We start from the raw sequence: 113,074 nt of genomic DNA, 5'->3' as shown, positions 1-113,074 counted from the left end.
CGCGTGCTGGAAGTGCTGGCGGACGAGGGTTACATCCGTGGTTTCGAGAAAACCACCGGTGAAAACGGCCACCCGGCCATTGAAATCAGCCTCAAGTACTACGAAGGCGAGCCTGTGATCCGCGAGCTGAAGCGCGTGTCCAAGCCCGGCCGTCGTGTGTACATGGGTGTGAACGACATCCCGCAGGTCCGTCAGGGTCTGGGCGTGTCGATCGTGTCCACGTCCAAGGGCGTGATGTCGGATGCAAACGCACGTCAAGCCAATGTTGGCGGCGAAGTGCTTTGCACGATCTTCTAAGGAGAACAGCAGATGTCTCGTATTGGTAAAAAACCGGTCGATCTGCCCTCGGGTGTCTCTGCATCCGTCTCCGGCCAGACGATCGAAGTGAAGGGCCCCAAGGGGACCCGCAGCTTCACAGCCACTGACGACGTGACCCTCAAGGTCGAAGACAACGTCGTTTCCATCGTACCCCGCGGCAAGTCCAAGCGCGCGCGCCAGCAGTGGGGCATGTCCCGCACGCAGGTCGAAAATTGCGTGATCGGCGTGACCGAAGGGTTCAAGAAAGAGTTGGAAATCCAGGGCGTGGGTTACCGGGCACAGATGCAGGGCAACACCCTGAAGCTGAACCTGGGTCTGTCCCATGACGTGGATTACACCGCCCCCGAGGGTGTCACAGTGACCGCCCCCAAGCAGACTGAGATCGTTGTCGAAGGCATTGATCAGCAGCTGGTTGGCCAGGTTGCCGCCAACATCCGCGAATGGCGCAAGCCCGAGCCCTACAAGGGCAAAGGCATCCGCTATAAGGGCGAGTTTATCTTCCGCAAGGAAGGCAAGAAGAAGTAAGGACCAGACAGATGGCAAACAGCAAACGGACCCTGTTCCTCAAGCGCCGCCTGCGCGTCCGGAACAAACTTCGCAAGGTCAATGCCGGGCGCGCGCGCCTGAGCGTGCACCGCTCCAACAAGAACATCAGCGTGCAGCTGATCGACGATGTGAACGGTGTGACACTGGCGGCGGCTTCGACCCTGGAAAAAGACCTGGGCGTCGTTGGCAAGAACAACATCGACGCGGCCACCAAGGTGGGCTCGGCGATTGCCGAGCGCGCGAAGAAGGCTGGCGTGGAAGAAGCATATTTCGACCGCGGTGGTTTCCTGTTTCACGGCAAGGTGAAGGCATTGGCCGAAGCCGCGCGTGAAGGTGGTTTGAAGATCTAAGGTGTGCGGTGCGCAGTGAATGCGCACCCTACGCCTGACCCGTAGGGTGTGCGCCATGCGCGCACCTTGCACCAAGACTGAGGAGGGCGATGTCGCCCTCCCGATGATCCGGGGGCCCGCGGCCCACTGGGATCGAGTAAAACTGGCGTAAGCCACCTATTCAAAGGATGTTCTGATGGCAGAACGTGATAACCGCCGGGGCAACCGTCGCGACCGCGACGAGGCACCGGAATTTGCAGATCGCCTGGTTGCGATCAACCGCGTGTCGAAAACAACGAAAGGTGGCAAGAACTTTGGTTTCGCCGCTCTTGTCGTTGTGGGCGACCAGAAGGGCCGCGTCGGCTTTGGCAAGGGCAAGGCCAAGGAGGTCCCCGAGGCCATCCGCAAGGCCACCGAGCAGGCCAAGCGCCAGATGATCCGCGTGCAACTGCGCGAAGGCCGCACCCTGCACCACGACATGGAAGGGCGCCACGGCGCCGGCAAGGTCGTCATGCGCAGCGCGCCTGAGGGGACCGGGATCATCGCCGGTGGTCCGATGCGTGCCGTGTTCGAGATGCTGGGCGTCAAGGACGTCGTGTCCAAATCCATCGGCTCGGCCAACCCCTACAACATGATCCGCGCCACCATGGACGGCCTGCGCAAAGAGCAGAGCCCCCGCGGTGTGGCTCAACGTCGTGGCAAGAAGGTTTCCGACATCCTGCCCAAGCGGGACGAGGCACCGTCCGAGCAAAGCCAAGTGGCTGAGGAGGCCTGAGACAGATGGCAAAGACAATCGTCGTCAAACAAGTTGGCTCGCCCATCCGTCGCCCCGCTGAACAGCGCGCGACCCTGATCGGCCTGGGCCTGAACAAGATGCACAAGACCCGCGAGCTGGAAGACACCCCTTCGGTCCGCGGCATGGTCCGGAAGATCCCGCACCTGGTCGAGATCATCGAAGAGAAGGGCTGAACGCCCCGGATATCCGGCTGGTGCCGGATGACAAACTTTGACGCCCCGCCTTTTGGTGGGGCGTTTTTCGTTATGGAAAACGTCGGTCAAAGTGCCTTTCGTAAAGTTCTGTGTGAGGGCGATAGTGTGTGATCGTATTAGGAGTAAGAAAAACCTGAAAATGCGATAGAGCATTTTCCACGTCGTTCGCTGTCACCCTTGATGTTATTGTATTTGTTTCGTTTCTTGCATAGTCAAACAGACTGCCGACTAGTGCATAAAGATAGGCCCAGTGAACAGCATGCCTATAGTCTTCTGGAGAGACACTGTTTCCAATTCTGTGCGCCACCCCATTGGTTCTAGCAACCAAGATCTGGTGTTCACGCAGAATGCCAGCAATTCGATCTCTAACCGGTCCGGCTTGGATGTTCTCTAACAAATCACGAAGTACCCTGACCGCTTCATCCGGGATGCCAAGACTTGAAATACTTGTTGGTGTCACTGCTGCGCGAATTACACCTGTAGAACTGTAGGTATAGGTCTGATGAAAGCCCTTTCGCGCGACTTCGCAGATTTGCGAAAGCGCGTTTGGCAGGAATGCGCGAGCTGATTCAACTTTGCCTTCGCGCTCCGACCTTTTAATCTGCGTTTGGTGATCTACCGTGAAAAGAACCCCAGCAACTGCTAGTGTTGCCGAGATTAACGAAACCAGCGCTGTGGCTCCGTAGGTGCCCCATCGCTTCCATTCCTCCGCAATTTCAGCATCCAAGAGGATCGCCACAGTAGAGGCAATGGACGCTCCCAAAAAAATTCCAAACGGTGCGTTCGCCAGAAAACGTTTCAGATACAAATTCAATACCAACATCTCTAGGGAACCACCCTAGTACGAAAGATTGTTGATCCAATCAACGCACACCCCAACGTCACCCTGAGCGCGTCCGCCAATTCATCCACCGTCTCGGTCGACACATAAAGCCCCCCGGTCCGGTCCGCCAAACACTTGGCCACCGTGTTGCCCGCGCCCACATCCACCTGTTCCGGATTGTCCCAGCTGAAGAAATCCACCACCACCTGAAAGCCGATCACGTGGACCGTGAGGTCGTGCGCCTCTGCCGCGAGGGTCGATCCCAGCGCGCAGGGCCGCCCGCCGCAGGTCTCATTGCCGTCGGTGACCAGTACGACGATGCCCGGATCGGTGCGGTGGTTGAGCGCTTCGGCTGCGGCGCGGACGGACGCGGCCAGCGCCGTCAGCCCCTTCGGCTCCATCGCGTCGATTTCCGTCAGGATGTCGGTTGCGGCGTCGGCCCGTGGTCCGAACCGCAGGTCGATATTGGCGCAGCTGTCTGCGTTGCTGCCGGGGCCGTAGGTCAGCAGGCCCACGTCCCGAAACGGCGTGATGTCTGGCAGGGCGTCGCGTAGCGCGGCCCGTGCGTCCACGATCCGGGTCTTGCGCGAGATGTCGAAGCTCAGCTCGTCCATGGAGGCCGAGCCGTCAAAGACCAGCATCGCGTCGCGCGCGCAGGCGGTGGCGGGCGCGGGCAGGGCGCTGGCAAGGGCGGCGGCAAGGGTGAGGGCGCGGAGCATGGGGGCAGAGTGGCATTGGCCCCGGTGCATGCGCAACGGTGGATTGTGCGCCGCGGCGTTGATCCCTAGCCTGCGTTGCATGACCGATCTGACCTATTACTATTCCGCCCATTCCGCCTTTGCCTATTTGGGCTCCGCCCGCGTGATGCAGATCTGTGCCGATCAGGGCCTGACGCTGGTGCATCGGCCCATTCCATTGTCGCCGGTGGTGGAGGCGCAGGGGAGCCTGCCGTTTGGGCAGCGGACGCAGGCGCATGTGGACTACTTCTTTGGCCGCGAGATTGAGCGGTGGGCAGAGCTGCGCGGCGTGCCGGTCGTGTCCTTTCGCCCGACGCACCACGATGCGGATTACACCTTGGCCAGCCATCTGATCCTTGCGCTTGGGGACCGGGGGGCGGCGGTGGATGCTTTGGCGCATGCCGTGCTGGAGGCGCATTGGCGCAATGATGCGGATTTGTCCGACGCGGCGACGCTGCGCGCCCTCGTGGCCGGGTTGGGGCATAATGCTGACGCGCTCTTTGCGACGGCGGGCACGCCCGAGATCGCCGCGCAATATGCGGCCAACGCGCAGGCGGCCTTGGCGGCGCATGTCTTTGGATCACCGACATATGTGCTGGAGGGAGAGGTGTTTTACGGGCAGGACCGGCTGGCACTGCTGGAACGTGCGATCGCGCAGCCCTTTACTCCGACGCGCTGGGCGAACCCGGCCGTTGGAACGACATGACCGACAGGGTCAGGTGCTGGCGATGTTCGGGTGCGCCCGGGGCGGGGCTTCGGCGCTGCACCAGCTGACCGGCGGCCATGCACAGCATGACGCCGCCCGACAGGGCCATGACATAGAGCGGGTAGGCAAGCAAAAGCCAGTCCACGCGCCCGACCGCCACGACGGCCAGCAGCGCAGAGACAAAGAACGCGGCCCATGTGGCCCATGTTTCCGACCGCGGGTCGAGAAACGCCTTTTTCATTGTCAGCAGCCCGCCCATCATCGACATCGTGATGGTCACGAAAAGGGAATAGGCGGCACTTTCCATCTCGGCCCAAAGCCAGATGCCGACGGCGGTGGCGGTCAGGACCTGACTGTCCTCGGTCTTGAACCGCAACTGTGTGGTCTTCCAGAAGGTCAGGCCGCAGATGATGATGGTGCCCGCCGTCTGGATCGCGGCAAAGCCCAGCGAACGGTCGGCCCCTTCATAGAGCTGACTGAGCAGCGACACCGCGCTCAGGAGCGCCCAGATCAGCCAGGATGCGCGTTCTGGCCGGGTCTGGTTGGTCAGAATGTCACGAATATAGGGCCAGAACGCGTAGATGCTGAGCAGGGCAGAGGCCAGCCCGGCGCGGTACGCGACCTCAGGATGCTGTGCAATGGCGTGCAGCAAGGGGGGCTCCGATTGGGTGTGCTGGCCTGTTTCGTTCTGCTGTGCTGCCCATTCGGGCGTGTCATGCGCGCCGACTATACCCGAAAATCGCGCGATAACAGCTATATCTTGTAGGCGCGCGCGGTTTTTCTACATCGCCCCACCGGCGGTGTGGCGCCCGGTGGACAGCATCGCGTGATGTCCGCGGGTCCTGCCCAACATGATTGCCAGAACGATGCCGGAATACAGGCACAGCAGGTAGAGCGGGTAAGCGAGCAGCACCCAATCCAGATGGCCCACGGCGCAGATGGCGCAGAGGGCGGCCAGCCATGAGATGACCCAGGTCGACATCGTCTCGGTCTCCGGGGCGCGGTACGCCTTGGCGATGGTTGCGGCCCCGCCGAGCATAGAAATCGAAATGGTGATGACCAGCGCGTAGGCTGCGGTGTCTGTTGACGCCCACAGGGCCAGACCCAGAGTGGCCGCAATAAGGATGTATTCATCGCCCGGGTTCAGAAACCGGCCCTGACCGCGCCAGATCGACAGCCCGAAGATGACGATGGTCCAGCCGACTTGTATGGCTGCGAACCAAAGCGAGGCGGTCGCCCCTTCCACGATTTGGGACATCAAGGCGATGCTGCCCAGAACCGACCAGATCAGCCAGCACGCCCGCTGCGGCCGGGTGTGACCGCGCAGGACATCCCGCGCGTAAGGGTAGAAGGCGTAAATACTGAGCAAGGCGGAGGCCAGACCGAACAGGCGGACCGGCCCGCCGCCTTGCAAAAGCGCGTCCATCAAATGACTTCTCCAAAAATAGTGCATCCGGGTGGATGCGGATCGTGAAATACGGGTGCCGCTGAATGCGCGCGGCCAAGACTATACGGACCCGTGTATCAGGGATGCGGCGCCCTGATCAGTCCGGTATTCCTTACTCTTGCCATACTCCCGATGCGGGTGGTGTGGCCGCGCACTGCATGGGCTTGATCCGCTGCCGCGCGGCGTCTATACGCCCCCAGTGGCGCCGTGCGCCGCGAGAATCAAAACCAAGAAACGCCGTGGTTGTCCCGTTCACGCTTCGTGGGGCACATCCGGCAAAGGAGAAGCGATATGAAACTGAATGAACTGCGCGACAATCCCGGCGCAACCAAACCGCGCAAGCGCGTGGGCCGTGGTCCGGGCTCCGGCACCGGCAAGATGGGTGGCCGTGGTATCAAGGGTCAGAAATCCCGTTCGGGTGTGGCCATCAACGGCTACGAAGGCGGCCAGATGCCGCTCTATCAACGTCTGCCCAAGCGCGGCTTCAACAAGCCGAACCGCAAGGCATTTGCCGTTGTGAACCTGGGCCTGATCCAGAAATTCATCGACGCGGGCAAGATCGACGCGGGCAAGGCCATCGACGAGGACGCGCTGATTGCCTCCGGTCTGGTGCGCCGCAAGCTGGACGGTATCCGCGTTCTGGCCAAGGGCGAGATCACCACGAAAGTTGAACTTGCCGTGACTGGTGCGTCGAAATCCGCTGTGGAAGCCGTTGAAAAAGCGGGTGGGTCGCTGACCACAACCGCGGCGGCCGCCGAGTAAGCCAGTTTGATGTCTTGTGAGCCGCGCGCGAGCGGCTTACATAGTCTCTAGTTTTTCCACGCCGCCCGCCGAAAAACGGTATTGGGCGGCGTTTCGCCATAAAGGAACATGCCCGCATGGTATCTGCCGTCGAGAATATGGCCGCCAACACGAGCTGGAGCGCTCTAGGCAAGGCCACCGACCTGCGCAACCGCATCCTGTTTACCCTCGGTCTGCTGATCGTCTACCGCCTTGGCACCTTTATCCCGGTGCCCGGCATTGACGGTGCCGCCCTGCGGGAGTTCATGGAAAGCGCCGGTCAGGGCATTGGCGGCATGGTGTCCATGTTCACCGGTGGTGCGCTGGGCCGGATGGGTATCTTTGCCCTGGGCATCATGCCCTATATCTCTGCCTCGATCATCGTGCAGCTTCTGACCTCGATGGTGCCCAAGCTGGAGCAGCTCAAGAAAGAGGGCGAGCAGGGGCGCAAGAAGATCAATCAGTATACGCGGTACGGCACCGTGGCGCTGGCGACCTTGCAGGCCTACGGGCTGGCCGTGTCGCTGGAATCCGGTGACCTGGTGACCGATCCGGGCATGTTCTTCCGCATTTCGTGCCTGATCACCCTTGTGGGCGGCACCATGTTCCTGATGTGGCTGGGTGAGCAGATCACGGCACGCGGCATCGGCAACGGTATTTCGCTGATCATCTTCGTCGGCATCATCGCCGAGGTGCCGGCGGCGCTGGCGCAGTTCTTTGCCTCCGGTCGCTCCGGCGCACTGAGCCCCGCGATCATCGTGGGTGTGATCGTGATGGTCATCGTCACCATCACCTTTGTGGTGTTCATGGAACGCGCCCTGCGTAAGATCCACATCCAGTACCCCCGCCGTCAGGTGGGGATGAAGGTCTATGACGGCGGCAAATCCGACCTGCCGGTCAAGGTGAACCCGGCAGGCGTGATCCCGGCGATCTTTGCCTCGTCCCTGCTGTTGTTGCCGGTGACCATCTCGACCTTCTCGGGCGGTTCGACCAGTCCGATCATGTCATGGCTCTTGGCCAATTTCGGGCCCGGACAGCCGCTGTACCTGCTCTTCTTTGCGGCGATGATCGTGTTCTTTGCCTATTTCTACACGTTCAATGTCAGCTTCAAACCCGATGACGTGGCCGAGAACCTGAAGAACCAGAACGGCTTTGTCCCCGGCATCCGTCCGGGCAAGCGCACCGCCGAATACCTGGAATACGTGGTGAACCGCGTGCTTGTTCTGGGCTCGGCCTATCTGGCGCTGGTCTGTCTGCTGCCGGAAATCCTACGCGGTGAGTTTGCCATTCCGTTCTACTTTGGCGGCACGTCGGTGCTGATCGTGGTGTCGGTGACGATGGACACGATCCAGCAGGTTCAAAGCCATCTGCTGGCGCACCAGTACGAAGGTCTGATTGAGAAATCGCAACTGCGCGGTAAGGGCAACAAGACCCGCCGCAAACGGAGCCCTGTGCGCCGCTAAAGCGGCATAGGGAGGGGACAGCTGATGAACATTATTCTCTTGGGCCCGCCGGGCGCGGGCAAGGGAACGCAGGCGCGTTTTCTGGTGGAAGAGCGCGGCATGGTGCAACTGTCGACGGGCGACATGCTGCGCGCGGCCAAGGAAAGCGGGACCGAGATGGGCCAGATCGTGGCCGACGTTATGGCGCGCGGCGCGCTGGTCACGGACGAGATCGTGATCGGCCTGATCCGCGAACAATTGGAGACGGTCAAGGCCAACGGCTTCATCTTCGACGGCTTCCCCCGCACGCTGGCGCAGGCCGATGCGCTGAACGATCTGTTGGCCGAACAGGGCGAGAGCCTCGATGCCGTGATCGAGCTTGAGGTGGATGACGAGGTGCTGGTGCAACGCATCGTCGGCCGCGCCGCCGAGGCTGCCGCGGCAGGTCAGCCCGTGCGGGCCGACGACAACGCCGAGTCGATGAAAGTGCGCCTGATGGAGTACTACAAAAAGACGTCGCCGCTGATCGGCTATTACTACGCCAAGGGTCAGCTGACGAAGGTCGATGGGCTGGGCGAGATCGCGGATGTGAAGGCGGCTATCACGGGTGTGCTTGACGGGTGAACAAGCTGCTCCTGGCGCTCGGGCTCGTGTTCTTGGCATTTCCCGGCAATGCATTGGCAGAAGACCTATTCGCCGAAACACCCGAATTGTGCACCTTGAGCCGCGTTGAACATCAAGGTCGAACGGCGGCAACGGCTCGAGTCAAAACACGAGGCTCCGCAACAGGTCTGTTGTTCGGTAGTTTTCACTACTCGTGCCGCGCGCGTTTTGATGAAACATGGGCTAAGCTGGAACTGGGAGCGCTGTTTGTTTTCCTCAGCCAGTGCAACATCCACACTGATCGCTATGGTGGACCATCAAAAAAGACTGCAGTCAGCGCGGTTGTTAAACTGACGGAAGAAAAAATGCGTTTAGTCGTGAACCTTGACGGTGAACCAATTCGGGTCGATGTCCAACTTTGCGACGGCTAGGTTCGGGCTGAGAGCAAGGGGTTGACGCCCCCTTAATCAAGGCCTATCTCACGCCATCTCTAACGAGAATCAAAGACGGGAACGCGTCCCGTCGGATCACCTGATCAGCGGCAGGCCCGGGGGCAAAATCCTTGGGCCTTATGTTGTGAAAAAAGGACCTGGAATGACGGGTCCGCAACGAGAAGGAAAGCCCACGTGGCACGTATTGCAGGGGTCAACATCCCCACCGCCAAGCGTGTTCCGATCGCCCTGACCTACATCACGGGTATCGGCAACACCTCCGCCCAGAAAATTTGTGAAGCTGTCGGCATCGACCTGACACGCCGTGTGAACGAGCTGTCGGACGCCGAAGTGCTGAAGATCCGCGAGCATATCGACGAGAACTTTACCGTCGAAGGTGACCTGCGTCGTGAAACGCAGATGAACATCAAGCGCCTGATGGACCTGGGCTGCTACCGTGGCCTGCGCCACCGTCGCAACCTGCCCGTCCGCGGTCAGCGCACCAGCACCAACGCTCGCACCCGCAAAGGCCCCGCAAAGGCCATTGCCGGCAAGAAGAAATAAGGAGGCGCATCCATGGCACGTGACACACGGCGCGCGGGTAAGCGCAAGGTCTCCAAGAATATCGCGGCGGGCGTGGCCCACGTGAATTCGTCGTTCAACAACACCAAGATCCTGATCTCGGATGTGCAGGGCAACGCCATTTCGTGGTCGTCTGCCGGCACCATGGGCTTCAAGGGCTCGCGGAAATCCACGCCCTACGCCGCCCAGATGGCCGCCGAAGACGCGGGCCGCAAGGCACAGGAACACGGTGTGAAGACGCTGGAAGTCGAAGTGCAGGGCCCCGGTTCGGGCCGCGAAAGCGCCCTGCGCGCACTGGCTGCTGTTGGCTTCAACATCACGTCCATCCGTGACGTGACGCCGATTGCCCACAACGGCTGCCGTCCGCCCAAGCGCCGCCGCGTCTAAGCGACAATCGAACATCTTTTGGGGCCTGCGTTCCGCACGGCCCCAAACCGCTTTTTGAAACCTCGGGCGTCTGCATGTTGGGACATGGCACGCGGACAGGAATGGAGGGACGCATGATCCACAAGAACTGGGCCGAACTGATCAAGCCGCAGCAGCTTGACGTCAAGCCGGGCAATGAACCCGCGCGCCAGGCCACTGTTATTGCCGAACCGCTGGAGCGCGGTTTCGGTCTGACCATGGGCAACGCGCTGCGCCGCGTGCTGATGTCGTCGCTGCAGGGCGCGGCCATCACATCCGTGCAGATCGACAACGTGCTGCACGAATTTTCATCCGTTGCCGGTGTGCGCGAAGACGTGACCGACATTATCCTGAACCTCAAGCAGGTCAGCCTGCGCATGGAAGTCGAAGGGCCCAAGCGCCTGTCGATCTCCGCCAAGGGTCCGGGTGTCGTGACCGCCGGTGACATCTCGGAATCCGCGGGCATCGAGATCCTGAACCGCGATCTGGTCATCTGCCACCTCGACGACGGTGCCGATGTCTACATGGAACTGACGGTCAACACCGGCAAGGGCTATGTCTCGGCGGACAAGAACAAGCCCGAGGATGCGCCCATCGGCCTGATCCCGATCGACGCGATCTATTCGCCCGTCAAAAAGGTCAGCTACGACGTGCAGCCCACCCGCGAGGGCCAGGTGCTGGACTATGACAAGCTGACCATGAAGGTCGAAACCGATGGCTCCATCAGCCCTGACGATGCCGTGGCCTTTGCCGCGCGCATCCTGCAGGACCAGCTGGGCATCTTCGTCAACTTCGACGAGCCGGAAAGCGCCTCGCGTCAGGACGACGACGACGGTCTTGAGTTCAACCCGCTTCTCTTGAAGAAAGTGGACGAGCTGGAACTGTCGGTCCGGTCTGCGAACTGCCTGAAGAACGACAACATCGTGTATATCGGCGATCTGATCCAGAAGACCGAAGCCGAGATGCTGCGCACGCCGAACTTTGGCCGCAAGTCGCTGAACGAGATCAAGGAAGTGCTGTCGGGCATGGGTCTGCACCTTGGCATGGATGTCGAGGACTGGCCGCCGGACAACATCGAAGATCTGGCCAAGAAGTTCGAAGATAACTTCTAGGCCCGTGTGGTGGGCAGACTGCCCACCCTACAACATCGGCGTTTTCAAATGCCGTGATAACAAGGGGTTGCGCGGCATTGCCAATGGGCAACGCGCCACCCCACCCCGGGCAGATGCGCGTTCCGTCGGAACGTGCCGGCCCCAAGGAGAGCCGCGGGCACGCACCCGGGGCCAGACAAAGCAAAACAGCCCGTAGAGGGCAAAAAGGAGACAAGAAAATGCGTCACGCACGTGGTTACCGCCGCCTGAACCGGACACATGAGCACCGCAAGGCTCTGTTCGCGAACATGGCAGGCTCGCTCATCGAACATGAGCAGATCAAGACAACCTTGCCCAAGGCCAAGGAACTGAAACCCATCGTCGAAAAGCTGGTCACGCTGGCCAAGCGCGGCGATCTGCACGCCCGCCGCCAGGCCGCATCCAAGCTGAAAGAAGAGCAATACGTCGCCAAGCTCTTTGACGTGTTGGGCCCGCGCTATGCCGAGCGTCAGGGTGGGTACATCCGCGTCCTCAAGGCTGGCTTCCGCTACGGTGATATGGCGCCCATGGCGATCATCGAGTTCGTGGACCGCGACCGCGACGCCAAGGGTGCCGCCGACAAGGCCCGCGTCGCTGCCGAGGATGCGGCAGAAGAATAAGTCGGGTCATGTATCTGATCCAAGGCCCTCGCCCATTGGCGGGGGCTTTTTCGTTTTGGCACAGAGTGGCGCTTGTATTGGCCGTGCGGGATTTGCATATTTTTGGAACAATGAAGTTTCTGATCTCCCTCCTTCTCTGCTGTCTTCCCTTTGTGGCGCAGGCCGAGAGCCGCGTGCCGCAAAGCCAGTCCGAGATTGCGCTCAGCTTTGCGCCTTTGGTCCGTGGAACGGCGCCTGCTGTGGTGAACATCTATGTGCGCTTTGTCACGCAGGCCCGCGCGCGCACGCCGTTCATGGATGACCCGTTCTTTGAGCGGTTGTTCGAGGGGTTCGGGCAGACGCAGCCGCGGGTTCAGAATTCGCTGGGGTCGGGTGTGATCCTGAGCGAGGACGGCATTGTCGTGTCGAACTACCATGTGGTGGGGCAGGCGACCGATATTCGTGTGGTGCTGAACGATGGACGCGAATATGACGCGCGCGTACTGCTTGGGGATCAGGACAGTGATCTGGCCATTCTCAAGATCGACGGGATCGCGGACCTGCCATTCCTTTCCCTGCGCGACAGCGAGACGGTCGAGGTGGGTGAGCTGACGCTTGCCATCGGCAACCCCTTTGGTGTCGGGCAGACGGTGTCCTCGGGGATTGTGTCTGGGCTTGCCCGGTCAGGCGGTAGCAATGGTCGAGGCGCGGGGTATTTCATCCAGACCGATGCGCCGATCAATCCGGGCAATTCTGGCGGGGCTCTGGTGGATATGCGCGGTCAGCTTTTGGGCATCAACACGCGTATTCTCAGCCGGTCCGGCGGGTCCAATGGCATTGGTTTTGCCATTCCCGCCGATTTGGTGGCCGCCTTTGTCAAGCAGGCGCGCGACGGCAATGACAGCTTTGTTCGCCCGTGGGCCGGTGCGACAGGGCAGGCCGTCGACGCGGATCTGGCCGAGACCTTGGGTCGAGACCGGCCCGGGGGCATCATGCTGGCGGGGTTGCATCCCGCAAGCCCTCTGGCCGAAGCGGGGTTCGAGGTGGGCGACGTGGTGCTGGCGGTTGATGGCGCACCCGTCGGCAGCCCGGGCGAGATGCTGTTTCGCATGAGTGTCGCCAGCGATCAGGAGCGCGCCACCATGATCCGTCTGCGCGATGGGCAAGAGGACGAACTGACCGTCGCCCTGATCCCACCGCCCGATGACCCGCCGCGGGATGAGACGGTTTTGCCTGAAGGTACGAGCCTGCCAGGGCTCACGCTGGCACGCATCAACCCGGCGGTTCTGGCCGAATTGAACCTCCCCATCGCGGCCGAAGGGGTCGTCGTGCTGGACGAAGGGCCGATTGGCCGCCGCGTCGGCTTGCGCCGTGGTGATGTCTTGCAGCGCATCGACCGGCAAGACGTCGAAACACCCGCCCAAGCCGCCGCAATCCTGTCCGAGGCGCGCCGTGGCACCACGGTCCGTGCTGTGCGCGGCAACAGTCGCATCGTGCTGCGGTTCTGATGTGACCGACCTTTTCGGATCCGTGCCCACAGCACCCGACACCGGGCCGCGCCCGCTGGCAGACCGCTTGCGTCCGCAAAAGCTGTCGGAGGTGATCGGGCAGCGTCAGGTCCTGGGGCCAGAGGCACCGTTGACGGTCATGCTGTCGTCGGGCGCGCTGTCCTCGCTCGTGTTCTGGGGCCCGCCCGGCGTGGGCAAAACGACCATCGCCCGGCTGCTTGCGCATGAGACGGACCTGCATTTCGTCCAGATCTCGGCGATTTTCACAGGTGTCCCCGACCTGAAAAAAGTGTTCGAGGCGGCCAGGATCCGGCGCCAGAACGGGCAGGGCACGCTGCTGTTTGTGGATGAAATCCACCGGTTCAACAAGGCGCAGCAGGACGGCTTCCTGCCGCATATGGAGGATGGGACGATCCTGCTGGTCGGCGCGACGACCGAAAACCCCAGCTTCGAATTGAACGCCGCCGTTCTGTCCCGCGCGCAGGTGCTGGTGCTGGAGCGGCTTGACCTAAAAGACCTCGAACTGCTCGCCCAAAGGGCCGAACAGGAGTTGGACAAAGCGCTGCCGCTCGATGGTCCGGCGCGCGAGGCGTTGCTGGAGATGGCGGATGGCGACGGGCGCGCGCTGCTGAACCTCATCGAACAGGTCACCGCGTGGACCGTCGAGGGCACGCTGGACAAGGACGCGCTCGCCACACGGCTGATGCGCCGGGCCGCACAATATGACAAGTCGGGCGATGCGCATTACAACCTGATCTCGGCCCTGCACAAATCGGTGCGCGGCTCGGACCCCGACGCGTCGCTCTACTGGTTTGCGCGGATGCTGGAGGGGGGCGAAGACCCCCGTTACCTTGCCCGCCGCATCACGCGCATGGCGGTCGAAGACATTGGCCTCGCCGATCCGCAAGCGCAATCCATCTGCCTGCAAAGCTGGGAAACCTACGAACGGTTGGGCAGCCCCGAGGGCGAGCTGGCGCTGGCGCAAGCGCTCGTCTACCTCGCCCTCGCACCCAAATCCAACGCCACCTACAACGCCTACAAGGGCGCGCGGCGGTCGGCGAAACAGACGGGATCGCACCCGCCGCCCAAGCATATCCTGAACGCGCCCACCGCGCTGATGAAGGATCAGGGGTACGGCAAGGACTACGCCTATGACCACGATGCCGAGGACGGGTTTTCAGGGGCCAACTACTTCCCCGACGGGATGGAGCGGCCTGACCTTTACCAACCGGTCGAGCGCGGCTTTGAACGTGAGTTAAAGAAACGCCTCGATTACTTTGCCCGGCTCAGGGCCAAGCGGAACAGCTAGGTTGACTCTTCGCGCCCAAGCGACGACAGACCGCGCATGTTTTCAACCCTATCCCTTGTGGCCCTTGGTGGGGCGATTGGCGCGTCTCTGCGCTGGCTCACGGGCGTGGCCATGCTGCGCGCGCTTGGGCCGTCGGACTTTCCGATGGCCATCATCACGGTCAATGTCATCGGATCCTTCCTGATGGGCGTCTTTGTCGTGGCGGCGGCCCACAAGGGGCTGACGCATCTGTCGCCCTTCGTGATGACCGGTGTGCTGGGCGGCTTCACCACCTTCAGCGCCTTCAGCCTTGAGACGATGACCTTGATCGAGCGTGGGCAGGTGACGTCGGCCAGCCTTTATATCCTTCTATCTGTGGGCCTGTCGGTCGGCGCATTGGCGCTGGGTCTGATCCTGGCCCGAGGCGTTTTCGCATGAGCGGCGTGCAAACAGTCACCGTTGAGGCGGGCGAGGGCGATCAGCGCCTGGACCGCTGGATGAAACGCCGCTTTCCCCAGGTCAGCCAGGGCATGATCGAAAAGATGTGCCGCAAGGGCGAATGCCGTGTGGACGGGGGTCGCGTCAAATCCTCGACCCGGGTGGAAGAGGGGCAGCAGGTGCGCATCCCGCCCTTGCCCGACCGGCCCGCGCCCGTGATCCAGAAAACCCGCATCTCGGACAAGGACGCCAGGATGATCCGCGACTGCGTGATCTACAAGGACGACGCGGTTATCGCGATCAACAAGCCGTCGGGCCTGCCGACCCAGGGCGGATCGGGTCAGACCAAGCATGTGGATGGGCTGGCGGAGGCATTGACGTTCGATCTGGACGAAAAGCCGCGCCTCGTTCACCGGCTGGACAAGGACACCTCGGGTGTTCTGCTGCTGGCGCGCACGCGGCTGGCGGCCAAATCGCTGACGGCGGCCATGCGCCACCACGACACGCGCAAGATCTACTGGGCGCTCGTCGCTGGCGTGCCCACGCCCTATCTGGGCGAGATCAAATACGGTCTGGTCAAGGCACCGGGCCGCGGACGCGGCGGCGAGGGCGAAAAGATGATCGCCGTGCATCCGCGCGACATTGACGGCACACCGGGCGCCAAGCGGGCGCAGACGATGTATGCGACGCTGTACCGGGTCGCCAGCCGCGCCGCCTGGGTCGCGATGGAGCCGATCACGGGCCGCACCCACCAGTTGCGCGCCCATATGGCCGAGATCGGGCACCCCATCGTGGGTGACGGCAAATATGGCGGGTCGAGCCAGGAAAACATGGGCGATGGCTGGGGCGCGAAGGTCGGCGGCATCATCTCGCACAAGCTGCACCTGCACGCCCGCATGATGCGCTTTGAACAGCCCGAAACGCGTAAGGTCATCACCGTGACCGCGCCGCTGCCCGATCATATGAAAGACAGCTGGGACACCTTCGGCTGGACCGAAGATCTGGCCGCCGAAGATCCGTTCGAGGCGGTTTGAATGCGTCTGGTCGTCTTTGACGTCGACGGCACGCTTGTCGACAGCCAGGCGGATATCATCGCCAGCATGGGCGCGGCCTTTGCCGAGGTGGGGCAGGCGGCGCCGACACGGCAGGATATCCTTGGCATCGTGGGCCTGTCCCTGCCCGTGGCGATGCAGACTCTCGCGCCGGGTGCAGATCACACCCGGATGGTGGCGGTCTACAAGGACAGCTACGCCAGTTTGCGCGTGACCAAGGGGGTGGCATCCTCGCCGCTGTATCCCGGCGCGCGCGCGGCGCTGGACCGCCTGAATGCGCGCAATGACATCCTGCTGGGCGTCGCGACAGGCAAATCGAAGCGCGGGCTTGACGGTCTGATCGACGCGCACGGGCTGACGGACATGTTTGTCACCACGCAGGTTGCCGATTTTCACCCGTCCAAGCCCCACCCGTCCATGCTGCATACCGCGATGGACGAGGCGGGTGTGACCACGGCGGATGCGGTGATGATCGGCGACACCAGCTTTGATGCGGATATGGCGCAGGCGGCGGGCATGCCTTTTGTCGGGGTCGCGTGGGGATATCATCCGGTGTCACGGCTGACAGGTGCGCGCGCCGTTCTAAATGACTTTGATGAACTCGATGACGCGCTGGGCGCGCTATGGGGACTGACATGAGCGAGTGGAAACAGAAACGGTTCTGGACGGCGGCAACGGCAGAACAGAACGACGCAGGCTGGACCGTCACGCTGGATGGCCGTGCGATCAAGACACCGGCCAAGGCACCGCTCGTCCTGCCCACGCAAGCGATGGCCGACGCGGTCGCCGCCGAATGGGACGCGCAGGACGAGGTGGTGAACCCGCTGTCGATGCCGTTCACCCGCAGTGCGAACGCAGCCATCGACAAGGTGGCCATTCAGCATACCGAGGTGGCGGACATGTTGGCGGCGTATGGTGATGCGGACCTGCTGTGCTACCGGGCGGATGCACCGGAAGAGCTCGTGGATCGGCAGGCGGCAACGTGGGATCCGTACCTCGATTGGGCCGGCGCGACGTTTGGTGCGCGCCTGATGCCACGCACGGGCCTGATGCACGAATCACAGGATGCGGATGCGCTTGCTGCGCTCTCGGGGCCGGTCCATGCGATGTCGAATTTCGAACTGGCCGCCTTTCACGACCTTGTGAGCCTCTCTGGATCGCTGATCCTGGGTTTCGCGGCCGCCCAAGACCTGCACCCGCCGCTCACAATTTGGGCAGCGTCCCGGCTGGATGAAACCTGGCAGGAAGAGCAATGGGGCGAGGACGAGGAAGCCCAGGAAGTCGCCAAGATCAAGGAAGGTTCGTTTTTGCACGCAAAAGCCTTTTTTGATGCGGCCAAAACGGGCTGACGTCGCGTCAACGGATCATGGGGAAAAGCGCACAATTATGCATCGTTTTTGATGATGCTGCCCTTGACGTTTTGCGATGAATCCCCGCACACTCTTGCCCACCGGCTGGGGATAACCCCAGCTGGATCGCCTTCGACGCGGAGTGAACGCTCAGGCCGCGTTGATCGAACCGTCCAAACGCGACGGAAAATCAGGAAGAGGTAAAAATGAAAAAAACCGTAATCTTTGGCGCGCTGACCGCCGCTGGCATGGCTGCCGGCGCTGCGGCTGCTGGCACGCTCGATGACGTGAAAGCACGCGGCACGCTGAACTGCGGCGTGGCCACCGGGCTTGTGGGCTTTGCGACACCCGACGCCAACGGCGAATGGCAAGGCTTTGACGTTGCCGTTTGCCGCGCGGTTGCAGCCGCCGTTCTGGGCGACGCAACAGCCGTCGAGTTCGTACCCACAACAGGCAAGACGCGCTTCACGGCGCTGGCCTCGGGTGAAATCGACATGCTGGCCCGTAACACCACATGGACCTTCTCGCGCGATGTGGACCTCAAGTTCACCTTCGTCGGCGTGAACTACTATGACGGTCAAGGCTTCATGGTCCCCAAGGATCTGGGCGTGTCGTCGGCCAAGGATCTGGACGGTGCTACCGTCTGCATCCAGACCGGCACCACGACCGAGCTGAACCTGGCGGACTTCTTCCGCGTGAACGGCATCAGCTATGATCCCGTGCCAATCGAAACCAACGCCGAAGCGCAGCAGCAATATCTGGCTGGTGCCTGCGACGTGTACACAACGGATGCCTCCGGCCTGGCCGCAACGCGCGCCGCGTTCGAAGCACCAAATGACCACGTCCTGCTGCCCGAAATCATCTCGAAAGAGCCGCTGGGCCCGCTGGTCCGTCATGGCGACAACGAATGGGGCGACGTGGTCCGCTGGACCCTCAACGCGCTGATCTCGGCCGAAGAGCTGGGCATCACCTCGGCCAACATCGCCGAAATGGGCGCTGGCACCAACAACCCGGAAATCAACCGTATCCTCGGCACCGAGGGCACGCTGGGTGAAATGCTGGGCCTCGACGCTGACTGGGCGATGAAAGCCATCACAGCCGGCGGGAACTACGGCGAAATCTTCGAGAAGAACATCGGCGAATCCACTCCGATCGGTCTGGCCCGTGGCCTGAACGCGCAGTGGACCGATGGCGGCCTGCTTTACAGCCCGCCCTTCCGCTAAGATACCAAGCCGAGGGGCGCAGGTTAAACCCTGCGCCCCTCGCGCATCTGGGCACAGGACTGCTGAAAACAGCAGCGAGACTGCCAAGAATGCAGCCAATAACTGAAAACCCGGCCCCGCGTGTAGGCGCGTAAAACCAAAGGCCGGAACCGCGGGGACCCTCTCCATGACCACGATGACCGACCCTCCACAGGAGTCGTTCCGCCTGTCGATGCTTCTGAACGACACGCGCTACAGATCTTACACATTTCAATTCATCGCTCTTTTGGCGCTGGTCGCGTCCATCGCGTATCTGATGAGCAATATGTTCGCCAACCTGCGCGAACAGGGCCTGTTTCTCAGCTGGGCGTTTCTGGGCGAGCCCGCGGGATATGACATCAACCAGCGCCTGATCGAATACGACAGCCAGATGACCCATTGGCGGGCCACCGTTGTGGGTGTGCTGAACACGCTGCTGGTGGCTTTCCTGGCTTGCGTCACGGCGACGGTGCTGGGTGTGATCGCGGGTGTCTTGCGCCTGTCGAACAACTGGCTCGTGTCCAAGCTGATGTCGGCCTATGTCGAAGCGTTCCGGAACGTGCCGGTCCTGATCTGGATCATCATCATCTTCACCGTGATGACAGCGGTCATGCCCGCGCCCCGCGCTTTCCGCGGGGATGAACCGGACGCGACCATGCTGCTGAACCTCTTCGCCTTTACCAATCGCGGCATCTACATCCCTGCGCCGGTGCTCAGTGCGCCGCTCATGGGGTCGGCCGCGATGGGTTGGCTGCTGATCGTGGTCGGCCTCGTGGGCTCCTTTTTCGGCGCGCGTGCGCTGGGCACATGGGCCGCGGCCAAGCAAGAGGCGACAGGCGACCGCCCGAAAACATGGTACATCACGCTGGCCATCTGGTTTGTGCCGCTGATCGTGCTCTTGACGATCATGGGCCTTACTTGGAACATTCCAGAACTCAAAGGGTTCAACTTTGCCGGTGGCCTGAACATCCGCGGTTCTCTCATCGCGCTGTGGTTTGCGCTGGCCATCTATACCGGGGCCTTCATCGCTGAAAACGTCCGCGCGGGCATCCAGGCAATCAGCAAGGGCCAGACCGAGGCCGCGGCCTCACTTGGCCTGCGCTCCGGTCGGATCATGAACCTTGTGGTGCTGCCGCAAGCCCTGCGCGTCATCATCCCGCCGCTTATTTCGCAATACCTCAACATCACCAAGAACTCGTCGCTGGCGATTGCGGTGGGTTACATGGACATCACCGGCACGTTGGGGGGCATCACGCTGAACCAGACGGGTCGCGCTATCGAATGCGTGCTGCTCCTGATGCTGTTCTACCTCACGATCAGCTTGCTGATCTCGGCGGTGATGAACGTCTACAACAACTCCGTGAAGCTGAAGGAGCGGTGATATGAGCGATACACACGCACAAACCGTCGCCTTTGTCCGCGACACGCAATTGCCGCCATCCCCGCCGCCCGCGTCCGAAGTCGGACTGGTCGGCTGGCTGCGCGCCAACCTGTTCAACGGGGTTTGGGGAACGCTGCTGACGCTGGTGTCGCTATACGCGATCTACGCCATTCTGGCCGGTGTCCTGCCCTGGATCTTCAACGGTGTCTGGACCACCAAGAGCCTCGCGGAGTGTCGCGAGGTTCTGGACGGTGTCCGGGGTGGCTGTTTTTCAGTCCTGACGGAGCGGATCAATCAGCTGCTCTACGGCTTCAAGTACCCGGCGGCAGAATACTGGCGTCCGAATCTCGCGCTTTTGCTGCTGTTTGCGGCGATTCTCCCGGTGCTGATGTACACGCTGCCGCGCAAACTGCTGATCATCACGGCGCTCTACCCCTTTGTCGCATATTGGCTGATTTGGGGCGGCACCATCGCGACGCCGATCTTGGTGCTGGTGGGCTTTGTGATTGGATACCTGGTGTTCCAACGGCTGAGCACGTCGAGCTTTGCTGCCGGTTTCTTTGGCGCGATCATTGCGGCGGTCGTCATTTGGACGGCGGGGGGATGGCTGATCCCGGACGGGGCCAACGCGAACGCGTGGCTGCGCCCGGTTCCCAGCCGTGACCTTGGTGGTTTCATGCTGAACATGATGCTGGGCGTGACCTGTGTGTCGCTGTCTGTTCCGCTGGGGATTGTCCTGGCCCTGGGTCGTCAGTCGGACATGCCGATCATCAAATGGATCTGCGTCGTCTTCATTGAGTTCGTGCGGGGTGTACCCCTCATCACGTTGCTCTTCGTGGCTTCGGTGATGCTGGCCTACTTCTTCCCACCCGACAGCAATGTAGACCTTTTCCTGCGCGTTGTGATCATGATCACGATGTTCTCGGCGGCCTATATCGCCGAGGTGATCCGGGGGGGCCTCGCCGCCCTGCCGCGCGGCCAGTACGAGGCGGCGGACAGCCTCGGCCTCGACTACCCGCAGGCGATGCGCCTGATCATCCTGCCGCAGGCGCTCAAGATCTCGATCCCGGGCATTGTGAACGTGGCCGTGGGCCTGTTCAAGGATACGACGCTGGTGTCGGTGATTTCAATGTTCGACCTCGTCGGCATGATCCGCGGTCCGATCCTGGCCGCGCAGGAATGGAACGGCGTCTACTGGGAGCTTCTGGGCTTTGCCGCCGTGCTGTTCTTCGTCGTCTGCTACGGCATCTCGCAATATTCGCAATGGCTGGAACGTCAGCTTGCGACCGAACACCGCTAAGGAGTGGGTGATATGACAGAAACAACAGCAACCCTCCCCGAAACCGATCTGCCGCAAGTGGCCGCCAACGTGTCGGACGAAGTGGCGGTGTCCATCGACAAGATGAACAAATGGTACGGCACCTTTCACGTGCTGCGCGACATTGACCTGACGGTCTATCGCGGCGAACGGATCGTGATTGCCGGACCCTCGGGCTCGGGCAAATCCACGCTGATCCGCTGCATCAACGCGCTGGAAGAGCACCAGCAAGGCCGCATCGAGGTCGACGGAACGGTGCTGTCGTCGGACGTCAAGAACATCGACAAGATCCGGTCCGAGGTCGGCATGTGCTTTCAGCATTTCAACCTGTTCCCGCACCTGTCGATCCTGGAGAACTGCACGCTGGCTCCGATCTGGGTGCGCAAGACGCCCAAGAAGGAAGCCGAAGAGATCGCGATGCACTTCCTCGAAAAGGTGAAGATCCCCGACCAGGCCGACAAGTATCCAGGCCAGTTGTCGGGCGGTCAACAGCAGCGTGTGGCCATCGCCCGCTCGCTTTGCATGCGGCCGCGGATCATGCTGTTTGACGAACCCACATCGGCGCTGGATCCGGAGATGATCAAAGAGGTGCTCGACACCATGGTCGAACTGGCCGAGGAAGGCATGACCATGCTTTGCGTCACGCACGAGATGGGCTTTGCCCGTCAGGTTGCCAACCGCGTGATCTTCATGGACGAAGGACAGATCGTGGAACAGAATGAACCCGAAGAGTTCTTTAACAATCCGCAAAGCCCCCGTACGCAGCTGTTCCTCAGCCAGATCCTGGGGCACTGAGTCGTAAGGCGGATCTTGATCCGCCTTACCCCATCACCTCGCGCGGTATCGCGAAATCAATCGGCTGGCCCTCGCGCCAGCCGATGTCGTTCCAGGTGTCGGCATCAAAGCGCATCACGGTCGTGGCGCAGGTCGGGTAATCCATGAAACGCGGATGTCCGGGTGGTTGAGTGACCAGCCTGTCCGCGACGTTTGCGATCCCCGGGTTGTGGCCCAGCATCAGCACGATCTGCGCGGTCTGCCCTTGCAGTACCTCCATCATCATTTCTGGTCCTGCGTGATACAGCGCGCGTGTGTACGTCACTGGAATGTCGAACCCAAGTTCGGTGAAGGTTTGCCCCGTGCGCTGGCTGTCTGAACTGACGGCAGCGTCGGGAACATGTCCTTTCTCCCGCAACCAGTCGCCCATCGCGCGCGCCGAGGCAATGCCGCGCGCGTTCAGCGGGCGCGCGTGGTCGGATAGGCTCGGATCGTCCCAACTGGACTTTGCGTGCCGCATCAGGATCAGGGTGCGGGTCATGGGTGGAACGCCTTCATGTGGAACGCCGATTGCGCCTCGGGCCGGGCGAAGGATTGGCTGACGGGGCAGGCGCGGCGGACGCGGCAGCCGCCGGTCATGCAGTCAGCCCCGGCGGGCGTATCGAGATACGCCTTACAAGACGGGACGTCGTAGGGGGCGTGTTCGGAAAGGGCGCCGACGGGGCAGGCGGTGGTGCAGGGTTTTGGGGTGCAGGAGGTGCATGGATTTGTCCCCGCGGGGACAGATTCAAATTCTTCAATGAATTCAAGCGCGCAACGTAAAGAAATCATTAATCCGGCTTTTTCGTGGATCATCATGCCCGTGGGGCTTTGCCAGAAGCGGCCCGTTTCCAGCGCCCATGCGATGAAGGGGGCGTAGGGTGGGCCGTCGGAAGGGAAGAGGGCTTTGGCCCCCAGGTCCTGCGCGATGCCGCCCATGACGCGCTTGGACCAGGTGTCGACCGGGTCCTGGACCTTGTTCAGATATTCCGGGCTTTGGGTGAACACGTCCCACCAGTGGGCGTCGGTGCCGATCAGCACCCGCGTGCCGGAGTGGCCCATGACCATCAGACCATAAGGTTCGACGGCGCGCGCGACCGCATCAAGGGTCATTTCCGGGCGAAGGGCAGGCCGAGGGACCAGCCCAGTTTGGCCGGGCGGTCGTCCTGCCACTCAAGACCAACGGCCATCTCGTCGTGGCCTCCTTCGGGCTGGGCGATGTAGGTGCCGAACATGCGGTCCCAGATCGACAGGGAAAAGCCGTAATTGCTGTCATGTTCGTGGCGGTGGACCGAATGGTGGACGCGGTGCATGTCGGGCGTCACCAACACGCGGCGTAGGGTGGCGTCAAGCCAGAGGGGCAGGCGGATGTTGGCGTGGTTGAACATGGCGGTGCCGTTCAGGATGATTTCGAACAGGATCACGGCAAGGGCGGCGGGGCCGAGCAGGTAGACGGCGCCGATCTTGATCAGCATCGACAGGCCAATCTCGACCGGGTGAAAGCGGATGGCGGTGGTCACGTCCATGTCCACATCAGCGTGGTGGACGCGGTGCAGGCGCCAGAGGATCGGCACCTTGTGCGTGATCAGGTGCTGCGCCCAGATGATGAAATCGAGGATGAGGATTGCGGCGATAACCTCGATCCAGATGGGCAGCGACAGCGCGTTGAACAGGCCCCAGCCCTGATTGCCCGCATCAATGGCGGCACCCACGGCGAGGACGGGCAGCAGGAACGCCATCGCGCGGATCATCAGGGTGTTGGCGATGGTGATGCCCCAGTTCGTCACCCAGCGCCTCTGGCGCGTCTGGGTGCGCGCGCGGCGAGGCAGCAGCGTTTCAGCCAGCGCAAACAGCGCAAAGAGGCCGAGAAAGACGCCAAAGCGGATGAGCGTTTCATGTTCCATGCCCCATATCTACCGCGTGAGCGACATCACGCAATGCGGCGCGCAGACACGTTTGTGTCAGCGGGGGCGGATGATGGAGCCCGCACCGTGATCGGTGAAAAGTTCGAGAAGACAGGCATTTGGCGCACGACCATCAAGGATGACGACCGCGCGCACGCCGCTGGCGATGGCGTCGAGCGCGGTTTCCGTCTTGGGGATCATGCCGCCCGCGATGGTGCCGTCGGCGGTCAGGTCGCGGATCTGGTCGGCGGTGAGTTCGGTTACGACCTCTCCGTCCGCGTTCTTGACGCCGGAGACATCGGTGAGCAGGAGCAGGCGGTCGGCCTTGAGCGCGCCCGCGATGGCGCCCGCGGCGGTGTCGCCGTTGATGTTGAAGGTTTCGCCGTTCGTGCCCGCGCCCAAGGGGGCGATGACGGGGATCATGGCACGGTCAAAGAGCGTGGACAGGATGGTCGGGTCCATCTGGGCCGGTGTCCCCACAAGGCCAAGAGCCGCGTCGGTCTGGTCGCAGGTGATCAGGTTCGCATCCTTGCCAGAGAGGCCCACGGCCTTGCCGCCCGCGCGGTTGATGGCCTGCACGATGCGTTTGTTCACAACACCCGAGAGGACCATTTCGACCACTTCCATGGTGGCCGCGTCCGTGACCCGCTTGCCGTGCACGAAGTCGGATTTGATATCCAGCCGCTTGAGCATGTCATTGATCATCGGGCCGCCGCCATGCACGATCACCGGGTTCACGCCAACCTGACGCATGAGGACAACGTCGTTGGCAAAGCTTTCCATCGCTTCGTCCGAGCCCATCGCGTGTCCGCCCAGTTTGATGACGACGGTGGCACCTGTGTAGCGCTGCATGTAGGGCAGCGCCTGGCTGAGGGTGCGGGCGGTGGCGATCCAGTCGCGGTTCATATCTTGGGTCTTCATCTTGTGCGGCCTTAAGCGTTCCGATGCTTATCCGGAATTGCGCGCTGCCGCGCAAGATTGGAATACCGGCGCGGCCGTCCCGCTATTCGAGCGTGGCGATGATGGCGCGGAGGGTTTCGATGCCGTCGCCCTTTTCGCTGCTGGTCAGCACGATCTCGGGGAAGGCGGCGGGGTGTTTGGACAGCGCCTGTCGGACCTGAGCCAGTACGGCCTCGCGGTCCTTGGCCTTGACCTTGTCCGCCTTTGTCAGGACGCATTGGAAGGTGACGGCGGAGGTGTCGAGGAGTTTGAGGATATCCTCGTCCACCTTCTTGATCCCGTGGCGCGCGTCGATGAGGACAAAGGCGCGGCGCAGGGTCTGGCGGCCGGACAGGTATTGTTTCAGAAGCCGCTGCCATTTTTCGACCACTGGCAGAGGCGCGTTGGCATAGCCGTAGCCTGGCAGGTCGACGAGGTAGTGGTCATCACCTGCGGTGAAGTAGTTGATTTCCTGCGTGCGGCCCGGCGTGTTGGACGCCCGCGCCAACCCCTTGCGCCCTGTGAGCGCGTTGATGAGGGAGGATTTGCCGACGTTGGAGCGCCCGGCAAAGCAGACCTCCATCCGGTCGGCGGGGGGGAGGCCGGACATGGCGACGACCCCTTTGACGAACTCGGTTTCGCCCGCGAACAGGAGGCGGCCCTGTTCGGCGGTTTGAGGGTCGGGTGTTTGGGCGACGGGGAAGGGCAGGGTCATTGCAGTGTGTCGCCAACGGCGACTGTGCCGCCGGATTTTACTTTGAAATAGACGCCGAAATTGCGCGTGTCCCAGCCATCTTCGAGCGTGCGCAGCATGCCGATGTCGCGGGCGCCTGTTTGCGGGTTGGCGTCGGGGGCGCGGCAGCGTTCGATGGGTTCGACGGGCGACAGGGTCGCGCCGCCGATGGTGATATCGCGGCTGAGCAGGTCGCCTTCTTCCCATGGAGCGAGGCCGTCGAGCCAGAGGTTGATGCGAAAGCGGCGCATGTCGATGTGCATCCCGGCCTTCTGGCTGAGTGCGCGCAGGGACGAGAGGTTGCCGATGGAGACGGACGCGAACTCGACATCCGTCATGCCCTGTTCCGGTGCTTTGACAAGGCGCGCGGGGCCGGGGCGGTCGGCGGGCCAGAGGTCGCCGATCCAGGTGCCGAGCGCGGTGGGGTCTGTGTCTGGTTTGAAGTCGAGCGGGTCGCGGTCGGGATGGGTGAGCAGCACGCCGGTGTCGGTCGAGACGGCGCCAATGGCTGCCAGCGCGGGACCGGAGGCGACTTGCAGGAAGTTCCGGCGCGGTTGCCAGTTGTCGGTATCCTCGGCGTCTGCATTGAGCAGCGCCCAGGCGCGGTCGCCCACAACCGCCTGATCGGGGGTCAGGTCAGCCCTTTCGCATGCCTCGGAACCGATCCCCTTGATCGGGTGCCGCCAGATGTGGGCGAGGGTGCCTGTCACTTCTTGGTCTCCTCCGCCGCCTTCTTTTTGAAGCCGCCGGTGATGTTGCCCAGGAGATCGGGTTTGTAGCCCTGACTGCGCATGATCAGGTATTGCTGGGTGAACGTGATCACGTTGTTGGCGATCCAGTAGACGACAAGCCCGCTGGCAAAGCTGCCCAGCATGAACATGAAGACCCAGGGCATCCAGGCAAAGATCATCTGTTGCGTGGGGTCGGTGGGTGCCGGGTTCAGCTTTTGTTGCAGCCACATCGAGATGCCCAGCAGGATCGGCAGGATACCGATGAAGATGAGCGCCATAATGCTGGTGGGATCGGGGGCGGCGTTGGGCAGGAGGCCGAAAAGGTTGATGATCGAGGTGGGATCGGGCGCACTCAGGTCCTGGAACGGGCCGAAGAAGGGGGCGTGGCGCAGTTCGATCGTGACGAAGATCACTTTGTAGAGCGAGAAGAAGATGGGGATTTGCAGGAGGATCGGCAGACAGCCCGCGGCGGGGTTCACCTTTTCCTTCTTGTACAGCTCCATCATGCCTTGCTGGAGTTTCTGCTTGTCGTCGCCGGCCTTTTCCTTGAGCTCTTCCATACGTGGCTGAAGCTCTTTCATCTTCGCCATGGAGACGTAGGATTTGTAGGCGAGTGGTACCAGAACGGCCTTGATGATCAGCGTGAGGCCGATGATGGCCCAGCCCATATTGCCGATCAGCAGGTTCAATTCATGAAGCAGCCAGAAGATCGGCTTGGTCAGGAAGAAGAACCAACCCCAGTCGATGCTGTCGATGAACCCTTCGACGCCAGCGGATTGGTATTCGCGGATCGCTTCCCATTCCTTGGCGCCCGCGAAAAGCTGGGTTTGCACGGCCACGGTTGCGCCTGCGGCGACGTCTTGGGCGGGCAAGCGGGTGACGGCGCGGTAGACATCACTGCGCGGGGCGTAGGTCAGGGCCTGGTCGAAGCTTTGCACGCCGGTGGGGATGAGGATGGACTGCCAATAGTGGTCGGTAAAGCCGACCCAGCCCTCGGTCACGCCTTCGGTCACTATGGCGGGGCGGCCCCAGGCGGGATCGACATCTGCGTCGGGCATCTCGTCCCAGTTGGTTTCGGCCAACTCGCCATCCGCCATGGCGACGGCGCCTTCGTGCAGGATGAAGAAATTCTTGAGGTCCGACGGCTCGCCATGACGGGTCAGCATGCCGTAAGGGGCCGCGCGGACCGCCGCGCTGCCATTGTTGGTCACCGACTGGGTGATGCTGAACATGTAGTTGTCGTCGACGCTGATCTCGCGTTCGAAGAGCAGGCCCGCACCGTTGTTCCAGGACAGCGTGACGGGTGACCCGACGCCGAGCGTATCACCTGCGGACAGGGTCCATTCTGTGTTCGGGCCGGGAACGGCGTCGGCGTCGAGGCCACTGCCGGGCGCCCAGCCATAGACGGCGTAATATGCGTCCGCGGACCCGACCGGCGACAACATCCTCACGATGTCAGCGCCGGGGTCTTGGCTGACGCGGTAATCCTTGAGTTGCAGATCGTCGATGCGTCCGCCGAGCAGCGAAATGGAGCCTGCGACGCGGTCGGTTTCAATCTGGATGCGCGGCGCATCCGCAGTTTCACTCGCAGCTTCGGAGGATGGTTGCGCGGTGCCCGGAGCGGCGGGCGCTGCAGGCACGGTGCCTGCGTCTTCGCTTTGCGCTGTTGTGGGCGCAGGCGCATCCAGCGGCACATCCGGTTCCGGCGGCGGGAAGACCACGAACCACACCAGAATGACCAGGAAACTGAGCGCCGTTGCAAGAATGAGGTTCTTGTTCTGATCGTCCATCGGGGACTGCCACCTGCTGTCTGAAACGTTGCACGGGTTCAACAGAGTGCAGGGGCAAAGGTCAAGCGGATTCGGGTGTGACGCGGGGCCTGGTGGCCCGATGCACCTTCACGATCAAGACAGGGATGGACAGCGCGTTTGCGCGGGTGCGCACAATGGCAAAGACAGGTGGGTCAGTTCGTGCGCCGCACCGGAAGCGAGGGCGCGTCTTTCAGCTTTGCCTCGTGCGCGCGGACCCAATCGAGCGTCTTTTCAAACGGCATTGGCCGCGCGATGCCGAACCCCTGAACATAGTCGCAGCCAAGCTGTGCAAGCAGAGCATGTTCGCCCACGGTTTCGACCCCTTCAGCGAGGGTTTCGATGTTCATCCGCTCTGCCATGGTGAGCACGGCGCTGATCATCCGCTGTTGTTCCGGATCCCGGTCCGCCTTCATCACGAAAGAGCGGTCAATCTTGATCCGGCTGACGCCGAAGCGCCGGATGGACGAGATTGAGGCGTGCCCGGTCCCGAAATCATCGAGGTCGATCCGGCACCCCAGTTTTGCCAGGGCGTTGATGTTGCGGGTGATCGTATCAGCGGTGGTGTCGGTCACCACCGTTTCCAGGATTTCGACGGCCAGACGGTCAGGTGTCAGATCAAAGCGGTCGAGTTCCCAGCGCACCTTGTCCACCAGCTTGGGGTTGTTCAGTTCCGAGCCGCTAAAGTTCACACCCACATGCGGCACGCGTAGACCGGCGGAATCCCACGCCTTGAGCGCGGTGAAGCTGTGATAGATCATGATCTCGGCCAACCGTTCGAGCAGGCCGGCATCCTCGATGGCGGGCAGGAACTCGGCCGGAGAGATGGCGCCGCGGTCCGGATGTATCCAGCGTGCCAGCGCCTCGAACCCGGCGACCTTGCCGGTGTCGGTTGAAATCTGGGGCTGGAACCACGGTTGAATGTGCCCTTGTTCAAGTGCGGCGGCAACCTCGTCGCGCAGATGCGCGCGATTCTTGAGCCGCGAGTGCAGTTCAGTGGAATAGGCGCGCACGGAGGACGGGCCGCGCCGCTGCGCTTCGGTCAAGGCGGCGAGCGATCCGTTGAGCCAGTCGCGCCCTGTACCGCCGGGCGCGCGGTTCAGGAGGCAGAATCCGACGCTGACGGACACGTAGATCGTTGTCCCGTCGATGGCGATGGGTTCCTCAATCGCTTGCTGGTAGCGCCCTGACAGCTGGATGCAGCTTTCGAGATCAAGATGCTGCACCTGGCCCAGACACAGCGAAAAGCGAAAATCGCCCGTTTGGCAAAGTGTGTCGTTGTCACGCATCGTCGTCACAAGCCGATCCGCCACGGCTTTGAGAATACGGTCGATGGCTGCGGGTTCAAAACGGTCGGCAAGCGTGGCATGCTCATCCAGTTCGATGGAAAACATGGCGCTGTTTTTGTCCGCAGCCGGTGCATCCTGTCGGATCGTGTCGATCTTGTCGCCAAACGTGTCTTGTGACACCACCCCCGGCTGCAAATTTCGAGCCATTCGCTGTCGTATCAAATCCTCGATCCCGCCGAAGGCCAGCCAGGCCAAGGGCAGGGCAATCGCCATGGTGGTCAATGCCACCTCTCCGCCCAGCCAGTAGGCGGCCAGCATGATCGCAGGCACAAAGGCCAGCATTTGGGGGCCTGTCAGGACCGCTGCTGCCCCCTGGCGCAGGTTGTTGAGCTTTTCTGGCGCGCGGAACTGCATGTTTTACCCTTCTTCCGACTTGCCCTGTCGCATCCACAGGTTGGGCAAGAAGTAGGAAGTCAAAGTGAGTCAGCGCTTAACGCACATCAGGAATGTTCACGTTTTTTTCTTCAAATTGTTCGGACCCGCGGACAAGTCCCGCGAAGTCGAACAGTTTCGGATCGAGCAGGTGCGAGGGTCGTGCATTCATCAACGCGCGGAACATCACCTGGCGCCGCCCGGGGCTGTTGGCCTCCCACCCGTCGAGGATTTGCTTGACCTGTTGGCGTTGCAGGCCGTCCTGGCTGCCGCAGAGGTCACAGGGAATGATGGGGTACGTCATGGCCCGCGCGAATTTCTCGCAATCGGCCTCGGCCACATGGGCCAGGGGCCGGTAGACGAAGAGGTCACCTTCCTCATTCACCAGCTTGGGCGGCATCGTCGCGAGCCGTCCGCCGTGAAAGAGGTTCATGAAAAAGGTTTCGAGAATGTCGTCACGGTGGTGGCCCAGGACGACTGCTGTGCACCCTTCCTCGCGCGCGATGCGGTAGAGGTTGCCGCGCCGCAGACGCGAGCAGAGGGCGCAGAATGTGCGGCCCTGGGGCACCTTGTCGATCACGATGGAATAGGTGTCCTGGTATTCGATGCGATGGGGCACCTGCATCCGTTCGAGGAACTCGGGCAGCACGGTTGCGGGAAAGCCGGGTTGGCCCTGGTCGAGGTTGCAGGCCAGTATCTCGACCGGCAGGAGGCCCCGCCATTTCAGCTCGTGCAGCACGGCGAGTAGGGTGTAGCTGTCCTTGCCCCCAGACAGGCACACCAGCCATTTGCCGCCCGGTTCGATCATGCCGTACTGTTCGATCGCTTCGCGCGTGTAACGGACGATCCGTTTGCGCAGTTTTTTGAATTCGGTGGTCGTCGGCGCGCCCGCAAAGAGGGGGTGAATGTCGTCGCTGTCGTCAAGCATGGGCCACCTCGTGGGCTGGGGTTGCGCCCTCTTACACCAGGGCCTGCGTGAACCAAAAGGGTTTGGGGGCCGTATTCCTGTCAAACAATTGAGGGGCGGTGCGATGCGGTGGATGATCTTGGCGATAGGGCTTTTGGTTCTGGCGGCATGCACGGGCAAGCCGTCGCTTGTCGATGAAGTGCTGTCGGAGCGGAAGCTGAACCTTGAGGAGTTCTTTGACGGGCGGCTTACGGCCTATGGCCAGTTTCAGGATGTGTTTGGGACGGTGCGCCGTCGGTTTACCGTGGACATCGAGGGCACGTGGGATGGGCGGACGCTGACACTGGTTGAGGACTTTGTGTATGAGGATCAGAGCACCGAGCGGCGGGAGTGGACCCTGACCAAGACCGGACCCGACAGTTGGCAGGGGACGGCGCCCGGTGTCATCGGCACCGCCACGGGGCAGGAGATGGGCGATACGTTTAACTGGCAGTATACGATTGATTTGCCGGTGCCGGATGGGACACTGCGTGTGATGTTTGATGATTGGATGTGGTTGCTCAGTGACGACCGATTGTTGAATCGGGCGTATATGAAGCGGGCGGGTGTGGATATCGGTGATGTGATCATCACGTTTGAGAAAGAGCAGTGACGCTTTTGTCCACAGGTTGATCTTTCAAGGATCGTCCCGCTTGCATTTGCAGTCCGGCACCGGGTCGTAGCCGCTGCTGCCCCAGGGATGGCAGCGCCCGATGCGGCGGATGGCCAGCCACGTGCCTTTGATGGCGCCGTGTTTTTCGAGGGCCTCCATGGCGTAGGCGCTGCAGGTCGGTTGATAGCGGCAGTTGAAACCGACCCAGGGCGAAAGGACCAGCCGGTAGGCGCGGACGGGCAGGGAGACGATAAAGGCCAAGGGCGTCATGGCAGACGGTCCATGGCGGCATTGCAATCGCTGATCAGCTGGTTGAGGGGGCGGGTCGCTGTGATATCGGCGCGACCCACCAGCACGTAGTCGGTGGCGGGTTTGCCGCGGTGACTAAGCACGTGGCGGGCAACCTCGCGTAGGCGGCGTTTGGCTCGGTTGCGGGCGACGGCGTTGCCGACTTTTTTGGAGCAGGTAAAGCCGACGCGGATCGGACCATCGTCGTTGCGGGTGCGGGACTGGAGGATAAAGCCGGGCATCACCACGCGGCGCCCGCGCGCAGCGCGCAGGAAGTCGGCGCGCTTCTTCAATGTCTCAAAACGCAAAGGCCCCGCCGGAGGCATGTCTTCGCCAGCGTCAAAGCTGGGCAAAGCGGCCTCCGGCGGGGTCATTGTCATCCCTTTCGGGGAAAGCTTACGCGCTCAGCGACTTCCGGCCGCGGGCACGGCGGGCGTTGAGGATCTTGCGGCCAGCCTTGGTTGCCATGCGGGCACGGAAACCGTGACGGCGTTTGCGCACGAGGTTCGAAGGTTGATAAGTGCGTTTCATCGCATTGGCTCCGGATCTGTTGGCCCCGTCATCCCGCGGATTCGGGTTGGGGCAGTATTCGAAGCCCGTCCTCTAAAGCGGAGACATTGCCAAGTAAACCCTTTGGGCACTGAAATTCTGCATGCTTGCAACAAATCGGGGCCGAAGCCGGTCGGTATGTTTCAATAGCGCGTGCCGCGTCCAAGAAACCTCACGGAAATGGGCAATTCCGTTCAACGGGGCGTGAAGAGCCTGTTTTGCCGCGTGCGGCGGGCGCATTTTCAGGTCACACCGGGCCCAAGGTGGGTCGGGCAATCGCGGCGCGATCAAAGGATACGGTATGACGGACATGAGCCAACCAAGCAAATCCAGTGTGATGCGGAACCTGCCGCTGATCGGGATCCTGATCGTTGCGGCCATTGGCGCCTTCACGTTGCGCGACTACTTGAGCTTCCAGACGCTGGCCGATAATCGCGAGGCGCTGATCGACTTTCGCAATGCGAACTACCTGCTGACCGCGCTGGTTTATGTTGGCATCTACATCCTGATCGTGGGCTTTTCCTTGCCGGGCGCGAGTATTGCCACGCTGACAGGCGGGTTCCTGTTTGGGACCATGTTCGGGTCCGTCTTTACCGTGACGGCAGCGACCATCGGCGCGACGATCATTTTCCTCGCGGCCCGCCATGGGTTTGGCGAGACGCTGGGCCAGCGCATGGAAGCGTCAAAGGGTACGATCAAGAAGATCAAGGACGGCATTGATGAGAACCAATGGTCGATGCTGTTTGTCATCCGTCTGGTGCCGGTCGTGCCGTTCTTTGTGGCCAACCTTGTCCCCGCCTTCATGCAGGTTCCGCTGCATCGCTACGTGATCTCGACTTTCCTGGGCATCATTCCGGGGTCGGTCGTTTATACTTCGGTCGGGGCCGGTCTGGGCGAAGTGTTCGCCCGCGGCGAGACGCCGAACCTCGGCATCATCTTTGAACCCCACATCCTGCTGCCCATTCTTGGGTTGGCGGCGCTGTCCCTGCTGCCGGTGGTGGTCAAGGCCGTGACGGGCAAGAAAGGTCTGTAATTCAGATGAAACGCATCAAGACTGATATTCTGGTCATCGGCGCCGGGTCCGGGGGGCTGTCCGTGGCGGCAGGCGCCGTGCAGATGGGCGCCAAGGTTGTCCTGCTGGAAGGGCACAAGATGGGCGGCGACTGCCTGAACTATGGCTGCGTGCCGTCCAAGGCGCTGATTGCCAGTGGCAAGGCGGCGTATGGCCAGACCCACAGCGCCGAATACGGGGTGGCCAATGCGGCCCCTCAGGTCGATTACGCAGCGGCGAAGGATCACGTGGCGCAGGTGATTGCGCAGATCGAACCTGTCGACAGCCAGGAGCGGTTCGAGGGGCTGGGTGTGAAAGTTATCCGGGAGTTCGGTCACTTTGTTTCCGAGACGGAAGTGCAGGCGGGCGAGACGGTCATCAAGGCCCGGCGGATCGTGATCGCGACAGGGTCGAGCCCGCTTGTGCCGCCCATCGACGGGATCGACAGCGTCCCGTATCTGACAAATGAGACTCTCTGGGAGTTGCGCGAGCGCCCGGAGCACTTGTTGATCATCGGCGGTGGTCCCATCGGGATGGAAATGGCGCAGGCGCACCGACGTCTTGGATCGCAGGTCACTGTGATCGAAGGCGACACCGCGCTGGGCAAGGATGATCCCGAGATGGCCGATGTGGTCCTGACCAACCTGCGCCGCGAGGGGATCGAGATTGTGGAAGGGGCCTTGGCCGAGAAGATCGAAGGGGGCGAAGGGTCCGTTACCGTTCATACCAAGGACGGGCGCAGCTTTGCCGGGTCGCACCTACTTGTGGCCGTGGGTCGCAAGTCGAACACCGACAAGCTGAACCTTGAGGCGGCTGGGATCGAGACGACGCGGACTGGGGTGAAGGTGGATGACAGCCTGCGCACAACAAACCGCCGCGTCTATGCTGTGGGTGATGTTGCGGGTGGGCTGCAATTCACCCATGTGGCGGGCTATCATGCCGGTGTCATCATCCGGTCGCTGCTGTTTGCGTTGCCGTCCAAGGCCAAGACGGCGCATATCCCTTGGGCCACGTACACGGAACCAGAGCTGGCGCAGGTCGGATTGACCGAGGCACAGGCGCAGGATGCGCATGGTGCCAAGCTGGAGGTGGTGCGATTTCACTACAATCACAACGACCGCGCCATCGCCGAACGCAAGACCGACGGTCTGATCAAGGTGATGGTGGTCAAGGGGCGGCCCGTTGGCGTGTCCATCGCCGGGCATCAGGCGGGTGAATTGATTAACCTGTGGTCGCTTGTGATCGCAAACAACATGAAGATGAGCCAGGTCGCCGCCATGGTGTCGCCTTACCCGACCATTGGTGAGGTCAACAAGCGCGCAGCCGGTGCATATTTCAGCCCGCGCCTTTTCGAAAGCGCTGCCGTCAAGCGGGTCGTGGGACTTGTGCAACGGCTCATTCCCTGACCACATAGCACGATGATGAACTCACTCTCCGGCCGGTTTCTGATCCTGACGACCATCTTCGTGATGTTGGCGGAGGTTTTGATTTTTGTGCCGTCCATCGCGCGGTTCCGGGAGGAATATCTGCAAAACCGCCTTGAGCGCGCACAGATTGCATCGCTGGCCCTGCTGGCTGACGATATGATTGATGGAGACCTTGAGCAGGAGTTGCTCGAGAACGCGGGCGTGTTCAACGTGGTGCTGCGCCGGGATGAGGTGCGACAGCTGATGCTGGCCTCGCCCATGCCGCAGCCTATCGACGCGACATTTGATCTGCGCGACGGGACGGCGCCTGTGCTGATCCGCGACGCGCTGATGCGGATTTTGGAGCCGGAGAACGAGGTGATCCGCGTGATCGGCGCACCGACGCGCGAGGCGGGGCTGCTGATCGAGGTGACGATGGAGACCGGGCCGCTGCGCATGGCCATGATCGACTACGGCATTCGCATCCTTGTTCTGTCGGCGGTCATTTCGATTGTTACCGCGGGGCTGCTGTTCATTGCAGTGCGGGCCATTCTTGTGAAACCCATTCGCGGCGTCGTGGGCCACATGCAGCGCTATGCCGCTGCCCCTGAAGACGCGCGCCGGATCATCACGCCCAACGCCGGTGTGACTGAGTTGCGAGAGGCCGAAGAAGCGCTGCGCAGTTTGCAGACCGAATTGATCTCCGCACTGCGGCAGAAGGATCGTCTGGCGCAACTGGGCAGCGCAGTGTCCAAGATCAGCCATGATCTGCGCAATATCCTTACTTCTGCACAGCTCTTCACCGACCGGATCGAAGCGTCCGAAGACCCGCTCGTGCGCCGCATGGCACCGAAGCTGGTGAACTCGATGACCCGCGCCGTGCATTTGTGCGAAAGCACGCTCGCGTTTGGCAAGGCGGAGGAGCCGAGCCCGACGCTGATGATCTTTACCCTTGATGACATTGTGGCCGATGTGCTGGACAGCGAACGGCTGGCCGTTGGCGATCACGATCTGTCGCTGAGCGAAAACATCCCGCCGCTCTTTTCACTCCGCGCAGATCCCGAGCAGTTGTTTCGTGTCGTGTCCAATCTGGTGCGCAATGCGCGGCAGGCGATCATCGCGACAGGCAAGCCGGGCGAGATCAATGTGTCTGCCTATGAGGATGCAGACAATTGGTGGATCGAGATTGCCGATACCGGGCCCGGCTTGCCGCCGAAGGCGCAGGAACATCTGTTCCAGCCGTTCCAGGGGGGCGTCGCCAAAGGCGGGACAGGTTTGGGCCTGGCCATTGCGCAGGAACTGGTGCGCGGTCACGGCGGCGCGCTTGAACTGGACCGGACGGGACCAAAGGGCACTGTCTTTTCGATCCGACTGCCAAAAGGCGAAGACATCTGACGCGATCCACGGATTTGCTCAGATACCCCCTTGCAAACCCTTTCCCGCGGGACTAGACCGCCTGCCAGTGGACCGATAGCTCAGCTGGATAGAGTACTTGACTACGAATCAAGGGGTCGGGGGTTCGAATCCTCCTCGGTCCGCCACTAACACTTTTGTCGAATGTAGAGCCGCAGGCAACTTGTCCCTAGGAATGGGACTTTCTCCTGTATCTACGCGAACAGTGTCCAACCCATTGATTTGCCTCGAATGGCAATAACGCGGTTTTCGCGGCTTTCAGTGCTTTGGCCCGTCGACCGCCGGGTTCTGAATGATGTCAAAGCCGTTTTGCCCCAATATCCGGGCAGAGTCATTTTCTCGCCGATGCCCGCGTTGTGTCGCCTCATCTGAATTGGGATTGATCGGTGTCGGCTCACTTGGCCTGACTGCAACGATGTTCGGCCCTGTCTCTCCCGGGACCGGCGTTGAAATGATGTTGTCGGTTGGATCGACTACAACACTTGCAGACCACACACATCGCTTGGCGGACGGGCTCCAGCCGACTCCGCCAATCTTAACCGCAGCACTCGGCCTGCCTCGCTTGACCTCCGCAAAGGCTCCGCTCAGCACGCCTTGGCTAAGGATGGCGTGCTTCATCTGCATGGGATTGATCGAGCTGAGGAATCGCATAAGACCGACCGAGTGGTCGATCATCAGGAAAGCCCAGTTGTCGGGGTTCGCTATCGGGTAAGGTCACGGCGTTCTCTTTTGTGGATAGCCGGACGAGTTGCAGTTTTCGCCGGGCGACACATAAAAGACTTGAAATGGCTGGGATGGTAGGACTCGAACCTACAACCTACGGTACCAAAAACCGGTGCTCTACCAATTGAGCTACATCCCAACGTGCCGCGCTAATTAGAGCGGGCTCGCGGCGCGCGCAAGCCCTTTTGGGCCAAAATCCTTACTATTCCTTTGGCGCCGCATCAGTCAGCAAATCGGGGGCGTCGGGGTCGCTGCGCTCGGCATCGACGAGCTTGTCCAGTCCGGGTTCCGACATGTCGGTCACGTCGGCGGCGGCAACCTCTGGCACGTCGGGCACTTTGGTCGGGGAGGGGGGCGGGCTAGGGCGGGCCGCTTCGGTCGCGGGTGCCAGGCCGCCCAACAATTGCACGCGGTAGGTCGTATCGGGCACTTCGATCCCTGCGCCTTCGATGCGCGCCTTGGTCAGACGCAGCGCCTCGCCCTTGGCGCGCACGAGCGAGGTCGCCTCTTGGTCAATCCAACCCGTCACGGTTAGAAAAATCGCGCCATCCCCGATCCGCTCGATCCACGACATCGGCGCAGGCTCGGCCAGAACAAAGGGCAGTCCCGCCACCGTCTCTTCCGTCATTTGCCGCACATCGGCCAGATCCGCGTCGGAACTCACCCCGATCTCGAAACTAAAGCGCCGTTCCGTGTTGGTGGAATAGTTCACGATCCGGCTTTTGAACACGGTCGCATTCGGGATGCGGATGTGGTTGCCATCAAAGCTGAGAAGGATCGTGGCGCGGCTGGTCAGGCGGATGACCTTGCCGATGTCGCCCTGGATTTCCACGACGTCATTGGGACGAAAGGGCTGGCGGATGGACAACATGATCGAGGCGATGAAGTTCTCGACCGTGTCGCGCACGGCAAAGCCGATGGCCAGGCCGACGATCCCCGCAGCGCCGAGGATCGTGCCCAGCAGTGCGGTCGCGCCGAGGATGTCGAGCGCGATGACCACGCCCGCGATAAAGAACAGGATGCGCACCACCTGCCGGTAAATATTAGCGATAAATGCGTTTGGCGCGATCCGCTCCCACGGGTTGCGCGCGCGCGCCAAAAGCATCCCCAAGGTCAGCACGCAGATAAAGGCCAGCGCAGCAACGGCAATCAGGGGCAGGAGGGCGATCGCCTGCGTGATGCGGGCCTGAAAACGTTCGACCGCCGGGTTCAGCCGGGCAACCACATCGGTGGTCTCCGTGACTTCGTTGTTGATCGCCACGACCCCTTCGACCCGGCCCACCAATTCATTCAGGCGCACGGCCGTGCTGGCATCGACCGTTGTGCCGCGCAGGGTGACGATGCCCGAAGATACCGAGACGGTGACGCCATCAAACCCGTCGAGCTCCCCCAGGATGTCGCGGATGCGCACGGCAATGGCGGCGTCCTGGGTCGCGCTGTCTGCGACCGTGATGGTGCCCTGTGGTTGGCTCGTGTCCTGCGCCCAGATCGGTGTGGCACACAGGCATATCAGCACGGCGAGGAGGCGGATCATGCTTGCACCTCGACCAGAACAGCGCCGTCCCGACCGCCACGTTCGACCGCTTCGTGTGCGGCAGCGGTGCGGGCCAAGGGAAAGACCTGCGCGATGGGGCAGGTGAGTGCGCCCTCGCTGAGCGCATCGTGCAGATAGGCGATGGCGGCATCCCGTTCCGCTTTGGGCAGGAGGTAGATCAAAAGGACGTCGAGCGTGACCGCTTTGAACAGCAGCGGTCCAAAGGGCAGCGTCGGGGTCATGTTGCGCGCGGAGCCATAGACCGCAATTGACCCGTTGGGCGCGATCACCTGCGCATCGGTGTCGATGTTTTGGCCCAATTCGACTTCAACGATCCGTTCGACAGGCGCGCCCTCGTTTGCATTGAGGATTGCTTCGCCAAGATCGGGGGCGGTGTAGTCGAGCACAGCATCCGCCCCCGCGGCTTCCGCCCGCTCCATACCCGCACCATGCGCGGTGGCGATCACCCGCGCGCCGCCCCATTTGGCAAGTTGCACGGCCAGCAGGCCAACAGTTCCAGCACCTCCTTGGACCAGAACGGTTTGCCCCGCGACCGCGCCGCCGCCAAAGACGGCCTGCGCCGCCGTCAGCCCGGGAATACCCAGCACCGCGCCTGTTTGCTCAGACACGCCGTCAGGAAGATCGACCGCCTGGTCCGAGGGCAGGCAGATATGCGTCGCCGCCGTGCCGAAGGGACGCTGCCATTGCCCGTTCCAGATCCACACGCGTTGGCCGATCCGATCCGCGGGCACGCCGTCTCCGATAGCGACAATGCGGCCCGCGCCGTCGCTGTGCGGGACAATCTGGTCGAAGGGCGGCTTTGTCGCGCCAGGCCGTGTCCCCCCACGGGCTTTGACGTCAGACGGGTTCACGCCGGAATAGCTGAGTTCGACAAGCACCTCGCCTGCTGCGGGGTCAGGTGTTGGCAGTTCGGCAAGTGTCAGAACGTCGGCAGCCGGTCCAAAGCGAGAGTATTGTATGCATTTCATTTCAATGGTCTTTTCCAATGCGCCACGCGGCGTTGCGCGGGATGCTACCCGAGTTACCGACAAGAGCAAGGAGAGTTCCAATGACACGACAGGTTCTGATCCCGCCCGCGCTGCGCGATGCCTGTGTCCGTGCGGGCATGTCGCCGGGAATTGTATCCCAAACCCACGTTTTCCTGACCGGAGTGACGGGGGCTGCACCGGATGGAGCGATGCCCGAAAGCGAAGAGGCGCAGTTCCACGCCTGTTTCAACAAGATCGGCGTGGTGCTGGCCGAGGCGGATCTGGGCCTGGATGCGCTGGTCGAGATGACAAGCTACCATGTGGGACTGCGCGCGCATTTTGACCTGTTCGACAGAGTACGCTTGCAGCATCTGTCGGATCCGTACCCCGCCTGGACAGCGGTTGAGGTTGCGGGGCTGCGCCGCCACGGCGCCGTTGTCGAAATCCGCGTGATTGCCACGTTGGCCTAGTCGCGCAACTCGTCCATGGCCACACCCCATAGCCGCGCCTTGGGCGCCCAGCCGCGGTAACCGCCGGAGCTGATGCGGCACCATTCCGGACCGCATTTGCCCAGCCGGGCAACTACGCCGACCTCAAGGGCCGCTGTGACAGGTGCAACGGCATCTGGCTTGCTGCGCAAGGTCAGCATGTCTTGCTCCACGATCACGGTACGGGTGCCGGACAGCAGGGAATAGTGCACCCAACCCCCCAGACCGTCGCGGTCCTCGACCCGGCGCCAGTGGCCGTGTTCGGCGGTGATGCGCAGGGGCATGTCGCGGCGTTTGAACACCCAGTCGATGCGGTGGGTCAGCGATGGGCCACGGCGCACGTTGCCCTCGGCGGCCTTCATCGACACGTAGCGGGGCAGTGGCAGGTTGGTCACAGGACCGGTGTCGCGCGCCATCAGCGGCAGGGTCAGGCCCAGCACCACAAGCATCGACAGAATGAACCGCCACACCGCAATCATCGGGAACTTTCCGCTCATCACGCGCCTCTTGATATGGCCGAGGTTCTTGTGCCTCGTGCTCACATCCGCCACCATGCCAAAATCGCAGGCCAAGGCCAAGCACCGGGGAGGGCGCAATGCCAAAGGAACGTCTGAGTGTTGTCGTTACGCGACGGTTGCCAGCCGAGGTTGAAACGCGTCTGAGTGAGCTGTTCGATGTCACCCTGCGCGAAAAGGATGCAGCCATGTCGCGGTCCGAGATCGTGGAAGCGATGAAAACCGCCGATGTCCTTGTGCCCACGATCACCGACGCCATCGACGGGGCGATGATCGGGCAGGCGGGCGAGCGGCTGAAACTGATCGCCAACTACGGCGCAGGTGTAGACAATATTGATGTATCGACCGCTCGGCAGCGCGGCATTCTGGTGTCGAACACGCCGGGTGTGCTGACGGATGATACCGCCGACATGACCATGGGTCTGATCCTTGCCGTGACGCGCCGCTTGCCCGAAGGGCTGGCGGCCATGCAATCCGGGGCTTGGGACGGCTGGGCGCCCACCGCGTTTCTCGGCGGCCGTGTCGCCGGTCGGCGTTTGGGCATCCTCGGGATGGGCCGGATCGGACAGGCGGTTGCCCGCCGGGCCGCGGCGTTCGGGATGCAAGTGCACTACCACAACCGACGTCGCCTGCGGCCCGAAACCGAGCAAGAGCTTGAGGCCAACTGGTGGGAAAGCCTGGACCAGATGGTCGCTCGCATGGACGTGATCAGCGTCAACTGCCCGCATACGCCGTCGACCTTTCACCTGATGAATGCGCGTCGCCTGAAGCTGATGAAACCCGACGCCGTGATCGTGAACACGTCGCGCGGGGAGGTGATTGACGAAAACGCGCTGACCCGGATGCTGCGCGCGGGCGAGATCGCGGGCGCTGGCCTTGACGTCTACGAAAACGGGACCGAGGTGAACCCCCGCCTGCGCGAATTGACCAACGTTGTCCTTCTGCCCCACATGGGCTCCGCCACCCGCGAAAGCCGGGTCGAGATGGGCGAGAAAGTCATTATCAATATCAAGACCTTCGATGACGGCCACCGGCCCCCGGACCAGGTTGTGCCGTCCATGCTGTGACGCCCCGGGCGGCCTGTTCGCCCGGTTCCGATTGCCAAACCGACTGCCGAGCCTGCGCCAAAGGAGGACCCAATGCGCTTTTCCCTGACCGTTGCCTTCACCCTCATCGCGGGGGCCGCGCTGGCCCAGCAGGCGGCGGATGCCGTCCAACCCGAAGGATCCACGACCGGTATTGCCGTTGCAACGACGGAAGCCATTGCGGCTGCTCAAGAGGCCAAAGACGCCGGGCAGCCGGTTACGGCAGAGACCTACATGGTGGCTGCCGCAAACCCGCTCGCCGTGCAGGCGGGGGTCGAAGTGCTCGCCAAGGGGGGAACGGCTGCGGATGCGTTGATTGCGGTCCAGCTTGTTCTCGGCCTGGTCGAGCCGCAGTCGTCGGGCCTGGGCGGTGGTGCCTTTCTGGTCTGGTATGATGCCGAAACGCAGGAACTGACCACGCTCGACGGGCGCGAAACCGCACCGCTGGCGGCAACGCCGCAACTGTTCCAGACCGAGGATGGCGAGCCGATGGGCTTTTTCGATGCGGTTGTGGGCGGCCGTTCCGTGGGCACGCCGGGCACACCTGCTCTTCTGGAGGAGGCGTATTTGCGGTGGGGTAGCGTAGCGTGGTCCAGCCTGTTCGAAGCCGCAATTGACCTTGCCGAAGACGGATTTGAGGTGTCGCCCCGCCTTGCCGCGATGATCGAAGGCGATGCCGAACGGCTCAGCACCTTCCCCGTAACCGCAGAATACTTTTTGCCGGGCGGCACTCCGCTGGCTGCCGGGACAACCCTCAAGAACCAACCTTACGCCGACACGCTCCGCCTGCTGGCGGCAGAGGGCGCTGACGCCTTCTATGTCGGTAAGATCGCGCAGGATATCATGGCGGCGGTGCAGTTTGCGCCCAGCAATCCCGGTGTGCTGTCCGAACTTGACCTCGCGGTCTATCAGGTCAAGGAACGCCCACCGGTCTGTGTCACCTATCGCGATCACGATGTCTGCGGCATGGGGCCACCGTCGTCCGGTGCGCTGACCGTGGGGCAGATCCTCGGGATGCTGGACAGCTATGATCTGGCGGAACTTGGGGCGGAAAACCCGGAAAGCTGGCGGCTGATCGGCGATGCGTCGCGTTTGGCCTTTGCGGATCGGGGCCGGTTCATGGCCGACAGCGATCACGTCCCTATGCCCACCGCTGGGCTGGTTGATCCTGCATATCTCGAAGACAGGGCCGCCTTGCTGGGGGCGAAGCGGCCTTGCCCGAGGTCGCACCGGGCAATCCTGCGTTCGATCACAGCCGCAACTGGGCGGATGACGAAAGCCTCGAACTGCCTTCAACCTCGCACATTTCCATCGTGGACAGCTTCGGCAACGTCGCCTCCATGACGACGACTATCGAAAATGCATTTGGCTCGCGCCTCATGGTGCACGGGTTCCTTTTGAACAACGAACTGACCGACTTCAGCTTCCGCAGCCATGTGGACGGCGTGCCGATCGCCAATGCGCTGGCGCCGGGCAAGCGTCCCCGGTCGTCGATGTCGCCGACCATCGTGATGAAGGATGACGCGCCGGTGCTGGCCATCGGCTCGCCCGGCGGCAGCCGGATTATCGGCTATACGGCCAAGTCGATCATAGCGTGGATGGATTGGGACATGGACGTGCAACAGGCGGTCAGTTTGCCCCATGCGGTCAATCGTTTCGGCACTTATGACTTTGAAGAGGGCACCTCCGCCGCCGACTTGGCCCCGCAACTTGAAGCCCTTGGCTTTGAAGTGAACGTGCGGGGGTTGAACTCGGGCCTGCATGCGATTGAGATTGGCGAGACGCTGCAAGGCGGGGCAGACCCGCGCCGCGAAGGGATCGCGCTGGGCGACTGACCCCACCGCATCAAGGGAGGAAAGAGCATGCCGCAGGCGATGGATCTGCCACGCAACGAAGAGGGGATCGCGACCGCGCTCGGGATCCTCAAGCAGCAGTTCGGCGACCGGTTCCACACCGGGCAAGCGATGCGGGACCAGCACGCCCACACGACCACATGGATCCGTGCGCAGGCGCCCGACGCTGTTGTTTTCCCCGCCTCGACCAAAGAGGTGTCGGGCATCGTCAAGGTGTGCGCGACCCACGAGGTGCCGGTAATACCGTTCGGGACCGGTACATCGCTTGAAGGGCACGTGAACGCGCCTGCGGGTGGTATTTCCGTGGATCTGACGCAGATGGACAAGATCCTCGCCGTCAACGCCGAAGACCTGGACTGCGTCGTGCAACCCGGTGTCACGCGCGAGCAGTTGAACACTTACTTGCGCGACAGGGGCCTGTTCTTTCCCATCGACCCAGGGGCAAATGCGTCACTGGGCGGTATGGCCTCCACCCGCGCGTCGGGCACCAATGCGGTGCGCTATGGCACGATGAAGGACAATGTCCTGAGCCTTGAGGCGGTGATGGCCGATGGGCGCATCATCCGCACAGCGCAGCGGGCCAAGAAGACCTCTGCCGGGTACGACATGACGCGGCTTTTGATCGGGTCAGAGGGCACGCTGGGCCTGATCACTGAGATCACGCTGAAGCTGCAGGGCATTCCCGAGGCCATTTCGGCGGCGCGCATGTCCTTTCCGTCTATCGACGCGGCCTGTCAGGCGGTGATGACGACGATCCAGTACGGCATTCCGGTCGCGCGGATCGAGTTGATGGATGAATTGAACGTCAGAGCAGCCAACGCCTATGCCGGGCTTGACCTGCCCGAGACGCCGCTCTTGCTGTTGGAATTCCATGGCTCGGACAGCGCTGTGATCGAACAGGCAGAGATGTTCGGGTCCATCGCCGAAGATGTGGGAGGCACGGATTTCGCAGCCACCGCCACCGCGGAAGAGCGCAACAAGCTGTGGAAGGCGCGGCATGATCTTTATTGGGCGACGCTGCAATTGCGCCCCGGTGCGCAGGGCATTTCGACCGATGTCTGTGTGCCCATCTCGCGGCTGGCCGAAGCGGTGACAGGCGCGCAGGCCAAGGCGGCCGAGCTGGACCTGCTCGCCCCCATTGTTGGCCATGTCGGTGACGGGAATTTCCACTCGCTCGTCCTGATTGATATGGACAACGATGATGAAGTGCGTAGGGCCGAAGAGTTCACTGCATATCTCGCTGATGAAGCCATCCGCATGGATGGCACCTGCACCGGCGAGCATGGGATCGGGCAAGGAAAGATGCCTTATCTGATCAAGGAACTGGGACCCACCGTTGAATACATGGCGGCCATCAAGACCGCGCTTGATCCATTGAACATCATGAACCCGGGCAAAATTTTTGGTCCGCGTCGCTAGGGGTCTGATATTCGGTGTCTTGCTGGTTGCGGCTGGACTGGCCGCAGCGCAGGAAACCGCACGCTACCGGGTCGATGTCAGCTTGACCTGGTCTGCGCCCGACCTTGATGCCCACTGGAGCAGGCTGATCGCTTTTGCCCATTCATCGCGCTATAGCCTGTTTCGCGACGGCGACACCGCGTCGAGTGGAGTGGCGTTGGTGGCGACAAACGGGCGGGTCAATGTTCTAGAAGCCGAACTTGCCGAAGGGCGCAGGCGAGGTCGGGTCGGTGAACATTTGCTGGTGCCGGGGATCGCAAGCCCGGGCGCATTTTCGTTCGAATTGACTGTCGATGAAATGCAAGATTACATCTCTTTTGTCACCATGCTGGCCCCAAGCCCAGACTGGTTTTCAGGCGTGAACGGCGTGCATGTACGGGACGGCAATGTGTGGCGTGACGATATCACCGTCGTCCTTTGGCCCTGGGACGCCGGGGCCGACAGCGGACCGAACTACACGGGTCCAAACATCGACACCCAGCCGCGCCAGTCCATTCGCTTGCTGACTCATCCCGATTTTTTGAAAGAAGATGGTTTGCGCCCCGTTGGTGAAGCCACGTTTACGCGCCTGCCTTGATCCACAGGACGCGTACCGCGACGACACGGCTTTACTGTGGGCCAGCCCCCAAACCCTCGGGATTTTCGGAAACAGAGAGGAGTGGACCCGGTCAGAGGCGTCGTTTTTCTGCTGTGACCGGTCGGCTTGCTGGCGCGGGTTGCGCGTGCTTTGCCTAGAAGGGCAGAGACAGTATGCGAGGGAGTCGGGACATGAAAACTCATGTGAAAGCACTTGTGGTCGGCGGCGGTGCTGTTGGCACGTCGATTGCATATCACCTGGCCCGCGCTGGCTGGGACGATGTGATGTTGCTGGAGCGGGACGAGTTGACCTCAGGCTCGACCTGGCACGCGGCGGGTCTCTTGCCTTATTTCAACATGTCCTATGCGACGACCCATATTCACGACTATTCCATCAGGTTCTACAAAACGCTGGAAGAAGAGACCGGGCTGAACGCGGGTTTTGCCGTTGTGGGCAACCTGCGCATGGCGCAGACGGATGCGCGGATGGACGAGTACATGCTCTATGCCTCCACCGCCGAGACCTGCGGCGTGCCATACGAATTCATGACGCCGGAACAGATCAAGGCAAAGTGGCCGCTGATCCGGACCGAGGATCTGAAAGGGGCCCTTTATCACCAGACGGACGGCTATATTAACCCAGCCGATGTGACCATGGCGATGGCCAAGGGCGCGCGCCAGCGTGGGGTGATGATCGAGCGGAAATGGCAGGCCGATGCGTTCAACTGGACGGGCGAGGCGTGGGAGGTCACCGCCACCAAGATGGTGGAGAAGGGCGGCAACCTTGTGCCCTCGGACGAGCAGATCGTGATCACCGCTGAACATGTTGTGACGGCCTCGGGCAATCACGCGCAGCGCACGGCAAAGATGCTGGGCATCAAGATGCCCGCGATCCCGGTGGAGCATCAGTTTATCGTGATGGAACAGGACCCTGAGCTGGTCAAGTTCCGGGCCGACGGCAATGGCGAACACCCGGTGATCCGGGATGCTGACGCGCAGTCTTACGTCCGCGAAGAGCGGGGCGGCTGGATCCTGGGTGTCTACGAGCACGGCGCGCCTGCGCGGTTTGAACATGGAGTGCCGGACAGCTTCCGTGCCGATCTGTTCCAGCTTGATCTGGAGCGGATCGAGGAGCAGTACATGGCGATGATCCACCGGGTTCCGTCCTGCGAGACCTCGGGCCTGAAGGACGATTTCAACGGACCGATCTGTTACACGCCCGATGGCAATCCTTTGGTTGGTCCTGCACCCGGGTTGGACAACATGTGGCTGGCGGAAGGGTTTTCGTTCGGCATCACCGCCGCGGGCGGCACGGGATACTACCTGGCCCAGATGATGGTCGAGGGCGAGGCGGAGATCGACATGGCCTCGCTTGATCCCAAGCGCTATGGCGACTGGATTACGACCGAGTATGCGGCGCGCAAGAATGAGGAATGCTACGAGCACGTCTATATCCTGCACCATCCGGACGAGGAGCGGGAGGCCTGCCGCCCCCTGCGCACCGGCCCCGCCTATGACCGGCAGAAGGCGGCGGGCGCGCAGTTTGGCTGCGTGAACGGGTTCGAGCGGCCCAATTATTACGGGCCGTTGGATGCGCCCGACAGCTTTGACCATGACGCGCGGTCGTTCCGCCGGGGCGGATGGTGGCAATACGCGGTCGAGGAAGCCAAGGCGGTGCGCGAGGGCGTGGGCCTGATCGACGCGACGGCCTTTACCAAGCACCGGATTTCGGGGCCTGGGGCGACGGCATTTTTGGATTGGTTCACCACCAACAAGCTGCCAAAGGTGGGCCGCATTAACCTGACTTATGCGCTTACCGCGGCGGGGACCACGCGCACCGAGTACACGATCGTGCGGTTGGCCGAGAATGATTACTACCTCGTGTCCGCCGGGGCCTGGCATGCCTATGATCAGGATTACCTTTACAAGGCGATCATGGAGAAAGAGGCCGAGTTCGGGCGCATCAACGAAGAGGATGTGACAACCCGGTGGGGTGTCTTTGCCATCGCTGGGCCGAAATCACGGGATGTTCTCAACGAGTTGGTGAAGGATGCCGATCCGTCGACGGTCCTGTCGAACAAGCGGTTCCCGTGGCTCAGCTACCGCGATATCGAGCTGGGTATGTGTCCGGTGCGCGCCATCCGCGTGGCCTATACCGGTGAGTTGGGATGGGAGTTGCACCACCCCATCGAGATGCAGAATTACCTGTGGGATCAACTGGTTGCTGCCGGTGAAAAGCACGGCATGAAGCTGGTTGGCGCGCGGGCGCAGAACTGGCTGCGGCAGGAGAAGAGCTATCGCGCCTTTGGGACGGAGTTGGGGCGCGATGCAACGCCGATCGAGGCGGATTTGCCGCGGTTTGTGGACCTGTCCAAGAACTTCCATGGCAAGGCTGCGATGGAGAAGATCGGGGTGCGTTCGAAATGTGTCACCCTGCTGATTGACGGGCCGAACGATGCCGATCCCTGGGGGCGCGAGGCGCTTTATGATGGCGAAACGCGCGTGGGCCGTTTGACCTCCGGTGGCTATTCCGTGGCCTTCGGGAAGTCGATTGGGATGGGGTATGTCACGCCGGATCTGGCGGTGCCGGGGACACGGTTGAACGTCAGGATGTTTGATCAGCTTTGGGATGCCGAGGTGGTTGAGGACAGCCCCTATGACCCAAAGAACGAGGTGATCCGCAAGGACGGGTAGGAGCGGTTTCGCCGCGCTGGTGCTGCGGCGACCGACTGGGGGGCCAGCCCCCCAGACCCCCCGCCGTATTTTCCAAGAGAAGAAGGTGGTAGATTAGCGGATCGTTCTGCGATCCAGCCAAGCCTCCCAATCGCCAGTCGTGCCGTTGAAGGCGTTGATGTCCACCGATCCTACCGTGTTGGGCAGGGTGCCCGTGGCTGTGTATTGCCAGAAGCGCCAAGGCTGGCCAGGATAGGCTTGTGCCGGGGTTTTGGCCGTGGTGCGGAGCCAGAATTCGTAGCCTTTGAAGGTGTTTAGCGCGGCATCCTCGTAAAAGCCCGGTGTGGTGTAGATGATCGGGCGTTGGCCGTAATGGGCCGTTACGAGGTCTAGCCAGCGGCGCATTTCGTCCTGCACCGTGGCCGCGTCGGGGCGGCGCTGGCAGGTGGGGGAGAAGGGGTTCCATTCCATGTCCAGCACCGGCGGCAGGCTGCCGCGTGTCTTGGGGGCGGTGCGGATGAAGAACTGGGCCTGCACTTCCGGAGGCGTGCAGAAATAGTAGAAATGGTAGGCGCCGCGCTTGATGCCTGCGCGGCCCGCGCCGCGCCAGTGATCCTCGAAGGCGGGGTCGAGGAGGTCACCGCCTTCGGTGGCTTTCAGGAACACGAAGTCTATGCCCACGGCCTTGGCCCGTTCCCAATCGACGGAGGTCTGGAAGCGGGCGGCGTCCATGCCCTGGACCGGGTAAGTGGTTGGTTGGCGGCCAGAAAATCGGACCGGGTCGGTATCGCCGATGACCATGGGGCCTGTGAAGGGGGCAGGGGCGGGAGCGCCGCAAGCGGTTAAAATGACCAGCGCGGTCAGCATCAAATAGCGTATCAACATGGGGCGAGCCTAGCGGGTCAGAAGCGGGCTGGCGACAGGGAAGTGACGGTGCTCGCGTCGATCTGCGGGGGGCGGCCGAGGACGAGGTCGGCGAGGAGTTGACTGGCGGCGGGCGCCGTCTGGAAGCCATAGCCGCCCTGGCCCGCGCACCAAATGAAATCAGGGACTTGCACGTCGCGGCCCAGCACCAGGCAGCGGTCGGGGGCGAAGCTGCGCAGGCCAGCCCAGGAGGTTTCGACCCGTGTCACGGGTACGGTCACGTGCTGCGCGTAGCGGTCGAGCCCTTCGGCCAGCACCATGTCGTCGGCCCAGGCGTCGTGGGGGTCTACCGCGTCTTCGTCGGCAGGGGAGACGAGCAGCTTTCCGGCGTCGGGTTTGGCGTACCACGTCTCGCCCACGCCGAAGAATATGGGCCAGTTTTCAATGGCTTGGTGGCCCGGTGCGGGCAGGCGGGCCATGGAGCGGCGGTGGGGGGTGATGCCCATAGGATCGACGCCGGCAAGGGCGGCGATCTGGTCGGCCCAGGCGCCTGCGGCGTTGACCAGCAGGTCGGCGGTTAACACCTCGTTACCGCAACGGACGGTCCAGGTTTTGTTTCGGTCGATGGCCGTGACCTTGCGGTCGGTCAGGACCTGCCCGCCATTTGCGCGCACCGTCTTTGCGAAATCCTGAATCATGCGGTCGGTGTCGATGTCCCAGGCGTCGGCGTGGTAGGCGGCGCGGGTGATCCGGGTGTTCAGGATCGGGACGTGGGCACGGGCCTCGTCCACTGAAATTTCGGGGCATTTCAGGGTTTTGGCGTCCGCCTCGAACCCTTCGTCCTCGCCTGCGCGCGCGATCAGCAGGAAGCCGCGGGGGCTGAGATAGGGTTGGTGGTAGTCCGCGCTTGCCTTGTTCAACGCGATCACCGGGGGCAGGCCGTAGTTCTGTTCAAAAAGCGCGGCGGAGCGGCCCGAGGCATGGTAGCCGAGGGCGCTTTCACCTTCGATCAGCGTGACATGCGCGCCTTCGGAGAGGCGTGCGGCGGCGGAGACCCCGGCGATGCCCCCGCCGATGACGATGATGTCTGTCACGCTTCCTCGATCCGGTCGGTGGCGGGGGGCGGGGTGACGCTGAAACCGGTGATCTGCTCGTAGAGATCCGCCGTCATGTCGAAGTCGAGTGCGGCCAGCGACGGGGCGAGTTGTTCTGCCGAGCGGGCGGAGATGATGGGGCGCGGGCGGGCCGGGTGGGCCATGGCCCAGGCGACCGCGAGCGTCGCGGGGCTGGTGCCCAGATCGGATGCCAAGGCGGTCAGCTTCACCGCCGCGTCGCGCATCCAATCCACGTTGTAGCGGGCGGCATAGCGGCTGTCTTCGGTCAGGCGCCCGGTGCCACCGCTTGCGTATTTGCCGGTGAGCAGTCCGCCGCCCAGCGGAGAATAGGGTGCGATTTCAATGCCCTGATCGACGGCCATGGGGAAGATTTCAACCTCGGACTGGCGTTTGACCAGGCTGTGCATGGGTTGGATGATGTCGATGCGCACGTCGAATTGCGCGGCCACCGCTTGCGCCTTCATCACCTGCCAGGCGGCGAAGTTGGAGACGCCGATATGGCGGATGCGTCCCTCGTGTTTGAGCGTTGCGAGGGCGTCGAAGGTTTCCTGCAGCGGCGTGTCGTCGTCGAAGCGGTGCAGGTAGAGGATGTCGACCATATCCATTTGCAGGCGCTGTTGCGAGGTGGCGAAGCCGGTCAGGATGTTGTCGCGTCCCGAGCCGCCATTATAGGCGGCCTTGGTGGCGATGATCAGCCCCTCGCGATCCTTCTGGGCCATCTCGCCCAGCAGGGTTTCGGACGCGCCTTCGGTATAGACGTAAGCGGTGTCGAAATGGGTGATCCCTGCGGCGCGCGCGGCGTCGAACATGGCGCGGCTTTCGGCGGCGTCTGCGCGCCCGCCGAACTGCATGGTGCCAAAGGTCAGGGGTGAAAGCGGGGTGCCGGAAAGGGACGTCATCATGTGCAAAGTCGTGCCATGGAGGCACCGTACGCGCAACGGTTAACGCGCAGTGTCGCGTAATTGGTGCGAATCGTCTGTTAACACTGGGCTTTGCGGGGGTCACAACCCGTGCACATCCTGTGCACCGTGCGTGCACCGCTGGTATGCCATTTCCATGGTTAACGGACCGTGCGGTGGAGAGTGTTACCAAAGCGTAAATGCCCGCCGCTGCCGGACACGGGCATCAGCCTGCGGTGGACTGACCCGCGCCGCGCGATAGGTTCAAAGCGGCACGTTACGGAGGACACACACATGGCCGATGGGTTCGAGACACTGGTGGACGAGGCGCTGCGCTTTTTCGCCAAGCTGGACAAGAACAACACCAAGGATTGGTTCGAGCCGCACAAGGCGCATTACAAGGAGGCCATTGCAGGGCCTGCCGGGTTCTTTGCCGATCTGATGGCCGAGGATGTGGCCCGCATCACCGGCAAGCCGCACAAGCCCAAAGTGTTCCGCATCTACCGGGACGTGCGCTTTTCCAAGGACAAGACGCCGCTGAACACCCATCTGCACATCATGTGGCAGCCGGTGAACAAGGACCCGCTGGCGCCCTCGTGGTTCTGCGGGCTGGCGCCGGATTACTTTATTCTGGGCATGGGGGTCATGGGCCTGCAAGGCGAGCATCTGACCCGGTATCGCGCCTTTGTCGACAACTGGGGTGACAGTTTGCAGGAGGCGCTGGATCAGGCCGCCGACAGTGGGGCGGTCATCAGCGATTGGGGGCCGGAGCCGCTGAAGCGCGTGCCGAAACCGTACGACCCGGACCACCCCCATGCTGATCTGCTCAAGCGCAAGGCGCTCGCCGTGTCCGGCCCCATGCCCGAGGATTGGCGCGATATGGGGGTGGTGAAGGCGACCCTCGGCCAGATGGAAGCATTGATGCCCGTATGGACGGTTTTGGACAAAAAATTACAAATTGATACACGTCAATGACGTGAGCCTGCGCATGGTGTCTGGCTTCTGTCGGTAGATAGAAGGAGACACCCCATGGCGCAGACCGCTGAGACGCTGGATACGAACCCATCGGCCGCGCAGGCTTTTGACACCGCGCAATACCCCTACCCGGACAAGATGAGCCGGATGGAATACGAGGCGGAAAAGGCGGCGTTGCAGGTTGAATTGCTGAAGGTGCAGCTGTGGGTGCAGGACACCGGCCAGAAATTTGTTCTGCTGTTCGAGGGGCGCGATGCCGCTGGCAAGGGCGGGACGATCAAGCGCTTTATGGAGCATCTGAACCCCCGCGCGGCCCGTGTCGTGGCCCTGAACAAGCCCACGGATGAGGAGCGCGGGCAATGGTTTTTCCAGCGCTATGTCAAGCATCTGCCGACCTCGGGCGAGATCGTGCTTTATGACCGATCGTGGTACAATCGCGCCGGTGTGGAGCGGGTGATGTCGTTCTGTGCGGCCGGTGAATACCTGGAGTTCATGCGCCAGACGCCCGAATTCGAGCGGATGCTGTCGCGGTCGGGCATTCATCTGTTCAAATACTGGTTTTCCGTCACCCAGGACGAACAGCGCCGCCGGTTCGAGGCGCGCAAGACCGATCCGCTGAAGCAGTGGAAACTGTCGCCCATCGACCGGGCGAGCCTGGACAAGTGGGACGACTATACCGAGGCGAAGGAGGCGATGTTTTTCTACACCGATACTGCTGATGCGCCCTGGACCGTGATCAAATCCAACGACAAGAAACGTGCGCGCATCAACTGCATGAAGCATTTTCTGGCTGGGCTTGATTATCCGGACAAGGATCTGGATGTGGCGACCGTGCCCGACCCGCTGATCGTGCAGCAGGCCGACACATCGGTGCATGGGTCCGCCCATATTCTGGCGGCGTCCCAGCACCCGCAATCGCGCAAGAGCTGACGGGTTGGGAGTACGGAGATGTCAAACACCCCTCACGCGCTTGCCAGCGACTTTCCAGAGCATGCGGAACGTATTTCGGAGCTGCGCCAGCGCGATGCCCATTTTGCGCGTTTGGTCGACAAGTATCATGCCATCAACGGTGTCGTACATCGGGCCGAGACGGATGTGGATCCGGTGTCGGATGACCACATGCAGGAGATGCGCAGGAAGCGCATGGCGCTCAAGGACGAGATTTACGCCATTTTGACGGCGTCCTGAGAGATGGTTCGCATTTGACATAAATGCCTTTCAGAACGGCGCGGCGCGGCAACCTCGTGTTTAGATGTCGCGGCCCAAAACCACCGCACGCGATGATTTCAGAATGGGATTGCGATGCGGTGGATCTGGTGTGTCTTGGCATGTGTGGCGTTGATCGGGCAGGCGGCCCTCGCGTGGGGGGAGGCGTTGCCGATGGCCAGTCGGGCCAGTCTGTTGCCCCAGGCGGCGCCGCTGATCGTGCGCCCTGATACGGCGATGATCCGGCATTCCGGCCCCAGCCTGTTTGCGGGGCGGTCCGAAACGGGCCTGTTTGCGCCGCCCGATCCGGAGGAACTGGACGCGCTGCGCAGCTATCCGGCCAAAGACCGCGTGGCGCGCCTGCGCACGCTGATCGCGCAGGCGGAGGCCGGGTCCAAGGGCTATGACGCCGTGCAATACGGAGCCACGATCAAGCCGCCCGCCGATCCCACGCAGCTGACCATCCGGCAAATCTATGACTGGATCGACGCGACGCCCGGTCAGCCCCACGCCATCGGGCGCTACCAGTTCATCCCGCCGACCCTGCGGCGGCTGGTGCGGCAAGCCGGTCTCAACCCGCGCCAACGCTTTACCCCCGACGTGCAGGACCAGCTGGCCGACATCCTACTGGCCGATGCCGGGTTGCAGCCCTTTCTGGCGGGCGAGATGGACCGCGTCGCCTTCATGAACAACCTGGCCAAGATCTGGGCGGGTCTGCCCAATGATACGGGCAAGTCACATTACCACGGCTATGCCGGGAACAAGGCGACGATGACCTGGGCGCATTTCGACGCGCAGATGGTCCGGATCTTTGCGCAGTGACAGGCGTTAGAGGCCCAGCACGGTCTTGACCGACCCCTGCGGTCCAAAGGACCAGTCGATCGCGGCATTCTCGATCAGGAAGATGATGGCGTTTTCGGGCGGAAACCCGATGCTGCCCAACCGGGCGCGGATATCGGCATAAAGCGCCTCTTTCTGTGCATCGGTCCGCCCGCCGAGCAGGGCGATTTCAATGACAATGGTCGCCGCAGGGTCGCGCGGCCCGAGGAACGTGGGATGGAACGCCATGTCCTCTGGGTCGTAGCGGCACGTGATGCAGAAGTCATCGTCGGGGTTGACGGCGCATGTTTCGACCAGAGCGGCGTGCAGGTTGCGGTTGATCTGCTGGCACGTCTCGGGGGCAAGGCTGCGGGGTACGTGAAGTTTGTTGAATGGCATGGGCTTGTCCCTTTCCAAGGATGACCAAACGCAAAGGCCCCCGAAACCGGGGGCCAGCGCATTTTCGATAGAAAGCTGTGTCGCTTACTGCGGGATCTCTCCGTCCACACCTTCGATGTAGAAGTTCATGCCGGCGAGCGTGCCGTCATCGGCCACGTCGCCTTCGGCCAGCCATGCACTGCCGTCCTGCTTGTTGATCGGGCCGGTGAAGGGGTGGTATTCGCCCGTCCGCATCGCCTCGATCATGGCTTCGGCTTCGGCCTTCACCTCGGCCGGGACCGCATCGGTGATCTCGCCAATCTCAACCATGCCGGTGGGGATACCGTCCCACGTGTCCACGCTTTCCCAGGTGCCGTCCATCACGGCGCGCGTGCGCTCGATGTAGTAGGGGGCCCAGTTGTCGATGATCGAAGACACGCGCGGGAAGGGTGCGTATTGCGCCATGTCCGACGCCTGGCCGAAGGTCATCACGTCGCCGGCTTCCTGTGCGGCGGCTTGCGGCGCTGTGGAATCGGTGTGCTGCAGCACCACGTCGGCGCCCTGGTCGATCAGCGCCTTGGCCGCGTCCGCCTCTTTCGCGGGGTCAAACCACGTGTAGACCCAGATGATCTTGAACTCGACATCGGGGTTCACCTTGGCGGCGTGCAGATAGGCGGAGTTGATGCCGCGGATCACTTCGGGGATCGGGAAGGAGGCGATGTAGCCGATGATGTTCGACTCCGTCATCTTGCCCGCGATGTGGCCTTGCACGGCGCGCCCCTCGTAGAAACGGGCCGAATAGGTCGACACGTTGTCGGCGCGTTTGTAGCCGGTGGCGTGCTCGAACTTCACATCCGGGAACTTGGAGGCGACATTGATCGTCGGGTCCATGAAGCCGAAGGACGTTGTAAAGATCAGGTCGGCGCCATCGAGTGCCATCTGCGTCATCACACGTTCCGCATCCGGGCCCTCGGCCACGTTTTCCACGAACACGGTCTCGACCGCGTCGCCGAACTCCGCCTCGACCGCGAGGCGGCCCTGGTCGTGTTCATAGGTCCAGCCGCCGTCGCCCACGGGACCGACATAGACAAAGCCGACCTTGGTCGGGTCCTGGGCCATAGCGCCGCCCGCCAGCCCAAGCGCCAGCGCGGCACTTGCCAGAAGTGTCGTGAATTTCATTTCAGGTTTCTCCCCATTTAGGTGCGCCCCTTATCCCGAGGCGTGGAATGTGCGCCCCAGTGAGCCGGGAGCGCGGGATTTGTCTGCGCTCAGAATCACCAGAACGATGATCGTCACGACGTAAGGCGACATTGCCAAATACTCGACCGGAATGGCAACGCCTGCCCCTTGCAGGTTCAACTGCAGCTGGGTGATCCCGCCAAAAAGATAGGCACCGAGCAGCACGCGCCACGGCTTCCACGAGGCAAAGACGACGAGGGCGAGGGCGATCCAGCCGACGCCTGCCGTCATCCCTTCGGTCCATTGCGGCACGCGGATCAGGCTGATGTAGGCCCCACCCAGCCCCGCGCAGGCCCCGCCGAACAGGATCGCCAGCGTGCGGATGCGCTTGACCTTGTAGCCCAGGGCGTGGGCCGCATCGTGGTTTTCGCCCACGGCACGCAGGACCAGCCCTGCGCGTGTGAATTTCAGCACGGCCCAGGTGGCGGCGACGATCCCCAACCCGATATAGACCATCATGTCGTGGCCAAAAAGGATCGGCCCGATCACGGGGATATCTGCCAGCGGCCCCAGCGGTGTCGGGTCCGCCCGGGGTGGTTTGATGCCCACGTAGCTTTGGCCCATCAGCGACGACAGCCCCAGCCCAAAGAGGGTCAGCGCAAGGCCCGACGCCACCTGATTGGCCAGCGCCACCTGCGTGAGAAAGGCAAAGAGCAGCGACAGCACCGCACCGCCCACGGCGGCGGCAATGAAGCCGACGGTGGGGGAGCCTGTGTTCACGGCGATGATGAAGCCGCAGACCGCGCCCGTGATCATCATCCCCTCGACCCCGAGGTTCAGGACGCCCGCGCGTTCAACGACAAGCTCTCCGATGGCTGCCAACAGGATGGGCGTGGCCGCTGCGATCATGGCAGCGATCAGCAGGATGGGGTTGATGGAAGACAGGTCCATCTTAGTGTCCCAACCCGTGCAGGTACAGGTGCAGCACGCCCGCGCTCGGGATAGCCCCGAGCAGCATCAAAAGAAGGTGGCGCGCATCCGGGCGGTGCAGGCGTTGCAACCGCGCCCGCAGCTTCGCGCTTGCGACAAGGGGCAGCAGCACCAGGCCAACCACGGCCAGGATATGGAGCCCAACAAACAAGAGAATAGGCGCTAGGGCCTCGGCGTTGCCCGACATGATCTGCCGGTGCAGCATCGACAGCATCATGGTGCCCATCCCCGCCCCGGCCAAGACCGGTATGGCTTGCGCTTTGTGCATCACACGACCTCCGCCTGACCGAACCGCATGCGGTAGTTGGTCAGCAGGTCCAGCGCCAGCAGGAAAAACAACAGCATCCCCTGGAACACCTGTATGGCGGCGGCGGGCAGGCCAAGCTGCGACTGCGCGATGTCCCCGCCGATATAGGTCAGCGCCATCAAGAGCCCCGCCGCGACGATCCCCAGCGGATTGAGCCGCCCGAGGAACGCCACGATGATGGCCGTGAACCCGTAGCCCACGTTGAAATCAATGCTGATCTGCCCCGCAGGTCCCGCCACCTCGAACATGCCCGCAAGCCCCGCCAGCAGGCCGGACATGCCCAGACAAAAGAGCACCAGCCGCCCCGGATGGACGCCCCCGAACTTTGCCGCCCGCGGCGCCTCTCCAGTCACCCGAATGGCAAATCCCAACCGGTGCCGGGTCAGCAGGACATAGGCAAAGATGACGGCAATCAGCGCCGCCACGACGCCCCAGTGCATGCCCGTCCCTGCGATGATCTCGGCATTATGGGCCGACGGATATTGTTGCAGATTGCGCGATCCGGGAAAGCCGAACCCTTCGGGGTTTTTCAGCAGCCCCAGGGACATGGAGGCCAAAAGCTGCTCCGACACATAGACCAGCATCAATGACACCAGGATTTCGTTGGTGCCAAAGCGCACTTTCAACACCGCCGGTATCATCGCCCAGGCCCAACCGCCCAAGGCCCCCGCCAGCACCATCAGCGGAAAGATCAGCACACTCTCAGCCGGGTAAAACGCCAGCCCCGCGCCAGCGCCGCAAATCGCGCCGATGATGTACTGCCCCTCGGCCCCGATGTTCCAGATGCCCGCGCGGAACCCCAGTGCAAGCCCGATGGCAATCAGCACCAGCGGCGCGCCCTTGATCAGCAGCTGAGGGCGGTAAAAGAACGCGAACTCGCCAAAGAGTGGCTCCCAGAAAATCGTCGCAATCGCCTGCAACGGATCCTTGCCCAGCACGGCAAAGAGCACGCCACCAAAGATCATGGTCAGCAGCACGGCCAGCACAGGGGTCGCATAGGCCATCACGGCAGAGGGCTGCGGCCGCGCCTCGATCCGGATCATGCGCACACCCTGGTGTTTCTTCTGACCAAAAATACCACCTCCGGAGGGCCCGCTTCACACATGCGCAACCTCCATCTCGTGGGCACCGCCCAGCATTAGACCGATCTGCTCCACATCCAGCCCGGCCGTGGCCCGCGGATCACTCAGGCGCCCCTCGTTCAGGGCTGCAAACCGGTCCGAGATTTCCATCAACTCATCCAGATCCTGGCTGATCGCTACCACCGCCGACCCGTCGGCTGCCAGATCCAGCAAGGCCTGCCGGATCGCCGCTGCGGCCGCCGCATCCACGCCCCAGGTGGGCTGGTTCACCACCAGAACTTCGGGGCGCTGCAACACCTCGCGCCCGATTACGAATTTCTGCAGGTTGCCCCCCGACAGCGACCGGGCCGCATTCTCGGGCCCCGGCGTGCGCACGTCAAAGCCGGCGATGATCCGCTCGGCAAAGGCGCGCGTCTTGCGCCAGTCCAGCATCCCGCGGCGCGCCAATCCCTCGCGCGCGGCCCCGGTCAGCATGGCGTTCTCGGTCAGCGACATGTTGGGAGCGGCGGCGTGGCCCAGCCGTTCCTCGGGCGCGGCCAACACACCCAGGCCCCGGCGCGCCTCGGGCCCGGACCGCGCAAGATCGGCCCCCTTGAACGCGACCATCCCGGTCTTGCAGGGCAGTTCGCCCGACAGCACGGCCAGCAACTCGTCCTGCCCGTTGCCAGCCACCCCGCCGATGCCCAGAACCTCGCCCGCGCGCACGTCAAAGGATACGTCTTTCAAAGACATGCCAAAGGCCGAAGGCGACGACACTGACAGCCCTGTCACGGACAGCAGCACAGCACCTGTGTCATGGGCCGCGGCCTTTGGCGTGGCAAGCGTGCTGCCCACCATCATTTCTGCCATAGCCCGGGCCGAGGTGTCGCGCGGCACCGCCGTGCCCACCACCTTGCCGCCGCGCAGGATTGTCGCCGCATCGCAAAGCGCGCGGATTTCCTCCAGCTTGTGAGAGATGTAGAGGATCGCGGTCCCCTCCGCGCTCAACTTGCGCAGGGTCTCGAACAGGATGTCCACCTCTTGCGGGGTCAGAACGGATGTCGGTTCGTCCATGATCAGCAGCTTGGGGTCCTGCAACAGGCACCGAATGATCTCGACCCGCTGCCGCTCGCCTGCCGACAGGTCACCCACCACCCGGTCGGGCGACAGCGGCAGGCCATAGGTCTCCGACACCTCGCGGATGCGCGCGGCAAGGGTGCGCATGGGCGGAGGCGTCTCCATCCCCAACGCGATGTTTTCGGCGACTGTGAGCGCGTCGAACAGGGAAAAGTGCTGGAACACCATGCCGACACCCGCAGCACGCGCTGCACGGGGATCACCGGGCGCAAAACCGGCGCCGTTCATCTGCATGATCCCAGCATCGGGTTTGACCAGCCCGTAGATCATCTTGACCAGTGTCGACTTGCCCGCCCCGTTCTCGCCCAGCAGGGCATGGATCTCACCGGGTGCAATGGACAGGGACACGTCGTCATTCGCCACCACGCCGGGATAGGCCTTGGTCAACCCGTTCAGGGACAGAAGGTGGGTCACGCAAGGGTCTCCAGTCGTCGCGGTATGGTCTGCGTGGACTGTGCTAGCCGATAGGCGACCCCAATCGCAATCAAATGCGGATCCTTGCCCAAAGACGGATCGCCTATGGGGCAGGTGATGCGGTCGATTTCATCGACCCGGTGGCCCAACGTGGCCAGACGCTTGCGAAAGCGCGCCCATTTCGTGGCCGACCCGATCAGCCCGCAGGACGTGAACCCACGGGTGAGCAGCGCGTGGCACAGGCCAAGGTCGATGTCATGGGCGTAGGTCAGGATCAGGTGATGGGCCGCCTCGGGCGCGTGGGCGGCCAGCGCGGGCAAGTCGATGGCAGGAACCGTGGTCACGCCGTCCGGCACATTCCGGGGGAACCGCTCCGCCCCGGTGTCGGCCCAGGTCAGTCGATGCCCCGGCACATGGCGCAGGACATCGACCAGTGCGCGGCCAACATGCCCGGCCCCCCAGATCCAGATGTCCTGATCCTCGGGCTGGACCGGTTCGATCATCCAGCCGTCTTTCAATTGCGCGGGCGGCAATTGCCCCTGATTGCGCGCTGCTTTCATCAGCCGCTTGATCGACAGCGGCATGGGGTCCGGCCCGCGCGCCACCAGATCATGGGGCAGGGCGCGCGCGCGGTTCAGGTCATAGACTTCCGACAACATCTCGACCGCGCCACCGCAACACTGGCCAAGGTCGGGGCCCAACGCGTGACGGCTGCGCCTGTCCTGCCGCAACTCGCGCGCCGCTGCCGCCAGTTCGAACTCCAGCGCGCCGCCACCAATGGTGCCGGATTGCCCGCTGTCCCAGACCAGCATGGCGGCCCCCGCCTCGCGTGGGGCCGAGCCCTGCACGCTGGCGATCACCACGCGCACGATCCGCCCATGCGCCTCACACGCCGCAATCAGGCCCGCGCGATCAAACATCGCCGCGCGCGGTGTGCACCGCCCTCAAAACCGCCTCTGCCGTGGCCGGGGCCTGCAGGTTCGGGTAATGCGGCCCGCACGCCGCCGCCGCATCGCTCAGCGCCAGAAAGGCCGAGATGCCCAGCATCAGTGGCGGCTCGCCCACAGCCTTCGATTTATAAATCGTGTCGGCCCGGTTCTCGCCCTCCCACAGGGCCACGTTGAACACATCCGGCCGGTCCGCACAGGCCGGGATCTTGTAGGTCGACGGTGCATGGGTGCGCAGGCGGCCCGTGTCGTCCCAGACCAGCTCCTCAGTCGTGAGCCAGCCCGCGCCCTGCACATAGCCGCCCTCGACCTGCCCGATGTCGAGCGCCGGGTTCAGCGACGCGCCTGCGTCATGCAGGATGTCGGCGCGCAGAACGCGGTTCTCGCCCGTGAGCGTGTCGATCACCACCTCCGTCACGGCAGCCCCATAGGCAAAGTAGAAAAACGGGCGGCCCTGCCCCTTGATCCGGTCCCATTTGATGTCCGGCGTCTTGTAAAAACCGGTCGCGGACAGGCTGATGCGGGCCATGTAGGCAAGGGCCGCGACCTCCGCAAAGCTGTACTCCGCCGCGCCCGCCTGCACGCGGCCTGCGTCGAACAGCACCTCATCCGGGCGACACTGGTGCAATTGCGCCAGATGTTCAGCCATCCGGTTCCGAATGGTATCGCAGGCGGCCTTGACCGCCATCCCGTTCAGATCACTGCCCGAGGACGCCGCCGTGGCCGATGTGTTGGGCACCTTCGCCGTGTCGGTCGCCGTGATCTTGACCATCTCCAGCGGTACGCCAAAGCGGCTGGCGGCCACCTGCGCCACCTTCTGGAACAGGCCCTGTCCCATCTCGGTCCCGCCATGGTTCAGGTGGATCGACCCGTCGGCATAGACATGCACGAGCGCGCCCGCCTGGTTCAGATGGGTCAGAGTAAAGCTGATCCCGAACTTCACCGGCGTCAGGGCAATACCCTTCTTCAGCACTGGATTGGCAGCGTTCCATTCCGCAATCGCAGCCCGCCGCGCGTCGTACTCAGCACTCTTTCGCAACTGCGCGACCAGGGCATCGGCAATAAAGTCATCAACCTCTTGCCCATAGGGCGTCGTTTGCCGCTTCATTGTTCCAGAAATATGCCCGCCGGAGGCGTAAAAGTTCGCAACCCTCACTGCCAGCGGATCAAGCCCCAGATGGCCGGCGACATGGTCCACGATCCGCTCCATGCCCAACATCCCCTGCGGGCCGCCAAAGCCGCGGAAGGCGGTGGCGGATTGGGTGTTGGTGCGCAACCGATGGCTTTCGATCCGCACATTTGGCAACCAATATGCATTGTCGGCGTGCAACATCGCCCGGTCGGCCACGGGCAGGGACAGGTCCATGGCCCAGCCGCAGCGCACATATTGGCGCACGTCGAGCGCGGTGATGCGGCCATCTCCGTCAAAGCCCACATCATAGTCGATGCGGAAGTCATGGCGCTTGCCGGTGATGACCATGTCGTCATCGCGGTCATAGCGCATCTTGCAGGGGGCGCCGGTCAGGCGGGCGGCCACGGCGCAGGCCACGGCCAGCGCATTGCCCTGGCTTTCCTTCCCGCCAAAGCCGCCCCCCATGCGCCGCGTCTCGCAGCGCACGGCGTGCATGGGCAGGCCGATCGCATCAGCCACCTTGTGCTGGATTTCGGTCGGGTGCTGGGTGGAGGAGATGACATGCATGTCCCCATCCTCACCGGGCAGGGCCAGGGCGGCTTGCCCCTCAAGGTAAAAATGCTCTTGTCCGCCAATCTCGAATGACCCCGTAAGGCGGTGCTCTGCCCCGCCCAGCCCCAAGGTGGCATCGCCACGGGCATAAATGCGCGGGCCGTCCTCGAAGCGCGTGCCCGCCGCCAACGCCTGATCAATCGTCAGGATTGGCTCTTCCTCGGCAATCTCCACCTTGCCCAAGCGGGCTGCATGACGGGCTGACAGATGCGAGCGGGCAACGACCAGAAACAGGGGCTGCCCCAGGTAGTGTACTAATCCATCCGACAAGAGCGGCTCGTCCTTGGCCGAGGGTGAGACATCGTTGGCAAAGGGCAGGTCACCCGCCACCACTACGGCCACCACGTCGGGGGCCGCACGCACCGCATCGAGATCCATCGCGGTGATCTGTCCGCGCGCCACGTCGCTGATGCCAAAGGCCAGATGCAGCGTCCCTGCAGGCGTCGGCGTGTCGTCCACATAGCGCGCGGCACCTGTCACATGCAGATGCGCGGCGTCATGGGGCAGGGGCTTGGCGATGCTCATGGGGTCGCCTCCGGCAAAGCACTCATGCCTGCACCTCCAGTACATTGGTGGCCTGTCCCTGGTCCTCCAGCCAGGCCCGCAAGAGCATGTTCTGCGCCGCCTCCATCCGGTAGGCGGCGGACGCCCGCATATCGGACATCGGGGTGAAATCCCGCACCATCGCCTGCATGGCGCTGGCCACCGTCGCATCGGTCCAGGGCATCCCGCGCAAGGCCGCCTCGGCCCGCGCCGCGCGCTTCGGTGTGCCCGCCATGCCGCCAAAGGCGAGGCGTATCTCGCGCACCTCCCCGTCCGCCACGTTGATCCAGAAACAGCCGCAGACCGCCGAGATGTCCTGATCAAACCGTTTTGACAGCTTGTAGCAGCGCAAATGGTCGGGCTGGCGGGGGATCGTGATCGCCTCGACAAACTCGTGCTCCGCCCGGTCCTGCTTGCCGTAGTCGATGAAGAAATCCTCGATCGGCATGGACCGCACGCCATCCACGGACCGCAGATGCAGCGTGGCCCCAAGCGCAATCAGCGCGGGCGAGCCATCGCCGATGGGCGAGCCGTTGGCGACATTCCCGCCAATCGTGGCCGCATTGCGCACCTGCACGGACCCGTAGCGCCGGATCAGCTCGGCAAAGGCAGGGTAATGGTCGGCCATGACCCCATGTAGATCGGTGAGCGTTGTCGCGGCACCGATGCGGATCTCATCCTCGGTCACCGTCACGCGGCTGAGTTCGGGGATCCGGTTCAGAAAGGCCACCGGCCCCAGATTGCGGAAATCCTTGGTCACCCAAAGGCCGACATCCGTCGCACCTGCGATCAGCGTGCCGCGGGGGTTCTCATTCATCCATATGGCGAGGGCGTCGGGCGTGGTTGGGGGCTCTGCCCCCGGCTCCTGTGGAGCCTCCCCCGTGGTATTTTTGGTCAGAAGAAGCTGTGAATCATCTACATGATCCGGAACGGGTGCTGTTTCAGCAGCCTTGGCGGCGCGGATAATCGGCGCGTAGCCCGTGCAGCGGCAGAGGTTGCCGGCCAGCGTCGTGTCATGGTCCGTCTCGCCATTCAGATGGGCCGTCGCCATCGTGGTGATGAAACCGGGCGTGCAGAAGCCGCACTGGCTGCCATGATGTTCGACCATCGCCTGTTGGACCGGGTGCAGGGTGCCGTCGGGGGCGGCGATCCCCTCGACCGTGCGGATTGCTTTGCCCTGAAGCTGCGGCATGAACAGGATGCAGGCGTTCAAGGCCCGCGCGCCGCTTGTGTCCGTCACCATGACAGAACAGGCGCCGCAGTCGCCTTCGTTGCAGCCTTCCTTTGTGCCGGTCAGGCCGGGGCGGTCCCGCAGCCAGTCCAGAAGTGTCGTTGTCGGGGAAGTGTCCGCCGTGATCTCGCTTCCGTTCAGAAGAAAGGTCGTGCGCATATGTATGTGCCTGCCGCGGTACCAACGCCCCTGAAGCGGCCCCTCGGTCGATGCGGCGTAGACCGAAGGGCGGGCTGTCAGCGCGTAAGGTAGGGCAGGGGGACAGGCAAAGGCAAGCGGGGCCGGGTGCTTACGCCGCCATCTTGGTCGCCAGTGCCTCAAGGTTGGACAGACTGGCCTCCCATCCCGCCTTGAACTCGCCGTCGGCATCCGGGCCGGTGAAGGAGGAAACGGCCACCGACACGTCGAGGCGCGATCCTGTTCCTTCGGCCGTCACACGGTAGGTGACCAGCGTGGTCGCAATGGCGGCCCCGCCGATATTGACCGTCTCGGTAAAGGCTGCATCATGCGGCCCGTCGATCCGGTACCAGCGTGTGTCCACTGTGAATTCGGGGTTGTCTGCCGGCCCGCAACGGTGGGTCTCATAGCCGCCCACCCGGAAGTCGGACGTGTCCATCACCAGCACCATGCCGTCCTCGGGCGCGCCCCAGGCCTCGCGCATCTGGCCGTCGGTCAACAGGTGCCACAGCCGGTCGGGCGTCAGCGGCATGGTGCGGCTCAGGTCGAAATGTCCGGTGTCGGTGCTCATGATCGTGTCCTTTCCATTTGCTCGGCGAGGTGGGCGAGCCGGTCCATCCGGCCCTCCCACGTCTCCTTGTGCGCGTTCAGCCAGTCAGCCCCGGCGCGCAGGGTGTCTGCGCGCATTTGATACGTGCGCACGCGGCCTTTCTTGGTGCTTGTGACCAACCCGCTGCCCTCCATCACCTTGAGATGCTTTAGAAATGTGGGCAGTGCCATCGTGTGCCCGTCATGCAACGTGCTGACCGTGGCGGGGCCGTGGATCAGCTGTTCGACCACCGCCCGTCGTGTCGGGTCGGAAAGTGCGCTGAAGAGGGTGTCGAGTTGGTTAGTCATGTAGCTAAGTATTGGCGTTGTGTGATTCGAGTCAAGATACTTAGTTTACTGGCTAAGTATTGAGCTGTGGATAACATCTTGTGGGGCTTTCCGTGCGGCGCGCCACGACATATCGTGGCCACTATGACCAATGCCCCCCGATTCATTCACCTGCGCACCCATTCCGAATACTCGCTGCTTGAAGGGGCGATGCGCCTGAAAAAGCTGCCCGGCATCGTGCGGGACGCGGGTATGCCCGCCATTGCGCTGACCGACACGAACAACATGTTCGCCGCTTTGGAGTTTTCAGTGGGCATGGCGGGGGCCGGGGTGCAGCCCATCATCGGCTGCCAGGTCGATCTGCAATACGTCACCCCGCGCCCCGGCGAACGCCCGCGCGATCCCGCGCCGCTGGTGCTGCTGGCCCAGACCGAGGTCGGGTATGAGAACCTGATGAAGCTCAACTCGTGCCTCTACCTGCGCGAGGGCTCGGAGCTGCCTCATGTCACGGTCGAAGAGTTGGCAGGCCATTCGGCGGATGTGATCTGCCTGACTGGCGGGCCAGACGGCCCCGTCGGTATGCTGTTGCAGACGGGACAGGTGCCTGCCGCGCAAGCCCTCATGGACCGGCTCAAGGACATCTTTGCCGACCGGCTTTATGTCGAGTTGCAGCGCCATCCTGGCGAGGGCGGCCAGCCCGAGGCAGAGCGGCTGACGGAGCGTCCGCTGATTGAAATGGCCTATGCCATGGACCTGCCGCTGGTGGCCACCAACGATGTCTATTTCCCCAAGCCGGACATGTATGAAAGCCACGATGCGTTGATCTGCATCGCCGAGGGCGCCTATGTCGACCAGCAGGAACCGCGCCGTCGCCTGACCGCGCAGCACTATTTCAAATCCCAGGCAGAGATGGTCACGCTGTTCGCCGACCTGCCCGAAGCCATTGAAAACACGGTCGAGATCGCGCAGCGCTGCGCCTTCATGGCCTACCGCCGCGATCCGATCCTGCCCAAATTCGCCGATGACGAGGTGGAGGAGTTGCGCCGTCAGGCCAATGACGGCTTGCAGGACCGGCTCAAGGTCATCCCGCACGCTACATCGGTCGAGGACTACCAGAAACGGCTCGATTTCGAGTTGGACATTATCGAAGGCATGGGTTTTCCGGGCTACTTCCTGATCGTGGCCGACTTCATCAAATGGGCCAAAGACCACAACATTCCCGTGGGGCCGGGTCGGGGCTCGGGCGCGGGGTCGCTCGTGGCCTATGCGCTCACCGTTACCGACCTTGACCCGCTGCGCTATGCCCTGCTGTTCGAACGGTTCCTGAACCCCGAACGGGTGTCCATGCCCGACTTTGACATCGACTTCTGCATGGACCGGCGCGAGGAAGTGATCCGCTACGTGCAGGAGAAATACGGGCGTGACAAGGTGGGCCAGATCATCACCTTCGGCGCGCTTCTGTCGAAGGCCGCCGTGCGCGACATCGGGCGCGTGCTGCAAATGCCCTACGGCCAGGTGGACCGGCTGTCGAAGCTGATCCCGGTCGAGGGGGTCAAACCGGTCAGCATCGAAAAGGCGCTGAAGGACGAGCCGCGCCTGCGCGAAGAGGCGCGGAACGAGGAGGTTGTGAACCGCCTGCTCACCTACGGCCAACAGGTCGAGGGGCTGCTCAGAAACGCCTCCACCCACGCTGCGGGTGTGGTGATCGGGGACCGCCCGCTTGACGCGCTTGTGCCGCTCTATCAGGACCCGCGGTCCGACATGCCCGCGACCCAGTTCAACATGAAATGGGTCGAACAGGCAGGCCTCGTCAAATTCGACTTCCTGGGCCTGAAAACCCTGACGGTGATCCAGAACGCGGTCGAACAAATCCTCGGTTCGGGCCGCAAGCTGCATGTCGCCGCCGATGGCACCGAACTCTATACGCCGGCGGATGGGATGGAGAATGACATTGGCGGCATCCCTCTGGATGACGAAGCGTCATACAAGCTCTACGCCGCGGGCAAGACGGTCGCCGTGTTCCAGGTGGAAAGCTCGGGCATGATCGACGCGCTCAAGCGGATGAAGCCGGACTGTATCGAGGACATCATCGCCCTCGTCGCCCTCTACCGCCCCGGCCCGATGGAAAACATCCCGAAATTCTGCGAGGTCAAGAACGGGCTATCCGAACGCGACACCCTGCACCCCTCGATCGACCACATCCTGGACGAAACCCAGGGCATCATCGTCTACCAGGAACAGGTGATGCAGATCGCGCAGGAAATGGCGGGCTACTCGCTTGGCGGCGCCGACCTGCTACGCCGCGCGATGGGCAAGAAAATCCAGGAGGCGATGGACGCCGAGCGCCCCAAATTCCTTGCGGGCTCCAAGGACAACGGCGTGGACGAGGAGAAGGCGCTGGAGGTCTGGCATCTCCTCGACAAGTTCGCGAACTACGGGTTCAACAAATCACACGCCGCGGCCTACGCGGTGGTCAGCTATCAGACGGCGTGGCTCAAGGCGAACCACCCGGTTGAATTCATGGCCGGGGTGATGAACTGCGACATCCACCTGACCGACAAGCTGGCGGTGTATTTCGAAGAGGTGCGCAAGGGCCTCGACCTGCCCTGGGTGCCGCCCTGCGTGAACCGCTCGGATGCCACGTTCAAAGTGGTCGACGGCGCGTTGGTCTACGCGCTGGGCGCGCTGAAAAACGTAGGCGTCGAGGCGATGCGGCTGGTGCAAGAGGCGCGCGAGAGCAAACCCTTCGTCAACCTCTTTGACTTCGCCCGCCGGGTGGATCTGAAGAAGGTCGGCAAGCGGCCCCTCGAAATGCTGGCGCGCGCCGGGGCCTTCGATCAGCTGGACCCCAATCGCCGCCGGGTCTTCGACGCGCTGGATGCGCTCAGCGCCTATTCGGCTGCCGTCCACGACCAGAAGAACTCAAACCAGGTTTCGCTCTTTGGGGATGCAGGCGACGACCTGCCCGAACCGCGCCTCTTGCCCATCGACGACTGGCTGCCCGCCGAACGGCTGGGCGAAGAACACAAGGCGGTCGGCTTCTACCTCTCGGGCCACCCGCTCGACGACTACATGGGTCCGCTGAAACGCAAGGGCGTCATCACACTGGATGAGGTGACGGCCAAGGCCGAAAGCCAGCCGCTGGTCGCCAAGCTGGCGGGCGTGGTGGCGGGGCTGCAAGTGCGCAAGTCGGCCAAGGGCAATCGTTTCGCCTTCTGCCAGATGTCCGACACGACGGGCGCGTATGAGGTGACTTTGTTCTCCGAAAGCCTGGAAAAATCTCAGGACCATCTGGAAACCGGCGCCAAGGTCATCGTCACGGTCGAGGCAACCATGGAAAGCGACCAGCTCAAGCTGCTGGGCCGGTCCGTGACGCCCGTTGATACGGTCGTCGCGGATGTCGGCGGCATGGGCCTGCGCATCTTTGTCGAGGCGCCCACGGCGCTGGCATCCGTCGCCACCGTATTGGACGGGGCCGCCAAGTCGGCCAAGGGGGCAGGGCGCGGGCCCATCACGATCTGCCTCATGGATGACAGCCTGCCGGGCGAGGTCGAGATGGACCTGGGCGCGGACTTCCCGGTGACCCCCCAGATCAAGGGCGCGATCAAATCGCTCTCCGGCGTGGTCGAGGTGCAGGACCTGTAACTCGATCGCGAGGGGCCTTGCTGGACCTTATCCCGCATTGGCGCTAGAACCTCCCGAGGGGATATGGAAGCCACGAGGGAGGATATGCGCGTCATGCGATTGGGAGTGTCATGCCTTGCGCTCGTGCTTCTCGCCGCCTGCGGCGACCCGCTGCGCGGGATCGACCGGGTGTCGGAGGGCGCGACGTTGCCCGATGAGCCCGGTGCGAACGTCCGCCCCACGGACGAGGAACTGCGGAGGCAAGAGAGTGTGCTTTCGGGCCTTTTCCGGGCACCCGCTGAGCCAACAGGCGACGCTGACGTCGCGAACCCATCCATGGACGAGACCGGCGATCAGCCAACGGTGAGTGGCGAAGGATCCTCAAATGCGTTGGCCGCTGACGGCGCAGATACACCAGTTGCACAGCAACAGGTCGCGCCAGCCTCGCGCGGACTTTTGGGATGGCTGCGCGGCGCAGGTCAATCAGAGACGACAATCGCTGCGCAAGAGCCCGCCGAGGCTGAGACAGCGGAAGATCTGCCGGTTCAGACAGCGGCCCTGGCCCAAGATGATCTCGTGGAGCCACAAAAGCGGCGCGGCCTCTTCGGCGCTGCGGGCCCACATCGCCGCGCGGGCCCGGATGCAATGGATGTTGCACCCGGCATGGTCGTGCCGTTCGGTCAAATCGCGCGCAATTGTGACGTGACGCCCGCTCAGGTGGCGACGCGCATCGACAAGGCTGCTGGCCGCGCGCGTGGCTTCGCGCTCTACGACACGACACCAGACAGCACGGCGCCCCGCACCTTCTATGTAACAGGGTTTGCAGACAGCTGCGCACGCCAGTTCACCGCCGCGCTCGCCATGTTCGGAGAACCAGCCTTTCATGAACAGCTGCGTTATGGGCTGCCGGCGGACGAGTACCCGTACTCAACGACGGACGAAGCCTATGAAAAGCTGAAGCGCCGTGTCTGCAATGTCGGTCGAAATAAGCCCTGTGGCAATCGCATCGACCGGCTGTCGGGCAACACAACGTTCATCAGCGCTTACGAGAACTTTACCGACAACGGGCGTTGGGCGGACATGTTGTTGCACGATGGTGCAGTCCTGGCAGCCGCGCTCAAGACACCCTGACTGCGGGATTTTTTGCAAAGCGGACCCTTCGGGGAGGATTTTTTAAAACCAGAGAAGTAGACGGGTCCGGCCCTTGATCCAACCGAACCAAGGGCCTTCTCCGGTTACGCCGGTTCGCATCCCTGCTCCCGGCGCTCAGGAACAAAAACGCGTCTACCTTAACAATTGGTGAATGCGTCCATCTTCTCTGGTTCTAAAAAATCCTCCCCGAAGGGCCGATCCGCAACCGGGCCGATGGCTTCAATAATGCGGCGGACGCTCGTCCCCGATCACCATACCACCGCCGCCATCCGCCTCACGCTGCGCCTCACGTTCCATCAGCATCTGCACGCGGCGGGTCAGCAGCGCAATTTCCGTCTCCTGCCGCGCCACCACGTCCGACAACTCGTCCACTGTGCGCTGCAAATGCGCGATCTGTTCTTCCAGCTTTTCCATATCCCCCTCCTGCCACCTCAAGCCCCGCTTGCCCAGCCCCCATGCCTGCGCTATCCCCGCGCCCGAACGCAAAGCCGGAGCGCCACCATGGCCAAGCCCAAGAAAACCCCTCGCCCCAAAGCGCAAACGCCCAAGGGGTTCCGCGACTATTTCGGCACCGATGTCACGGATCGGGCCGAGATGCTGCAGACGATCGCCGGGGTGTACCATCGCTACGGGTTTGACGCGCTCGAATCCAGTGCCGTGGAGACGGTCGAGGCGCTGGGCAAGTTCCTGCCCGACGTGGACCGCCCGAACGAAGGGGTCTTTGCCTGGCAGGAAGAAGACGGCGACTGGCTCGCCCTGCGCTACGACATGACCGCCCCGCTCGCCCGCGTCTATGCCCAGCACCGCAACGATTTGCCCAACCCGTATCGCCGTTACACGATGGGCCCGGTCTGGCGCAACGAAAAGCCCGGCCCGGGACGGTTTCGCCAGTTCTATCAATGTGATGCGGATACAGTCGGTACGGCCAGCATGGCCGCGGATGCCGAGATCTGTGCGATGCTCTCCGACACGCTGGAGGCCGTGGGGATCCAGCGCGGCGACTACGTGATCCGCATCAACAACCGCAAGGTGCTGAACGGCGTGATGGAGGTCGCGGGCCTTGCCGGTGACGACAAGGAAGCCGAACGCGGCATCGTCTTGCGCGCCATCGACAAGCTTGACCGGCTTGGGCCGGAGGGCGTGCGCGCGCTGCTGGGTGAGGGGCGAAAGGATGAGAGCGGCGACTTTACAAAGGGTGCGGGCTTGGGCGATGCCGAGGCAGAAACAATCATGGGTTTCACGGATGCCAAACGCGATACCGGCCCTCATACCGTCGCGCGCTTGCGCGAACTCGTCCATGGTTCCGACATCGGCGCCAAAGGCGTCGCGGAACTCGAAGAAATCGCCGCCCTCCTCGACGCCGCAGGCTACGGCCCCGACCGTATCGTCATCGACCCTTCCGTCGTCCGCGGCCTTGGCTACTACACCGGCCCAGTCTACGAGGCCGAACTCACCTTTGATGTCCAGAACGAGAAGGGCCAGACGGTGCAGTTTGGCTCCGTCGCGGGCGGGGGGCGCTACGATGATCTGGTCAAGCGGTTCACCGGGCAGGAAGTGCCTGCCACCGGCGTCTCCATCGGGGTCGACCGGCTGCTTGCGGCCTTACGCGCCACCAAGCGCATCGGCACCACCGAACAAGGCCCCGTTGTCGTCACCGTCATGGACCGGGATCGCATGGCCGACTATCAGGCCATGGTCGCAGAACTGCGCAGCGCGGGCATCCGGGCCGAGGTCTACCTGGGCAACCCGAAAAACTTTGGCAACCAACTCAAATACGCGGACAAGCGGAACGCCCCCATCGCCATCATCGAAGGCGGCGATGAAAAGGACCGCGGTGTCGTGCAGATCAAGGACCTGTATCTGGGCGCTAAAATCGCGGAGACGGCAACGCACGAGGAATGGGCCGAAAACCCCAGTCAATTCGAAGTGCCGCGCGATCAGATGCGTGCCAAGGTGCAGGAGATCCTGAACCAATGACCGAGGCACGCCGACGGGCCTATGCCCTGCGCGACCACTTTGTGGCCCGAGGGGCGCAGGCGGTTGAACCGCCGATCCTGCAACCGGCGGACCTGCTTCTTGATCTTTACGGCGAAGACATCCGCGCCCGCGCCTATGTCACCTCCGACGCGCTGCACGGCGAGCAGATGCTGCGGCCCGACTTCACCGTTCCCGTGGTGCAGATGCATATGGCAGATGGGGCCGAGCCCGCGCGCTACACCTATGCGGGCGAGGTGTTCCGGCGGCAGGAACACGACCCCGACCGCGCCAATGAATATCTGCAGGTGGGCTACGAGGTCTTTGACCGTGCCGATCCCGCAGCGGCGGATGCAGAGGTCTTCGCTCTGATCGCCGACGCCATACAGGGCCTCCCTCTGCGGGCTGCGACCGGAGATATCGGTATCCTCATGGCTGCGGTTGATGGGCTGGATACATCGAACAGGCGCAAGGCCGCGTTGCGCAGGCACATCTGGCGCCCCCGCCGCTTTCGCGCTCTGCTTGACCGGTTCTCGGGTCGCAGCGACGTGCCCGCCACCCGCGCGGCCCTGCTTGCTGGTCACGCCCAAACCGATGCCCCGCTGACCGGCCTGCGCAGCCAGGCCGAGATCGACGCGCGGATCAAGGCGCTGCATGAGGATGCGGCAGAGCCGCCCTTGTCCGGCGCGCAGATGGATTGTCTTGATGCGCTTCTGAATGTCCGCGAAACGTTGCCCTTCGCACTGGCGCAGATGCACGACTTATGCGTCGACCTGCCTGCCATCCGCACGGCGGTGAAACGGGTCGATGCGCGGGCCAAGGCTCTGGGCGAACGGGGTGTTGACGTGGATACTCTGGAATTCGAGACGAGCTTTGGGCGCACCTCCATGGAGTATTATGATGGTTTTGTCTTTGGCTTTTATGCCGATGGCCGCCCCGACTTGCCCCCCGTCGCGTCAGGTGGCCGGTATGACGCGCTGACCCGTCATCTGGGCCAAGGGCAGGAAATACCCGCTGTCGGTGCAGTCATCCGACCGGGTTTGATGGCCGAGTTGGAGGGGGCGCCATGATCAAACTTGGCGTGCCGTCCAAGGGGCGGCTGATGGAAAAGACGTTTCAGTGGTTTGACAGGCGTGGAATCACCCTGATGCGCACCGGATCCGACCGCGAATATGCTGGCGCCGTGGATGGCATCGACGGTGTGTCTCTTGTCCTGCTCTCGGCTGGGGAAGTGCCGCGTGAACTGGCCGCCGGTCGCATTCACCTTGGCGTCACAGGCACCGATCTTATTCACGAAAAGCTGCCGCTTTGGGAACAGCAGGTCGAACCCATGGCCGAAATGGGTTTTGGCCATGCCGACCTTGTGCTCGCCGTGCCGCAGGGCTGGGTCGACGTTGATCTGACGGACGACCTTGATGCTGCCGCTGCCGCGTTTCGCGCAGCGCATGGGCACCGCCTGCGGATTGCGACCAAGTATCACCGCCTGGTCCGTGACTTTTTGCGCGACGCGGGCGTTGCGGACTACGCGCTTGTCGACAGCCAGGGCGCGACCGAAGGCACGGTCGCCAATGAAACGGCGGAGGCCATCGCCGACATCACCTCGTCCGGGGATACGCTGCGCGCCAACCACCTTAAGATCCTGAGCGACGGTTTAATCCTTGCCAGTCAGGCGACGCTCTGGCGCAGCCGCGTGGCTGATATGGACGACGATGATCGGAGCGTGCTGCGCCACTTGATTGACCGCGTGTCCTAGGCCCTTGGCTGCATGGTCCCCCAACCAACAGCGATCAGGCAAAGCACCTTCACCGCTTCGAGCGCAATAAACACTTGGTGGCGCTGGCTCGTCGTGTCGTAGGGCTCTCCGGCGATAATCAGGTCGCTGCGCGCCTCCAACATCGGTTGCACTGCGAGCTGCTGGATCAGGAACAGGACAACGGCCAGCATCAGCAGCAAGGTCGGGCGCAGTCGGGCCACCGCGGACACGACAGCGATGCCGGCCAGGCCCGCCCATTCTACATACCCGATCCATGTGAATTGCGCCCGTCCGACCTGCAGCGCGAGAGACAGGTCCAGCGCCTCTACCGTGAACTTCGCAGGGGCCGCCACAAGGTTGCCGCCGATACAGGCGCCCGCCCACACAAGGGTCAGCACTGTCAAAAGCCGCAGTGCTGTTGCCTGCGCCATGATCTTACAAGACCCCGATCTCGGCCAGCGCCCGGTTCAATTCGACCGGCAGCGGCTCCTCGCGCGCGCGGCCTTGCGGCAGGTCAGGTGGGCTGTCTTCGGGCTTGAGATACCGCCAGCCCTGGAAGGGGCGCTTCAAGGCGGATTGCACCCGGATAAGCTCCTGATCCGACACGATGGCGCAGCGCCGAATGCCGTCGCTGCCGATCACTTCATCAAGGCGCAGAATGCGTTGGCGGCAGGTCACAACACCCTTGACCACCCAAAAGATCGACCCACCGTTCAATATCTCGGCCTCGCGCTTGGGCCACATACGGGTCACATGCCGCGGAAGGCCATCCGCCGTCTGCGCGCGTTTCGTGGACTGCCACGCGACGAGGTCGTCGTAGCTGTCGCTGCCCACCGACAGCTTGATCAGATTTATGTACTTATCCACAGAGTCGTCCCCAAGCCACACTCTATATTGTAGCGTGTATCGACGCTTCTGCAATCTGTTGGGGTGTGCTACTGTGGTGATCTTCTGCCGACCGATAGATTCGACCGCCACCATGGGGATGCTCCGATGACACGCTTCGCCGCGCCGATTGCCGAACAGATCTGGGACATGAAGTACCGCTTCAAGGAAGCGGACGGAACGCCGATCGACGTCACTGTCGAAGACAGCTGGCGGCGCATCGCACGCGACCTGGCGAAGGTCGAAAAGGATCCCCAAGCGTGGGAGCAGACGTTCTACAACGCCTTGGAAGATTTCAAGTTTCTGCCCGCAGGCCGCATCACCGCCGGGGCCGGGACAGCCCGCTCTGTCACCCTGTTCAACTGCTTTGTCATGGGCACGATCCCCGACAGCATGGGCGGCATCTTCGAGATGTTGAAAGAGGCGGCGCTGACCATGCAGCAGGGCGGCGGCATCGGCTATGACTTCTCGACCATCCGACCCAAAGGGGCGGGGGTAAAGGGCGTGGCCGCCGATGCGTCCGGACCCCTTAGCTTCATGGACGTGTGGGACGCGATGTGCCGCACGATCATGTCCGCTGGCAGCCGCCGCGGCGCGATGATGGCAACGATGCGCTGTGACCACCCGGACATCGAAGAGTTCATAACCGCAAAATCAGACGCCGCCCGCCTGCGCATGTTCAACGTGTCCGTGCTGGTGACGGACGCATTCATGGACGCGGTCAAGGCGGACGGATCGTGGGATTTGGTGTTTGACGGCACCGTCTACAAGACCGTAGAGGCGCGTGATCTGTGGAACGGGATCATGAAGTCGACCTATGACTATGCCGAACCCGGCGTGATCTTCATCGACCGCATCAATGCCGCCAACAACCTGAATTATTGCGAGACGATCGCCGCCACGAACCCGTGCGGCGAACAACCCCTGCCACCTTACGGTGCCTGCCTGCTGGGCTCGATCAATCTGGCCCGCCTTGTCACCCAACCCTTTGAAGACGCAGCGAAACTGGACGAGGCCGCACTGACCGAATTGGTTGCAACGGCCGTGCGCATGATGGACAATGTGGTCGATGCGTCGCGCTTCCCGCTGGATGCGCAAGCCCGGGAGGCGCAAGCCAAACGGCGCATCGGCCTTGGTGTCACCGGCCTTGCAGATGCGCTTTTGATGCTTGGTCTGCGCTACGGCTCGGACGATGCGGCGGCGCAGACTGAAAGCTGGCTCAAGTCCATCGCCCGGGCCTCTTACCTCGCTTCCGTCGACCTGGCGAAGGAAAAGGGCGCTTTCCCGCTCTTTGACGCCGAAGGCTATCTGGCCAGCGGCACGATGCAGATGATGGATGCCGATGTGCGCGATGCCATTGCCGCGCATGGCATCCGCAACGCGCTCCTGACCTCGATTGCGCCGACAGGCACCATTTCGCTTTATGCGGGCAACGTGTCTTCGGGAATCGAACCGGTGTTCGCCTATGCCTACACCCGCAAGGTTTTGCAAAAGGACGGTTCGCGCACCGAAGAGGAAGTGGTTGATTACGCAGTACAAATGTGGCGCGACAAGTTCGGCGATTCCGAGCTGCCGGATTACTTTGTCAACGCCCAGACGCTGGCCCCCGGCGACCACGTCAAGATGCAGGCGGCGGCGCAGAAATGGGTCGACTCGTCCATCTCCAAAACGATCAACTGCCCAGAGGACATCAGCTTTGACGCGTTCAAGGATGTCTATATGCAGGCCTGGGATACCGGCTGCAAAGGGTGCACGACATACCGGCCCAACGCTGTCACGGGCTCTGTCCTGACCGTGGCGGAAGAAAAACCGGCCGAGGCGCCTGTCCTCGCCAACAACGACGCAGAGCCCATGCAGCCCCATGGCGACGTGATCTACATGGCCGAACCGCTGGATCGCCCCAGCGCGCTTGAGGGGAACACGTACAAGGTCAAGTGGCCCGACAGCGAGCACGCGCTCTACATCACCATCAACGACCTTGTCATCGGCGGTCACAGACGCCCGTTCGAGGTGTTCATCAACTCCAAGAACATGGAGCACTTCGCGTGGACGGTTGCGCTCACTCGCATGATCTCCGCCGTGTTCCGGCGGGGCGGGGACGTCTCGTTCGTGGTCGAAGAACTCAAGGCCGTGTTCGACCCGCGCGGCGGGGCCTGGATGCAGGGCAAATACATCCCTTCCATCCTGGCCGCGATTGGTGGCGTGATCGAACAGCATATGATCCAGATCGGTTTTATCGAAGGCGAGGGTATGGGTCTGAAGTCTGACCCACAGGCCGAGGTTGTGGGGCTGGACACGCCGCGCGGCAAGGCTTGTTCAAGCTGTGGCAGCTTTGAGATGCGCATGATCGAAGGGTGCATGACCTGTGCTGCGTGCGGGTTCTCGAAATGCGGATAAGATGCTGAACTTGGTTCGCATCTTGTTTGACATAGCAAAACGTGACCATTCCTGAGGTTTTTTGACCTCTCGACACAGATCAAATGGCCACCGAGAGCACTTCTTTCGGTGGTTTTCTTTTGTATTCAATGCGTTGACTGGATTCAGCGCATAGGCCGCCTCTAAGCTGACCGAAGCATTGGGGCACTGTGCAGACGCCTTGCTATGCGCAGCAGATGTTCCCTAAAAGTTCCGCAGGGTTCCGGAACCTTTCAGATCTCACCGCCCGACTGATTTCGGCTTGGGCGACCTGCGCGAAGTGGTCTTCGCGCCTTGAAAGGACTCCACCATGACCCGCTGCACAACGACCATTCCCTTTCACAACCTGATCTTCATGGACGACATCGCCAAGCTGCGCGACGTCGAGGAGCGCTGGAAGAGGTTCCTCAAGCATTACCGTCGAGAGGCGCAGGAGGCGGATCTTGCGGAGGGGAAGATCACAAAGGAAGATCTGGTCCCTCCTTATGACCTGCTCGACGAGTTTGACCGCCGCCGCATCAAACGCCGCGCCATGCGCCTACTCGAACGCGCGCATTCCAAGACGGGCATGTACCACCTGAGTGAAGAACACCGCGCCCGCCTGACGCCCCTGCGCGGCGGATTGCCGGTCGCCAAGATCACCACCGAGCACGAGGCCGACGAGATCGCGGCAGCCCTTCACGCCGAGATGCCTTGGATGGCCCCTGCGACGGAAGAGGTGTGGCACGGCTTGCGCGCATCAGCGCGTGAGCAGCTACCAGGAGCCCGGTTCAATCCACTTGTCTTGGTCGGTTCACCCGGGATCGGCAAGAGCTTCTGGGCCCGACGATTGGCGCATCACCTGAATGTCCCAACGACCAAGGTCGAGGCCACCGGAGAACCCGCCGCCTTTTCTATCGTCGGTCTACAAAAGGGCTGGGGCAGCGCATCGCCGGGCAAGCTGGTGCAAACGGTGCTGCGGGACCGTCACGCTGGGCCGCTGATGATCGTGGACGAGGTCGAGAAGGCTGATGAAGTGTATTCGAACAAAGGCTCACGACACACGCTCACCGATGCCTTGCTGCCCCTGCTCGAACGGATGACCGCCCGTGAATGGCAGTGCCCGTTCTTTCAGATACAAATGGATATGTCTTGGGTGAACTTCGTCCTGACGGCCAACAGCCGCAAGGGCTTGCCTGAGCCCTTTCAAAGCCGCTGCGTCGTTCTGGACCTGCCCGACCTGACGCCGGAGCAACTTCGGCACTTCGCGATCGCGGAAGGCACGCGACGCGGCCTCCCTGAACCAGCGCTGGCAGCTCTGCTCGACGTCTTCGATTGCGGCGCCATCTCGAACGCGCGATTGAGCCTGCGCACGGTCAGCCGGATGTTGGACAGGGCGGAGACCTTGGCCCACCGACCGATGCTGAACTGAAAGGCCGAAAGACATGGATAAGAATTTTCAAACCGTTAAGAGCCGTCCAAAGGTGATCGTATTGCACCCCGGGTCGGTCGAAAATGGTGCTGAACCTATGTGTGGCGTCCTTGATGGCATCAGTGAGGCCGCACTTGCGACTGGGTTGCCCATCATCGTGATCGCTTCATCTGTAGACAGCATACCAGCCCCCCTTAAGGATATGGAAGCTCCACGGATTACCGTCGCTCAAGACAGCCAGCAGGCAGTAAACGTTATAACGAAAATGGCGTTTTGCGAGCTGTCTGATGCATTGTGGGTCACGGGTGTGATGGAAAACGGTGCCACATTGAAAGGCGTTTCCAGAACCCCGTTAGAAGAAGCGCTTCCCCGTCTCCAAAACCTTTCAAATAGCCATCGCCACGCCTCGCTCCGGGGAAATATACCAGCTGAACCCGAGATGGCGCATACAATCCTGATGCCGCTGGACCTCGATCTTGGCTCCATGGAGGATCCCCATAGGCTTTTGACCCATGGGCGTTTCATCTTTGACATTGTTTTGCTGCTCGACGGTCAGGTTCCAACGGCCGGCTTCGCAGTGAAAACCCTTGAAAAACTCGTGGCCGACTTCGCGCCGATCATTTCCAGCTTGGATGATGATTTCTTCGACGGGGCTGAAGAGCTGCGCACGAATTTACTGCGGCTCTCGGCAGGAGGGGCAAAATCGGTGATTGCGGTATCTCGCAAGTTGGATATGGGGCCAAATCAACACTTTATTAAGGACCAGGTTCAACGGGCAGAGCTACCCTGGCACCACACTACCTGGGATGGTTTGGGCGAAATAAATGCTGGCACACCCGGCGCTCTAAGGCTTGAGTGAACGCATCAAATTGATCGATAGAAGACAACTCGTGATGTCACGGTTTTCAACGGCGGGAAGCAGACTTTCGCTGCGGGAACAAACCTAGTGTTAGGCGACTGCAAAGCTGACGTTCCATCGTTGATTGCTTGCAGCCCTTCGACTTTAAGTGGGCACAAGCGAACGCCAAAATTACGGCCGCTTCCAATGGTTGCTTTTGTAAACCGTCTCGGTTTCTCCAGCGAAACCAAACTTTACACTTGTCCACATGTTATCGCCATCCGAGTCGAACTTTGCAGGCTTGCTTAACTTGTTAAATGTTCTGCTTGAAATGTATGTATGATAGCCGGTGTCGCGCACATCAGAGAGTTTGGCCGAAAAGCTCGCAGCCTTTCCTATCCAAATGAGATCGTTGTTGTTCCGAATACCCGATCGAACCGCCCTGACTTCGCCGACGTCGATGCCGACCCCATGCCGAATTTCGATATCGTTGTCCCTGATAGATTTAAACTGCTTCTTGGCTGCTGGATGGATGATTTTCCGCACTGCCCAGTGGATTTCTCGCCCACAAATAGAGGCATTGCTGTTCTTACTATCCCCTACGAAAACGCCCATAACCCGGTCTCCGTCGAAACTCCGTATCGCCCCTCCATGTTTCATGATCAGCCTAGTCGAACAGTCCAAGAAGCACCGAATGATCTTGGCGGTTGTGCTCCACGGACAAAGCTTCGAAAGAAGAGCCGAGTTTCCAAGGTCCGCATAGAGAAACGCAGCTTCAATCTTTACGGCCCCGTCTTTGAGCGCAACATCGTCCGTGGTAGGTATCACTCTTCCATCACGCACATTGAATGTCGTGCCAAACAGAGTATCCACACGGTCTTTCAGGAAGGCCTCGTCAGTTGCCAAAGTTCAGGTCCACACAATGATTAATACTGCTCGCGCTCATTTCTCGTCGCGAGCCTCTGTTAGCTTCAGGTCCAAAAGACCTGCAAAATAAGTGAGCAGCAACAGAGCTAAAGATCCGATCGCAAAAATTCCCGTCTTCAGTTCAGTTTGGACGCTGAAATCAATCAGAGGAAGGTCGAGTTCTCGACCGTCGATTGTCAGAATGAGACTGATTGTTCCGTACAAGACAAATGCAATTAACCCAAATCCGGCAGCGCTCGAAAGGTTTCTATAGCGCAAGTCGGGATTAAGTAGCAGTACCGCCACGAATACCGCCACAGCGAGTGAAGGAGCGACAAGGAAATATGAATACATTTCGAGTTGCATAGCCCACGTCGCGAGCAACGCTGCGCCACCCATCACGCCGCCGGCGATTGCGCTCTTCCACATCCATGAGAGACCTGACCTTTCAGGCTCTTCACCCAATAGCCGGAGGTTCTTTCGCCCAACTCTGTCAACAAGCTCAGTAAGCCGCTTACAAAAATCTGGGTGTGATTTGACGATTTCATTAAAGTCGCTTGCCGACAAAACCCGCGCCTCAAAAACATCCGAATCCACCACCACGTCTGCCGATCTGGCTTCACCAGGTTTCATAGCGGCCATTTCACCGACAATTTCAGGGGAACTTCGTGTGTCTATAAAACGCGAGTTGATAAAGACCTGCACAGAACCGAACAACACAAAGTAAACCTCGTCATCTTCATCGCCGTGATTGATCAAAGCATAGCCTTTGGTGTACCGAACAACCTCGGAATGGCTGACGATAGCACTCGCCAGCGCTTCATCACCTGCGACGAGCTCATTTCGGCAGACGATGTTACGGTGTTTCTTCAGCACCTCTGCCGACAATTGGTGGTTCTTTGTTCGAGATTCCAAAGTGGCTATTTTCTTCTTTCTAAACAACGCTCTACCTCTGCCAAATTCGATACTCTAAGCCGATAACTGCTCTTGTTGCGCATCGCTTCCCCTTCCATCTCCAAAGGATCAAAGCCATAGAATCTGAGGTAGTAGAACAACATCGCCTTGCGCACTGGGAGTTCGAGCACGCCGTCGACCATGCTGTACTCGATCTCAATCTGCTCTCTCTGTTTTGGGCTAAGGTTGTTCTCAGCTTGAAGTCTTAGCGCAGTTTTCTCTTCCCAAAGTGTGTCCGGGCGCGGTTGTCTGAACTGCTCTTGAAATGCATTGGCCGTTTCAATTCTTGAGAGCACAAAATCAGAGAACCGGTCCTTCTCAACATCATAGGCACGCATGTGCCATCGGTGTCCGTCGCTAGCAATGGCATGAGGGCAAAGCGTTCGTATGGTTTCTGAGTCTGAGCTGAGCGAAACATATCGAACCTCCAAACATGCTTCTGCTTCAATTGCATCGAGTACTGATCGAAGAATTTTCGGATCAACCTTGCGAGACGCGATGGCGACAGCGTCAAACTGCGGCAAGTGAGTTGGCCAAATTTCCTCTGCAGTGCGATAGCCTTGATGAAACATCTCCAGATGAAGAAAGAAACCGGAAGACTCCCCGTTGGAGAACTTTGGCTTGAACCTTGAACCCACGACGTAAGATCGGCGTCGCGGGTCGTAGCTCATGTTGCGGGGTGCGATATCAAGATATGTGGTTAGGTCGTTTGTCGCTTGTTGAGGCGATATCTCAAACTGATCTTGCAACGCTTTGCGACCGATCGAACCGGTCCACTGCAACTGAAAATCGATAAACTCAAAACGTCGCCGTACACTTGGTTTGATGTCCATAGCTTGCCCCCCCTGGTGCCTCCCAAATTCTACCATATTGACATTTTGTTGGGAACTCCTATTTTGTATGATTACATAACAAACTGTGCGACTCGCTGCCATGCTAAGCCGCTATGTTAGGAGATGAAGATCATGCCTTGGAAGCACACGGTCGCACGTGATCGTATTCAGAAGCTCTTGGATGAAGTGCCCGAAATGGATGTCCAGCGCTTCGACCAGTATTGGTCGCGATATCAAATCGATAAGGCGCTGCAGACAGCGATGAAGCAGCCCACTACGCCGCCGCTTTTCAGCCTACCAAGGGACAAGGCAGTCGTAGTCGATACCGTTCAGATCTATATCTCGATCGTAGGGTACGATGAGATGCGTTTGGATGATGGTCGTGAAACCGAGACATCTCACGCGCGGGCGCTTAAGGGGCTTCATCTATATTATGGCGCAGCAGATCGTGTGATCGGAGAGACCAACGCACAAAGGGTCGATTTCCATAATGGGCGGATGCATGCAGTTTTTCTTGAGGCCGGAAGCGACGGAGTATCGCAGGAAACCATAGGTCAGGCCCTGGCACTGGCTGAAGACTTCAAGCGCGTAGTCCAAATGGCCAATGATCGTCTGGCCGACGGGGAGTTCGGAACCGAGTTCCGGGTCGGTATTGATGTTGGGACCTGCGTTGCGATCAACAACGGGACCGGTTCTGAACAAGAACCGATGTTCCTCGGTTCAGCGGCCAACCATGCTGCAAAACTTGCGGAAGGCGACGTGCCCGGCGTGTTCGTTTCAGACCGCGTTAGAGCTGTGTTAGGGTATCAAGAGGTCGGCGTACTTGAGAGGTACTTGGGTCTGAACTCCAGTCAAATCAGTGCAAATTCAGCTTATACTTCCGACGATGGCAGTGTGCTGTTTGGAGTAACAAACAGGCAAGCGTTTTCGGATCGAATTGTCGCCACTTGGTCGGACGAAGTTCGAAAGGGTGTTGTCGACGACTTAACGTCCCCCGATTTCAAGTTTTCCTTTATGCGGCCTCCTTTGAGCGAGATTGACTACTCGCAACTCTATCCGAGCAAATCAATCCGGATGCCTCTGGTCTCATTGTTCGCCGACATATCAGGCTACACTAAATTCATCGACGAAGCCGTGTCCGAGGGGAACATTCAGAATGCCGTGCGCGCACTTTTTGTCATACGCCAAGAGTTTCAAAATGTTGCGGAAGTCGACTTTGGCGGTCGAAAGGTTCGGTTCATCGGTGACTGTATCCATGCCTTGGTTGCAGAAGGCAGCGGCATATCAACTGACGAAGCTAGGAGTGTCGCCACGGCTACACAGTGCGCAGCGGGATTTCATGCTTCCTTCGACCTTTGCAAATCCATACTCGAGGGGATCGAAAGCTTGGAGCTTGCCATAGGTTTAGAGCTAGGCCCAACTCCGATCTCCAGGATTGGCATTCGCGGTGAGCGATCCGTACGAGTGGCATCATCAAAAGCGACGTCTGAGTCGGAGAAAATGCAGCGAGAGTGTAACGAGGGCGGTGTAAAGATCGGACCAGACGCACTTCGTGTCGCCCCCAAGGGCCTGATCGATGTCCTTGGTGATCAAGGGTACGCTAGAGACATCGACTACGACGATGTTTCCGCGAGCATTCTTGCGACGCCGACTGAATTATCTCAACCCTTGTACGCCCGTGCTCACGTACCTGCGGAGTCAAGCCAACCGCGCGCGCATCTCGCGAAGAAATGAACTCTCTTGAGCTGCTCCTGAAACACACGCCTTCGTGGGTCCAGCTAGTAAGAAATAGACAAGTATCGGTCCAGGTATCTTGCGCTCCCCGAAAGGCCAGCGGGTTGATCGCAGGACACTACCTTTTGATTCTTTCTCTTTTGAGAGGAGGTGGTGTGAGCGTGGCAGAGGGCGAAGGGGTCAGCAGCTTCCCAAAATCCTGCCCAGAGAGGCACATCAATCCCGATGCCACTTTTTGTGTCTACTACGGATCAACTGAACCGCTTATCGAGGCGCATGCGGCGAAAGCCTGGTGGGAATACTTACGTATGTTCCTCCTTCATCAGGAGTATGCCCACAAATACGGAGTGTGGCCTCTTGAAGGAGGCCTTTCTCATGGAGACGCAGCGCGGATTCAGGAAAAAATGGAAGAGTTGGCTGCTCCATTGGGTTGGAAGGAAGAAATCCTAGTCGGCATGTTTCGCAGCAAGGGCTGGCTGGCCAACAGCTTGCCCAAGGCGTCTCAGCGCTTGGACCGATTACTCAATTCCAGAACTCCGTGCCCTAGAGGTTGTACACGTCAGGCTGACAGCAACCGTTCGATTGTTTGCCGTCAAACAGATGCTGATCTTGATGCAGCAGATGGGAAGCCGATCCTGAGGGCGGAGTGTCCAAACAGGTCGGCATTAGAGCGCATTGCTTTACTCGAGCACAGGCGTCGCAAAGCGCAGAACAATTTCATCAAGGAGATCCGCAAGGATGCGCGGGTGTGTTGCGGGACGATGAAACACTGCCCACTGGCAAAAACAAGTTCGTGACCGATCCCCGTTTGGCATCGCTTCAACGAAGCGAACGGCTGCGATCCAACCGGATATCCATACTTCCACTCAAATCGGTTATGGCCCAGGCTCTTGCTCGAGCCGTGAGCCTTGGCAGGCGCGGTTTCTGCGAACGACCTTGTGACTACGACGAGACCAGGGCGTATTGTGGTGCAATTTGTTCTAGCGCCAGCATCTTGCATTCGCTCAATACGGAATGTTTGGTTTCTTTGAAAATGGATTGATTGATGCCTTTTGATTTTGACGAGCTGGAATGCAACATCTTCGGGGATTTCAAAGCTGGCGACAATGCCGGTTACAACTCCGAGCTTCTGAGCGAATTAGTTGAAGCGAACGAAAACGGCAGGTTCAACAAGCCTATTCTTCTTCAAGCGGCCTCTTTGATTGAGGTCGCCGCTATTCAAATCTTCTACCGAGCTCAAAACTATAATCTTGAAGGCGTCCCGAACGTGAGGGAAGCAGATCGACAAGAGATAGAAGATAAGCAAATCGATAAATTTGCCGTGGTGATCGACAACTTGCGAAAGTATCACATCCTAGATGGAATGAGTGTGGACATCTATGACGAGCTGCACAAGCTACGAAAATACCGAAACAAAATCCATATCCAGTTAGACGTGAACATTCCGGGCGTTCATCGAGACGAGGATCGTGTGTTCACAGGTGCCAGGACACTATGGGCAGTCGATCTAAATTGGCGAGTGCTGTCGTATCTTGCGGAACAGTATTCTCGTCCGAATAATATTCAAGGATTTGTTCGGCCACTCAGGCTGCCGAGGTTAGCTTGATCTCTGCATAACGCGAAAGATAAGTGATCTACGTTCATCCCGCGCGATGAAATGGGCGGAACGGCTATCTGGGTGTTTGAACTTCAAGCGCTCTTCGTCCCGCATTCTGTGGGTTCGACTCGTCACTTACTTTGCTCTTGCAGCGAATGTCTTGAAAGCGGGTTGCGACTGTAGCATATGAACCCCGCGCTGGAGGTCGGCTCTGGGCCGTCCATGCTTCGCCTAGCAATCCAGATCAGATTGATGCTGCGGCGCATCCAAGGCCGGCAGAGAGCCCAAATTGACGGATGCTGCCAAATGCTTGAATGTCCTCTCAAGCCAAGGGGTGTCTTTTCAAGAGCACCGAACTGGCACCGTGATTTAAGAGTCCGCAATGAAAACAAAAACGATCCGACCCATGGAGCGCGATGAATTTAACCGCCACTTTCAAGAACATGTGCATGCGGCCTTTTGGGAAGATGGCTCCTATTCATTATCTGACGCGCTTTCTGCGCGAGAGCTTGAACAGATGACGGCTCTGCAAGACCGCCTTGGCCAACCCTTTGAATTGCGGCTTGGTGCCTTTGATGCGGACAACCGCTTTATCGGATGGAGTTGGGCAAGACAGGAAACCAAACAGACCCTGTATATGATCAATTCCGCCGTGCTTCCCGAGTTTCAACGAAAGGGCGTTTATTCCGCGCTTGTCTCAGCTGTGATTGCAGAGGCAGAGGCGCAGGGATTTCAAATGATTTACAGCCGTCACTGTGCTACGAACAATGCTGTCATCATTCCCAAACTAAAGGCAGGGTTTGTTATCTCGAAATTTGAGTTGAGCGATACGCACGGCGTTCTTGTGCATTTGCATTACTACACAAATGAAACCCGAAGACAGGTGATGGATTACCGCGCCGGTCAAATCGCTCCGAATGAGGCTGTAGCGAAGCTCTTAAGGTGAACCTGATGCGGACATTCAAGTTCAGCTGCCGAATGTCCGCTTCGTCCCGCACTGCTGACCTTGGGCCTCTCACAAATCTCGCGGACGCAGCGAACGGCCGGTTCCAAGAAGCTGCACTGCCGCACAGTCTGACACGATGAATGTCTGGTAAGGGCCGTTTGAGCTAAACAGCTTGTCTTCGCCCAAATCTACAGCTCGATACTCTCACCACGTTTCAGCATGTCATAGATTACTGGGTAGAGCAGCCCGAGGCTCTGCTTGTCTGACTTGAGCAGGAGCGTTGCAAGAGACGCGTGAGACTTCATCGCACGGGCCACTGCCGCTTCTACGGTACCTGGTAAGTTGCCCTTCAGCGCTTGCTCCTTGGAATTTTTTTCCACCTGCGCCATGACCACCTCGTTTTCCGAGGCGATAGCTGCGATCTGGTTCACAAAGCTGATCTGGTCTTCGATGGGCGTGGCTTCGCCAAAAATAGTATTCAGGCGTTCGATGATCTCTTGAATATAGACTGGCACGGCACCCGGAGCAGGTGAACCACCTGCACCCACCGGCTTCAGGACGTCAGGCTCCACTGGTTCGTCAGGTGCCTCTCGATCCTTTATCTCGTATCCAGTGAGTGTGATCCCGCGAAGGTCGACGTTCTCCGGTGGCACGCCGTCCAGACGGTTCGCCAAAAGCTTCGCAAAGGCAGCGAAGTTCTCTAGGTCAGGGTCTCCGAGGTCGATCAGCTGCGCAATGTAAGAATAGGTTCGCGCGAAGCGCGCCAGCCCTGCCTTGAACTCCGTCATTTGGCCGATGGCTTCGGCGACCTGTTCGCGATCGTGATCGGCCCGTTTCATGCCATCGGAATTGTCCGACACCCGGGCAGCTTCAAATGCATCTTCAGCATCCTGTGCCGCTTCGCGAAGGCTTTTCAAACGTGCATTGTAAGCGTCAGTCGGCTCTTGTGTCGCCGCGTACATCGCCTTGTGCTCGGTTTCACTGTCAGCATTGAATGCAGCCGCGGTCTGGTAACGTGCGATGCGGAAGCGGTTCACATGGCTGTCATCATAGATGCCTTGCGCGTCCAGCTGATCCTTCATGTCGTAAATAACATCAAGGTCCTGAACCTCTTCGATCTTCGCGCCGCTGTCATATTGCGCGAAGGCGGCCTGCACGCTTTCGGGCTCGTTTACGAAATCGACGATGAAGGTCTGGTCCTTGCCAGGGAATGTCCGGTTGAGGCGCGAGAAGGTTTGAACAATCTCGACCGCATTGGCGATCTTCTTGTCGACATACATCGCCACTAGTTTGGGCTGGTCGAACCCTGTTTGAAACTTGTTCGCCACCAGCATCACCCGGTATTCGGGGCGGTCAAAGGCGTGACGCAGATCCTGGCCCTTCACGTCCGGGTTCATGTTAGCTTCTGTGAACTCGGCATCGTCCTCGACAACGAAGGTATCGCCGGCCAGCTGGTCATCATTCGCATGCACAACCTCTTGCCCGTTCAGCTTGCCTGAGAAAGCCACCAGCGCGCGTATGTCGGCATAGGCGGGATTGTCAGCAATGAACGCGTCACAGGCCCGTTTGTAACGCACAGCGGCGGCACGGGAACTGGTGACAACCATCGCCTTCGCCTTGCCGTCCAGAAGATGGGCCACGTTGGCTGTGAAATGCTCCATGATGAAGCGCACCTTCTGGGTGACGTTCGTCGGGTGGAGCGTCATCCATGCCGCGAGGGCGCGCTTCGCGGCCTTTCCGTCGACTCGCTTTTCGTCCACCAGCTCCTGACCGAGGTTGAACGCTGTCTTATAGGGCACGTAGCCGCGCAAAACGTCGAGGATAAACCCCTCGTCGATCGCCTGCCGCATCTCATATTTGTGGAACGACTGCGGAAGGTTGTCGTCGGCGGCAGGCCGTGTGGGATCTGCAGGTCGCCCGAACAGCATCATCGTTGAATGCTTAGGCGTCGCGGTGAAAGCGAAGTGCGAGACATTGGCGGGGCGTTTGCGGGACTTCTGGATCTCGGCCAGAATGTCCTCGACAGTCATGTCCGCCATATCCGTTTTGGATGACAGGGCCAGCGTGGCTTGCAGCTTGGACGCGGTGTTGCCGGTCTGGGAGGTATGTGCCTCGTCGATGATCACGGCGAAATTCTTATCGCTCAGGGAGCGCTCGGTCAGTATCGCTTCCATGGCGAAGGGGAACGTCTGGATCGTCACGACGATGATTGGTGTGCCCTTGGTCATCGCCTCGGTCAGCTGTTCGCTCTTTGACTTGGACGACGTGTCCCTGTCGATGGCTGCGATCAGGCCGGACTGATGGTCGATCTGCTGCACCGCGTCCTGTAACTGACCGTCCAACACATTCCGGTCGGTCACGATGATGGCGGCGTCGAACACGGGGCGGCCATCGTCATGGCGCAGCTTGATCAGGTCATGGGCCGTCCACGCGATGGTCGAGGTCTTGCCAGAGCCTGCGCTGTGTTCACACAGATAGGACAGTCCGGGGCCATTGGCCTTGGCGTCCGCAATCATTTTGTTGACCGCGTCGAACTGGTGGTAGCGCGGAAAGATCAGGGTTTCCTTGGTCGTCCAGTTGCCGCGCAGGTCCACGACCTCTTTCTTCTCCACATAGACAAAGCTGTGGAAGATCCGCAGGAAGGCGTTGGGGTGGCAGATATCCTCCCATAAGTAGGCGACGGGGTATTCGCCATCGTCACGGGGCGGGTTGCCGCCGTGGCCATCATGGCCGCGGTTGAAGGGCAGGAAGAATGTGTCTTCGCCTGCCAGTTTCGTGGCCATCCAGATCTCCGAATCCGACATGGCGAAATGCACGATGGCGCCGCGCTTGAACGTCAGCAGCGGGTGTTTGCGACCCCCTTCCACGGGTGCGCGGTCGCGGCGGTATTGGGCCTTGGCGTGCTCGACCGATTGGGTGAAATCGGTCTTAAGCTCCACCGTAGCCAGCGGCAGACCATTCAGGAACAACACCAGGTCAATCGCCAGCGCGCGGCCGGGGTGGTATTTCAGCTGCGGGACGACGCGCAGGCGGTTGGCGGCGTAGTTGTGCAGGGTCGTGGCGTTGCGCTGATCCTCGGGGGCGGCCTCGGACATGTCGAGGTGACCTGCACCCGCGATGTCGAAGCCGCGGCGCAGGACGTGGAGCGTGCCGTGCTTCTCCAGCGCGGCCTCAAGGCGGCCTGAGACCTTGTCGAGGGTCTTGGCGCCGTTCATCGCCTCCAAACGCTCCCACTTTGGGCCTTGAGTGGCCTTCAGCCAGGCGGCGAGATCGTCTGGGTAGAGGGCGCGGTCGGCGTCGTAATCGTCGGTGGTGCCGACCAGCCAGCCCTGCGAGCGCAGACGCTCGACGATATAGGCCTCAAGGTGCTTTTCATGGTGCAGATCGCTCATGCCATATGCCTCACGTCGATTTTGCCGGTGACGGCCGCGGTTATCAGTGCCGCCCGCTTTTCGCGTAGGAGGGCGATGGAGCGGTCGGTTTTGGCGATCAGCCCACGGATACGTTCAAGCTCAAGATCAATCCTGTCTGCGATCCGCTGTTGCTCCTCCAGCGGGGGCAGGAACACAGGCAGCTCCAAGAACTTCTCTGGTTCCATGCGCCACTGATCCGTCCTAATGCCGTTCGAGATCAAACGGTAAACCCAAGGCATCGGACGGGCGCGCAGGTAATGGTGCATGTAGCGCGGGTTGTGCTCACCAACGGGTGTCATAACGACGTAATCGGGGCTGGTGATCCCGCGTAGGGCGGACACACCCATGGAGCCTTGCCATGCCTTCATCTTGTTGATGGCAAGGTCGTTAGGTTCGACAAGCTGGTACTTGGACAAGTCTTCTGGCGTCTTGTTGATATTATCCGTGCGCGAGGATTTCTCGATCACGCCGAACTCGCGATAGACGGACAACACGGTCAAATCGTCATAGCCTTGACGCTTCACCTGTTTGAAATGGTTCTTCATTCGACCGCGTGTCCAATGGGCGGGAACCTTGCCACGCCATTCGACGCCGCTGTCGATCATGTTTGCATTTGGATCAATGCCCGCACGTACGAACCGGGAAATGGCGGCTTTTTCTTTGTCGTTGAGAAGCGCGATGAAGCGGGTCTTTTTCTCGATTAACCCATCAATCCGCACGGTCTCGCGGTCGAGATACCCCACAATGGCGGTTTGTTCTTCGAGATCAGGGGCGACTATGGGCAAGCGGCGCAGGTCGTCAAAACCAAGTGACTGCCGCATACCGCCGCCCATAGAATAGAACACCTTCTGAACGTCATAGGCTCGCATAAGGTAGTTGAACAATGCGGGATTGATGCCTGTGGGTTCGACCGCAACGTAGGCGGACGTAATGATCCCACGCTCACTGCAAATCGCCGAACGCAGGCTGCGTTTGTCATTCTGCAAATCTGTAAGGCGAAAGACGACGTTATCCGCCTCTACGATTTGATACGTTTCGTACGAAGCAGGCAACAACCCGTCGCTGGTGTTGATATCCTTACGCTTGATCCTGCCATAGCTAAGCGAAAGCAGGTTATCTTCTTTCATGCCAATGTTCTTCGCCTGCTTCTCGCGGGCGATCGCGAAAAGCGGTTTCTCTGACCAGTGAGATGGAATGTTATCAATCCAAGGCGCAATCGCATCGGTGCGTTCAGTGTAGGTTGCGTAACTCACCCCGCCACCTCCGCCAGCACGGCCGCAATCTCGGCCTCGACCGCTTTCAACTCCGCGTCGATCTCGTCCAGATCGCGTGGGGGCACGTATTCGTAGAAGTAGCGGTTGAAATTGATCTCATAGCCCTTGATGCCGATCTCGCCGTCCGTCTCGTCACGATAGGTCTCGTCAATATAGGCGTCATGGGCGTGAGGTGTGACCTCGGCCTCCAGATAGGCGTAGATATCGGCGGTCCCGTCCGCGGCGAGGGGCACGTTCTCGTAGTCGGTCAGATCGTCGTCGGGGATCACCTGGCCCCTCTTGTCCGTCACCGGATCAAGGTCCGGATCATGCACGCCAAATGCCTTGCGGAACGCCTTGATCAGCCCGGCATCCGCCTTGCCCAGATCCGCATCGCGCTTGACGGCGTTCTTGGCGAAGACCTCCATCCAATGCCAGCCTTCTTCCGCGCCCATGTGACTCTCAAACAGCGCCGTCCAGCCCGCGCGCTTTGCCTCTGTGCGCTTCTCCCAGGCCTTCTCGTCGGCCAGTGCCGTCAGCCCCTCGGCCGAGATGACGATCTTCTTGCGCAGGGGACGCAGGACCTTGATGCGGCGATAGCCGAAGTCGGGCGCACTCAGGATGAGGCTCTGCTTGGTCACCTCGAAATCCGCGCACATCTGTACGATATCGCGGGTCTGCTGTTCGCCCACGCGGCGGCGCTTGTTGCCCTCGGACTTGCGCATGGGCTCATACATCTCGGTCGCGTTGATCAGCTGGACCTTGCCCTTGCGGTGGGCGGGTTTGTCGTTGGACAGGATCCAGATGTAGGTGCCGATGCCGGTGCGAAAGAAGATCTCGGTGGGCAGGGCGATGATGGCCTCGACCACGTCCTGTTCCAGCAGGTGGCGGCGGATCTCGCTTTCGCCCTGGCCCGCGTTGCCGTTGAAGAGGGGCGAGCCCGACAGGATGATCGCCGCGCGCCCGCCGCCGTTATCGGGGCTTTCGAGCTTGGACAGCAGGTGCAGCAGGAAGAGCATGGAGCCGTCGGAGACGCGGGGCAACTTGGGGCCGAAGCGACCTTCGAACCCCTGTTCCTTATGCTCGCGCGTGACGTCGGCCTGGTCCTTCTCCCACTTCTTGCCGAAAGGCGGATTGGACACGCAGTAATGAAACTTCTCGGGCCGGTGCTTGTCCGCCGACAGGGTGCTTCCCAGGGCGATGTTCTTGGACAGGTCGCGCCCGGGGTCGGTTTCCAGAGTCTTGAGCAGCATACCGGCGAGGCAGACGGCGTGTGTCTCAGGCTCCAGTTCCTGTCCGTAGGGGATAATGACGGGGGCGATGGAGTAGCGGTCCTGCAGGTTGCGGACGTGCTCCATCCCGTCGGACAAAAAGCCACCAGTGCCGCAGGTCGGGTCATAGAGCGTGCGGATGAGGCCGGGGTTTTCGATGAAGAGCTGGTCATCGGGATCCAGCAGAAGCTCGATGGCCAGATGGACGACATCGCGGGGCGTCATGAAGTCCTCTGCCGCCTCGTTCACCTCCGCGCCGAAGCGACGGATCAGGTGTTCGTAGACGTTGGACATGGTGCGCTCGGGCACGGTGTCGGGGTGCAGGTCGATGGCGGCGAAGTTCTGGCAGATCTTGTACAGGACCCCGGCGCGGTCCATGCGGGCAATGGTGTTGGCGAAATCGAACTGCTCGAAAATGACGCGGGCGTTGTCGGAGAATTGCGAGATGTAGTCTTCGAGATTGGCGCGCGTGCGCGTCGCGCCGAGGCTGCGAAGGTCGTAGTTCGAAGTGTTGTAGAAGGGAAAGCCGGTCTGCTGGCGCAGGATCACGTCCATATCGATGCCGCTGTCGCCCAGGTTTTTGACGGTTTCACGAACCTCTTCCCTGGTGGGTGCAAGTACGCATTCGAGGCGGCGCAGCAGGGTGAAGGGCAGAATGATCTTACCAAATTCGGTGTGGCGGAAATCGCCCCAGAGGTCGTCGGCGTTTTTCCAGATAAAGTCTGCAAGTGAGGTGTTCTTGGTCTGCGCGTCGCTCAATGTCTTGGTCCTTTTGGCCCTTGAGGGGCTTCCTTGTCTTCTGCTTCGAAGTGCTCTTTCATCAGCTTGAACGCGAGGCGGAATCCATCCACCTGACTCATCCGTTGGCTGACGCAGAACTCCTTGAAGGCCCACCGCTCGTCCTCGGTGATCTTCAGGTTCAGGTTGGCCGGTTTCGATTGCTGCTGAGGCATCTCTCGCATCCTTTGCCATAGGTTAGGGTGCTTTCTTCCATCCTGCAAAGGAAGAAGATATCAGAAGCCGACAAAGATGTGGATTTCGGGCGAGATCGCGACGACGCGGAGGTCTGCTACCGAGAGAACGGGTCTGGCGAGAAGCCATGAGATGATCAGGATCGACACCAAAGAAGGGCCGATATTCGCAGTTGCGGAGATCCAGGGGATCCCGATAAATCCACTGCAGCCGCCGTTCATGGACCACATTGACCCGATCCGGCGCTGGGAGAGCCAGGCCGAACGCGTTTGGGTGAGACAGCCTTGGATTGCCGAAACAGGAGAGAGTCGCGAGATATTTTACATCGGACCGACGGATACCCGCCCCAAATCTTGGGGCAGGTTTGCAACGCGTGAGGGCGCGGTCGAGTATGTGCTGAACCCGCCTTTGCAGACGGCGCAAGTTAAATTATCTGATGACGAGTTGAACTTCTAAGGGATGAAAACAAACGTATGTTTGCCGAAACCTCAAATTGGTCTCTCCAGAAGCGCAACCGCGGGATTTGCAAGCCTCAAAGCCTTGCCGAAATCACCCGTTCCTCAGGCCCGATGCGGCATATGCCTCTGTCTTTCGTGACTTTTGCGGGGAAAACACTGTAATGCTTCGGATTAGTGATGATGAAGTTGATATCCAGCACTGGCGTGGCCTAAGCGCAAATCTCCAACCGGGCAAAGTTGCCGATCGATACTTGACGGAAGAAGACTGTGAGGAAGTCCTATTCCAAACGATCTGGAAGCTGGGGTATCGATGCCCGAAGTGTGATTTCGAAGGTGACATCTGGATTATTAAGACGCGACGAAAATATGAGTGTCCGAATTGTCGACACCAATACACAGGCAGATCCGTCAGCCGGATGTACGGAAAGCGGGCTTCGTTACTTGGTTGCTTCAAGGGAGCTGAGTTTATTATTGAAACTATGGCGGGCAACAAACCACACATCCAAACGATCAATCGCTTCGCTGAGCTTGTTGGCCTCAGTTATCGCCCCGCCCGCACGCTGCGTTTGGAAATGTTCGAGGAGCTGAAAAAGCCGATGGGTGGCTTTTGGGGTAGCTTGCTTTGCAATGAAGACTTCGACGAATACCTCTACAACGGCGACCGTCTAGAGGATCTCCTGAACTACTATGACTTCGAAGATCCTAAGGACAACTCGCTAAAATTTGGCAAGTAAGCATGATGCTGAATTTCCCTCCGCATCAAGCGGGCGCTCATCTTAGCCTCAGAAGACCCCGTGTTCTCACATGTCTCGCCGCCCTTCTCACACGCCGATCATTTCAGCGCGTGGGCTATAACGAACTAGCCGGCCGCAGCAGTACTGGCAGGCTGGCGTATCGACCTGTTTCAAGTGCATAAAAACCTGCTACGCAACCTGACTCAAGTGAACAACAATAAGCCCGGCAGCACTTCCAAATTCGATTGAGCACTTCTAGCTTTATTGAAACGCACCAAGCCAAAGAGAGATGGCTTGCCTCGTAGAAAGGAAGACAATGTCAAGGAACGGAACGAATAGGCGGAAAGCCGAGCGATCGCTACCTGACTGCTGTCCGCTAGAAAAGCTGAACCAACGGTTGGTGGTTACCTGCGAATCAGGGCCAGATCAGCGTACCTCCTTAGCTTCGTTTTCGAACATTAATGACCGCTCATGTCGCGGAAAAAATTACTAACTGAAAAAGTCAGGATTATTTTCGCATGGTTGGATGGACTGGGCGAAGAGCGGCATGACGCAGCATTTCGCAAACCCATCTCCGAACGGCACAAATCTGACTACTGTGCCATATGCGAAAAATGGATCTACCAGTGCTTTGTAGGGCATTGAATTAAAACAGAAAAAAGTTTTCTCAAGGCGTGGCTTTAGATACCGTTAAGCCCAGCCAACGACGAGAACCAAACACCGGAAAGGAACAACAATGATCTGACCCTAGAATGAGAAGCGCGGCCTGCGCCAACAGACCGCGACTTATCTCAAAAGACCGAAGTCTTCTTATCTCTAACACGAAGCTACCACCTGAGAGCGGTCGTTTCAAGGACATCGGTTTATCCACGCACAAGTGATCCCAACCAACTCATCTTCGGATGGGAACGGGAAAGGCATGTCTTCATCCGGCCCGCATCGGCGCCCAGCGTCTTTTGTGAAGCCGGTTGGACAGCCGCTGGGATCAACCGCCTTCCGGCTTCTCCGGGAGAGCGTTCCCTTTTCTATTTTCGAAAGAAAGAGACGATCATGTCCTATCACTTCTCCTCCGGCGGTATCCGCCTTCCCGCATTCAGCCGTGGCAACCGTAAGACCCAGGTTGGCTCAACCAAGCACTTTACCGGCGGCCTCGTTTTGGGTGATCAGGAAGGCGTGCGCCTTGGCACTGAAAGCCATCTCGAGACCAACGCTGCCCTGGTGTTGGGCTACCGTCCAAACACCTTGGACCTCGTCGAACAGGTTCAGTTTGCATGGTATGATGAACACGGCGAGTTTTTTGACCATTTCATCGACCTCGTTGTCACACGGATCGATGGCACCGTCTGCGGCTACGCCGTTCGTCCGGCGAGCCGGGTCAGCCAAGCTTATGAGTGCAAGCTCGCGCGTATCAAAGAGCAGGCCATTGCCCAGTGTTTTCTGGACGATTTCCGCTTGTTCACCGAAGAGGACGTCTGCCCGGTCGAGTTGCACAATGCGAAGCTGTTCCACTCAGTACGTCGCCCTGATGCTTTCGCCGATCCGGTTGCTCGGGACGTGTTGGCCAATGCGCCCATTGTCACAACGATCGGTGATCTGGTGGATCGAACCCGCCTCGAAGGGATGGGTTTTCGAGCTGTCGCGCGCCTGATCCGTTCCGGCCACCTTCAGATGCTGCGCCACGAGCGCATCGAACGCAGCACCGAAGTGTTGCGAGCACGCATGATCTGATCATCGTCTCTTGAGGTCGGCCCGCTGTGAACCATCCCGCGCGGCCGGCCTCCCCCCCCTCTTTTCTGAGTCCGCCGAGGCGACCCTCGCTTGGGTTGGACCTCTCTATGCCTGGTGAAAGGACACTGAATGACCTGCATTTTGTATAATGCGCCCTGCGCCATTGAGCCGATTGGCGACCAGACTCCTGATTTTGCTGTTGGATTTTTCCGCGCGCGCCACCCGCTGGAGCGCATCAAGTTCGACGCATGGTTCAACGACCTGACAGAGACTCTGCCGACATCACTCTGACCTCTCCAGTCTCTCACTCAGTTCAATCGCCTGCCGACCTAGGCAGGCTGTCCAGCGGCTTCATGCCGCCTGATCCCTTGAAAGGAAATTCCCATGGATCTCTCGTTCACCAACCAAAACGCCCGTTACGCCTTTGGCAAATTTGATCGCGTCACCATTGAAGGCGTAGGTTACCGGCTCCACCAGGAAACAGAAGTCGGCTTTGTGTTCGTCCGCGATGATGAAACGCAACTCGCTCAGCAATTTACTCATCAGGACATGCAGCGGCTCGGAAATGCGCATGCGATCCGGGTTGAGCGTGGATATTTCGATCCGCACTTCGTTGCGAAGCGCCAATTGCAGATGAGCACTGCTCACGGTGGTCTCGTCGGTGGCATCAAGGTTCGGTCGAGCAAGAAAGAAGCGTATTGCCAGGCTGCTCTCGACATGCACGGCGAAGGACTTCTGAAATTCACGGACGAGTCCATCAAGGCAAACATGGCGGCATTGATGGGGCGTGCCATGGAACTTTCCGACAATCTTAACCCGTCGGGGAAGGAGAAGTTGCCAAAAGGAGAAGACTTCAGCGTTCGTCCGTCGCCGCGCACCTTGCGTCGTTGGCTGAGTGCCATGGACAACCTCGGCCGGAGCGGTCTTGTCGACCGGATCGATTGCCGTGGCAACCGATCGAACCGGATGGGCCCGGAAGCGATCGGTCTGATGATGAAAGAGGTGCGCACGTATCTCTCCCCTGAAAAGCCGACAATCAAGCATGTTCATGAGCAGGTGCAAATCAGCTTCCACGATCGCAACGAGCAACGCGCCGCGAATGGACAATCGCCGCTCACAATCCCCAGCCGCGAAACCGTGCGCCGCGCCATCCGTGCGCTTGATCCCTATCAGGTTGAATTGGCCCGCAACGGGGAAGCCGCCGCACGCAAGAAGTTCCGACCGGTTCTGAACGGTGTCACGGTGACGCGGCCTTTGGAGCACGTTGAGATTGACGAGTGGACGGTCGATGTCATGACGCTGATGCAGAGCAGCGGGATTTATGACCTCTTGGAGGATGACGAGAAGCGCTCGCTGGGTCTGTACGTCGAAGGTGATGAAGGCGGATCGGGCAAGGCTAAGCGCAAAAAGTGTGGTCGCTGGACACTGACCGCTGCAATCTGTTGTGCCACGCGCTGCATCGTTGGGATGGTGTTGAGCCGCAATCCCGGAGAGGAAGCGGCTGTTCAGCTTCTGCAGATGATCACGACCAACAAAGGCGCGTGGTCAGATGCTGTGGGCGGCATGACGCCTTGGGACATGCATGGCACGCCTGAACTGATCGTTTTCGACGGCGGCGCGGCCTTCAAGTCGCAGCGGTTTCGCATGTCGGCCAGCGATCTCGGCGTCGCATGGGAAATGGCGATGAACGGTGTGCCTGAGAACCGCGGTATCATCGAGCGGGTGTTCGGAACCTTCGCAAGCGATTTCGCGCCACGACTGACGGGTCACACCTTCAGCAGCATCATCGAGAAAGGTGATGCCGATCCGGAGAAGCGGGCCGTCTTGACCTTGGATGACTTCACCTTCGCCCTGATCCGTTGGGTGACGGACATCTACCACAACACGCCCCACGGTGGGCTGAATGGCGAGACACCCGTCAAGGCGTGGCGTCGCCTTAGCAAGGAGTACGGGGTTCTTCCTCCGCCGGACATGGAGATGATGCGCCTGTGTTTTGGACAGCAGCGTCAGTATCGCCTCGACAAGACCGGGATCACGATCCTCGGGGTAAGCTACCAGGCAGAACACCTGCAGACCTACATGCGCCGCAAGGATCCGCACATGGTCGATGTGCGGTGGCACCCAAAGGACATCGGCACGATTTTGGTTCGATTGGGCAAGGAGTGGTTCGAAGTTCCGGCCCTGGACACTTCCCTGAAAGGGGTAGCTGCACAGACCTGGCTGACGGCCATCCGGCATACCCGTTCGGCCAACCCGACCTCGAACCGCTTGGACAATGTAGCGGTGCGCGAAGCCATCAAGGCCATCAATGATCGCAACGAGCAAGCGAAGCAGGCGTCCAGCCTGAACCTTGAAGACTGGTCCGAGGAGCGCATGGAGCGCGCCGAGCGGGACCTGTTGGCCGGGGTCGAATTCTTCGAGCGCAAGGCGCCTGCTCAGCAGAAGGGTGAACTGGGCCATCATATTCCGTCCACGGAAGAACTGACCGGTGTTCCCATGGATCACAACGCGCCGAAAAAACCGTCTGGCGGTGCGACCGCACCCTCGGATCTGCCTGCGAAGCCAACCAACATCACGATCGAGGAGGACTGATCATGAAAGATTTCGTCAACAAGGAAGCCGCTCTGGACGCAGTCCGCAAACTGCACATCGGGTTGGATTGGGATGCTGAGGCCGCCCTGCACGTCAAGCGGCTCCTCGCACGGGACGGGGAGGGCAATCTCCTCCCCACAGCCCGCTTCTTCACCAAGACTGGGGAGACCCGTGGAATGATGTTGGTAGGGGATCCCGGCAGTGGGAAGTCGCACCTGATGGACCGTACGCTGACCAAGATCCCCGAACTGGCTCCGGCCGATGATGGGGTGCCCCGTGTCATTGCGTGTCCGGTGCCCAGTCCTGCGACCTTCAAGAGCATGACGCTCGCGCTGTTGGAGCGGTCCGGATATCCCGATGCCAACCCGCGTCAGGAAGCATGGTCTCTTTGGCAGCTCTTTCGCCATCGACTGAGCAAGCTGGGCGTCGCAGTGCTTTGGATCGACGAGGCCCAGGATTTGTTCTGCGCAGACCGTAAGGCCATCCTGCGCGCCCTCAAATCGTTGATGCAAGGCGACGATGCTGTCGCCGTCATTCTGTCTGGCACCGAAGATCTTGCACAGGTCATTCGGACCGATCCACAGGTGAAACGTCGGTTCACCGCGATGGTTTTGCCGGAGCTCACCGAGGCGGCGCACGGAGACATGTTCCGCACGGTGATGGCGGATTACTGTGCGCGGGTCGACCTTGAGCCGCCAGTGGAAGCCGACCTTGTTGCACGCGTTTTCCATGGCGCACGGTATCGCTTTGGCCGCGCTGTCGAGCTTTTGCTGGTTGCCATGGAGTTCGCGATTGCCCGCAATGCGGAGCATTTGACGATCGACGACTTTGCCTCCGCCTATGCGATGAACGAGGCATGTCTTGCGTCGCAGAATGTCTTCTATGCGGACAACTATCTGCTCCTCAAACCAGATGCGGATGAGGACGCCGCCGCCTTTTCCAAGCGCCGCTCAGGCAAGGCGCGCACTTGATGAGTATGCTGTTTCCGAAAATCGCGTTCCATACTGGTGAAACGCCGATGTCATGGGCATCGCGGCAGGCGGCCTTCCATACGGGAGGCCGCGTCGTGCCGTTTCTGAACGATCTGGGGATCCCGGCTGCCGATCTTGCGCGTGCCAAGCTTGAGGCGGTCGAGACGCTCTGTGCCAAAGCTGGCGAAGATCCAGCAGGGGTGGTCCACAACAGTATCGTCGCTGTCGGACATCGCCACTTTCAGATGCGCGGCGAAGAGTTCTCAGCAGAGTTCACCACGGGACCCGTGACCCGGTTTTGCCCGCTCTGCATTGCTGAGGACGTCGACGGCTGCGAGCATCCTAGTGAGGCGATGCGCCATCGGGTTCAGTGGCGGCTGGCACCCTATCGGACCTGTCCGAAACACAATCTGCCAATGAGCGACATCCGTATGGGCAAGTGGAGCGACATGCTTCACGAGCTTCAGGCCATGCCGGAAGCACTCGCGGAGCAGCTGGAGGTTGCGAAGACACGTGCCCGGAGAGAGCCGTCTCCTTTGCAGACATATATCGAACGCCGGTTGGCGGGTGAGACTGGCCCTGTCTTTCTGGACGATCAGAGGGTCGACCAAGTCTGCCGTGCCAGTGAAATGCTGGGTGGCCTTTTGCATTACGGACCTAGCAAAAAAGCAACCGACATGACGGAAGACATGTGGGATGCTGCGAGCCGCACTGGTTGGTCATTGTTGGAGGGGGGTCCTGATGCAATTCGGGCCGTTCTGGCCGAAACCCTTACAAGCTGTCTCCGACAGAACGGGCATCCGAGCCCACGCAGCGCATTTGGCATGCTCTACGGGTGGTTGTTCTCCAGCAGATTGACAAAGGATCCCGGGCCAATTCGTGACCTCGTTCGAGATGTTATCATCGAACATGTTCCTCTGGTCCCGGGCCAGATGCTGCTCGGGAAGCCGGTTGCACATCCACGGTTGTCTAGCATCACGTCGATCGCGAAGGCTGAGGGATTGCATTCGAAGACACTGGCCAATGTCTTACGCGTTGCCGGTTTGATTGGGGATGAAGAGGGGCAGAAGAGCGCTCGGAATGTGGTTGCCGATTATGCCAAGGCGAAGGTCCTGATCGACAGGGCAAAGCGCGCGGTACCGGTGACGCAGGTGCCGGATATGCTCTCTGCATCACGTCCAATCGTGGCTGAGTTGATTTCATTAGGACAGCTGAAGAGAATTCAGGACCACGGTCAGCTGCAAAGCAAGCTGGGGAAGTCGATCGACGGACGGTCGGTTCAACGGACGCTCAAGTTCATCGAAGGTGCCGGCCCGCTTGTAGATGAGCCTCCCGAAACCCACGTCAATCTCGCCAAAGCTGCGGAGAAATCTCGGGTTACTTTAAGGGCCATTCTCGAAATGCTGTTTGGCCAATTTCTGCCAAGGGTCTATCGGCTTCAGGGTTGCCAAGGATTCGAAGCGGTCTTGGTTTCACCTGATGAGATCATGGCATGCATCGCAGATCCGCCGCCAGATGCGTCCGATGAGATTCGGTTCTGGATGGGGTGAAGTGGCTTCAGCGGGGTGAAAGCCCAACGATTTACCAAATTGCCGCCTTCGGGCGGCATTTTTTCGAACTTTCGATGGCCATTTGATCTGTGCAAAAGGTCATTTTAGCCGCCAGTGGGCTAAAATTATCCAATGAAATCAGCGCCCAGGAGTGACAGAATGGTCACATTTTGCTATGTCTCCACACATCTGATGTTTGACATAGCATAACGTGTCCATTCCGGTTGGTTTTTTGACCTCTCGGCACAGATCAAATGACCACCGAGAGCGCAGCTTTCGGTGGTTTTATTTTGCAATCAACACGTTACTTATCTTCGACGCATGAGCTGTCTTTAAGCTGACCGCAGCATTGGCCCGTCGTGCCGAGGGCTTGCTATGCGTCGCTGATGTTCCCTAAAAGTTCCTCAGGGTTCCGGAACCTTTCATCACTCATCGCTCAATCGCTTTCGGCGTGGGCGACCTGCGCGGAGACGTCTTCGCGCCTTGAAAGGACTCCACCATGACCCGCGCCACGACGACAATACCGTTTCACAACCTCACCTTCATGGACGACATCGCCAAGCTCCGCGACATCGAGGAGCGTTGGACGAGATTCCTCAAGCGCTTCCGCCGAGAGGCACAAGAGGCTGATCTGGCGGCGGGAAAGATTACGGAGGAAGACCTGGTTCCGCTCTACAACCTGATCGACGAGACTGATCGCCGCCGCATCAAACGCCGTGCCATGCGGCTGCTCGAACGGGCGCATTCCAAGACGGGCATGTATCATCTGAGTGAAGAAAACCGTGCTCGCCTGACGCCCCTGCGCGGGGGCTTGCCGGTCGCGAAAATCACTACCGAGCACGAAGCCGACGAGATCGCCGCGGCCCTGCATGCGGAAATGCCTTGGATGGGCCCCGCGACGGAGGCGGTGTGGCACGGACTGCGCGCATCAGCGCGCGAAGGGCTACCTGGTGTCCGGTTCAATCCGCTGGTGCTGGCCGGCTCACCGGGGATTGGCAAGAGCTTTTGGGCACGACGTTTGGCACATCATCTGAATGTGCCAACGACCAAGATCGAAGCCACAGGAGAACCCGCCGCATTCTCCATCGTCGGTCTGCAAAAGGGCTGGGGCAGCGCATCGCCGGGCAAGCTGGTGCAAACGGTGCTGCGGGACCGTCACGCGGGGCCGCTGATGATCGTGGATGAGGTCGAGAAGGCTGACGAGGTGTATTCGAACAAAGGCTCACGCCATACGCTCACCGATGCTTTGCTGCCGCTGCTGGAACGTATGACGGCCCGCGAATGGCAATGCCCGTTCTTTCAAATACAAATGGACATGTCATGGGTGAACTTTGTCCTGACGGCCAACGGCCGCAAGGGCTTACCAGCGCCGTTTCAAAGCCGCTGCGTCGTTCTGGACCTGCCGGAGCTGACGCCGGAGCAACTTCGTCAATTCGCGATCGCGGAAGGAACACGACGCGGCCTCCCCGAACCTGCGCTGCAGGCCCTGGTCGATGTCTTCGATTGCGGTGCCATCTCAAACGCACGATTGAGCTTGCGGACGGTCAGCCGGATGTTGGACAGGGCGGAGACCTTGGCCCATCGACCGATGCTGAATTGAGGAGGCCGCCATGAAACCCCCGACCATTCCCTTGTCTGGCATTATCTACCCCAGCCTCCGCGCCCGAGCCTGCGCCACCGATATCCACAACGTATCTATCGGATTTCCATGCGAGCTCACTTGTAAGCCCTTGTACTATCGCCATAGGGGCGGTTTGTGTGAATCTCAGTCGGTTAGGAATCGGACCGAACAATGACACATGACACAGCCACCCGCGTGCAAAGCCGCCCAAAATTGATCGCGCTCGACCTGCGGTCGGTCGGTGTAACCGAGAGCCTGGCCGAGTTGCCGCCACAGGAATTTGTGGACACGCTCTTTAACGATGCAATTAGGACCGGGTTGCCGACGATCATGATTGCGGGCGCAGACGATATCATGCCTTCCGATATGGAGGATGTATTCCCTCCCCATGTCACATGCGTGAGAGACCTGAAATCCGCGCTCAACTGCTTATCCACAATCGGGAACATCGGACCAATTCCAGCTGACTTCAGCCGCCAAGCGCGGGATGTACTTTGGATCTCCAATCATGATGGCCCGCCAAGGGTTATTGAGGACGCGCGCCATTGTCCGATGCAAAATGCGACCCAATTGCTGCGGAAGCTGTGCCACCAGTATCGCTACTCAGGGCTGAGAGGGACACCCGCCGAGGCAGAGATGGCGTATACGGTACTGATGCCCCTCGACCTGGAATTGGGGTCGATAGCCGATCCGCATCAGATCTTGTCTCATGGGCGCTTGGTTTTTGACGTTGTCCTAATGGTTGAGGGGCAAGTCGCAATGGCTGGGTTTAAGGTCAAGGCGCTCGAAAAATTGATCGCCGGCTTTGCGCCCATCATCTACAGCATGGACGACGAATTTTGCGACGGCGCAGAAGAGTTGCGCACCACCCTATCGCGACTGCACGAGGGTGGCGCGCGGCACGTCATCGGTGTCTGCAATGGGCAGAAAGATCATGAGGCGCGTCATCCGTTCGAAGACCACGTGCGAAATGCGGGGCTCACATGGCGCCGAATAACATGGAACGATTTAGTTTGATGCGAGGAATTGCACCACCGATTTGAGTCGTTCGGTGCCGAAGATATTTGTTCTGGAAAACATTAGAGTAGGTCGATGAGGTCCAGCCCACCCACTTTGCAAGTACCTTCCAGCGCTGCGGTTGAATACCAAATCCATATACTCGTGCAATAAATCTTGGGTGCAAAGAGCACTGAATGACGATATATGGCTGTTATGCCTATCGATTTCGCTGCTTTATCGCCCTCCGAGTTTGAGGCGCTGTCAGCCGACCTTATCGGTCGGAAGCTGGGGATCCGTTTTGAGCAGTTCGGCGAAGGAGCTGATGGTGGAATAGATGGACGCCACGCGCCTGAGGCAGGAAAGCTGACGATCCTCCAGGCAAAGAGGTACGAGAAATCTGCCATTGCGGCTTTGAGGCGTGAGATGTCGACGGAGCGAGCGAAGATTGATCGTTTGGAGCCAGATCGCTACATCCTGTCGACATCCGTGGCGATGACTCCACAGCGAAAGCAGGACCTCGTGGAGATTTGTGGCCCTGCCATTCGATCTTCGGGCGATATATTTGGTCGCGAGGATCTCGAAGCGTTGCTGCGAGCCCATCCGGACATCGAAGAGGCTCATCCCAAATTGTGGGCTCCTGAGAGCGGGCGCACGCTGAAGCGGATGTTAAATGAAACGCTGGATGAGCGCGAGGGCCGCGTGAAGCCTCCATCTGTCCTGGAAGCGTTGCTTCCGAAGCCGAAAATCGGCGGACAGGTAGAGGAGGAACCACAGCGGGACACCCTGTTCCTCGTCGGAGCACGCCCCGACCACGATCAGTTCATTCTATGGCTCGGTCCAAAACTCGAAGCGCACGGGTATCGCGTTTTTTCCGAGATCCTGACCCTTGAGCCTGGAGACAGATGGCACAAGGAGATTGGCGTGGCGCTAGAGCACCGCGCTGCGAAGGTGCTGGCGGTGGCGGGCGCGGCCACCCGCGCCAACGAGGACGCGATGGATCTGATCGACAGGGCCAAAACGCTTGCCACAAGTCTCGGCGACACTCGCCTGATAATCCCGCTACGAATCGAGAAGGGGGCCAAGATTGATGGCCTCCGCGATTCGACACCTGCCGATTTCGCGCGGGGTTGGGCAGAAGGGCTTTCGAAGCTTCTCGAGACGCTGCGCCGCCAAGGCGTGACGCGCCGGCGTGAGCATATTGCGGTCGCAACTCAATGGGACAGCTTCCGCAAGCGTGGTGCTGTTCCGCTGGTGCGCGAGCCAGAGTCCTTGGCCTCGAATTGGATCCAGATCTTGGAAATGCCCGATGAACTCCACTTCTACGAGGCGACGGGAGCGGTCCAAACCGACGTCCTCAAGAGGCGGGTGCGAGGGCTGTCGTTTCCCGCCGTCGCGCATGAGCGAGGCGTGGTCACCTTCGCTGCACCCCCTGATGTTGAGGAAAGCCTCGGAGGTGTGGCGAAGGTGCGCCTGCGGACCTCTGTGCCGGTTGTGGATGCGGTGGATAAGGGTATGCCCGAGATCGGCGTCGCGGGGCGCGATCTGTCGAACATGCTCACGGGCCTGCTGCGCGACGGATGGGAACGGCACTGCAGGAAGATCGGCATGGTCGCCTACGCGTATTCCAACGGCGATGGTTTCCATGTGTCCCCCAATCAGGTCGGGATCGGTGAACGGGTGCCCTGGGGTCGGCAGGGCGAACGCCGGTCGTCGATGCTGCGCAACATCGCCCGAAAGCATGTCTGGTCCTATGGGGTGACGGCGACCCCTCGGAACTGGCCTTTCTGGCACTTCCGCCTGAAGGCGCGCGTCCTTTTCGCGAAGGACAACGATACGGAGCAGGGCGAACGCATAGATGACCCGAAAAAGATGCATCGCCTTCGCAGATCGGGCTGCAAGGGTTGGCGCAACAAGCAATGGCATGGACGGCTTTTGGCATTCCTTCAGATCATGTCCGGCGATTCGGCCTACATTCGGGTTTCGCTGGCTCCGGGCCTGGACATGCTACTTTCATCTGAGCCCCTTCTCTTCACGTCACCGGTCAGCACAGCTCTTCCTGACGTGGGCGACCCTGATGCCGAAGAGCAGGACGAAAGCACGCTCGGGCGGCCAGCGGCTGACGACGAAGATGCGGAGCCCGAAGGAGACGGTACATGAGGTTTCCCGAGGCAAACTTGATCGTAGATCACTTCGACGAGCCAGAACTCGACTTCTGCCATGACCAGAGGAGCCATCACCCAAAGGATGGCCTTTACCTATATGGACCTCATGACGGTCCAAGGAAGCTTCGAGAGGTTCGAATTGGGGTTGTCGGAACGTCGGACGGCATTGGCCACTTCCGCTCTTGGAGCCGCCGGCTGCTTTCGGGGATACCGGTGCCGCCTCCGGGGCCGACGGAGAAGAAGGACCGTCTTCATCTCGCGGATTTCGCCGGGCTCGAAGAGACATTCGGCATTACTTTCGATCCAGATCGGCTCAGGTCCCTGACGGTCGAGTTCGACGCCATCGAGCGCGCGACCAGGGTGCAGAACATGCACGAGGCCGTCGATGCGGTCGCCCGTATCTACACTGAGCGCGTCCACAAGTTCAGGCGCAACGAGGAGGGTTCGATTGATGTATGGATGTTCGTCGTGCCCGAGATAGTCTACGAGCGCTGCCGTCCGGAATCGAGGCGGACCGGTTTGACCCTGGTCGCAGGAAAAACGCCCAAGAAGCAGCGCGCAAGGTCACCCCAGTCGTTCCTTTTTATGGACGAACGGTTCGATCCGCGCATCGAGGACGTGTTTGACGACATTCCCGACTTCCGTAGGCACATCAAGGCGACTTTGCTCTCGATCGCGCCCTCTCAGATCCTGCGCGAGTCGACCCTTGAGCCGACAGCGTTCCTCAACAGTGCGGGCTATCCGAAGCGAACCACCCAAGACCCTGCGACAGTGGCGTGGAACATCGCGACGGGGCTTTACTATAAGACTCAGGACCGTCCGCCCTGGCGGCTGTCGAACGTGCGCGAAGGAGTATGCTACATCGGGATGGTCTACAAAAACCTCCCAAACAACCGCGATAATCACGTCTGCTGCGCGGCGCAGATGTTTTTGAGTGAAGGCGATGGCGTGGTGTTCCGCGGCGCGAATGGCCCTTGGAAGACCGGCGAGTACGAATACCATCTAAACGCTGACGCCGCGAAAGAACTTCTAGGGACTGTGATAGAAGCGTACCGGGATCTGCACACCGAGTCGCCCAAGGAACTCTTCATCCATGGGCAAGCGTCATTCAACGACGAGGAGTGGCAGGCCTTCTGTCAGGCGGCTCCGAAGGGAACGAACGTCGTCGGTGTACGGATCAGACCTACGGGTGGTGACGCAAAGCTCTTTCGTGCAGGCGACTACCCCGTGATCAGAGGAACGGCTCTAAATTTAGACGAGAAGAACGCCTACCTTTGGACGAGCGGTTACGTCCCGCAGCTAGATACGTATATCGGGCCTGAAACACCTAACCCGCTTATGGTGACAATCTTGCGCTCAAAGCATCAGAAGCCAGAGATGCGGACGGTACTTGCTGACATCATGGGATTGACAAAGATTAACTACAACTCGTGCAATTTCAACGACGGGCTGCCGGTAACAGTGCGCTTTGCGAAGATGGTCGGCGACATACTTGTGATGGGTTCGGCACGGGAGGGCGGACCACAGCCATTCAAATATTATGTCTAGCGTGGCCACTTTGCGGGACAGAGCCGACCTACGTCACCACGATTTGAAAGTCCGCTTATGCTGCAAACAAACATTCGCAGCTTGTTGCGACATCCTCTTGAGACGACATATTTTACAGCCAACCAAAATTAAGCAACCGTCAACACCAACATGACAATGGCCATCCCCATCATCATCAGGTTTTCGGTCAGGCTGACAAAACCGAGCGGCACGTTCGAGTTGCCGCCTACGCAGGCGCATTTCAGCTCCCGCTTGTCGATGTAGACCGCCTTGAACACGCTGACCGCACCGACCGTGGCGATAAAGAGCGCCGCGGGGGCGGCAAGCGGGGTCAGCAGCATACCCGTCATCAGGATACCTGCCCCGGTCTCGACCCACGGATAGATATAGGCGTAGGGCACCCACTGCCGCGCGAGCAGGTCGTAGTTCAGGAACATCGTCGTAAAGCTCTCGATGTCGCGCAGCTTCTGCATCCCCAGCAGGATCATCGACACAGAGATGAACCAACCCAGCGTCTGCCACGAGATTGCGCCGAGAAATCCGATGGAGAGCGCGAGCGCCGTCGCGGCGGCGACTGCGAAAAGATAGATCACCGGAGTATAGGTTGTCGCATCCGGGTCGTAATCGGTAAGCGTCTGGCGCAGGGCATCGTAACCGCCCACACGTTCACCTTCGATCCACACCTGCGGCGTGGTGGGAACGTCGTATTTCTCCCTGAATGCATCAACTTCGGGCCGTTCGCGGAACAGGCGATCATCGACATCGTAGCCCTTTGACTTCAGCAGCCATCGCGCCTTTTGACCCGCCGGACACAGATGGTCCGGCAGCGCCATACGGTAAAGAACGGCCGTCTTTCCGGTTGCGGCGGTCGCGGGGTCGGTCGTTACGTCAGCAACGTCGCGGGTGTCCTTTGGCATGATGTGCCTCCTTCGTCTCAGGGTTCGGTGCGGGGCGTGCCAGCGGGCGCATCCCCGTTGGCCTCGATCTCCGCGATGTAGTGCTGCATTTCGGCGATCTCGCCGCGCTGCGCCTCGATGATCGCATCGGCCAGTTCGCGCACGCGCGGGTCGGAAATGTTCGCCCGCTCGCTCGTCAGGATCGCGATGGAGTGGTGCGGGATCATCGCTTTCATCCACGCGACATCGCCCACCGTATCCTGCGACCTGACGAGGTAGAGACCGGCGGCAAAGGCGATGGCTGCGCCAGCGAAGATCGCAATGTTGGTTTTCCGGTTGGAATACATGCCGAGCATGAAAGCGAGCATGATGATCGCCATCATTCCGCCCATGTAGAGCGCCATCCACATGCGCGTCTGCGAAAAAAAGACGTGATCCAGGACATAGGTGTTGAGGTACATCAGGCCATACATGACTACTGTCGAGGTGCCGATCATCGCGAAGAACCGGCCATAGCCGCTACCTTTACTGCCTTCGCTATCCTGATGCGTGTCTTCCGGAACCATTGTAAGGTCGTCTCGATGAGCCATTGTCTGCCTCCTTAATATACCCATATGGGGTATATAACCAGAATGTCAGCCAAAGGTTCCAAAAAAGGGAGCGCCACCGGATGAAGGCCAACAAGGAAAAGACGCTGGACCGCCTATCGCGGCTTGAAGGACAGGTGCGCGGTGTCGCCAAGATGATCGAGAGCGACCGCTATTGTATGGACATCCTGGCACAGACGGCTGCAATCCGGTCAGCGGTGCTTGGGGTCGAAAAGCTGGTGCTGGAGAACCACGCCAAGCACTGTGTCGAGGCGGCTATCGAGAGCGCCGATCCCGAAGAACAGCGCGCCAAGTTCGACGAGTTGATCGGGCTTTTACAGAAAGCCTCGCGGTAGCTGTTCTCAATCGAGCGTTCGCCCCCGCAAAAGCATAGCGGCGAGCGTCAGTGCCAGCACCACGTCGATCCCGAGGCAGAATGGTCCCCACCACCCCGGCGCGGGGTTGGCAATGACCGATCCGGCGAACACATCGAATATCCCGTGTCCGAGCAGGGCAGCGGCCAGGATCCAGGACGAGGTGCGCGCGCCGATGATTGCCAGAGCCGTAAAGCCCGCCGCAAGGCCGGTATGAACGACGATTTCCAGTGTGTCCCCGGTCTGGATCGCGAAAACCACGTAGAAGGACGCGATGGCCACCATGATAGTGGCCCAGGTGCCGCGCTGATGCATCACGCCGCCGATTGCCATGAGCGCAACCGTTGCACCGCCGAGACCGACCCCGGCCAGAAGGGGAAACCAGGACGTCACGCAACCTCGAACCAGCCCATCATGCCCGCTTCCTGATGCGAGAGCATGTGACAATGCAGCATCCACTGTCCCGGATTGTCCGCGACGAACGCGATTTCCAGCGTTTCGTCCGCACCGATCAGAACGGTATCGCGCACGTCGCCCGGCGTGTTCAGGGCACCGCTGCGGGTCAGAACCTCGAAGTGATGGCCGTGCAGGTGGATGGCGTGCGGGAACATGGAGCGGTTGGTCATTTCTAGATGCACCGTCCGGCCAAGGGCCGCGCGGAACATCGGCGCGTCCATCCCGTGCGCCACGCCGTTGAAAGCCCATGCCATGCCGTTCGAGGCCAGCTCGCGGAAGTCCATGACCTCGCCCTGGTATCGGGTTTCGAGCATCCCGCGCATCGCCCCGCCTTCCATCAGCAGCACCTCGCGCCGCGGATCGGATAAATCTGGGACCGGAAGTGTGCTCCATGCGGGGAGCGGCCGCACTTCACCCTCAATAGGTGCAAGTGGTTCACCTGTCGCAACGAAGGCCGCGACATCGACCCATTCCTCATTGCCCGGATCGAGAAGCAAGGCAATCTGGACATCCGGGTCCAGAGGCATGTCGATGACCACATCCGCGCGCTGCGCCGGTCCGAGCAGGATCGTTTCAACAGCACGCGGGGGAACCGGGTGCCCGTCCAGCGCCATCAGACGCGGCGAGAGACCCGGCAAGGCTAGCGGCATGACCCGTGCTGTCGCGGTGTTGATGATCCGCAACCGCACGCGCTCGCCCGGTCGCATGTCCAGATCGGGATAGGCCCTGCCATTGACCGTAACCGTGTTGCCCATTCTTCCGTCATGGGCAGCGGCATGAAGATCGTCCCAGCGATCCTCGACAATCGCGGCGTCCCCCTCGAGCAGCCAATCATCCAGAACCAGCGTCAGCTCGCGTGTCGCGGCCCCCGGCTCGCCGAGCCACGGTTCCCGGTCTTCCACGATCAAGGGACCAGCAAGCCCGCGCGCTACCTGTTCAAACCCCCGGTCGTGGGAGTGATACCAGTAGGTGCCGGGATCGGGGGCCAGGAAGTCATAGTCGAACGTCTCGCCCGGTGGCACCGGAGCCTGCGTCAGGGGGGCCGCCCCGTCCATCGCGTTTTCGATGCGGATTCCGTGCCAATGCACGGCGGTCGGTTGCGGCAGATCGTTGACGAGCTGATGCCGGATGCGCTCACCGGCCGTGACGCGGATTTCCGGGCCGGGGATGATGCCCGCGCCCTTTGTCGCGTAGGCCCAGACCGGCGTGGCCCGATACCCAGCAGGGGCAAGCTGCGCCGTGGACGGCGCGGCCCGCAGGACCGGCAGAGCAGTATCAGCAAATGTCATTCGAGGGAGAAAAGCCGTTCCGCCAAGAGCAGCAACGCCGGTCAGGAATGTGCGTCGTGAGATATGTGTCATCTTCGGTTTTCCAGTCACAGGTTCACCGGGGGCGTGGTGATCGAAGTGAGAGTGGCCGTCGCCAGCAGGATCAGGGCGACAGCGATGATTTCCATGCGGATCGAGCGGCGCAGGTTAGTGGAAGCCGTCGGATCGCCGGAGGCGAGAGCCGGCACGAGCCGGAGCTTGTTATTTGCGGCCAGCCCCAAAAGCCCGGTGACGACGATGATCTTGGCAATCAGCGTCCAGCCATAGGCGGTCCCGAACAAGCCGCCGAACGAGCCGATCATCAGCCATGCGAAGGTCAGGCCAGCGAGAATGAGAACCGCCACTGTTCCGCTGGCAATGATGCCGAAGCGGTGCAGCAGGACCGTGCCGCCGGTCAGTCCCGCCGCGCGATGCAAGGGTGCGAGAGCGCCGATCCAGAAGGCCCCGGCCAGCAGATGCACACCAACAAGCACCGCGAGAAGCCAGCGCGGATCGCCCAGGGAATGGCCGACCAGCGTGTAGGACACAGCCACCAGCAGTGCGCCCAGAAGGCTTGCCGTCAGGCCGATGGTCCCCTCGATCAGCACAGCGAGGATCAGCAACTCACCCGCCCCGCGCCAGAGCGCCGCCGTCCCGAGAGGGCTGTCCCAGACGAGGCCCAGCATCATGGGATCGACAGCACCTTCGAAACCCATGCCGGAAATACGGGCAGACCGAATGCCGAAGCGGAGCGCCAACACCGCCAGACCGAGAATCGCCGCCCCCACGGCAAGTTGCCGGGCGACGCGCAGCACGTCACCCGGTGCAGACCGAAAGACCGCGACGAATAGCGGCCCGCCCATTGCAACGAGCGCCGCCGCATATCCGGCGGCTTTCGCGAGGATCGCCAGAAGCGCCCAACCGTCTATGGGGGACAGCCCGTCCACCAGTCAGTCGGCGACCGTGAAGTCGAAACTGCCCTGCATCGGGTGGCCATCAGAAGACAGGCCACGCCAATCGACCGTGTAGGCTCCGCCTGGCATATCTTCGGGCGGCATGGCCCGAAACTCCGTCACTGGATCAAGGCCGGTTTCGCGGGTGATTTCCATCTCGCCGTCCGGCCCCGTGAGGCTGATCGCAGTGACACGCATTGGATCATCGAAGCGCAGCTCGATGACCTCGACCGTCTCAACCGTTGCCTCTTTCGCCGGTGTCGTGTCTTCGGCCTTCGAATGGGCCAGCGCGGCTGCCGCGGTTGCCAGTATGGCCGCGAGGGCCAGAATTATCTGCTTCATTGTCTGTTCTCCATTTCGTCGTGGCGTGCGCGCATGTCCGCAGGCCATGTCGATTTGATGTAGCTGAGCACTGCGATGATCTCGTCGTCGGTCAGAACGCTCTCATAGACGGGCATGTTGGACTCGTAGTCGGGATCGCCGATCAGAGCGCCGGTTCCGTACTTGGTCAGACGGAAGAGCGTGTCGCCGTCATGGTGCCATGTATGTCCGGTTTCATCGTGGGGCGGTGCGGGAAACCGCCCGTCGGGGCCGGGCGAGCGCCAGTTCGGCTGACCTTCGAGGCTCATGCCGTGGCAGGAGGCGCAGTTCTCGGAGTAGATCGTCTGTCCAAGGGCCACCACGTCCGGGTCGGACGGCATAAGCACGGTCCGGGCCGGTGCCGAGGCGCCCCACCCGAAGGTGAGGGCAGCGGCTCCCGCAAGAACCACTACCCCCAGACCGAGCGCGACCGTCCGGTTCACAGACCGGCCTGGTAGAAGACCTCGCCCTCACCGGCGTCGCCACCGAAGGCCAGCACGTCATACCGCGCGGTCAGATCATCCCCCATGCCGGGAGAGCCGCCGGGCATTCCGGGGACCGCGATCCCGTCAATCTCGGGGCGTTCTTCGAGCAGCTTGGCGAGGGCCGGGAACGGGACATGGCCTTCGACCACATAGCCGTCGATCACCGCAGTATGGCACGACCACATCGTGCCGGGCACATCGTTTTCCAGCTTCACACTGGTCACATCGCGCGTGTCCGTGACCTCGAT

113 protein-coding genes, 2 tRNA genes and 1 pseudogene (2 of these 116 only partly in view) are annotated in these 113,074 nt (G+C 60.9%); 63 read left to right on the top strand and 53 right to left on the bottom strand.

The window, feature by feature from the left end:
- From rpsH to rpmD, 5 genes are all read left to right on the top strand, one after another.
- On the top strand, nt 1-297 hold the 3' portion of the coding sequence (gene rpsH / locus BWR18_RS13115) for a 30S ribosomal protein S8 (protein WP_076628847.1). The gene continues 96 nt to the left of window position 1, outside the view; 297 of the gene's 393 nt are visible here — the last part of the coding sequence; its start codon lies off the left edge, out of view; it ends in the stop codon at nt 295-297.
- Nucleotides 298-309: 12 nt separating this feature from the next.
- The gene (gene rplF, locus BWR18_RS13110; protein WP_076628845.1) at nt 310-843 is read left to right on the top strand and encodes a 50S ribosomal protein L6; all 534 of its coding nucleotides are present in this window, start codon (nt 310-312) and stop codon (nt 841-843) included.
- Nucleotides 844-854: 11 nt separating this feature from the next.
- A complete protein-coding gene (gene rplR, locus BWR18_RS13105; protein ID WP_076628843.1) occupies nt 855-1,214 on the top strand; it encodes a 50S ribosomal protein L18 in 360 nt (119 codons plus the stop codon).
- A gap of 175 nt (nt 1,215-1,389) precedes the next feature.
- Nucleotides 1,390-1,968, top strand: coding sequence for a 30S ribosomal protein S5 (gene rpsE, locus BWR18_RS13100; RefSeq protein WP_076628842.1), 579 nt, complete (start codon nt 1,390-1,392; stop codon nt 1,966-1,968).
- Nucleotides 1,969-1,973: 5 nt separating this feature from the next.
- Nucleotides 1,974-2,162, top strand: coding sequence for a 50S ribosomal protein L30 (gene rpmD, locus BWR18_RS13095; RefSeq protein WP_076628840.1), 189 nt, complete (start codon nt 1,974-1,976; stop codon nt 2,160-2,162).
- Between the two features lie 70 nt (nt 2,163-2,232).
- On the opposite strand, the gene BWR18_RS21705 is transcribed toward rpmD, so the two are convergent.
- Both BWR18_RS21705 and BWR18_RS13090 read right to left on the bottom strand, forming a co-directional pair.
- Nucleotides 2,233-3,006: a hypothetical protein gene (locus BWR18_RS21705; RefSeq protein ID WP_157598764.1), complete on the bottom strand. Its 774-nt coding sequence runs from the start codon at nt 3,004-3,006 to the stop codon at nt 2,233-2,235.
- A gap of 2 nt (nt 3,007-3,008) precedes the next feature.
- A complete protein-coding gene (locus BWR18_RS13090) occupies nt 3,009-3,725 on the bottom strand; it encodes a vWA domain-containing protein (protein WP_076628838.1) in 717 nt (238 codons plus the stop codon).
- Nucleotides 3,726-3,804: 79 nt separating this feature from the next.
- Between BWR18_RS13090 and BWR18_RS13085 the strand changes: the two genes are divergently transcribed.
- Entirely contained in the window at nt 3,805-4,449 is a 645-nt protein-coding gene (locus tag BWR18_RS13085) for a 2-hydroxychromene-2-carboxylate isomerase (RefSeq protein ID WP_076628836.1), read from the top strand.
- On the opposite strand, the gene BWR18_RS13080 is transcribed toward BWR18_RS13085, so the two are convergent.
- Together BWR18_RS13080 and BWR18_RS13075 are read right to left on the bottom strand one after the other, a co-directional pair.
- Nucleotides 4,406-5,101 carry a hypothetical protein gene (locus BWR18_RS13080; protein WP_076628835.1) on the bottom strand — a complete coding sequence of 232 codons (696 nt, stop codon included), beginning with the start codon at nt 5,099-5,101 and terminating at the stop codon, nt 4,406-4,408. The genes BWR18_RS13085 and BWR18_RS13080 overlap by 44 nt on opposite strands.
- Before the next feature lie 129 nt (nt 5,102-5,230).
- A complete protein-coding gene (locus BWR18_RS13075) occupies nt 5,231-5,875 on the bottom strand; it encodes a hypothetical protein (protein WP_076628833.1) in 645 nt (214 codons plus the stop codon).
- 312 nt (nt 5,876-6,187) lie between these two features.
- Here BWR18_RS13075 and rplO point away from each other — a divergent pair, with 312 nt between their 5' ends.
- From rplO to BWR18_RS12990, 18 genes are all read left to right on the top strand, one after another.
- Entirely contained in the window at nt 6,188-6,658 is a 471-nt protein-coding gene (rplO, locus tag BWR18_RS13070; RefSeq protein WP_076628832.1) for a 50S ribosomal protein L15, read from the top strand.
- 116 nt (nt 6,659-6,774) lie between these two features.
- A complete protein-coding gene (gene secY, locus BWR18_RS13065; RefSeq protein WP_076628830.1) occupies nt 6,775-8,139 on the top strand; it encodes a preprotein translocase subunit SecY in 1,365 nt (454 codons plus the stop codon).
- 24 nt (nt 8,140-8,163) lie between these two features.
- Nucleotides 8,164-8,742, top strand: a complete 579-nt coding sequence (locus BWR18_RS13060; protein WP_076628828.1) for an adenylate kinase — start codon at nt 8,164-8,166, stop codon at nt 8,740-8,742.
- Complete coding sequence (locus tag BWR18_RS21700) at nt 8,739-9,152, top strand: hypothetical protein (protein WP_157598762.1); 414 nt, start codon at nt 8,739-8,741, stop codon at nt 9,150-9,152. Before BWR18_RS13060 ends, BWR18_RS21700 begins: the two co-directional genes overlap by 4 nt.
- Before the next feature lie 195 nt (nt 9,153-9,347).
- Nucleotides 9,348-9,716, top strand: a complete 369-nt coding sequence (rpsM, locus tag BWR18_RS13055) for a 30S ribosomal protein S13 (protein WP_076628827.1) — start codon at nt 9,348-9,350, stop codon at nt 9,714-9,716.
- A gap of 12 nt (nt 9,717-9,728) precedes the next feature.
- A complete protein-coding gene (rpsK, locus tag BWR18_RS13050; RefSeq protein ID WP_076628825.1) occupies nt 9,729-10,121 on the top strand; it encodes a 30S ribosomal protein S11 in 393 nt (130 codons plus the stop codon).
- 113 nt (nt 10,122-10,234) lie between these two features.
- Entirely contained in the window at nt 10,235-11,251 is a 1,017-nt protein-coding gene (locus BWR18_RS13045; RefSeq protein ID WP_076630310.1) for a DNA-directed RNA polymerase subunit alpha, read from the top strand.
- Nucleotides 11,252-11,469: 218 nt separating this feature from the next.
- Complete coding sequence (gene rplQ, locus BWR18_RS13040) at nt 11,470-11,889, top strand: 50S ribosomal protein L17 (RefSeq protein ID WP_076630309.1); 420 nt, start codon at nt 11,470-11,472, stop codon at nt 11,887-11,889.
- A 110-nt stretch (nt 11,890-11,999) separates the two neighbouring features.
- Entirely contained in the window at nt 12,000-13,376 is a 1,377-nt protein-coding gene (locus tag BWR18_RS13035; protein WP_076628823.1) for a trypsin-like peptidase domain-containing protein, read from the top strand.
- Nucleotide 13,377: 1 nt separating this feature from the next.
- Nucleotides 13,378-14,685, top strand: a complete 1,308-nt coding sequence (locus BWR18_RS13030) for a replication-associated recombination protein A (protein WP_076628822.1) — start codon at nt 13,378-13,380, stop codon at nt 14,683-14,685.
- 36 nt (nt 14,686-14,721) lie between these two features.
- A complete protein-coding gene (gene crcB, locus BWR18_RS13025) occupies nt 14,722-15,102 on the top strand; it encodes a fluoride efflux transporter CrcB (RefSeq protein ID WP_076628820.1) in 381 nt (126 codons plus the stop codon).
- Nucleotides 15,099-16,136: an RluA family pseudouridine synthase gene (locus BWR18_RS13020; RefSeq protein ID WP_076628819.1), complete on the top strand. Its 1,038-nt coding sequence runs from the start codon at nt 15,099-15,101 to the stop codon at nt 16,134-16,136. The genes crcB and BWR18_RS13020 overlap by 4 nt, the downstream gene beginning before the upstream one ends.
- Nucleotides 16,137-16,793: an HAD-IA family hydrolase gene (locus BWR18_RS13015; protein WP_076628817.1), complete on the top strand. Its 657-nt coding sequence runs from the start codon at nt 16,137-16,139 to the stop codon at nt 16,791-16,793.
- Nucleotides 16,790-17,503: an ATP12 family chaperone protein gene (locus tag BWR18_RS13010; protein ID WP_076630308.1), complete on the top strand. Its 714-nt coding sequence runs from the start codon at nt 16,790-16,792 to the stop codon at nt 17,501-17,503. Before BWR18_RS13015 ends, BWR18_RS13010 begins: the two co-directional genes overlap by 4 nt.
- Nucleotides 17,504-17,709: 206 nt before the next feature.
- The gene (locus tag BWR18_RS13005; RefSeq protein ID WP_076628816.1) at nt 17,710-18,726 is read left to right on the top strand and encodes an amino acid ABC transporter substrate-binding protein; all 1,017 of its coding nucleotides are present in this window, start codon (nt 17,710-17,712) and stop codon (nt 18,724-18,726) included.
- A 166-nt stretch (nt 18,727-18,892) separates the two neighbouring features.
- Nucleotides 18,893-20,125 carry an amino acid ABC transporter permease gene (locus BWR18_RS13000; protein WP_076628814.1) on the top strand — a complete coding sequence of 411 codons (1,233 nt, stop codon included), beginning with the start codon at nt 18,893-18,895 and terminating at the stop codon, nt 20,123-20,125.
- Between the two features lies 1 nt (nt 20,126).
- Entirely contained in the window at nt 20,127-21,425 is a 1,299-nt protein-coding gene (locus BWR18_RS12995; RefSeq protein WP_076628813.1) for an amino acid ABC transporter permease, read from the top strand.
- Nucleotides 21,426-21,437: 12 nt separating this feature from the next.
- Entirely contained in the window at nt 21,438-22,238 is an 801-nt protein-coding gene (locus tag BWR18_RS12990; RefSeq protein WP_076628812.1) for an amino acid ABC transporter ATP-binding protein, read from the top strand.
- 25 nt (nt 22,239-22,263) lie between these two features.
- Here BWR18_RS12990 and BWR18_RS12985 read toward each other — a convergent pair whose 3' ends face one another.
- The 9 genes from BWR18_RS12985 to ttcA all read right to left on the bottom strand — a co-directional run bounded on the left by BWR18_RS12985 (nt 22,264) and on the right by ttcA (nt 31,020).
- Nucleotides 22,264-22,758 (bottom strand): SixA phosphatase family protein, encoded by a 495-nt coding sequence (locus BWR18_RS12985; protein ID WP_076628810.1) that lies wholly within the window; start codon nt 22,756-22,758, stop codon nt 22,264-22,266.
- A complete protein-coding gene (locus BWR18_RS12980; protein WP_076628808.1) occupies nt 22,755-23,369 on the bottom strand; it encodes a hypothetical protein in 615 nt (204 codons plus the stop codon). Before BWR18_RS12980 ends, BWR18_RS12985 begins: the two co-directional genes overlap by 4 nt.
- On the bottom strand, nt 23,366-24,160 hold the full coding sequence (locus BWR18_RS12975; protein ID WP_076628807.1) for a sterol desaturase family protein: 795 nt from the start codon (nt 24,158-24,160) through the stop codon (nt 23,366-23,368). The genes BWR18_RS12980 and BWR18_RS12975 overlap by 4 nt, the downstream gene beginning before the upstream one ends.
- Nucleotides 24,161-24,217: 57 nt before the next feature.
- Complete coding sequence (argB, locus tag BWR18_RS12970; RefSeq protein ID WP_172839385.1) at nt 24,218-25,081, bottom strand: acetylglutamate kinase; 864 nt, start codon at nt 25,079-25,081, stop codon at nt 24,218-24,220.
- Between the two features lie 82 nt (nt 25,082-25,163).
- Nucleotides 25,164-25,814, bottom strand: coding sequence for a ribosome biogenesis GTP-binding protein YihA/YsxC (gene yihA / locus BWR18_RS12965; RefSeq protein WP_076628805.1), 651 nt, complete (start codon nt 25,812-25,814; stop codon nt 25,164-25,166).
- Nucleotides 25,811-26,542 carry an MOSC domain-containing protein gene (locus BWR18_RS21695; RefSeq protein WP_076628804.1) on the bottom strand — a complete coding sequence of 244 codons (732 nt, stop codon included), beginning with the start codon at nt 26,540-26,542 and terminating at the stop codon, nt 25,811-25,813. The genes yihA and BWR18_RS21695 overlap by 4 nt, the downstream gene beginning before the upstream one ends.
- Nucleotides 26,539-28,353 (bottom strand): membrane protein insertase YidC, encoded by a 1,815-nt coding sequence (yidC, locus tag BWR18_RS12955; protein WP_076628802.1) that lies wholly within the window; start codon nt 28,351-28,353, stop codon nt 26,539-26,541. The genes BWR18_RS21695 and yidC overlap by 4 nt, the downstream gene beginning before the upstream one ends.
- Nucleotides 28,354-28,526: 173 nt before the next feature.
- Nucleotides 28,527-30,074: a putative bifunctional diguanylate cyclase/phosphodiesterase gene (locus BWR18_RS12950; RefSeq protein ID WP_076628800.1), complete on the bottom strand. Its 1,548-nt coding sequence runs from the start codon at nt 30,072-30,074 to the stop codon at nt 28,527-28,529.
- 76 nt (nt 30,075-30,150) lie between these two features.
- Nucleotides 30,151-31,020 carry a tRNA 2-thiocytidine(32) synthetase TtcA gene (ttcA, locus tag BWR18_RS12945; protein ID WP_076628799.1) on the bottom strand — a complete coding sequence of 290 codons (870 nt, stop codon included), beginning with the start codon at nt 31,018-31,020 and terminating at the stop codon, nt 30,151-30,153.
- A gap of 103 nt (nt 31,021-31,123) precedes the next feature.
- Between ttcA and BWR18_RS12940 the strand changes: the two genes are divergently transcribed.
- Nucleotides 31,124-31,651: a DUF3833 domain-containing protein gene (locus BWR18_RS12940; protein WP_076628797.1), complete on the top strand. Its 528-nt coding sequence runs from the start codon at nt 31,124-31,126 to the stop codon at nt 31,649-31,651.
- A gap of 24 nt (nt 31,652-31,675) precedes the next feature.
- Here the strand turns inward: BWR18_RS12940 and yidD are convergent, their stop codons facing one another.
- Genes yidD through rpmH form a run of 3 tightly spaced genes read right to left on the bottom strand, consistent with a single transcriptional unit; the run spans nt 31,676 to nt 32,470 of the window.
- Nucleotides 31,676-31,921, bottom strand: a complete 246-nt coding sequence (yidD, locus tag BWR18_RS12935) for a membrane protein insertion efficiency factor YidD (protein WP_076628795.1) — start codon at nt 31,919-31,921, stop codon at nt 31,676-31,678.
- Nucleotides 31,918-32,313: a ribonuclease P protein component gene (rnpA, locus tag BWR18_RS12930; RefSeq protein WP_076630306.1), complete on the bottom strand. Its 396-nt coding sequence runs from the start codon at nt 32,311-32,313 to the stop codon at nt 31,918-31,920. Before rnpA ends, yidD begins: the two co-directional genes overlap by 4 nt.
- A 22-nt stretch (nt 32,314-32,335) precedes the next feature.
- A complete protein-coding gene (gene rpmH / locus BWR18_RS12925) occupies nt 32,336-32,470 on the bottom strand; it encodes a 50S ribosomal protein L34 (RefSeq protein ID WP_005980833.1) in 135 nt (44 codons plus the stop codon).
- Between the two features lie 319 nt (nt 32,471-32,789).
- On the opposite strand from rpmH, the gene BWR18_RS12920 reads away from it, so the two are divergent.
- The 4 genes from BWR18_RS12920 (at nt 32,790) to BWR18_RS12905 (ending at nt 36,486) form a co-directional block, all read left to right on the top strand.
- Nucleotides 32,790-33,521 (top strand): TVP38/TMEM64 family protein, encoded by a 732-nt coding sequence (locus tag BWR18_RS12920; RefSeq protein WP_076628794.1) that lies wholly within the window; start codon nt 32,790-32,792, stop codon nt 33,519-33,521.
- A gap of 5 nt (nt 33,522-33,526) precedes the next feature.
- Nucleotides 33,527-34,945 carry a dihydrolipoyl dehydrogenase family protein gene (locus BWR18_RS12915; RefSeq protein WP_076628792.1) on the top strand — a complete coding sequence of 473 codons (1,419 nt, stop codon included), beginning with the start codon at nt 33,527-33,529 and terminating at the stop codon, nt 34,943-34,945.
- A 12-nt stretch (nt 34,946-34,957) separates the two neighbouring features.
- A complete protein-coding gene (locus BWR18_RS12910) occupies nt 34,958-36,340 on the top strand; it encodes a sensor histidine kinase (protein WP_076628790.1) in 1,383 nt (460 codons plus the stop codon).
- 69 nt (nt 36,341-36,409) lie between these two features.
- A tRNA-Arg gene (locus BWR18_RS12905) sits at nt 36,410-36,486 on the top strand.
- A gap of 130 nt (nt 36,487-36,616) precedes the next feature.
- On the opposite strand, the gene BWR18_RS21690 is transcribed toward BWR18_RS12905, so the two are convergent.
- From BWR18_RS21690 to BWR18_RS12885, 4 genes are all read right to left on the bottom strand, one after another.
- Nucleotides 36,617-37,033, bottom strand: coding sequence for a hypothetical protein (locus BWR18_RS21690; RefSeq protein ID WP_157598758.1), 417 nt, complete (start codon nt 37,031-37,033; stop codon nt 36,617-36,619).
- Nucleotides 37,034-37,144: 111 nt separating this feature from the next.
- Nucleotides 37,145-37,220, bottom strand: a tRNA-Gln gene (locus tag BWR18_RS12895).
- 63 nt (nt 37,221-37,283) lie between these two features.
- Nucleotides 37,284-38,615, bottom strand: a complete 1,332-nt coding sequence (locus BWR18_RS12890; RefSeq protein ID WP_076628786.1) for a mechanosensitive ion channel family protein — start codon at nt 38,613-38,615, stop codon at nt 37,284-37,286.
- Nucleotides 38,612-39,604, bottom strand: a complete 993-nt coding sequence (locus tag BWR18_RS12885) for an NADPH:quinone reductase (protein WP_076628784.1) — start codon at nt 39,602-39,604, stop codon at nt 38,612-38,614. The genes BWR18_RS12890 and BWR18_RS12885 overlap by 4 nt, the downstream gene beginning before the upstream one ends.
- An 80-nt stretch (nt 39,605-39,684) precedes the next feature.
- Between BWR18_RS12885 and BWR18_RS12880 the strand changes: the two genes are divergently transcribed.
- Nucleotides 39,685-40,074 (top strand): Rid family hydrolase, encoded by a 390-nt coding sequence (locus BWR18_RS12880; RefSeq protein WP_076628782.1) that lies wholly within the window; start codon nt 39,685-39,687, stop codon nt 40,072-40,074.
- On the opposite strand, the gene BWR18_RS12875 is transcribed toward BWR18_RS12880, so the two are convergent.
- Complete coding sequence (locus BWR18_RS12875; RefSeq protein ID WP_254684979.1) at nt 40,071-40,541, bottom strand: SH3 domain-containing protein; 471 nt, start codon at nt 40,539-40,541, stop codon at nt 40,071-40,073. The genes BWR18_RS12880 and BWR18_RS12875 overlap by 4 nt on opposite strands.
- A 146-nt stretch (nt 40,542-40,687) precedes the next feature.
- Between BWR18_RS12875 and BWR18_RS12870 the strand changes: the two genes are divergently transcribed.
- The 5 genes and pseudogenes from BWR18_RS12870 to BWR18_RS12850 all read left to right on the top strand — a co-directional run bounded on the left by BWR18_RS12870 (nt 40,688) and on the right by BWR18_RS12850 (nt 48,273).
- Nucleotides 40,688-41,674, top strand: a complete 987-nt coding sequence (locus BWR18_RS12870) for a 2-hydroxyacid dehydrogenase (RefSeq protein ID WP_076628781.1) — start codon at nt 40,688-40,690, stop codon at nt 41,672-41,674.
- Between the two features lie 72 nt (nt 41,675-41,746).
- Nucleotides 41,747-43,527 (top strand): annotated as a pseudogene (gene ggt, locus BWR18_RS12865) (gamma-glutamyltransferase).
- Between the two features lie 27 nt (nt 43,528-43,554).
- A complete protein-coding gene (locus BWR18_RS12860) occupies nt 43,555-44,964 on the top strand; it encodes an FAD-binding oxidoreductase (protein ID WP_076628779.1) in 1,410 nt (469 codons plus the stop codon).
- A gap of 19 nt (nt 44,965-44,983) precedes the next feature.
- Nucleotides 44,984-45,580, top strand: a complete 597-nt coding sequence (locus BWR18_RS12855) for a spondin domain-containing protein (protein WP_076628777.1) — start codon at nt 44,984-44,986, stop codon at nt 45,578-45,580.
- A gap of 191 nt (nt 45,581-45,771) precedes the next feature.
- Nucleotides 45,772-48,273 carry a GcvT family protein gene (locus BWR18_RS12850; protein ID WP_076628776.1) on the top strand — a complete coding sequence of 834 codons (2,502 nt, stop codon included), beginning with the start codon at nt 45,772-45,774 and terminating at the stop codon, nt 48,271-48,273.
- A gap of 93 nt (nt 48,274-48,366) precedes the next feature.
- Here BWR18_RS12850 and BWR18_RS12845 read toward each other — a convergent pair whose 3' ends face one another.
- The 3 genes from BWR18_RS12845 to BWR18_RS12835 are packed head-to-tail and all read right to left on the bottom strand — an operon-like array spanning nt 48,367 to nt 51,133.
- On the bottom strand, nt 48,367-49,137 hold the full coding sequence (locus BWR18_RS12845) for a glycoside hydrolase family 25 protein (protein WP_076628774.1): 771 nt from the start codon (nt 49,135-49,137) through the stop codon (nt 48,367-48,369).
- Nucleotides 49,138-49,154: 17 nt separating this feature from the next.
- Entirely contained in the window at nt 49,155-50,210 is a 1,056-nt protein-coding gene (locus BWR18_RS12840) for an NAD(P)/FAD-dependent oxidoreductase (protein WP_076628772.1), read from the bottom strand.
- Nucleotides 50,207-51,133 (bottom strand): aldo/keto reductase, encoded by a 927-nt coding sequence (locus tag BWR18_RS12835; RefSeq protein ID WP_076628770.1) that lies wholly within the window; start codon nt 51,131-51,133, stop codon nt 50,207-50,209. The genes BWR18_RS12840 and BWR18_RS12835 overlap by 4 nt, the downstream gene beginning before the upstream one ends.
- A gap of 291 nt (nt 51,134-51,424) precedes the next feature.
- Here BWR18_RS12835 and BWR18_RS12830 point away from each other — a divergent pair, with 291 nt between their 5' ends.
- The 4 genes from BWR18_RS12830 (at nt 51,425) to BWR18_RS12815 (ending at nt 54,133) form a co-directional block, all read left to right on the top strand.
- Nucleotides 51,425-52,105, top strand: a complete 681-nt coding sequence (locus tag BWR18_RS12830) for a DUF2461 domain-containing protein (protein ID WP_076628768.1) — start codon at nt 51,425-51,427, stop codon at nt 52,103-52,105.
- A gap of 54 nt (nt 52,106-52,159) precedes the next feature.
- Complete coding sequence (gene ppk2 / locus BWR18_RS12825; RefSeq protein WP_076628767.1) at nt 52,160-53,035, top strand: polyphosphate kinase 2; 876 nt, start codon at nt 52,160-52,162, stop codon at nt 53,033-53,035.
- An 18-nt stretch (nt 53,036-53,053) separates the two neighbouring features.
- Entirely contained in the window at nt 53,054-53,293 is a 240-nt protein-coding gene (locus BWR18_RS12820) for a YdcH family protein (protein ID WP_076628765.1), read from the top strand.
- Nucleotides 53,294-53,407: 114 nt separating this feature from the next.
- A complete protein-coding gene (locus BWR18_RS12815) occupies nt 53,408-54,133 on the top strand; it encodes a hypothetical protein (protein WP_254684859.1) in 726 nt (241 codons plus the stop codon).
- 6 nt (nt 54,134-54,139) lie between these two features.
- On the opposite strand, the gene BWR18_RS12810 is transcribed toward BWR18_RS12815, so the two are convergent.
- The 11 genes from BWR18_RS12810 to BWR18_RS12760 all read right to left on the bottom strand — a co-directional run bounded on the left by BWR18_RS12810 (nt 54,140) and on the right by BWR18_RS12760 (nt 65,135).
- Complete coding sequence (locus tag BWR18_RS12810) at nt 54,140-54,529, bottom strand: tautomerase family protein (RefSeq protein WP_076628763.1); 390 nt, start codon at nt 54,527-54,529, stop codon at nt 54,140-54,142.
- An 84-nt stretch (nt 54,530-54,613) separates the two neighbouring features.
- Nucleotides 54,614-55,687, bottom strand: coding sequence for a BMP family ABC transporter substrate-binding protein (locus tag BWR18_RS12805; RefSeq protein WP_076628761.1), 1,074 nt, complete (start codon nt 55,685-55,687; stop codon nt 54,614-54,616).
- 30 nt (nt 55,688-55,717) lie between these two features.
- On the bottom strand, nt 55,718-56,638 hold the full coding sequence (locus tag BWR18_RS12800; RefSeq protein WP_076628759.1) for an ABC transporter permease: 921 nt from the start codon (nt 56,636-56,638) through the stop codon (nt 55,718-55,720).
- A gap of 1 nt (nt 56,639) precedes the next feature.
- Nucleotides 56,640-56,945, bottom strand: a complete 306-nt coding sequence (locus BWR18_RS12795) for a hypothetical protein (RefSeq protein ID WP_076628758.1) — start codon at nt 56,943-56,945, stop codon at nt 56,640-56,642.
- Nucleotides 56,945-58,027 (bottom strand): ABC transporter permease, encoded by a 1,083-nt coding sequence (locus tag BWR18_RS12790; protein ID WP_076628756.1) that lies wholly within the window; start codon nt 58,025-58,027, stop codon nt 56,945-56,947. Before BWR18_RS12790 ends, BWR18_RS12795 begins: the two co-directional genes overlap by 1 nt.
- 54 nt (nt 58,028-58,081) lie before the next feature.
- Nucleotides 58,082-59,596, bottom strand: a complete 1,515-nt coding sequence (locus BWR18_RS12785; RefSeq protein WP_076628754.1) for an ABC transporter ATP-binding protein — start codon at nt 59,594-59,596, stop codon at nt 58,082-58,084.
- Entirely contained in the window at nt 59,593-60,516 is a 924-nt protein-coding gene (xdhC, locus tag BWR18_RS12780) for a xanthine dehydrogenase accessory protein XdhC (RefSeq protein WP_076628753.1), read from the bottom strand. Before xdhC ends, BWR18_RS12785 begins: the two co-directional genes overlap by 4 nt.
- Nucleotides 60,509-62,812, bottom strand: coding sequence for a xanthine dehydrogenase molybdopterin binding subunit (gene xdhB, locus BWR18_RS12775; RefSeq protein ID WP_076628751.1), 2,304 nt, complete (start codon nt 62,810-62,812; stop codon nt 60,509-60,511). Before xdhB ends, xdhC begins: the two co-directional genes overlap by 8 nt.
- A gap of 22 nt (nt 62,813-62,834) precedes the next feature.
- Entirely contained in the window at nt 62,835-64,220 is a 1,386-nt protein-coding gene (xdhA, locus tag BWR18_RS12770) for a xanthine dehydrogenase small subunit (protein ID WP_076628749.1), read from the bottom strand.
- 130 nt (nt 64,221-64,350) lie between these two features.
- Nucleotides 64,351-64,809 (bottom strand): SRPBCC domain-containing protein, encoded by a 459-nt coding sequence (locus BWR18_RS12765; RefSeq protein ID WP_076628748.1) that lies wholly within the window; start codon nt 64,807-64,809, stop codon nt 64,351-64,353.
- On the bottom strand, nt 64,806-65,135 hold the full coding sequence (locus BWR18_RS12760; RefSeq protein ID WP_076628746.1) for an ArsR/SmtB family transcription factor: 330 nt from the start codon (nt 65,133-65,135) through the stop codon (nt 64,806-64,808). The genes BWR18_RS12765 and BWR18_RS12760 overlap by 4 nt, the downstream gene beginning before the upstream one ends.
- 123 nt (nt 65,136-65,258) lie before the next feature.
- Here BWR18_RS12760 and dnaE point away from each other — a divergent pair, with 123 nt between their 5' ends.
- Both dnaE and BWR18_RS12750 read left to right on the top strand, forming a co-directional pair.
- Nucleotides 65,259-68,759 carry a DNA polymerase III subunit alpha gene (gene dnaE / locus BWR18_RS12755; protein ID WP_076628744.1) on the top strand — a complete coding sequence of 1,167 codons (3,501 nt, stop codon included), beginning with the start codon at nt 65,259-65,261 and terminating at the stop codon, nt 68,757-68,759.
- Between the two features lie 63 nt (nt 68,760-68,822).
- Complete coding sequence (locus BWR18_RS12750; RefSeq protein ID WP_076628743.1) at nt 68,823-69,869, top strand: hypothetical protein; 1,047 nt, start codon at nt 68,823-68,825, stop codon at nt 69,867-69,869.
- A 240-nt stretch (nt 69,870-70,109) separates the two neighbouring features.
- Here BWR18_RS12750 and BWR18_RS12745 read toward each other — a convergent pair whose 3' ends face one another.
- Nucleotides 70,110-70,304: a SlyX family protein gene (locus BWR18_RS12745; protein ID WP_076628741.1), complete on the bottom strand. Its 195-nt coding sequence runs from the start codon at nt 70,302-70,304 to the stop codon at nt 70,110-70,112.
- 87 nt (nt 70,305-70,391) lie between these two features.
- Between BWR18_RS12745 and hisS the strand changes: the two genes are divergently transcribed.
- Genes hisS through hisG form a run of 3 tightly spaced genes read left to right on the top strand, consistent with a single transcriptional unit; the run spans nt 70,392 to nt 73,617 of the window.
- Entirely contained in the window at nt 70,392-71,867 is a 1,476-nt protein-coding gene (gene hisS, locus BWR18_RS12740; RefSeq protein ID WP_076628739.1) for a histidine--tRNA ligase, read from the top strand.
- Nucleotides 71,864-72,934, top strand: a complete 1,071-nt coding sequence (locus BWR18_RS12735; protein WP_076628737.1) for an ATP phosphoribosyltransferase regulatory subunit — start codon at nt 71,864-71,866, stop codon at nt 72,932-72,934. Before hisS ends, BWR18_RS12735 begins: the two co-directional genes overlap by 4 nt.
- The gene (gene hisG / locus BWR18_RS12730; RefSeq protein WP_076628736.1) at nt 72,931-73,617 is read left to right on the top strand and encodes an ATP phosphoribosyltransferase; all 687 of its coding nucleotides are present in this window, start codon (nt 72,931-72,933) and stop codon (nt 73,615-73,617) included. The genes BWR18_RS12735 and hisG overlap by 4 nt, the downstream gene beginning before the upstream one ends.
- On the opposite strand, the gene BWR18_RS12725 is transcribed toward hisG, so the two are convergent.
- Both BWR18_RS12725 and BWR18_RS12720 read right to left on the bottom strand, forming a co-directional pair.
- On the bottom strand, nt 73,614-74,048 hold the full coding sequence (locus BWR18_RS12725; RefSeq protein WP_076628735.1) for a hypothetical protein: 435 nt from the start codon (nt 74,046-74,048) through the stop codon (nt 73,614-73,616). The two genes, hisG and BWR18_RS12725, sit on opposite strands and share 4 nt — an antisense overlap.
- A gap of 4 nt (nt 74,049-74,052) precedes the next feature.
- Entirely contained in the window at nt 74,053-74,484 is a 432-nt protein-coding gene (locus BWR18_RS12720) for a DUF1489 family protein (protein ID WP_076630303.1), read from the bottom strand.
- Between the two features lie 126 nt (nt 74,485-74,610).
- Between BWR18_RS12720 and BWR18_RS12715 the strand changes: the two genes are divergently transcribed.
- The 3 genes from BWR18_RS12715 to BWR18_RS12705 all read left to right on the top strand — a co-directional run bounded on the left by BWR18_RS12715 (nt 74,611) and on the right by BWR18_RS12705 (nt 79,187).
- Nucleotides 74,611-76,899: an adenosylcobalamin-dependent ribonucleoside-diphosphate reductase gene (locus tag BWR18_RS12715; RefSeq protein ID WP_076628733.1), complete on the top strand. Its 2,289-nt coding sequence runs from the start codon at nt 74,611-74,613 to the stop codon at nt 76,897-76,899.
- A 328-nt stretch (nt 76,900-77,227) separates the two neighbouring features.
- Complete coding sequence (locus BWR18_RS12710; protein WP_076628731.1) at nt 77,228-78,328, top strand: AAA family ATPase; 1,101 nt, start codon at nt 77,228-77,230, stop codon at nt 78,326-78,328.
- 13 nt (nt 78,329-78,341) lie between these two features.
- A complete protein-coding gene (locus tag BWR18_RS12705; RefSeq protein WP_157598756.1) occupies nt 78,342-79,187 on the top strand; it encodes a hypothetical protein in 846 nt (281 codons plus the stop codon).
- Nucleotides 79,188-79,358: 171 nt separating this feature from the next.
- Here BWR18_RS12705 and BWR18_RS12700 read toward each other — a convergent pair whose 3' ends face one another.
- Genes BWR18_RS12700 through BWR18_RS12690 form a run of 3 tightly spaced genes read right to left on the bottom strand, consistent with a single transcriptional unit; the run spans nt 79,359 to nt 81,859 of the window.
- Nucleotides 79,359-80,072 carry an adenylate/guanylate cyclase domain-containing protein gene (locus BWR18_RS12700; RefSeq protein WP_076628727.1) on the bottom strand — a complete coding sequence of 238 codons (714 nt, stop codon included), beginning with the start codon at nt 80,070-80,072 and terminating at the stop codon, nt 79,359-79,361.
- Between the two features lie 36 nt (nt 80,073-80,108).
- Entirely contained in the window at nt 80,109-80,948 is an 840-nt protein-coding gene (locus BWR18_RS12695) for a cyclic nucleotide-binding domain-containing protein (protein WP_172839384.1), read from the bottom strand.
- A gap of 44 nt (nt 80,949-80,992) precedes the next feature.
- Complete coding sequence (locus tag BWR18_RS12690) at nt 80,993-81,859, bottom strand: WYL domain-containing protein (RefSeq protein ID WP_076628723.1); 867 nt, start codon at nt 81,857-81,859, stop codon at nt 80,993-80,995.
- A 123-nt stretch (nt 81,860-81,982) separates the two neighbouring features.
- Between BWR18_RS12690 and BWR18_RS12685 the strand changes: the two genes are divergently transcribed.
- The 4 genes from BWR18_RS12685 to BWR18_RS12675 all read left to right on the top strand — a co-directional run bounded on the left by BWR18_RS12685 (nt 81,983) and on the right by BWR18_RS12675 (nt 86,136).
- Entirely contained in the window at nt 81,983-83,593 is a 1,611-nt protein-coding gene (locus tag BWR18_RS12685; RefSeq protein WP_254684858.1) for an adenylate/guanylate cyclase domain-containing protein, read from the top strand.
- Nucleotides 83,590-84,390, top strand: a complete 801-nt coding sequence (locus tag BWR18_RS21685; protein WP_368073615.1) for an E2 domain-containing protein — start codon at nt 83,590-83,592, stop codon at nt 84,388-84,390. Before BWR18_RS12685 ends, BWR18_RS21685 begins: the two co-directional genes overlap by 4 nt.
- A 248-nt stretch (nt 84,391-84,638) precedes the next feature.
- Complete coding sequence (locus tag BWR18_RS12680) at nt 84,639-85,199, top strand: hypothetical protein (protein WP_076628721.1); 561 nt, start codon at nt 84,639-84,641, stop codon at nt 85,197-85,199.
- A 397-nt stretch (nt 85,200-85,596) separates the two neighbouring features.
- Nucleotides 85,597-86,136, top strand: coding sequence for a GNAT family N-acetyltransferase (locus BWR18_RS12675; protein ID WP_172839383.1), 540 nt, complete (start codon nt 85,597-85,599; stop codon nt 86,134-86,136).
- Between the two features lie 188 nt (nt 86,137-86,324).
- Here BWR18_RS12675 and BWR18_RS12670 read toward each other — a convergent pair whose 3' ends face one another.
- The 4 genes from BWR18_RS12670 to BWR18_RS12655 are packed head-to-tail and all read right to left on the bottom strand — an operon-like array spanning nt 86,325 to nt 93,026.
- Nucleotides 86,325-89,528, bottom strand: a complete 3,204-nt coding sequence (locus BWR18_RS12670) for a type I restriction endonuclease subunit R (protein ID WP_076628717.1) — start codon at nt 89,526-89,528, stop codon at nt 86,325-86,327.
- Nucleotides 89,525-90,802, bottom strand: coding sequence for a restriction endonuclease subunit S (locus BWR18_RS12665; RefSeq protein WP_076628715.1), 1,278 nt, complete (start codon nt 90,800-90,802; stop codon nt 89,525-89,527). The genes BWR18_RS12670 and BWR18_RS12665 overlap by 4 nt, the downstream gene beginning before the upstream one ends.
- Complete coding sequence (locus tag BWR18_RS12660; RefSeq protein ID WP_076628714.1) at nt 90,799-92,832, bottom strand: type I restriction-modification system subunit M; 2,034 nt, start codon at nt 92,830-92,832, stop codon at nt 90,799-90,801. Before BWR18_RS12660 ends, BWR18_RS12665 begins: the two co-directional genes overlap by 4 nt.
- Nucleotides 92,829-93,026 carry a hypothetical protein gene (locus BWR18_RS12655; RefSeq protein WP_076628712.1) on the bottom strand — a complete coding sequence of 66 codons (198 nt, stop codon included), beginning with the start codon at nt 93,024-93,026 and terminating at the stop codon, nt 92,829-92,831. The genes BWR18_RS12660 and BWR18_RS12655 overlap by 4 nt, the downstream gene beginning before the upstream one ends.
- A gap of 151 nt (nt 93,027-93,177) precedes the next feature.
- Between BWR18_RS12655 and BWR18_RS12650 the strand changes: the two genes are divergently transcribed.
- The 11 genes from BWR18_RS12650 to BWR18_RS12605 all read left to right on the top strand — a co-directional run bounded on the left by BWR18_RS12650 (nt 93,178) and on the right by BWR18_RS12605 (nt 107,408).
- Nucleotides 93,178-93,501 (top strand): hypothetical protein, encoded by a 324-nt coding sequence (locus BWR18_RS12650; RefSeq protein ID WP_157598752.1) that lies wholly within the window; start codon nt 93,178-93,180, stop codon nt 93,499-93,501.
- Between the two features lie 163 nt (nt 93,502-93,664).
- Complete coding sequence (locus BWR18_RS12645) at nt 93,665-94,237, top strand: transposase (protein WP_076628708.1); 573 nt, start codon at nt 93,665-93,667, stop codon at nt 94,235-94,237.
- A gap of 1,050 nt (nt 94,238-95,287) precedes the next feature.
- Nucleotides 95,288-95,965, top strand: a complete 678-nt coding sequence (locus BWR18_RS12640) for a hypothetical protein (RefSeq protein ID WP_076628706.1) — start codon at nt 95,288-95,290, stop codon at nt 95,963-95,965.
- 129 nt (nt 95,966-96,094) lie between these two features.
- The gene (locus tag BWR18_RS21680) at nt 96,095-96,256 is read left to right on the top strand and encodes a hypothetical protein (RefSeq protein ID WP_157598750.1); all 162 of its coding nucleotides are present in this window, start codon (nt 96,095-96,097) and stop codon (nt 96,254-96,256) included.
- A 93-nt stretch (nt 96,257-96,349) separates the two neighbouring features.
- Nucleotides 96,350-98,557 (top strand): Mu transposase C-terminal domain-containing protein, encoded by a 2,208-nt coding sequence (locus tag BWR18_RS12635; protein WP_076628704.1) that lies wholly within the window; start codon nt 96,350-96,352, stop codon nt 98,555-98,557.
- Nucleotides 98,558-98,559: 2 nt separating this feature from the next.
- Nucleotides 98,560-99,528, top strand: a complete 969-nt coding sequence (locus BWR18_RS12630) for a TniB family NTP-binding protein (protein ID WP_076628702.1) — start codon at nt 98,560-98,562, stop codon at nt 99,526-99,528.
- Entirely contained in the window at nt 99,528-101,078 is a 1,551-nt protein-coding gene (locus tag BWR18_RS12625) for a TniQ family protein (protein ID WP_076628700.1), read from the top strand. Before BWR18_RS12630 ends, BWR18_RS12625 begins: the two co-directional genes overlap by 1 nt.
- Nucleotides 101,079-101,577: 499 nt before the next feature.
- A complete protein-coding gene (locus tag BWR18_RS12620) occupies nt 101,578-102,678 on the top strand; it encodes an AAA family ATPase (protein ID WP_076628699.1) in 1,101 nt (366 codons plus the stop codon).
- Between the two features lie 192 nt (nt 102,679-102,870).
- Entirely contained in the window at nt 102,871-103,716 is an 846-nt protein-coding gene (locus BWR18_RS12615; protein ID WP_076628697.1) for a hypothetical protein, read from the top strand.
- 195 nt (nt 103,717-103,911) lie between these two features.
- Nucleotides 103,912-105,855 (top strand): TIR domain-containing protein, encoded by a 1,944-nt coding sequence (locus tag BWR18_RS12610; protein WP_076630301.1) that lies wholly within the window; start codon nt 103,912-103,914, stop codon nt 105,853-105,855.
- On the top strand, nt 105,852-107,408 hold the full coding sequence (locus tag BWR18_RS12605; protein WP_076628695.1) for an argonaute/piwi family protein: 1,557 nt from the start codon (nt 105,852-105,854) through the stop codon (nt 107,406-107,408). The genes BWR18_RS12610 and BWR18_RS12605 overlap by 4 nt, the downstream gene beginning before the upstream one ends.
- 128 nt (nt 107,409-107,536) lie before the next feature.
- Here the strand turns inward: BWR18_RS12605 and BWR18_RS12600 are convergent, their stop codons facing one another.
- Entirely contained in the window at nt 107,537-108,325 is a 789-nt protein-coding gene (locus BWR18_RS12600; protein WP_083957702.1) for a MauE/DoxX family redox-associated membrane protein, read from the bottom strand.
- Nucleotides 108,326-108,342: 17 nt separating this feature from the next.
- A complete protein-coding gene (locus BWR18_RS12595) occupies nt 108,343-108,894 on the bottom strand; it encodes a DUF305 domain-containing protein (protein WP_254684857.1) in 552 nt (183 codons plus the stop codon).
- A gap of 80 nt (nt 108,895-108,974) precedes the next feature.
- Between BWR18_RS12595 and BWR18_RS12590 the strand changes: the two genes are divergently transcribed.
- Nucleotides 108,975-109,247 carry a metal-sensitive transcriptional regulator gene (locus tag BWR18_RS12590; RefSeq protein WP_076628691.1) on the top strand — a complete coding sequence of 91 codons (273 nt, stop codon included), beginning with the start codon at nt 108,975-108,977 and terminating at the stop codon, nt 109,245-109,247.
- A 6-nt stretch (nt 109,248-109,253) separates the two neighbouring features.
- On the opposite strand, the gene BWR18_RS12585 is transcribed toward BWR18_RS12590, so the two are convergent.
- The 6 genes from BWR18_RS12585 to BWR18_RS12560 all read right to left on the bottom strand — a co-directional run.
- A complete protein-coding gene (locus BWR18_RS12585) occupies nt 109,254-109,658 on the bottom strand; it encodes a hypothetical protein (protein WP_076628690.1) in 405 nt (134 codons plus the stop codon).
- On the bottom strand, nt 109,655-111,010 hold the full coding sequence (locus BWR18_RS12580) for a multicopper oxidase family protein (protein WP_254684856.1): 1,356 nt from the start codon (nt 111,008-111,010) through the stop codon (nt 109,655-109,657). The genes BWR18_RS12585 and BWR18_RS12580 overlap by 4 nt, the downstream gene beginning before the upstream one ends.
- 86 nt (nt 111,011-111,096) lie before the next feature.
- On the bottom strand, nt 111,097-111,975 hold the full coding sequence (locus tag BWR18_RS12575; protein ID WP_076628686.1) for a copper resistance D family protein: 879 nt from the start codon (nt 111,973-111,975) through the stop codon (nt 111,097-111,099).
- A gap of 3 nt (nt 111,976-111,978) precedes the next feature.
- A complete protein-coding gene (locus BWR18_RS12570; protein ID WP_076628685.1) occupies nt 111,979-112,323 on the bottom strand; it encodes a copper resistance CopC family protein in 345 nt (114 codons plus the stop codon).
- On the bottom strand, nt 112,320-112,784 hold the full coding sequence (locus BWR18_RS12565) for a c-type cytochrome (RefSeq protein WP_254684855.1): 465 nt from the start codon (nt 112,782-112,784) through the stop codon (nt 112,320-112,322). The genes BWR18_RS12570 and BWR18_RS12565 overlap by 4 nt, the downstream gene beginning before the upstream one ends.
- Nucleotides 112,781-113,074, bottom strand: the 3' portion of a protein-coding gene (locus tag BWR18_RS12560; protein ID WP_076628683.1) for a DUF411 domain-containing protein. It continues 201 nt past the right edge of the window; the window shows 294 of its 495 coding nt (coding positions 202-495); its start codon lies beyond the right edge, outside the window; it ends in the stop codon at nt 112,781-112,783. Before BWR18_RS12560 ends, BWR18_RS12565 begins: the two co-directional genes overlap by 4 nt.

It is taken from the genome of Tateyamaria omphalii (assembly GCF_001969365.1).
In the GTDB taxonomy this organism is placed as follows: domain Bacteria; phylum Pseudomonadota; class Alphaproteobacteria; order Rhodobacterales; family Rhodobacteraceae; genus Tateyamaria; species Tateyamaria omphalii_A.
This window is presented reverse-complemented; position numbering and strand designations above follow the sequence as displayed.

Coding starts and splice junctions, on each gene's coding strand:
- rplF (WP_076628845.1), top strand. CDS start 310: ATGTCTCGTATTGGTAAAAAACCGGTCGATCTGCCCTCGGGTGTCTCT.
- rplR (WP_076628843.1), top strand. CDS start 855: ATGGCAAACAGCAAACGGACCCTGTTCCTCAAGCGCCGCCTGCGCGTC.
- rpsE (WP_076628842.1), top strand. CDS start 1,390: ATGGCAGAACGTGATAACCGCCGGGGCAACCGTCGCGACCGCGACGAG.
- rpmD (WP_076628840.1), top strand. CDS start 1,974: ATGGCAAAGACAATCGTCGTCAAACAAGTTGGCTCGCCCATCCGTCGC.
- BWR18_RS21705 (WP_157598764.1), bottom strand. CDS start 3,006: ATGTTGGTATTGAATTTGTATCTGAAACGTTTTCTGGCGAACGCACCG.
- BWR18_RS13090 (WP_076628838.1), bottom strand. CDS start 3,725: ATGCTCCGCGCCCTCACCCTTGCCGCCGCCCTTGCCAGCGCCCTGCCC.
- BWR18_RS13085 (WP_076628836.1), top strand. CDS start 3,805: ATGACCGATCTGACCTATTACTATTCCGCCCATTCCGCCTTTGCCTAT.
- BWR18_RS13075 (WP_076628833.1), bottom strand. CDS start 5,875: ATGGACGCGCTTTTGCAAGGCGGCGGGCCGGTCCGCCTGTTCGGTCTG.
- rplO (WP_076628832.1), top strand. CDS start 6,188: ATGAAACTGAATGAACTGCGCGACAATCCCGGCGCAACCAAACCGCGC.
- secY (WP_076628830.1), top strand. CDS start 6,775: ATGGTATCTGCCGTCGAGAATATGGCCGCCAACACGAGCTGGAGCGCT.
- BWR18_RS13060 (WP_076628828.1), top strand. CDS start 8,164: ATGAACATTATTCTCTTGGGCCCGCCGGGCGCGGGCAAGGGAACGCAG.
- rpsK (WP_076628825.1), top strand. CDS start 9,729: ATGGCACGTGACACACGGCGCGCGGGTAAGCGCAAGGTCTCCAAGAAT.
- BWR18_RS13045 (WP_076630310.1), top strand. CDS start 10,235: ATGATCCACAAGAACTGGGCCGAACTGATCAAGCCGCAGCAGCTTGAC.
- rplQ (WP_076630309.1), top strand. CDS start 11,470: ATGCGTCACGCACGTGGTTACCGCCGCCTGAACCGGACACATGAGCAC.
- BWR18_RS13035 (WP_076628823.1), top strand. CDS start 12,000: ATGAAGTTTCTGATCTCCCTCCTTCTCTGCTGTCTTCCCTTTGTGGCG.
- crcB (WP_076628820.1), top strand. CDS start 14,722: ATGTTTTCAACCCTATCCCTTGTGGCCCTTGGTGGGGCGATTGGCGCG.
- BWR18_RS13020 (WP_076628819.1), top strand. CDS start 15,099: ATGAGCGGCGTGCAAACAGTCACCGTTGAGGCGGGCGAGGGCGATCAG.
- BWR18_RS13015 (WP_076628817.1), top strand. CDS start 16,137: ATGCGTCTGGTCGTCTTTGACGTCGACGGCACGCTTGTCGACAGCCAG.
- BWR18_RS13010 (WP_076630308.1), top strand. CDS start 16,790: ATGAGCGAGTGGAAACAGAAACGGTTCTGGACGGCGGCAACGGCAGAA.
- BWR18_RS13005 (WP_076628816.1), top strand. CDS start 17,710: ATGAAAAAAACCGTAATCTTTGGCGCGCTGACCGCCGCTGGCATGGCT.
- BWR18_RS13000 (WP_076628814.1), top strand. CDS start 18,893: ATGACCACGATGACCGACCCTCCACAGGAGTCGTTCCGCCTGTCGATG.
- BWR18_RS12995 (WP_076628813.1), top strand. CDS start 20,127: ATGAGCGATACACACGCACAAACCGTCGCCTTTGTCCGCGACACGCAA.
- BWR18_RS12990 (WP_076628812.1), top strand. CDS start 21,438: ATGACAGAAACAACAGCAACCCTCCCCGAAACCGATCTGCCGCAAGTG.
- BWR18_RS12985 (WP_076628810.1), bottom strand. CDS start 22,758: ATGACCCGCACCCTGATCCTGATGCGGCACGCAAAGTCCAGTTGGGAC.
- BWR18_RS12980 (WP_076628808.1), bottom strand. CDS start 23,369: ATGACCCTTGATGCGGTCGCGCGCGCCGTCGAACCTTATGGTCTGATG.
- BWR18_RS12975 (WP_076628807.1), bottom strand. CDS start 24,160: ATGGAACATGAAACGCTCATCCGCTTTGGCGTCTTTCTCGGCCTCTTT.
- argB (WP_172839385.1), bottom strand. CDS start 25,081: ATGAAGACCCAAGATATGAACCGCGACTGGATCGCCACCGCCCGCACC.
- yihA (WP_076628805.1), bottom strand. CDS start 25,814: ATGACCCTGCCCTTCCCCGTCGCCCAAACACCCGACCCTCAAACCGCC.
- yidC (WP_076628802.1), bottom strand. CDS start 28,353: ATGGACGATCAGAACAAGAACCTCATTCTTGCAACGGCGCTCAGTTTC.
- BWR18_RS12950 (WP_076628800.1), bottom strand. CDS start 30,074: ATGCAGTTCCGCGCGCCAGAAAAGCTCAACAACCTGCGCCAGGGGGCA.
- ttcA (WP_076628799.1), bottom strand. CDS start 31,020: ATGCTTGACGACAGCGACGACATTCACCCCCTCTTTGCGGGCGCGCCG.
- BWR18_RS12940 (WP_076628797.1), top strand. CDS start 31,124: ATGCGGTGGATGATCTTGGCGATAGGGCTTTTGGTTCTGGCGGCATGC.
- yidD (WP_076628795.1), bottom strand. CDS start 31,921: ATGACGCCCTTGGCCTTTATCGTCTCCCTGCCCGTCCGCGCCTACCGG.
- rnpA (WP_076630306.1), bottom strand. CDS start 32,313: ATGACCCCGCCGGAGGCCGCTTTGCCCAGCTTTGACGCTGGCGAAGAC.
- rpmH (WP_005980833.1), bottom strand. CDS start 32,470: ATGAAACGCACTTATCAACCTTCGAACCTCGTGCGCAAACGCCGTCAC.
- BWR18_RS12920 (WP_076628794.1), top strand. CDS start 32,790: ATGACGGACATGAGCCAACCAAGCAAATCCAGTGTGATGCGGAACCTG.
- BWR18_RS12915 (WP_076628792.1), top strand. CDS start 33,527: ATGAAACGCATCAAGACTGATATTCTGGTCATCGGCGCCGGGTCCGGG.
- BWR18_RS12910 (WP_076628790.1), top strand. CDS start 34,958: ATGATGAACTCACTCTCCGGCCGGTTTCTGATCCTGACGACCATCTTC.
- BWR18_RS21690 (WP_157598758.1), bottom strand. CDS start 37,033: ATGATCGACCACTCGGTCGGTCTTATGCGATTCCTCAGCTCGATCAAT.
- BWR18_RS12890 (WP_076628786.1), bottom strand. CDS start 38,615: ATGATCCGCCTCCTCGCCGTGCTGATATGCCTGTGTGCCACACCGATC.
- BWR18_RS12885 (WP_076628784.1), bottom strand. CDS start 39,604: ATGAAATGCATACAATACTCTCGCTTTGGACCGGCTGCCGACGTTCTG.
- BWR18_RS12880 (WP_076628782.1), top strand. CDS start 39,685: ATGACACGACAGGTTCTGATCCCGCCCGCGCTGCGCGATGCCTGTGTC.
- BWR18_RS12875 (WP_254684979.1), bottom strand. CDS start 40,541: ATGCTTGTGGTGCTGGGCCTGACCCTGCCGCTGATGGCGCGCGACACC.
- BWR18_RS12870 (WP_076628781.1), top strand. CDS start 40,688: ATGCCAAAGGAACGTCTGAGTGTTGTCGTTACGCGACGGTTGCCAGCC.
- BWR18_RS12860 (WP_076628779.1), top strand. CDS start 43,555: ATGCCGCAGGCGATGGATCTGCCACGCAACGAAGAGGGGATCGCGACC.
- BWR18_RS12850 (WP_076628776.1), top strand. CDS start 45,772: ATGAAAACTCATGTGAAAGCACTTGTGGTCGGCGGCGGTGCTGTTGGC.
- BWR18_RS12845 (WP_076628774.1), bottom strand. CDS start 49,137: ATGTTGATACGCTATTTGATGCTGACCGCGCTGGTCATTTTAACCGCT.
- BWR18_RS12835 (WP_076628770.1), bottom strand. CDS start 51,133: ATGATGACGTCCCTTTCCGGCACCCCGCTTTCACCCCTGACCTTTGGC.
- BWR18_RS12830 (WP_076628768.1), top strand. CDS start 51,425: ATGGCCGATGGGTTCGAGACACTGGTGGACGAGGCGCTGCGCTTTTTC.
- ppk2 (WP_076628767.1), top strand. CDS start 52,160: ATGGCGCAGACCGCTGAGACGCTGGATACGAACCCATCGGCCGCGCAG.
- BWR18_RS12820 (WP_076628765.1), top strand. CDS start 53,054: ATGTCAAACACCCCTCACGCGCTTGCCAGCGACTTTCCAGAGCATGCG.
- BWR18_RS12815 (WP_254684859.1), top strand. CDS start 53,408: ATGCGGTGGATCTGGTGTGTCTTGGCATGTGTGGCGTTGATCGGGCAG.
- BWR18_RS12810 (WP_076628763.1), bottom strand. CDS start 54,529: ATGCCATTCAACAAACTTCACGTACCCCGCAGCCTTGCCCCCGAGACG.
- BWR18_RS12805 (WP_076628761.1), bottom strand. CDS start 55,687: ATGAAATTCACGACACTTCTGGCAAGTGCCGCGCTGGCGCTTGGGCTG.
- BWR18_RS12800 (WP_076628759.1), bottom strand. CDS start 56,638: ATGGACCTGTCTTCCATCAACCCCATCCTGCTGATCGCTGCCATGATC.
- BWR18_RS12795 (WP_076628758.1), bottom strand. CDS start 56,945: ATGCACAAAGCGCAAGCCATACCGGTCTTGGCCGGGGCGGGGATGGGC.
- BWR18_RS12790 (WP_076628756.1), bottom strand. CDS start 58,027: ATGATCCGGATCGAGGCGCGGCCGCAGCCCTCTGCCGTGATGGCCTAT.
- xdhC (WP_076628753.1), bottom strand. CDS start 60,516: ATGTTTGATCGCGCGGGCCTGATTGCGGCGTGTGAGGCGCATGGGCGG.
- xdhB (WP_076628751.1), bottom strand. CDS start 62,812: ATGAGCATCGCCAAGCCCCTGCCCCATGACGCCGCGCATCTGCATGTG.
- xdhA (WP_076628749.1), bottom strand. CDS start 64,220: ATGCGCACGACCTTTCTTCTGAACGGAAGCGAGATCACGGCGGACACT.
- BWR18_RS12765 (WP_076628748.1), bottom strand. CDS start 64,809: ATGAGCACCGACACCGGACATTTCGACCTGAGCCGCACCATGCCGCTG.
- BWR18_RS12760 (WP_076628746.1), bottom strand. CDS start 65,135: ATGACTAACCAACTCGACACCCTCTTCAGCGCACTTTCCGACCCGACA.
- dnaE (WP_076628744.1), top strand. CDS start 65,259: ATGACCAATGCCCCCCGATTCATTCACCTGCGCACCCATTCCGAATAC.
- BWR18_RS12750 (WP_076628743.1), top strand. CDS start 68,823: ATGGAAGCCACGAGGGAGGATATGCGCGTCATGCGATTGGGAGTGTCA.
- BWR18_RS12745 (WP_076628741.1), bottom strand. CDS start 70,304: ATGGAAAAGCTGGAAGAACAGATCGCGCATTTGCAGCGCACAGTGGAC.
- hisS (WP_076628739.1), top strand. CDS start 70,392: ATGGCCAAGCCCAAGAAAACCCCTCGCCCCAAAGCGCAAACGCCCAAG.
- BWR18_RS12735 (WP_076628737.1), top strand. CDS start 71,864: ATGACCGAGGCACGCCGACGGGCCTATGCCCTGCGCGACCACTTTGTG.
- hisG (WP_076628736.1), top strand. CDS start 72,931: ATGATCAAACTTGGCGTGCCGTCCAAGGGGCGGCTGATGGAAAAGACG.
- BWR18_RS12725 (WP_076628735.1), bottom strand. CDS start 74,048: ATGGCGCAGGCAACAGCACTGCGGCTTTTGACAGTGCTGACCCTTGTG.
- BWR18_RS12715 (WP_076628733.1), top strand. CDS start 74,611: ATGACACGCTTCGCCGCGCCGATTGCCGAACAGATCTGGGACATGAAG.
- BWR18_RS12710 (WP_076628731.1), top strand. CDS start 77,228: ATGACCCGCTGCACAACGACCATTCCCTTTCACAACCTGATCTTCATG.
- BWR18_RS12705 (WP_157598756.1), top strand. CDS start 78,342: ATGGATAAGAATTTTCAAACCGTTAAGAGCCGTCCAAAGGTGATCGTA.
- BWR18_RS12690 (WP_076628723.1), bottom strand. CDS start 81,859: ATGGACATCAAACCAAGTGTACGGCGACGTTTTGAGTTTATCGATTTT.
- BWR18_RS12685 (WP_254684858.1), top strand. CDS start 81,983: ATGAAGATCATGCCTTGGAAGCACACGGTCGCACGTGATCGTATTCAG.
- BWR18_RS21685 (WP_368073615.1), top strand. CDS start 83,590: ATGAACTCTCTTGAGCTGCTCCTGAAACACACGCCTTCGTGGGTCCAG.
- BWR18_RS12680 (WP_076628721.1), top strand. CDS start 84,639: ATGCCTTTTGATTTTGACGAGCTGGAATGCAACATCTTCGGGGATTTC.
- BWR18_RS12675 (WP_172839383.1), top strand. CDS start 85,597: ATGGAGCGCGATGAATTTAACCGCCACTTTCAAGAACATGTGCATGCG.
- BWR18_RS12670 (WP_076628717.1), bottom strand. CDS start 89,528: ATGAGCGATCTGCACCATGAAAAGCACCTTGAGGCCTATATCGTCGAG.
- BWR18_RS12655 (WP_076628712.1), bottom strand. CDS start 93,026: ATGCCTCAGCAGCAATCGAAACCGGCCAACCTGAACCTGAAGATCACC.
- BWR18_RS12650 (WP_157598752.1), top strand. CDS start 93,178: ATGATCAGGATCGACACCAAAGAAGGGCCGATATTCGCAGTTGCGGAG.
- BWR18_RS12645 (WP_076628708.1), top strand. CDS start 93,665: ATGCTTCGGATTAGTGATGATGAAGTTGATATCCAGCACTGGCGTGGC.
- BWR18_RS12640 (WP_076628706.1), top strand. CDS start 95,288: ATGTCCTATCACTTCTCCTCCGGCGGTATCCGCCTTCCCGCATTCAGC.
- BWR18_RS21680 (WP_157598750.1), top strand. CDS start 96,095: ATGACCTGCATTTTGTATAATGCGCCCTGCGCCATTGAGCCGATTGGC.
- BWR18_RS12635 (WP_076628704.1), top strand. CDS start 96,350: ATGGATCTCTCGTTCACCAACCAAAACGCCCGTTACGCCTTTGGCAAA.
- BWR18_RS12630 (WP_076628702.1), top strand. CDS start 98,560: ATGAAAGATTTCGTCAACAAGGAAGCCGCTCTGGACGCAGTCCGCAAA.
- BWR18_RS12625 (WP_076628700.1), top strand. CDS start 99,528: ATGAGTATGCTGTTTCCGAAAATCGCGTTCCATACTGGTGAAACGCCG.
- BWR18_RS12620 (WP_076628699.1), top strand. CDS start 101,578: ATGACCCGCGCCACGACGACAATACCGTTTCACAACCTCACCTTCATG.
- BWR18_RS12615 (WP_076628697.1), top strand. CDS start 102,871: ATGACACATGACACAGCCACCCGCGTGCAAAGCCGCCCAAAATTGATC.
- BWR18_RS12610 (WP_076630301.1), top strand. CDS start 103,912: ATGCCTATCGATTTCGCTGCTTTATCGCCCTCCGAGTTTGAGGCGCTG.
- BWR18_RS12605 (WP_076628695.1), top strand. CDS start 105,852: ATGAGGTTTCCCGAGGCAAACTTGATCGTAGATCACTTCGACGAGCCA.
- BWR18_RS12600 (WP_083957702.1), bottom strand. CDS start 108,325: ATGCCAAAGGACACCCGCGACGTTGCTGACGTAACGACCGACCCCGCG.
- BWR18_RS12595 (WP_254684857.1), bottom strand. CDS start 108,894: ATGGCTCATCGAGACGACCTTACAATGGTTCCGGAAGACACGCATCAG.
- BWR18_RS12590 (WP_076628691.1), top strand. CDS start 108,975: ATGAAGGCCAACAAGGAAAAGACGCTGGACCGCCTATCGCGGCTTGAA.
- BWR18_RS12580 (WP_254684856.1), bottom strand. CDS start 111,010: ATGACATTTGCTGATACTGCTCTGCCGGTCCTGCGGGCCGCGCCGTCC.
- BWR18_RS12570 (WP_076628685.1), bottom strand. CDS start 112,323: ATGAAGCAGATAATTCTGGCCCTCGCGGCCATACTGGCAACCGCGGCA.